Annotated in this window: 99 protein-coding genes, 1 tRNA gene and 1 pseudogene (1 of these 101 only partly in view); 34 read left to right on the top strand and 67 right to left on the bottom strand. The window is 41.5% G+C overall.

What is annotated here, in order from left to right:
- Positions 1–300: 300 nt before the first annotated feature.
- Positions 301–371, bottom strand: a tRNA-Cys gene (locus tag AC3IRX_RS05920).
- A gap of 111 nt (positions 372–482) precedes the next feature.
- Here AC3IRX_RS05920 and ribB point away from each other — a divergent pair.
- Positions 483–1,604, top strand: coding sequence for a 3,4-dihydroxy-2-butanone-4-phosphate synthase (gene ribB, locus AC3IRX_RS05915; RefSeq protein ID WP_489208908.1), 1,122 nt, complete (start codon positions 483–485; stop codon positions 1,602–1,604).
- A gap of 20 nt (positions 1,605–1,624) precedes the next feature.
- Here ribB and fmt read toward each other — a convergent pair whose 3' ends face one another.
- The 4 genes from fmt to folK form a co-directional block, all read right to left on the bottom strand.
- Positions 1,625–2,572, bottom strand: a complete 948-nt coding sequence (fmt, locus tag AC3IRX_RS05910) for a methionyl-tRNA formyltransferase (RefSeq protein WP_489208906.1) — start codon at positions 2,570–2,572, stop codon at positions 1,625–1,627.
- Positions 2,573–2,611: 39 nt separating this feature from the next.
- Positions 2,612–4,510 (bottom strand): RecQ family ATP-dependent DNA helicase, encoded by a 1,899-nt coding sequence (locus tag AC3IRX_RS05905; protein ID WP_489208904.1) that lies wholly within the window; start codon positions 4,508–4,510, stop codon positions 2,612–2,614.
- 79 nt (positions 4,511–4,589) lie between these two features.
- Positions 4,590–6,005, bottom strand: coding sequence for an OmpA family protein (locus AC3IRX_RS05900; protein ID WP_489208902.1), 1,416 nt, complete (start codon positions 6,003–6,005; stop codon positions 4,590–4,592).
- A gap of 250 nt (positions 6,006–6,255) precedes the next feature.
- Positions 6,256–6,681, bottom strand: a complete 426-nt coding sequence (gene folK / locus AC3IRX_RS05895; RefSeq protein WP_489208901.1) for a 2-amino-4-hydroxy-6-hydroxymethyldihydropteridine diphosphokinase — start codon at positions 6,679–6,681, stop codon at positions 6,256–6,258.
- 29 nt (positions 6,682–6,710) lie between these two features.
- On the opposite strand from folK, the gene sppA reads away from it, so the two are divergent.
- Entirely contained in the window at positions 6,711–8,471 is a 1,761-nt protein-coding gene (gene sppA, locus AC3IRX_RS05890) for a signal peptide peptidase SppA (protein ID WP_489208900.1), read from the top strand.
- Between the two features lie 66 nt (positions 8,472–8,537).
- Here the strand turns inward: sppA and AC3IRX_RS05885 are convergent, their stop codons facing one another.
- The 8 genes from AC3IRX_RS05885 to AC3IRX_RS05850 all read right to left on the bottom strand — a co-directional run bounded on the left by AC3IRX_RS05885 (position 8,538) and on the right by AC3IRX_RS05850 (position 14,931).
- Positions 8,538–8,789 carry a GlsB/YeaQ/YmgE family stress response membrane protein gene (locus tag AC3IRX_RS05885; RefSeq protein ID WP_459083311.1) on the bottom strand — a complete coding sequence of 84 codons (252 nt, stop codon included), beginning with the start codon at positions 8,787–8,789 and terminating at the stop codon, positions 8,538–8,540.
- 132 nt (positions 8,790–8,921) lie between these two features.
- Positions 8,922–9,875 (bottom strand): signal recognition particle-docking protein FtsY, encoded by a 954-nt coding sequence (ftsY, locus tag AC3IRX_RS05880; RefSeq protein WP_489208899.1) that lies wholly within the window; start codon positions 9,873–9,875, stop codon positions 8,922–8,924.
- Between the two features lie 116 nt (positions 9,876–9,991).
- A complete protein-coding gene (locus AC3IRX_RS05875; RefSeq protein ID WP_459083313.1) occupies positions 9,992–10,144 on the bottom strand; it encodes a DUF4295 domain-containing protein in 153 nt (50 codons plus the stop codon).
- A gap of 22 nt (positions 10,145–10,166) precedes the next feature.
- Positions 10,167–10,349 carry a 50S ribosomal protein L33 gene (gene rpmG / locus AC3IRX_RS05870; RefSeq protein ID WP_194739210.1) on the bottom strand — a complete coding sequence of 61 codons (183 nt, stop codon included), beginning with the start codon at positions 10,347–10,349 and terminating at the stop codon, positions 10,167–10,169.
- Between the two features lie 5 nt (positions 10,350–10,354).
- Entirely contained in the window at positions 10,355–10,594 is a 240-nt protein-coding gene (gene rpmB / locus AC3IRX_RS05865) for a 50S ribosomal protein L28 (RefSeq protein ID WP_459083314.1), read from the bottom strand.
- Between the two features lie 274 nt (positions 10,595–10,868).
- Positions 10,869–12,500: an apolipoprotein N-acyltransferase gene (gene lnt / locus AC3IRX_RS05860; protein WP_489208896.1), complete on the bottom strand. Its 1,632-nt coding sequence runs from the start codon at positions 12,498–12,500 to the stop codon at positions 10,869–10,871.
- 93 nt (positions 12,501–12,593) lie between these two features.
- A complete protein-coding gene (gene murB / locus AC3IRX_RS05855) occupies positions 12,594–13,637 on the bottom strand; it encodes a UDP-N-acetylmuramate dehydrogenase (protein WP_489208894.1) in 1,044 nt (347 codons plus the stop codon).
- An 88-nt stretch (positions 13,638–13,725) separates the two neighbouring features.
- Positions 13,726–14,931, bottom strand: a complete 1,206-nt coding sequence (locus tag AC3IRX_RS05850; RefSeq protein ID WP_489208893.1) for a pyridoxal phosphate-dependent aminotransferase — start codon at positions 14,929–14,931, stop codon at positions 13,726–13,728.
- Between the two features lie 143 nt (positions 14,932–15,074).
- Between AC3IRX_RS05850 and AC3IRX_RS05845 the strand changes: the two genes are divergently transcribed.
- Positions 15,075–15,533: a DUF1801 domain-containing protein gene (locus AC3IRX_RS05845; RefSeq protein ID WP_489208892.1), complete on the top strand. Its 459-nt coding sequence runs from the start codon at positions 15,075–15,077 to the stop codon at positions 15,531–15,533.
- Positions 15,534–15,666: 133 nt separating this feature from the next.
- On the opposite strand, the gene murA is transcribed toward AC3IRX_RS05845, so the two are convergent.
- From murA to AC3IRX_RS05825, 4 genes are read right to left on the bottom strand one after another with little or no spacing between them, the layout of a single operon-like run.
- Positions 15,667–16,977 carry a UDP-N-acetylglucosamine 1-carboxyvinyltransferase gene (gene murA / locus AC3IRX_RS05840; RefSeq protein ID WP_489208890.1) on the bottom strand — a complete coding sequence of 437 codons (1,311 nt, stop codon included), beginning with the start codon at positions 16,975–16,977 and terminating at the stop codon, positions 15,667–15,669.
- On the bottom strand, positions 16,977–17,618 hold the full coding sequence (locus AC3IRX_RS05835; protein ID WP_489208888.1) for a DUF4290 domain-containing protein: 642 nt from the start codon (positions 17,616–17,618) through the stop codon (positions 16,977–16,979). Before AC3IRX_RS05835 ends, murA begins: the two co-directional genes overlap by 1 nt.
- A 35-nt stretch (positions 17,619–17,653) precedes the next feature.
- Positions 17,654–18,067: a thiol-disulfide oxidoreductase DCC family protein gene (locus AC3IRX_RS05830; RefSeq protein ID WP_489208886.1), complete on the bottom strand. Its 414-nt coding sequence runs from the start codon at positions 18,065–18,067 to the stop codon at positions 17,654–17,656.
- Positions 18,068–18,538, bottom strand: coding sequence for a heme-binding domain-containing protein (locus AC3IRX_RS05825; protein WP_489208884.1), 471 nt, complete (start codon positions 18,536–18,538; stop codon positions 18,068–18,070). It abuts the gene before it with no gap.
- Between the two features lie 158 nt (positions 18,539–18,696).
- On the opposite strand from AC3IRX_RS05825, the gene der reads away from it, so the two are divergent.
- Together der and upp are read left to right on the top strand one after the other, a co-directional pair.
- Complete coding sequence (gene der, locus AC3IRX_RS05820) at positions 18,697–20,007, top strand: ribosome biogenesis GTPase Der (protein WP_489208882.1); 1,311 nt, start codon at positions 18,697–18,699, stop codon at positions 20,005–20,007.
- Between the two features lie 87 nt (positions 20,008–20,094).
- Complete coding sequence (gene upp / locus AC3IRX_RS05815) at positions 20,095–20,745, top strand: uracil phosphoribosyltransferase (RefSeq protein WP_489208880.1); 651 nt, start codon at positions 20,095–20,097, stop codon at positions 20,743–20,745.
- Positions 20,746–20,845: 100 nt separating this feature from the next.
- On the opposite strand, the gene AC3IRX_RS05810 is transcribed toward upp, so the two are convergent.
- Complete coding sequence (locus tag AC3IRX_RS05810) at positions 20,846–23,203, bottom strand: alpha/beta hydrolase family protein (RefSeq protein ID WP_489208878.1); 2,358 nt, start codon at positions 23,201–23,203, stop codon at positions 20,846–20,848.
- Positions 23,204–23,439: 236 nt separating this feature from the next.
- Between AC3IRX_RS05810 and AC3IRX_RS05805 the strand changes: the two genes are divergently transcribed.
- The 6 genes from AC3IRX_RS05805 (at position 23,440) to AC3IRX_RS05780 (ending at position 30,730) form a co-directional block, all read left to right on the top strand.
- Positions 23,440–23,886 carry a 6-pyruvoyl trahydropterin synthase family protein gene (locus tag AC3IRX_RS05805; protein ID WP_489208876.1) on the top strand — a complete coding sequence of 149 codons (447 nt, stop codon included), beginning with the start codon at positions 23,440–23,442 and terminating at the stop codon, positions 23,884–23,886.
- A gap of 22 nt (positions 23,887–23,908) precedes the next feature.
- Positions 23,909–24,676, top strand: a complete 768-nt coding sequence (locus AC3IRX_RS05800) for a UDP-2,3-diacylglucosamine diphosphatase (protein WP_489208874.1) — start codon at positions 23,909–23,911, stop codon at positions 24,674–24,676.
- Complete coding sequence (locus tag AC3IRX_RS05795; RefSeq protein WP_489208872.1) at positions 24,677–25,651, top strand: LuxE/PaaK family acyltransferase; 975 nt, start codon at positions 24,677–24,679, stop codon at positions 25,649–25,651.
- Between the two features lie 69 nt (positions 25,652–25,720).
- Positions 25,721–26,449, top strand: a complete 729-nt coding sequence (locus AC3IRX_RS05790) for a DUF4230 domain-containing protein (protein WP_489208871.1) — start codon at positions 25,721–25,723, stop codon at positions 26,447–26,449.
- A gap of 127 nt (positions 26,450–26,576) precedes the next feature.
- On the top strand, positions 26,577–28,508 hold the full coding sequence (locus AC3IRX_RS05785) for an ABC-F family ATP-binding cassette domain-containing protein (protein WP_489208869.1): 1,932 nt from the start codon (positions 26,577–26,579) through the stop codon (positions 28,506–28,508).
- Positions 28,509–28,582: 74 nt separating this feature from the next.
- Complete coding sequence (locus AC3IRX_RS05780) at positions 28,583–30,730, top strand: S9 family peptidase (RefSeq protein ID WP_489208867.1); 2,148 nt, start codon at positions 28,583–28,585, stop codon at positions 30,728–30,730.
- 58 nt (positions 30,731–30,788) lie between these two features.
- Here AC3IRX_RS05780 and AC3IRX_RS05775 read toward each other — a convergent pair whose 3' ends face one another.
- Both AC3IRX_RS05775 and AC3IRX_RS05770 read right to left on the bottom strand, forming a co-directional pair.
- A complete protein-coding gene (locus AC3IRX_RS05775; protein ID WP_489208865.1) occupies positions 30,789–31,241 on the bottom strand; it encodes a DUF4442 domain-containing protein in 453 nt (150 codons plus the stop codon).
- A 145-nt stretch (positions 31,242–31,386) separates the two neighbouring features.
- Positions 31,387–33,537, bottom strand: coding sequence for a M3 family metallopeptidase (locus AC3IRX_RS05770; protein WP_489208863.1), 2,151 nt, complete (start codon positions 33,535–33,537; stop codon positions 31,387–31,389).
- A gap of 71 nt (positions 33,538–33,608) precedes the next feature.
- Here AC3IRX_RS05770 and AC3IRX_RS05765 point away from each other — a divergent pair, with 71 nt between their 5' ends.
- On the top strand, positions 33,609–34,412 hold the full coding sequence (locus AC3IRX_RS05765) for a head GIN domain-containing protein (RefSeq protein WP_489208861.1): 804 nt from the start codon (positions 33,609–33,611) through the stop codon (positions 34,410–34,412).
- On the opposite strand, the gene AC3IRX_RS05760 is transcribed toward AC3IRX_RS05765, so the two are convergent.
- The 5 genes from AC3IRX_RS05760 to AC3IRX_RS05740 all read right to left on the bottom strand — a co-directional run bounded on the left by AC3IRX_RS05760 (position 34,409) and on the right by AC3IRX_RS05740 (position 38,750).
- Complete coding sequence (locus AC3IRX_RS05760; RefSeq protein ID WP_489208859.1) at positions 34,409–36,277, bottom strand: monovalent cation:proton antiporter-2 (CPA2) family protein; 1,869 nt, start codon at positions 36,275–36,277, stop codon at positions 34,409–34,411. The genes AC3IRX_RS05765 and AC3IRX_RS05760 overlap by 4 nt on opposite strands.
- Positions 36,277–36,798, bottom strand: coding sequence for an NAD(P)H-dependent oxidoreductase (locus AC3IRX_RS05755; protein ID WP_489208857.1), 522 nt, complete (start codon positions 36,796–36,798; stop codon positions 36,277–36,279). Before AC3IRX_RS05755 ends, AC3IRX_RS05760 begins: the two co-directional genes overlap by 1 nt.
- A 112-nt stretch (positions 36,799–36,910) precedes the next feature.
- Positions 36,911–37,723 carry a TPM domain-containing protein gene (locus AC3IRX_RS05750; RefSeq protein WP_489208855.1) on the bottom strand — a complete coding sequence of 271 codons (813 nt, stop codon included), beginning with the start codon at positions 37,721–37,723 and terminating at the stop codon, positions 36,911–36,913.
- Complete coding sequence (locus AC3IRX_RS05745) at positions 37,704–38,135, bottom strand: TPM domain-containing protein (RefSeq protein ID WP_489208853.1); 432 nt, start codon at positions 38,133–38,135, stop codon at positions 37,704–37,706. The genes AC3IRX_RS05750 and AC3IRX_RS05745 overlap by 20 nt, the downstream gene beginning before the upstream one ends.
- A gap of 6 nt (positions 38,136–38,141) precedes the next feature.
- A complete protein-coding gene (locus AC3IRX_RS05740) occupies positions 38,142–38,750 on the bottom strand; it encodes a LemA family protein (RefSeq protein ID WP_489208851.1) in 609 nt (202 codons plus the stop codon).
- Between the two features lie 74 nt (positions 38,751–38,824).
- Here AC3IRX_RS05740 and AC3IRX_RS05735 point away from each other — a divergent pair, with 74 nt between their 5' ends.
- Positions 38,825–39,334 carry a dihydrofolate reductase gene (locus AC3IRX_RS05735; RefSeq protein ID WP_489208849.1) on the top strand — a complete coding sequence of 170 codons (510 nt, stop codon included), beginning with the start codon at positions 38,825–38,827 and terminating at the stop codon, positions 39,332–39,334.
- Positions 39,335–39,447: 113 nt separating this feature from the next.
- The gene (locus AC3IRX_RS05730) at positions 39,448–40,017 is read left to right on the top strand and encodes a DUF2892 domain-containing protein (protein WP_489208848.1); all 570 of its coding nucleotides are present in this window, start codon (positions 39,448–39,450) and stop codon (positions 40,015–40,017) included.
- A gap of 76 nt (positions 40,018–40,093) precedes the next feature.
- On the opposite strand, the gene AC3IRX_RS05725 is transcribed toward AC3IRX_RS05730, so the two are convergent.
- Genes AC3IRX_RS05725 through AC3IRX_RS05715 form a run of 3 tightly spaced genes read right to left on the bottom strand, consistent with a single transcriptional unit; the run spans position 40,094 to position 42,207 of the window.
- Positions 40,094–40,726 carry a trimeric intracellular cation channel family protein gene (locus tag AC3IRX_RS05725; RefSeq protein WP_489211475.1) on the bottom strand — a complete coding sequence of 211 codons (633 nt, stop codon included), beginning with the start codon at positions 40,724–40,726 and terminating at the stop codon, positions 40,094–40,096.
- A 21-nt stretch (positions 40,727–40,747) separates the two neighbouring features.
- Positions 40,748–41,209 carry a pantetheine-phosphate adenylyltransferase gene (gene coaD / locus AC3IRX_RS05720; RefSeq protein ID WP_459083342.1) on the bottom strand — a complete coding sequence of 154 codons (462 nt, stop codon included), beginning with the start codon at positions 41,207–41,209 and terminating at the stop codon, positions 40,748–40,750.
- 8 nt (positions 41,210–41,217) lie between these two features.
- Entirely contained in the window at positions 41,218–42,207 is a 990-nt protein-coding gene (locus tag AC3IRX_RS05715; protein ID WP_489208846.1) for a D-alanine--D-alanine ligase, read from the bottom strand.
- A gap of 156 nt (positions 42,208–42,363) precedes the next feature.
- On the opposite strand from AC3IRX_RS05715, the gene AC3IRX_RS05710 reads away from it, so the two are divergent.
- The 4 genes from AC3IRX_RS05710 to murI all read left to right on the top strand — a co-directional run bounded on the left by AC3IRX_RS05710 (position 42,364) and on the right by murI (position 46,578).
- Positions 42,364–43,392: a PASTA domain-containing protein gene (locus tag AC3IRX_RS05710; RefSeq protein ID WP_489208844.1), complete on the top strand. Its 1,029-nt coding sequence runs from the start codon at positions 42,364–42,366 to the stop codon at positions 43,390–43,392.
- Positions 43,393–43,461: 69 nt separating this feature from the next.
- Positions 43,462–44,544 carry an RluA family pseudouridine synthase gene (locus tag AC3IRX_RS05705; protein WP_489208842.1) on the top strand — a complete coding sequence of 361 codons (1,083 nt, stop codon included), beginning with the start codon at positions 43,462–43,464 and terminating at the stop codon, positions 44,542–44,544.
- Between the two features lie 9 nt (positions 44,545–44,553).
- Positions 44,554–45,678, top strand: a complete 1,125-nt coding sequence (hemW, locus tag AC3IRX_RS05700; protein ID WP_489208840.1) for a radical SAM family heme chaperone HemW — start codon at positions 44,554–44,556, stop codon at positions 45,676–45,678.
- 111 nt (positions 45,679–45,789) lie between these two features.
- On the top strand, positions 45,790–46,578 hold the full coding sequence (gene murI, locus AC3IRX_RS05695) for a glutamate racemase (protein ID WP_489211474.1): 789 nt from the start codon (positions 45,790–45,792) through the stop codon (positions 46,576–46,578).
- Here the strand turns inward: murI and AC3IRX_RS05690 are convergent.
- The 4 genes from AC3IRX_RS05690 to AC3IRX_RS05675 form a co-directional block, all read right to left on the bottom strand.
- Positions 46,565–47,167 (bottom strand): RsmD family RNA methyltransferase, encoded by a 603-nt coding sequence (locus tag AC3IRX_RS05690; protein WP_489208838.1) that lies wholly within the window; start codon positions 47,165–47,167, stop codon positions 46,565–46,567. The genes murI and AC3IRX_RS05690 overlap by 14 nt on opposite strands.
- A gap of 17 nt (positions 47,168–47,184) precedes the next feature.
- Positions 47,185–47,898, bottom strand: coding sequence for a DUF3822 family protein (locus AC3IRX_RS05685; protein ID WP_489208836.1), 714 nt, complete (start codon positions 47,896–47,898; stop codon positions 47,185–47,187).
- 77 nt (positions 47,899–47,975) lie between these two features.
- On the bottom strand, positions 47,976–48,470 hold the full coding sequence (locus tag AC3IRX_RS05680; protein ID WP_489208835.1) for a Smr/MutS family protein: 495 nt from the start codon (positions 48,468–48,470) through the stop codon (positions 47,976–47,978).
- The gene (locus tag AC3IRX_RS05675) at positions 48,460–48,975 is read right to left on the bottom strand and encodes a metallophosphoesterase family protein (RefSeq protein WP_489208833.1); all 516 of its coding nucleotides are present in this window, start codon (positions 48,973–48,975) and stop codon (positions 48,460–48,462) included. Before AC3IRX_RS05675 ends, AC3IRX_RS05680 begins: the two co-directional genes overlap by 11 nt.
- Before the next feature lie 32 nt (positions 48,976–49,007).
- On the opposite strand from AC3IRX_RS05675, the gene truA reads away from it, so the two are divergent.
- Both truA and AC3IRX_RS05665 read left to right on the top strand, forming a co-directional pair.
- Positions 49,008–49,778, top strand: coding sequence for a tRNA pseudouridine(38-40) synthase TruA (gene truA / locus AC3IRX_RS05670; RefSeq protein ID WP_489208832.1), 771 nt, complete (start codon positions 49,008–49,010; stop codon positions 49,776–49,778).
- Positions 49,779–49,856: 78 nt separating this feature from the next.
- Entirely contained in the window at positions 49,857–51,620 is a 1,764-nt protein-coding gene (locus AC3IRX_RS05665; RefSeq protein WP_489208830.1) for an ABC transporter ATP-binding protein, read from the top strand.
- Between the two features lie 337 nt (positions 51,621–51,957).
- Here AC3IRX_RS05665 and groL read toward each other — a convergent pair whose 3' ends face one another.
- The 4 genes from groL to AC3IRX_RS05645 all read right to left on the bottom strand — a co-directional run bounded on the left by groL (position 51,958) and on the right by AC3IRX_RS05645 (position 57,268).
- Positions 51,958–53,583 (bottom strand): chaperonin GroEL, encoded by a 1,626-nt coding sequence (groL, locus tag AC3IRX_RS05660; protein ID WP_489208828.1) that lies wholly within the window; start codon positions 53,581–53,583, stop codon positions 51,958–51,960.
- A gap of 67 nt (positions 53,584–53,650) precedes the next feature.
- Positions 53,651–53,932 carry a co-chaperone GroES gene (locus AC3IRX_RS05655; protein WP_459083354.1) on the bottom strand — a complete coding sequence of 94 codons (282 nt, stop codon included), beginning with the start codon at positions 53,930–53,932 and terminating at the stop codon, positions 53,651–53,653.
- A gap of 210 nt (positions 53,933–54,142) precedes the next feature.
- Positions 54,143–56,515 (bottom strand): M1 family metallopeptidase, encoded by a 2,373-nt coding sequence (locus AC3IRX_RS05650; RefSeq protein ID WP_489208826.1) that lies wholly within the window; start codon positions 56,513–56,515, stop codon positions 54,143–54,145.
- Between the two features lie 177 nt (positions 56,516–56,692).
- Positions 56,693–57,268, bottom strand: a complete 576-nt coding sequence (locus tag AC3IRX_RS05645) for a HupE/UreJ family protein (protein ID WP_489208825.1) — start codon at positions 57,266–57,268, stop codon at positions 56,693–56,695.
- A gap of 146 nt (positions 57,269–57,414) precedes the next feature.
- Here AC3IRX_RS05645 and AC3IRX_RS05640 point away from each other — a divergent pair, with 146 nt between their 5' ends.
- Positions 57,415–58,605: an MFS transporter gene (locus AC3IRX_RS05640; RefSeq protein WP_489208823.1), complete on the top strand. Its 1,191-nt coding sequence runs from the start codon at positions 57,415–57,417 to the stop codon at positions 58,603–58,605.
- Between the two features lie 32 nt (positions 58,606–58,637).
- Positions 58,638–59,183, top strand: a complete 546-nt coding sequence (locus tag AC3IRX_RS05635) for a DUF6702 family protein (RefSeq protein ID WP_489208822.1) — start codon at positions 58,638–58,640, stop codon at positions 59,181–59,183.
- Here the strand turns inward: AC3IRX_RS05635 and AC3IRX_RS05630 are convergent.
- Together AC3IRX_RS05630 and radA are read right to left on the bottom strand one after the other, a co-directional pair.
- Positions 59,180–59,764, bottom strand: a complete 585-nt coding sequence (locus AC3IRX_RS05630) for an acyl carrier protein phosphodiesterase (RefSeq protein ID WP_489208820.1) — start codon at positions 59,762–59,764, stop codon at positions 59,180–59,182. The genes AC3IRX_RS05635 and AC3IRX_RS05630 overlap by 4 nt on opposite strands.
- Before the next feature lie 9 nt (positions 59,765–59,773).
- On the bottom strand, positions 59,774–61,120 hold the full coding sequence (gene radA, locus AC3IRX_RS05625) for a DNA repair protein RadA (RefSeq protein ID WP_489208819.1): 1,347 nt from the start codon (positions 61,118–61,120) through the stop codon (positions 59,774–59,776).
- Positions 61,121–61,431: 311 nt separating this feature from the next.
- Here radA and pyrG point away from each other — a divergent pair, with 311 nt between their 5' ends.
- Together pyrG and yidC are read left to right on the top strand one after the other, a co-directional pair.
- On the top strand, positions 61,432–63,042 hold the full coding sequence (gene pyrG / locus AC3IRX_RS05620; RefSeq protein ID WP_489208817.1) for a CTP synthase: 1,611 nt from the start codon (positions 61,432–61,434) through the stop codon (positions 63,040–63,042).
- Positions 63,043–63,238: 196 nt separating this feature from the next.
- Complete coding sequence (gene yidC / locus AC3IRX_RS05615; RefSeq protein WP_489208815.1) at positions 63,239–65,062, top strand: membrane protein insertase YidC; 1,824 nt, start codon at positions 63,239–63,241, stop codon at positions 65,060–65,062.
- A 59-nt stretch (positions 65,063–65,121) separates the two neighbouring features.
- On the opposite strand, the gene rnhB is transcribed toward yidC, so the two are convergent.
- Positions 65,122–65,706: a ribonuclease HII gene (gene rnhB, locus AC3IRX_RS05610; RefSeq protein WP_489211473.1), complete on the bottom strand. Its 585-nt coding sequence runs from the start codon at positions 65,704–65,706 to the stop codon at positions 65,122–65,124.
- Positions 65,707–65,840: 134 nt separating this feature from the next.
- Here rnhB and AC3IRX_RS05605 point away from each other — a divergent pair, with 134 nt between their 5' ends.
- From AC3IRX_RS05605 to AC3IRX_RS05585, 5 genes are all read left to right on the top strand, one after another.
- On the top strand, positions 65,841–68,762 hold the full coding sequence (locus AC3IRX_RS05605) for a SusC/RagA family TonB-linked outer membrane protein (protein WP_489208813.1): 2,922 nt from the start codon (positions 65,841–65,843) through the stop codon (positions 68,760–68,762).
- A 7-nt stretch (positions 68,763–68,769) separates the two neighbouring features.
- Positions 68,770–70,398: a SusD/RagB family nutrient-binding outer membrane lipoprotein gene (locus AC3IRX_RS05600; RefSeq protein WP_489208811.1), complete on the top strand. Its 1,629-nt coding sequence runs from the start codon at positions 68,770–68,772 to the stop codon at positions 70,396–70,398.
- A 530-nt stretch (positions 70,399–70,928) separates the two neighbouring features.
- Complete coding sequence (locus AC3IRX_RS05595) at positions 70,929–71,465, top strand: hypothetical protein (protein ID WP_489208809.1); 537 nt, start codon at positions 70,929–70,931, stop codon at positions 71,463–71,465.
- Positions 71,466–71,616: 151 nt separating this feature from the next.
- On the top strand, positions 71,617–73,380 hold the full coding sequence (gene argS, locus AC3IRX_RS05590; protein WP_489208807.1) for an arginine--tRNA ligase: 1,764 nt from the start codon (positions 71,617–71,619) through the stop codon (positions 73,378–73,380).
- A gap of 247 nt (positions 73,381–73,627) precedes the next feature.
- A complete protein-coding gene (locus AC3IRX_RS05585) occupies positions 73,628–74,830 on the top strand; it encodes an IS256 family transposase (protein ID WP_489208805.1) in 1,203 nt (400 codons plus the stop codon).
- Positions 74,831–74,940: 110 nt separating this feature from the next.
- On the opposite strand, the gene AC3IRX_RS05580 is transcribed toward AC3IRX_RS05585, so the two are convergent.
- From AC3IRX_RS05580 to AC3IRX_RS05555, 6 genes are all read right to left on the bottom strand, one after another.
- Entirely contained in the window at positions 74,941–75,429 is a 489-nt protein-coding gene (locus AC3IRX_RS05580; protein WP_489208803.1) for a DUF4920 domain-containing protein, read from the bottom strand.
- 37 nt (positions 75,430–75,466) lie between these two features.
- Entirely contained in the window at positions 75,467–76,603 is a 1,137-nt protein-coding gene (locus AC3IRX_RS05575; RefSeq protein ID WP_489208801.1) for a cytochrome-c peroxidase, read from the bottom strand.
- Positions 76,604–76,607: 4 nt separating this feature from the next.
- Positions 76,608–78,152 carry a DUF6850 family outer membrane beta-barrel protein gene (locus tag AC3IRX_RS05570; protein WP_489208800.1) on the bottom strand — a complete coding sequence of 515 codons (1,545 nt, stop codon included), beginning with the start codon at positions 78,150–78,152 and terminating at the stop codon, positions 76,608–76,610.
- A 1-nt stretch (position 78,153) separates the two neighbouring features.
- Entirely contained in the window at positions 78,154–79,506 is a 1,353-nt protein-coding gene (locus AC3IRX_RS05565; RefSeq protein ID WP_489208798.1) for a DUF4876 domain-containing protein, read from the bottom strand.
- Between the two features lie 18 nt (positions 79,507–79,524).
- Positions 79,525–82,263, bottom strand: coding sequence for a TonB-dependent receptor plug domain-containing protein (locus AC3IRX_RS05560; protein WP_489208796.1), 2,739 nt, complete (start codon positions 82,261–82,263; stop codon positions 79,525–79,527).
- A gap of 202 nt (positions 82,264–82,465) precedes the next feature.
- Positions 82,466–83,440 carry an SDR family NAD(P)-dependent oxidoreductase gene (locus tag AC3IRX_RS05555; RefSeq protein WP_489208793.1) on the bottom strand — a complete coding sequence of 325 codons (975 nt, stop codon included), beginning with the start codon at positions 83,438–83,440 and terminating at the stop codon, positions 82,466–82,468.
- Between the two features lie 167 nt (positions 83,441–83,607).
- Between AC3IRX_RS05555 and AC3IRX_RS05550 the strand changes: the two genes are divergently transcribed.
- From AC3IRX_RS05550 to AC3IRX_RS05530, 5 genes are all read left to right on the top strand, one after another.
- Entirely contained in the window at positions 83,608–84,834 is a 1,227-nt protein-coding gene (locus AC3IRX_RS05550; RefSeq protein ID WP_489208791.1) for an NAD(P)/FAD-dependent oxidoreductase, read from the top strand.
- A gap of 17 nt (positions 84,835–84,851) precedes the next feature.
- The gene (locus AC3IRX_RS05545; protein WP_489208790.1) at positions 84,852–85,844 is read left to right on the top strand and encodes a catalase family protein; all 993 of its coding nucleotides are present in this window, start codon (positions 84,852–84,854) and stop codon (positions 85,842–85,844) included.
- Positions 85,837–86,106 carry a SemiSWEET transporter gene (locus AC3IRX_RS05540; protein ID WP_459083381.1) on the top strand — a complete coding sequence of 90 codons (270 nt, stop codon included), beginning with the start codon at positions 85,837–85,839 and terminating at the stop codon, positions 86,104–86,106. The genes AC3IRX_RS05545 and AC3IRX_RS05540 overlap by 8 nt, the downstream gene beginning before the upstream one ends.
- 94 nt (positions 86,107–86,200) lie before the next feature.
- Positions 86,201–86,440 (top strand): hypothetical protein, encoded by a 240-nt coding sequence (locus AC3IRX_RS05535; RefSeq protein WP_489208787.1) that lies wholly within the window; start codon positions 86,201–86,203, stop codon positions 86,438–86,440.
- A gap of 131 nt (positions 86,441–86,571) precedes the next feature.
- Positions 86,572–86,985 (top strand): hypothetical protein, encoded by a 414-nt coding sequence (locus AC3IRX_RS05530; RefSeq protein ID WP_489208786.1) that lies wholly within the window; start codon positions 86,572–86,574, stop codon positions 86,983–86,985.
- 903 nt (positions 86,986–87,888) lie between these two features.
- Here the strand turns inward: AC3IRX_RS05530 and AC3IRX_RS05525 are convergent.
- The 22 genes and pseudogenes from AC3IRX_RS05525 to AC3IRX_RS05420 all read right to left on the bottom strand — a co-directional run.
- The gene (locus tag AC3IRX_RS05525) at positions 87,889–89,847 is read right to left on the bottom strand and encodes a heavy metal translocating P-type ATPase (RefSeq protein ID WP_489208784.1); all 1,959 of its coding nucleotides are present in this window, start codon (positions 89,845–89,847) and stop codon (positions 87,889–87,891) included.
- A 142-nt stretch (positions 89,848–89,989) separates the two neighbouring features.
- A complete protein-coding gene (locus AC3IRX_RS05520; protein ID WP_076387896.1) occupies positions 89,990–90,712 on the bottom strand; it encodes a ZIP family metal transporter in 723 nt (240 codons plus the stop codon).
- Positions 90,713–90,799: 87 nt separating this feature from the next.
- Entirely contained in the window at positions 90,800–91,996 is a 1,197-nt protein-coding gene (locus tag AC3IRX_RS05515; RefSeq protein WP_305519735.1) for an efflux RND transporter periplasmic adaptor subunit, read from the bottom strand.
- Positions 91,997–92,019: 23 nt separating this feature from the next.
- Complete coding sequence (locus tag AC3IRX_RS05510; RefSeq protein ID WP_076387900.1) at positions 92,020–96,417, bottom strand: CusA/CzcA family heavy metal efflux RND transporter; 4,398 nt, start codon at positions 96,415–96,417, stop codon at positions 92,020–92,022.
- Between the two features lie 89 nt (positions 96,418–96,506).
- Complete coding sequence (locus AC3IRX_RS05505; protein ID WP_489211459.1) at positions 96,507–96,827, bottom strand: DUF6660 family protein; 321 nt, start codon at positions 96,825–96,827, stop codon at positions 96,507–96,509.
- Between the two features lie 200 nt (positions 96,828–97,027).
- Positions 97,028–99,775 carry a multicopper oxidase domain-containing protein gene (locus AC3IRX_RS05500; protein ID WP_489211458.1) on the bottom strand — a complete coding sequence of 916 codons (2,748 nt, stop codon included), beginning with the start codon at positions 99,773–99,775 and terminating at the stop codon, positions 97,028–97,030.
- 7 nt (positions 99,776–99,782) lie between these two features.
- The gene (locus AC3IRX_RS05495) at positions 99,783–101,909 is read right to left on the bottom strand and encodes a heavy metal translocating P-type ATPase (RefSeq protein ID WP_489211457.1); all 2,127 of its coding nucleotides are present in this window, start codon (positions 101,907–101,909) and stop codon (positions 99,783–99,785) included.
- Positions 101,910–101,946: 37 nt separating this feature from the next.
- Positions 101,947–102,492, bottom strand: a complete 546-nt coding sequence (locus AC3IRX_RS05490; protein ID WP_489211456.1) for a DUF305 domain-containing protein — start codon at positions 102,490–102,492, stop codon at positions 101,947–101,949.
- Positions 102,493–102,565: 73 nt separating this feature from the next.
- Entirely contained in the window at positions 102,566–103,126 is a 561-nt protein-coding gene (locus AC3IRX_RS05485; RefSeq protein WP_034871875.1) for an AAA family ATPase, read from the bottom strand.
- Between the two features lie 9 nt (positions 103,127–103,135).
- The gene (locus tag AC3IRX_RS05480; RefSeq protein WP_489211455.1) at positions 103,136–104,509 is read right to left on the bottom strand and encodes an MBL fold metallo-hydrolase RNA specificity domain-containing protein; all 1,374 of its coding nucleotides are present in this window, start codon (positions 104,507–104,509) and stop codon (positions 103,136–103,138) included.
- 13 nt (positions 104,510–104,522) lie between these two features.
- Positions 104,523–105,365, bottom strand: a complete 843-nt coding sequence (locus AC3IRX_RS05475; protein ID WP_489211454.1) for an ATP cone domain-containing protein — start codon at positions 105,363–105,365, stop codon at positions 104,523–104,525.
- Between the two features lie 26 nt (positions 105,366–105,391).
- Complete coding sequence (locus AC3IRX_RS05470) at positions 105,392–106,453, bottom strand: class I fructose-bisphosphate aldolase (protein ID WP_489211453.1); 1,062 nt, start codon at positions 106,451–106,453, stop codon at positions 105,392–105,394.
- 151 nt (positions 106,454–106,604) lie between these two features.
- The gene (locus tag AC3IRX_RS05465; protein WP_489211452.1) at positions 106,605–107,636 is read right to left on the bottom strand and encodes a type II glyceraldehyde-3-phosphate dehydrogenase; all 1,032 of its coding nucleotides are present in this window, start codon (positions 107,634–107,636) and stop codon (positions 106,605–106,607) included.
- 67 nt (positions 107,637–107,703) lie between these two features.
- Positions 107,704–107,853, bottom strand: a pseudogene (locus tag AC3IRX_RS05460) (hypothetical protein); the annotation flags it as partial.
- A gap of 47 nt (positions 107,854–107,900) precedes the next feature.
- Positions 107,901–108,242, bottom strand: a complete 342-nt coding sequence (locus AC3IRX_RS05455; protein WP_489211472.1) for a four-helix bundle copper-binding protein — start codon at positions 108,240–108,242, stop codon at positions 107,901–107,903.
- Between the two features lie 230 nt (positions 108,243–108,472).
- Positions 108,473–108,724, bottom strand: coding sequence for a heavy-metal-associated domain-containing protein (locus AC3IRX_RS05450; protein ID WP_059344219.1), 252 nt, complete (start codon positions 108,722–108,724; stop codon positions 108,473–108,475).
- A 333-nt stretch (positions 108,725–109,057) separates the two neighbouring features.
- Positions 109,058–109,627, bottom strand: a complete 570-nt coding sequence (locus tag AC3IRX_RS05445; RefSeq protein ID WP_489211451.1) for a helix-turn-helix domain-containing protein — start codon at positions 109,625–109,627, stop codon at positions 109,058–109,060.
- A gap of 118 nt (positions 109,628–109,745) precedes the next feature.
- Positions 109,746–110,207: a heme-binding domain-containing protein gene (locus AC3IRX_RS05440; protein WP_489211450.1), complete on the bottom strand. Its 462-nt coding sequence runs from the start codon at positions 110,205–110,207 to the stop codon at positions 109,746–109,748.
- Between the two features lies 1 nt (position 110,208).
- Positions 110,209–111,414, bottom strand: a complete 1,206-nt coding sequence (locus AC3IRX_RS05435) for an efflux RND transporter periplasmic adaptor subunit (protein WP_489211448.1) — start codon at positions 111,412–111,414, stop codon at positions 110,209–110,211.
- An 11-nt stretch (positions 111,415–111,425) separates the two neighbouring features.
- Positions 111,426–112,676 (bottom strand): heavy metal-binding domain-containing protein, encoded by a 1,251-nt coding sequence (locus AC3IRX_RS05430; protein WP_489211447.1) that lies wholly within the window; start codon positions 112,674–112,676, stop codon positions 111,426–111,428.
- Positions 112,673–113,920 carry a TolC family protein gene (locus tag AC3IRX_RS05425; RefSeq protein ID WP_489211446.1) on the bottom strand — a complete coding sequence of 416 codons (1,248 nt, stop codon included), beginning with the start codon at positions 113,918–113,920 and terminating at the stop codon, positions 112,673–112,675. Before AC3IRX_RS05425 ends, AC3IRX_RS05430 begins: the two co-directional genes overlap by 4 nt.
- A gap of 17 nt (positions 113,921–113,937) precedes the next feature.
- A protein-coding gene (locus AC3IRX_RS05420) for an efflux RND transporter permease subunit (protein WP_489211445.1) crosses the window boundary here: on the bottom strand, positions 113,938–115,343 show its 3' portion. 553 nt of this gene lie beyond the right edge of the window; 1,406 of the gene's 1,959 nt are visible here — the last part of the coding sequence; its start codon lies off the right edge, out of view; the stop codon is at positions 113,938–113,940.

Genomic DNA, 115,343 nt, shown 5'->3' with positions numbered 1-115,343 from the left:
ACAAGTAAGACGCCAAACCTATGTTAAGGAAATGTTAAAATTCCTAAATTAAGTTTGAGAATTGCTGTCTTAAGGACCCTTATAGAGGTAATATTGAGTGATTTGTGAGCTATAAATCGAGTTTTGAAATTCTTTTTAATTGCTTCATTCCAATCCTTTAAAAGGGCTAAAAGTGGACTGCGTAGTAGTTTTGATTTTATTTGCACAATGCGAACCGCCTCCTTTTTAGGCTTTCAGGTAACCGTTGAAACAAACAAAAAACCCTATGTCGCTTGGATTCAGCTTCATAGGGTTTTGTTGAGGTACCTAGCGGATTCGAACCGCTGTAGATGGTGTTGCAGACCACTGCCTAGCCACTCGGCCAAAGTACCCTTTATTGGAATGCAAAAATAGGCAAATTTTTATTAATCCATAATATCCGCTGTAAATTTTTTTTCAACCCTTATTGCTTCGTATATTTGTAGTCTATTTTATACCACAAAATGTCAGATATTCAACTTAATACCATTCCCGATGCAATCGAGGATTTACGTCAAGGGAAAATCATCATTGTAGTTGATGATGAAAACCGCGAAAATGAAGGCGATTTTCTTTCCGCAGCCGAACTTACCACGCCCGAAATGATCAATTTTATGACTCTTTACGGTCGCGGACTAATTTGTACGCCCCTTCCGGAGAAGCGTTGTGACGAGCTGGGACTCGATATCATGGTAACTCGTAGTAGCGATCCAAAGGAAACCGCATTTACCGTTTCCGTGGATTTGTTAGGAGAGGGGGTGTCTACAGGTATTTCTGCAAGCGACCGTTCAAAAACCATCTTAGCCCTTATGGATTCAAAGACAAAACCTGCGGATTTCATGAGACCTGGGCATATCTTTCCGCTTCGCGCTAAGAAAGGAGGCGTTTTAAAACGTGCAGGGCATACAGAAGCTGCGATCGATTTAACTCGATTAGCAGGTCTGAAAGAAGGAGGTGTGATTTGCGAGATTATGAACGAAGACGGATCCATGTCTAGACTTCCTCAGCTCGTCGCACTTGCTAAGAAACACGATCTTAAAATCGTCTCCATTGAAGATCTAATTCATTATTTGCTTCAAAAGGGAGATTTAATAGAAAGACTAGAAGAAAGAGAAGTCACGACGCATTACGGCGATTTTCATTTCTATGCTTTCCGTGAAACCAGTACAGATCAAATTCATTTTGCTTTGACCAAAGGAAGTTGGAAAGCAGACGAACCGGTACTCGTACGTGTACAAGCCTCAAATTCTTATTTCGATGTATTAAGTAGATTAATCACTGGAGAAAAGCCTTTGCTTGAGAAAGTGACGAGCATGATTAATGAGGAAGGAAAAGGAGCGCTTATATTTATTAACAACGTTTCCAACAACGAAAATACGATGCGCAAGCTTCAGCAATTTTTAAATTACCAAGAAGGCTCTGCTGCGCGTCCTACGCTTGCATCTAATTTCCGAGACTACGGAATTGGAACTCAAATCCTGAAGAATTTGGGAATAAGTAAGTTTCGGGTGATCACGCAGAATCCGGATCTAAAACCGATCGTGGGAGGATACGACGTAGAAGTTAGCGAGCTCGTTGAACTTTAAAATAAAAAGGGCCTGAGAAATCAGGCCCTTTTTATTTCGGATAAGGATTTGAAACCATTCAATAGGTCCTTAATATCCATTCTTTTTTTGCCTTCAAGCTGAACGCTGGTGGGGAAGTAGATTCCGTCTTTTGTATAAATTCGGAGTTCATTTTTATCGACAGAAAGGGTTCCTGCTTCTTTCCCTGTTTCAAGGATTTCAAAGCGTCCTTCATAAATTTTAAGATTCTTTTGCTCTCCTCCAATTTCAAGAGTAGTAAAGGCGGAGGGGTAAGGAGAGAGACCTCGAATGAAATTATACAGGGTTTCACTGTCTTTTTGCCAATCAATTTTGGTGTCTTGCTTAAAGATTTTGAATGCGTTTTTAGGTTCATTTGTTTGAACTTGAACCTTAGGTTCTAATTCATTTGCTGCCAAACCGTCAAGGGTTTTTAAAACCAAATCTGCTCCAAGAAGCATTAGTTTGTCGTGCAGCGTACCGGCCGAGTCCGTGGGCTCGATCGCTATTTCTTCTTGCATAAGGACTGCTCCTTCGTCTATTTTTTCGTTTATAAAAAAAGTGGTGACACCTGTTTTTTTCTCTCCACCCATAATTGCATAGTTGATTGGTGCTGCTCCTCGATAGTCTGGGAGTAGGGATGCATGGAGGTTAAATGTGCCCAAGGGTGGCATTTCAAAAAGGATTTTCGGCATCATGCGGAAGGCTACAACCACGAAAAGGTCCGCCTTAAGCGCCTCAATTGAAGAAAGAAAATCCGGATCCTTCAGTTTTTCCGGTTGGAACAAAACAAGTTCATTTTCACGCGCATAGGTTTTTACAGCCGATTCTGATACTTTCTGCCCCCTTCCAGAAGCTTTATCTGTGGTCGTAACGACTCCGACGACTTCGTGCGAGGATTCATGTATGGCCTGTAAAATTGTTTTTGCAAACTCTGGGGTGCCGAAAAAGACGACTTTAAGTGGTTTCATAATGCAAAGATATTGCTTGTTTTAAAGCTGTGCAAAGCTTTACGCTTTCGTATAGGTTCGAAAATCTTTCATCTTCACTTGCTCCTTGTCTAGTAGAAGAATTAATGTTTCGAGAATGTCATTTTTTGGGTAGAGACTTAAATGCACGGAGAGCTGTTCCAAGGTCTTGGGTCCTTTTTCCAGAGCAAAGAGAAGTTCACTCTCTAGGGCACTTCCAAAATTTGCCTCTTGGTTCTTTTTGCAGACATAGCAGCGCTGGCAAGGCTCATTTGAAGATTCCCCAAAGTAACGAAGGATGAGAACCATTTTGCAGGTTTTCTCCTCTTTTACAAAGTACTTCATTTCTTCCCATTTTTGAACTTTGTTTTTCTGTATCTGTGCAAACAAAGGGTAGTAGCCAAAGGAGAGAGCTCTGGAATCGCGCGGTTTTAAGAATTTCACACTAGAAAGTGAGCCGTCCATATATAGAGCATAGTCTGTTTTGTTCAAAGTGGCAAAAGTCTGTTTTAAATTCTCAAGCGATACGCCTAGCTTTGAAGCCAGGCCAATATCCGAAAAATGGACCCTTTGTTTGGAGAGACCGGGAAGCTGACGGTATAGATTTTCCAGAACCGAGGCCTCCGAAGCAGGGAGTTGATCAATTTCGTCTGGAGATAGAAAGAGCTCTAAAGTGGAGGGGCTTTTGTAGTCGTTGTGGTAAATCAATTCCTGGTGATGAAGAAATTGAATGATGTTGCGCACCTTTGCTCCAGAGCAGCGAGTAAGCCGCTTTATCTTTTCAATGTCTAATACGAAAGATTTTTCCGGAAGTTCTCCCTCCGCGACTTGGTAAATCGAGTACAGGATGCTTAGAATTTTTTCGTATTGTTCTTTGGTCGGCATTTGATTCTTTAGAATTCGGTCAAATTCCGCGATTTCTTCCTCGGACCATAGCAGAAGAGCAAGGCTTGAATGAGCATCTCGTCCGGCGCGTCCAATTTCTTGGTAGTAATTCTCGAGCGAGCTTGAAATTGTAAAGTGCACGACGAATCGAACGTTGGTTTTGTCGATACCCATTCCAAAAGCATTTGTAGAAATAAGCACTTGGTTCGAGCTTTGGAGCCACTGGGTTTGACGGCTTATTTTTTCTTTACCGGAGAGTCCAGCATGGTAATATTGAACTCGATCGTGCCCACGTGAGCGAAGGAATTGACTTAGGTTTTCTGCTTCTTTTCTAGTTCTTACGTACACGAGGCCCGACTCTTTATGGTTTCGTAAGAGCTCGGCCACCCTTTCGTACTTATGGCTTTCTTTCTCCATTGCAATTTGGAGGTTGTCTCGCTTAAAGCTTTTTTGGAAAAGTTGAACCGGAGTAAGGGCTAGTTTGGTCTTAATTTCGGCCAGTACTTGAGGCGTTGCGGTGGCCGTCAGAGCAAGGCAAGGAACCTGAAGAAATTCTTCTCGAAATTGTTTGATGTGCTGATAGCTCGGTCGAAAGTCTTGGCCCCACTCGGAGATACAATGGGCTTCGTCAACGGCCAAAAACGAAACTTCAATTTCCTCCATATGGCGAAGGAATACCGAGTTCTTGAGTCGCTCGGGAGAGACAAACAGAAGTTTCGTGACGCCCTCTTTGCATCGAGAGAGAATGAGTTCCATTTCTAAATCCTCAAGTTCGAACGAAAGGTATTCAGCTTCAATGCCTAGGGCTTTTAGTTGAATGACCTGGTCTCGCATGAGGGCAAGTAGCGGAGAGATGATAAGGCAGGTGCCCTCTAAGAATAGAGCTGGAAGCTGATAACAGAGTGATTTTCCTGCTCCTGTGGGGAGTAGCGCTAGGGTGTCTTTTCCCGAGACTATGGAATCAATGATTTCTTCTTGTTGATCTCGGAATTCACTGTACCCCCAAAACATTTTCAAGTACTCATACTTCAGCTGTTGGTAGCGAGCGTCGTTCATGGTGTAAAAATACTTAAATTAAACAAAAAAAACCACGCAAAGTTGCGTGGTTTTCACTGTTTTTGGGTTTAGTGCCCTATTAGTTAGCCTCGAAGTATACTCTTCTGTTTGCTCTGTTTTTCCATTCAGGGCATTTTGTAGAAGGATTACATTCTGGGTATTTAAGGTCTTTTTCACCTCTACCGATTGCGTTAAGTCTAGTGCTTTCTACTCCGCTTTCGATTAGATAGTTTTTCACGCTACCTGCTCTTCTTTCAGAAAGTTTTTGGTTGTAAGCATCAGATCCTGCAGTATCCGTTCCCCCTACAACATTATAATTGCCAGTAGAAGAATTGATGTAGTTTGCAGCAGAGTTAAGGATTGGACGATTTGATGGAAGTACTTGAGAAGAATCGAAATCAAACTCGATACCTTCTAAAGCTCTTGTGTCATCGCTTACAATCCCTTGTCCTGTTGGACAACCGTTGTTTTCAATCGGTCCTGGAACCGTCACACATTTGTCATATAGGTCAATTACTCCGTCTAAATCTGTGTCTAATGCAACACCGGCTCCGTCAACTCTTGCACCTGCTGGTGTGTCAAGTTCTCTATCCCAGTCGTCACATACACCGTCATTATCCGCATCTCCTTTTTTACAAACTTCTACGTCTTGGTTTTTGTTTTCAAGTACGTCAACTTTGTAATAAAGTTCTTGAAGTGGGTCATGCCACATTAGGTGAGATTGGTGTTGACCTAGTTTTAAGGAAAGACCTAAAGTCGCATTCCAGAAACTAGCACCTGATCCTGATGCAGAAGCTGCACCGTCAAATAGATCGTCTCCAGTGATCACGTACATTGCTCTACCTTCAAGGTCGATTCTACGGTTCACTTTGTATTTCAAACCTGCACCTGCTTGTCCAAATGGAGAACCAAGTTTAAAAGGTTTTACTTCTGCTACTAAACTTTGTCCGCTTGCATTTTCTTGGTAAGCTCTATAAGCTAAAGTACCAATACCTGCGTACCCGTGAAGAGCCCAACGCATTGGCGATTGGTTGTCTACACGTCTAAGTAAGTTAGAGAAGTTAATGTCTCCTAAGATGGAGATTGCATCGTACTGAGTTCTCCCTGCAACTTGGTTACCGGTTGCGTTGTCAGATTTGGTGTTGAAATCACCTTGTCTTGTTTCTCCTCTGTCGTATTGTAATTTCAATCCGAAAGCATGAGAAATCGCTTTATCCACACTTAGGTAAGCGGAATAACCGAATACATTCTTACCGTTTCCGTCTTCTTTCAAAGAGATTAGGTTGGCAGAGTGTTGCAAAAGTGGAACCCCTGCACCAGCAGAAATGCTCCAATCATTGAATCTCTTTGATTCTTGTGTAAAAGGGCTCACGTTTGCAGAACCAGAAGTGTACGTGTTTGGATACACTTCGCTTGCTACTACAACTGAATCCTGCGCGTAAGAGGCTACTGGAATTGCCAGTGCTAGCGCCAAACTTGCTAAATTTAGTTTCATAAAATATATTTTTAGTTAATAAATGATTCTTTTTTATTTTGCATCCCTTGGGATGCCTTTTTCTTGCGGCCTAAGTAGGAGAAATCTCCATGTGAGTTAATTGGGGCCTCTTTTACCCTATTTAACAAGAAACATGCCATAAATGGGATTGGTTCTTATATAATAGTTTACAATATTCACATTTTTTAACACACATCTACATGCTTCCGCCTCATTCGCTTGCGTTTCCTCTATTTCTAGTGGGCCAAACTTACGCCATAGCCTTTAGTTCTTCAAGGAGTTGCATTGAAAATTCACGCTCTTTTAAGTGACGCAAATGGGGAAGTTCTAACGTAGAACTTTTAAACTCTAGGTTGTCATAGGAAACGATGTCTAAATCAATCAAACGATCCGTTACCTTTCCAGACGCTTTCGAGTCTAGGGGTCTACCCATTTCACTCTCAATTTTCTTCAACGTTTTCAAAAGTGAAACGGGAGAAAGTGAGGTTTGAATTTCCAGCGCAAAATTAAGAAATTTATAGGGACTCACAAACTCTACAGGGCTTGTTTCTATGATTTTTGTTTCCTTAATGATAGTCACTGCATAGTTCTCTAGGCACAGTTTTGCCTCTTCAAGATTCTTTTCTCGGTTATTTAAATTGGAACCAAGTAACAAAATGGCGGTATGTAGCGACATATAGAGTCATATTTATTGCAGATAAAGTTATGAAAAGTTTTTTTAAAAATGTACTGGCCAATATTGTAGCCATTTTTATAGTAGGAGCCATGCTATTTTGCTTCTTCCTAGTCATGATGATTGTAGGAAGTCTTTCGGGTGGAGACAAGGTGAAGATCCAAGACGATTCGATCCTTACTCTAAATGAGAAGATGCAGATTATTGACAGCCCAGCGGAAGATCAACCTTCTTTGTTCTTTTCCACAACCCCACAGCCTTCAAAGGTGTTATTAAAGGATGTTCTACTCGCCATTAAAAATGCGAAAACAGACGATAAAATCAAAGGGATTAGCATTGAGACGGATTATATTATCGCAGGTCTTACTCAATTAGACGACATTCGAGCCGCTTTGGAAGATTTTAAATCCAGTGGTAAATTCGTGTATGCGTACGGGAATGGCGTTACTCAAAGTGGATATTACCTAGGTTCGGTGGCTTCCTCCTATTACCTCAATCCGATGGGAATGATTGATTTGAAAGGAATGTCTTCGGAAGTCGTATACATGAAAGGATTCATTGAGAAGTATGGAATTGGAATGGATGTTATCCGACATGGGAAATTCAAGGCGGCAGTAGAACCTTTTTTACGCGAATCGATTTCAGAGGAAAACAAAGAGCAGCTTTCAGTCTTGCTAGGGGATCTTTGGGGAGATAGCGCACAGAAGATCGCAAACTCAAGATCTATGTCTGCCGACGAATTTAAACTAGTGACCGACAGTTTGTATGGAATGATTCCAGAAAATGCACTCAAATACAAATTAGTAGATAAGTTAATTCAAAAGAGTCAGTATGAGAATCTCATCCGGACTAAAATTGCAGCTAAGAAAGACTCGAAATTAAATCGTGTGTCCTTTGCAAAATACATTGAATCCAGTAAAGATTCTAAGAAGACCGCAGGGGATAAGATTGCAGTTCTTTACGCTAGCGGTGCCATTTACAATGGAAAGGGTCATGACGGGATCTATTCTGAAAATTACATTGAGTACATTCAGAAGCTTACAGAGGATGACAAGGTAAAAGCAGTCGTACTTAGAATCAACTCTCCGGGAGGGAGCGCGAATGCTTCCGAAGAAATACTCTACGAATTGCAGCAATTGAAAGCCAAAAAACCACTTGTGGTTTCCTTTGGAGATCATGCCGCATCCGGAGGTTATTATATAGCTATGGCAGGAGATAAGATTTACTCAGAGCCTAATACGTTAACCGGTTCCATCGGAGTATTTGGTATGATTCCGAATTATAAGCAGCTTGCAAACCGCAACGGCATTCGTTCGGACGTAGTTCAAACAAACGAGAACACAGTTTATCATTCCTGGCTTCAAGGGTTAACGCCTGCAGGGGAAATAATGTTTACGAATAGTGTGGAGCACACCTACAAGAAATTTGTGCATTGGGTGACCACGAACCGTAAGCAAACGTTTGAGCAGATAGATGCCATTGGGGGAGGTCGTATCTGGTCTGGAAAACGTGCAAAAGAATTAGGCCTCGTAGATGAGTTGGGTTCTTTGGAGCAGGCGATTGCAGAAGCGGCAAAACGTGCAAAAATGACCGATTACGCCTTAGAATCTTTCCCTAAAAAAGTGTCTCTATACGAGCAGTTGATGAAGGATTTAAACTCCGATCAATTGTACAACAAAGTGCTTAAGAGTAAATTAGGAGAAGATAAATTCAAGCTTTTTGAAATGATCAGCGCTCCAGAATCGAAACCACAAATCATGATGGAATCTTTTTACAGAGTGAAAATAGATTAAGCCTCTAAACCCCATAAAAAAAGCAGCCGTTCTAGGAACGGCTGCTTTTTTTCTTTTACTTTGGTTCTATCTTTTTGTGGCCATGCCATAAATCCATAAAACGATCAAGGCTCCAACGACAGCGAGTGCCATGCTTCCAAAAGAGAAGCTGTTCACATCACCAAGTCCGACTAGACTTCCGACGAATCCACCCACGAATGCGCCTACGATTCCTAAGATGATGGTCATTAACCACCCCATGTTTTGGTTTCCTGGCATAATTAATTTTGCAAGTGCGCCTGCAATAAGGCCAAAAATGATCCAAGTTAAGATACCCATAGTTTAAATTTTTTAATTGTTAGTATTTGAAATGATTTGGTTTGCTTAAGGCTAAAATTACACCAAAAAACAATACACTGTATCAAATATTGAAAAATTATAACAATTTCGGTAAATTATTAAAAATCGGGTTTATCGTCTTGTGAAAAATGATTCTACGAATTCTTCGCCGTTGAAGAGTTGCAAGTCTTGCATTTTCTCTCCTACACCAATGTATTTGACGGGGATTTGAAAATGGTCTGAGATTCCGATGACAACACCCCCTTTTGCGGTGCCGTCCAGTTTGGTTACGGCCAAAGAATTGACTTCTGTGGCAGCAATAAATTGTTTGGCCTGTTCAAATGCGTTTTGGCCAGTCGATCCATCGAGTACGAGCATGATTTCATGTGGAGCGTCCGGAATCACTTTTTGCATGACTCGTTTGATTTTAGTAAGCTCATTCATTAAGTTTACTTTGTTGTGTAGTCGTCCTGCTGTATCGATAAGGACGATGTCTGCTCCTTGCGCTACTGCGCTTTGTACCGTATCAAATGCTACAGAGGCAGGGTCGGAACCCATTCCTTGTTTTACAATAGGAACGCCTACACGCTCACTCCAGATGACAAGTTGATCCACAGCGGCAGCTCGGAAGGTGTCTGCAGCGCCTAGGATTACATTTTTGCCCTGGCTTTTGAATTGGTGAGCGAGTTTTCCAATCGTTGTGGTTTTTCCCACGCCATTCACACCCACCACCATGATGACATGGGGTTTTTTGGTTTGCTCCTTTTCATTAAGTTCTAGAGATGGGTTTTCGAGTAGGAGTCCTTTGATTTCTTCCTTTAGTATTTTGTCAAGTTCTTCTGTGCCTACGTATTTGTCTCGACTTACTCGCTCTTCAATACGCTCGATAATTTTAATGGTGGTACTCGCTCCCACATCGGATGCGATTAAGATTTCTTCCAATTCATCGAGAACCTCGTCGTCCACTTTGCTTTTTCCGACAACGGCTTTTGAGATTTTATCGAAAAATCCAGTGGATGATTTTTCTAGTCCCTTGTCAAGGGTCTGTTTTTCTTCTTGATTAAATATTTTTTTAAACCAGCTCATGCAATAGGGGTTAACCGGGGTTTGTTTTTATAGGGCGCTTATGTTGCTGTACAAAGATAAAACAAAAAAACCACCCAAAATTGGGTAGTTTTGATATTGTCTTAAGTGTGGGAGTCTTATTTCTTAAGAAACGCGTCTACTTCGTCCGCACTCATCACTCTTTCTTCGAAAACGTAAGCTCCAGATTTTGGAGACTTTACCATTTTCACCACTTTAGTTAGTTTTTTAGAGGTCCCGTCTTTTAGGGTTGCTACTACTTTTTTTGCCATTGTAAATATTCTTTAAAAATGGTTACTTAATCTCTTTGTGAACTGTGTACTTCTTAAGAACGGGGTTGAATTTTTTCAGCTCCAGTCTTTCTGTCGTGTTCTTTTTATTTTTGGTTGTGATGTATCTGCTCATCCCAGCCATGCCAGTTTCTTTGTGCTCAGTGCACTCAAGAATTACTTGAACTCTGTTACCTTTTTTTGCCATTGCTGTTATTTTTTAATAAGTCCGTTTCTTTTTCCAATTTCAACTGCCTCTTCAATTCCGATTTTGTTGATAATTCTAAGTCCGTGTGCAGAAACTTTTAACGTGATGTTCTCGTTGGTTTCTGGAAGATGGAATTTCTTCTCCAATAAATTGATTTCAAAACGTCTTTTCGTTTTGTTATGGGCGTGGGAAACGTTGTTACCAACCATTGCACGCTTTCCTGTTATTTGGCAAATTCTTGACATATCTCGATGTTCTTTTTACGACTTTATTATTTGAGTGTGCAAAATTAGGATTAATTTCCGGTACCTCCAAATGTTTTTGAAATTTATTTTCAAATAGTTGCGCTTGAACGCAAGGGGGAATTCCTCTTGAATTGGCGTTAGGATAGGAAGCTTCACTCGTAAGGCTGCAAAGATACTCTTTTTTGCGCATACGTCGCTTTTAGATTCCTAATTTCTTGGGAATCGCGAAGTGCTGCTAGGTCGAAAACGATGTGAAATGTCGTATTCTGCTGCTTTAGGCTTTTTTTCGGTTTTGAAACTTTTTGATCAGTGTGTAAAAAATTAAAAAACCTAAGGTAAAGATTGAAATTCGAGTTAATAGGTCTCCGCTTTGCGTATAGAAGGTTTGGTTTTCGTACAGCTTCACCTTCGCATAGAGCGCAGTTTGGTCTCCATAAAAGGTATCGTTTACAATTTCCCCTCTTGCATCGATATGGGCAGAGATTCCACTGTTTGCTGAGCGAGCAATTTCACGCCTGTTCTCAATGGCTCGTAAGCGGGCATAGGAGAGTAGTTGCTTGTGTCCGTTAGAGACGCCCCACCAACTGTCGTTGGTCATGATGGCTAAAAAGTTGGCTCCGTTCTTAACATACTCTGTGGTAAACTCTCCGTATATGCTTTCGTAGCAAATAACAGGAGCTAGTTTTCCTGCGTTGTAAGGGTTTGTAAAGACAGCCCTCTTATCGTCTTTCCCGAGAGAAGCCACGGCTCCGCCAAAATTGAGCATCGCATCTCCTAATAGGGGCTTTAAAAGGTTCATATAAGGGAAGATCTCGACGCCGGGTACTAATTTACCTTTGTGGTAAGTTTGTATTTCACTTTTAGGATCTAGTTGAACGGCCGTATTGTAACTTTCTACAAAAAGACCCCCTGAAGTTTGGTAGGCGTTTTTGGGTGCCGTTTCGAGCGGAGAGAAAAAACGGTGCGAAGAGATTCCTGCCGCAAACACGGCGCTTGGTTTAGTGCTTAAAAATTCTTTAACCTGTCCTAGGACGAGGCTATGGTCGAATCCTGTTTCCGAAATGGAGCCGCTTCCAGGAAGTGAAGTTTCTGGAGCGATGTAATAGTCAATTTTTCCAGTAGAATGGCTCTGTGCTATTTGCAAAAGCTCCGAAACGATTGTAAGGGAATCTTTGCTGTATTTCTCAGTATAGGGGTTTAAATCGGGCTGCAAAAGTAAAACGCTTACTTCCCCTGTGGGCTTCTGCTCAAAAGAGTTGTACTTAATGAGAGAGATTGCCATGGGCAAAAGGATTCCTGCTAAGAGAATTGAAGAATTGATTAGCAATGCCTTTTGTTTTCTTGCCGCCTGCCATACTCTTAAGGTGTAGAACCCAAAGACGTTGATAAGTAGAATCCAGAAACTACCGCCGGTGGCCCCTAGAGTATCGTACCACTGAATTAGTTTGGGATACTCTGAAAATGCATTCCCAAGGTTTAGCCAAGGCCAAGTGAATTCCCAATCGAGATGCAGCTTCTCAAAGCCCATCCAAATGGCAACAAAGAAAACAAGTCCCCAATAGGTGCCTTGAATTCTCTTATAATGATGATATAGAATGAATACGCAGGAGTAGAGTAGGGAATTGGCAAGCACCGGAATGACCACCGCCAAAAGGGAATGAGTTCCGTCTGGGTTTAAAGAGCCATAGAGCCAACCCGTGGTGACGATGTTCCATAGAAGGAAGGTGAGATACGAAAAGCCAAATATAGACCAGGCCTTGTTTTTTATTTTTGAAAACTTGCTTAAGTCGTGCTCCATCACAAGTAAGGGGATGAGCGCGAAAAAAAGGAAGAAAGGAATGCCGTATGTAGGCCATGAAAGCGCAAGAAGTACGGCGCTGAGAAGGCTGAGAAACAGGTATTTCATATAAACAATTGCTTCTAGCAAAAATAGGGTTTTAATTCAGATTCTCTCCCCTAGGTTTGCATTAATTCTGTAAATCCGATAAATGTCAGGATCCTAAAGAATATTTACTTCTCTCTCTAAGGTGATTCCAAAGGTTTCAAAAACACTTTGTATAATTTTTTCAGAAAAGTCGAATACTTCCTTTCCTGTGGCCTCTCCCGTTTTGTTCACAAGGACAAGCGCTTGGTGCTCGTGGGTCGCTACATTTCCAATTTGCCTTCCTTTCCAACCGCACTGCTCAATTAAATAGCCCGCAGGGACTTTTTGTCCATGGGGAGCGGCGTAATGAGGCACATTGGGAAATTTCGCTTCCAACGTTTGGAAAAAAGAATCAGAAACAATTGGGTTTTTGAAAAAACTGCCCGCATTTCCTAAGACTTTGGGATCAGGAAGCTTGCTTTGGCGAATGGAGATCACCGCATTAGAAATCTCTTGAATGCTCGGGTTTTGAATTCCTTTGGACTCAAGTTCAGTGCGGATGGCACCGTAGTTTGTTTTTTTAAGATGAAAAGGGTCTCTAGTAAGCTCGAACTCCACTTCGGTAATTACGTATTTTCCTTTTCCTTCCTTTTTGAAAAAAGAATCACGGTACCCAAACTGCGCCTGCTCTAAAGAAAATTCTTCCAGCTCTAAAGTCTGCAAATTAAGAGCCTTACAGCTTTTAAAGACATCCTTGATTTCGACTCCGTACGCTCCTATATTCTGTATAGGGGAGGTGCCTACGTTTCCAGGAATAAGAGATAAATTTTCAAGACCGCCGAGGTTTAATTCCTCCAAGGTATAAAGCACGAACTGATGCCAGTTTTCTCCAGCCATGGCTGAAATTAAAGCTGTTTCTTGCCCAATAGGCTCCCATTTAATTCCTTTTAAATTGAGTTTGATGACCAGCCCGTTGTAATCCTGTGTAAAAAGCAGATTGCTACCTTGTCCTAGAAAAAGAGGAGGTTTTAAACTAGGCTCTTTCTTAAGTAGTTCGCTGTAGTTTATAAGTGTTTCTTTGAGCTCGTCCAAAGTGGAAACGGCGGCAAAGTAGCGCGCCTTTGCCTCCACGCCAAATGTGGTATACTCTTTTAGAGAATAGGATTCGTTCAAAGTCATATTAATTCGTTTTTACACTAAAAAATGGGGGAGGACAAAAAAGGGAAACCGTAAGTCCTGGAAAGGGCTTACGGCTATCCTTGGGTTTTTAAATGCCTTTGGTTTCTCGGTAGGCCGCGATCGCTTTTTCAAGTAGCTCCACGCTTCTTCTTAAATCTTCCTCGTTTAGTACATAGGCAATACGAACTTGTTTTTTTCCAAGTTCTGGATCGCTGTAGAATCCTCCTGCAGGAGCCACCATGACGGTTTGCTTTTCGTCTTGGAAATGTTCTAGCATCCATTGAGCGAACACTTCTGTATCGTCAACGGGTAGTTCCGCGACACAATAGAATGCGCCTTTCGGTTTTGGACAAATAACTCCCGGAATCGTATTTAGAAGTTCTACAAGTAAGTTTCTTCTTTTGGTGTATTCTGCACGAACACTTAAAATGTACTCCTGATCGTTTTTATGAGCTGCTGCTGCCGCGATTTGTCCTAAGAGAACAGGGCTTAATCGAGCTTGAGCAAAGAGCATGGCCGCATTATGGATAAGTGTAGATCTCGTAATCATACAACCAATACGAGCGCCGCACATGGAGTAGCGTTTCGATTCGGAGTCAATTACAATGGCGTGATCTTTCAGCTCTGGAAACTCTAAAATAGAGACTGCTTTTTCTCCATCGTACACATATTCTCTGTAAACCTCATCAGAAATAATAACGATATCATGTTTTAATGCAATTTCAGCAAGCTTTTGAAGCTCTTCTCTTGTGTAAAGATAGCCGGTCGGGTTTCCTGGATTGCAAAGGATGATGGCTTTGGTTTTCGAAGTAATCTTTTTTTCAAAATCTTCCATCGGTGGAAGGGAAAACCCGGATTCAATGCTTGATGGAATGGCCACAACTTTTACATTGAAAGTAGAGGTGAATCCATTGTAATTTGCATAGTACGGTTCAGGAATAATCACTTCGTCTTCATCATCACAAAGTGTAGAGATCGCGAAGTTGAGGGCTTCTGAGCCTCCGTTGGTCACAATGAAATTGTTTGTGGTAAGGTCAGTGAATCCTAAAGAATGGTAATAGTCTCTTAACGCTTCACGGTATTCGATATTGCCTTCAGAAAGTGCATATTCGTAAATCTTAAGATCATTCTGTTTCACTGCATCAAGTGCGGTTTGCGGGGTTGGGATGTCCGGCTGCCCGATGTTTAGATGGAATACTTTGATTCCTTTGGCTTTGGCCTGTGTGGCAAATGGGACTAGTTTTCTAACCGGGGATGCCGGCATTAATTGAGCTCTTTTAGAGATGGTAGGCATATCGAATATCTTTTACGCAAAATTACTGAAAATACTTCAATTTTCTAGGGATTCCAATTTTGAATTCTATAGCATAGTTCTATCACTTTATTTTGCTAATTTTGAATGAGCACCAAAGTGCATTAAAACCAAAACGAACTAAGATGAAGTTTAAATCCCAAGACATTCAGACCTATTACGAGGCACTACCCCAAGATAGAAAGGAGCCTTTTGAGAAACTGTTTCGAGTTTTCGAAACCAATTTACCCTCAGGCTTTGAGTCTCGTTTATCTTATGGCTTCCCTACCTTTAGTGTTCCTCTCAGTATGTACGGGGCAGGGTATCACTGCAAAAAGGATGAGCCACTTCCTTTCCTTTCCATTGGTTCGCAAAAGAATTTCATGGCGGTTTATCATATGGGTCTTTATGCAAGCCCAGAATTGTTAGCATGGTTTACAACGGAGTATCCCAAACATGGCAAGTACAAATTGGACATGGGAAAATCTTGTATTCGCTTTAAGAAAATGGATGCAATTCCTTACGAGCTCCTGGGAGAATTGGCAGAAAAGATGAGCGCACAGCAATGGATTGAGCTTTATGAAAAAAGCTTCCAAAAAGAATAAAGTAAATTATTCGGGGCTCTAAACCCTTTAGTAAGTACCTTAAAAAAACTCTCTCGATGTCACTACCTTAAAAGTATTAAACTTTTGAGAGGCAATGCATCGAGAGAGTTCTATTTTTTAAAAGGTATCTTTTTTAAGAGGTACGGACAATGTCTGCTCCTATAGCTTTTAATCGTCCGTCTATGTTTTCATACCCACGGTCGATTTGCTCGATGTTGTGGATCGTCGATTTTCCTTCGGCACTTAAAGCTGCGATTAAAAGCGCATTTCCTGCTCTAATGTCTGGGGATATAAGCGTGGTGCCTCTTAAGGGCGCTTCCTGATTTAACCCTACCACTGTGGCGCGGTGTGGATCACAAAGAATTATTTGTGCTCCCATGTCAATTAGTTTGTCCACGAAGAATAGTCTGGATTCAAACATTTTCTGATGCACCAGTACCGTTCCTTTTGCCTGAGTTGCGACCACTAAAATAATGGAAAGCAAATCGGGTGTAAAGCCTGGCCATGGGGAATCCGAGATTGTTAAAATCGATCCGTCAATAAATTTTGAAATTTTATAGTGTTCTTGAGCGGGAACGAGAATGTCTTCCCCACTACGCTCTAGTTGAATTCCAAGTTTTCTAAAGGTAGAAGGAATAAGCCCTAGCTCTGGCCACTGTACATTTTTAATGGTGATTTCTGATTTTGTCATGGCGGCAAGACCAATCCATGAACCAATCTCTACCATGTCTGGAAGCATGGTGTGTTCGGTTCCGTGTAAGGTTTTAACGCCTTCAATCGTGAGAAGATTGGAGCCAATTCCAGAGATTTTTGCTCCCATGCGGTTCAGCATTTTGCAAAGCTGTTGCAAGTAAGGTTCGCATGCTGCATTGTAAATACGAGTCGTTCCTGTGGCCAGTACAGCCGCAAGTATAATGTTAGCCGTTCCAGTTACCGAAGCTTCTTCTAAAAGCATATAGGTTCCTTTTAGTTCCTTTGCAGATAGACTATAGAATCCTTCCGTTTCATCGTAATGGAATTTAGCTCCGAGCTCTACAAGTCCTTGAAAATGCGTGTCAAGTCGACGGCGTCCAATCTTGTCCCCTCCAGGAGTGGGCATGTAGGCCTCACCAAAACGAGCCAGCATTGGGCCCAGGAGCATAATAGAGCCTCTTAACTTTGCGCTGTCCTTTTTGAACTCTTCCGATTTGATATAATCAAAATTGATTTCATCCGCCTTAAAGGAATAGTCTCCATGTCCGTTTTTTGTAATTTTCACCCCAAAATCGCCAAGGATTTCAATAAGACGGTTCACATCGTGAATGTCTGGGATGTTTTTCACACGAATTTCGCTGTCGCTTAAAAGAACAGCGCATAATATTTGAAGCGCCTCGTTTTTGGCACCTTGTGGAATGATTTCACCGGAGAGTCTTTTTCCTCCTCTTATTTCAAACGTCCCGCTCATTATTTTCTTCGGTTTTTATTCTGTTGGTATTTTTGACGGTTTTTGTTGTCGCTAGGGCCTGAGTGCTTTTGGTTTTTGCTCCGAGCATTCGAATAATAAATTTTGCTTTTTTCTAGCGAATCGATACTGGTTAAATCCAGTCGGTCCTCAGAGAGTTCTTTTAAATGCCTAAAGATAACATCGTCCGTCACGTGCTCTTTGTTATAGATGTTATAGGACTTTTTCATGTTGTTGGCAATGACTTCGATTAGCGCTTCTTTTTCATCTCCTTCCTCCTGCTCAATTGCGAGTTCAATGAGTTGAAGAATACTCTTTCCATAGAATTTGAATTCCCCTTGTAATACAGGGTAATCTAATTTCTTAGGCTCCGTTTTTCTCTGGTCTTTGGTGGGTATAGGGTAGGGAGAGTCTACATCCAAGTCAAAATCTGCTAGGATGAATAAATGGTCCCAAAGTTTATGTCTATAGTTTTCTTCGTCTCGTAAAGTCGGATTTCTTTGACCCATGAAGTCCACGATGGCGTGGCTCATTTCATTTCGCTCTTCCTTCGTAGGTAGCTCTTTGCATTGTTCGACCAATTGTTGAATGAGTCGTCCGTACTCAGGCATATTAAGCTGGGTTCTATCGGTATTGTATTCCATGGGTGCAAATATAAGGATTGAAGACGTAAAAAATCTTAGTCAATGAATTTCTTTCGCTGCGCCTCGGTGGGCACCGCGCAGTAGGAGCTCGCAAGGTTTTTGCGGTTTTTGGCCACCTTATCGTAAAATTTATCGGTTAGGAATCGAGGTAGGAAATTGATTCTGGCCAGTAGTCCATACGTCCCGCCTAAAACCTTTGCGATTTCGATGGCTGCGCTTGATTTCGTATGGTAGTATAAGCCCGGTTTCCACAAATAGATTGTATTCATTTCGCCTGCTTCCAATCCTCGTTCTTTTAAAAAGGACTTCGAAAATTCACTCTGCAGCGCAGAAAATCGAAATAGGTCCTTTGAATCTCGTTTTAAGATCCACTGAATCCAGAAATTGCAGAAGCCGCAATCCCCGTCGTAAAGTACGTAGTACTTAGAGGAGTCTACTTTAGGTTCCAATTATTGGGGTTGAAGGTTGAATTTTATTCTTGTTTCGAGTTCTACTTTCTTGAAGTAGTCCACGACCATTTTCATGTCTTCCGGAGAAAACTTAGCCTCTGGGTGTCCAAGTAGGTAAGATTCCATAGGCATGTTGCCATTTTGAATTTCTTCCGCTGATTCCTCAAGCTTGTGAGCTTGGCGTTTAGGTTCGTAGGTGGCAAATGTGGAGAAATTCAGTTTTGTTCTCGCATCTTCAATATGTTTTTTCAATAGCCAAGCGGTAGGTTGGACATTGGAATACCATGGGTAGCGAGACTCATTGCTGTGGCAATCGTAGCAAGAATTGCGTATTTTTTGAGCGATCGGTTCTGGAGTTTGCTTTGAAATTAGGAAATCCATTCCTTTTGTAACCGGTGGATTGGTCTTGTCAATTGGGAAGAATTGAATGATCACAAAGGCAACAAGTAAGACAATGAGAAGTTTTTTCATAGCAAGCTTTGGTTTTGAGATGTGAAATTACTACTTTTTTTAAGAACTGTAAGAATGGAATTGCATATCTTTGCAAAAATTTTTGGGCTCAGAAAGACTGGGTAACCCATTAATAATCATCATCCTTGAGAGATCTCGGATTATTAAACAAAATTTTGATGAGCAATATTGTCGCTATCGTAGGACGTCCTAACGTCGGAAAATCAACCCTATTTAACCGTTTGCTTGAACGTAGAGAGGCTATTGTCGACTCCGTATCCGGTGTGACCAGAGACCGCCACTACGGGAAGTCCGATTGGAACGGTGTTGAATTCACTGTGATTGACACGGGAGGATACGAAGTAAATTCTGAGGATGTTTTCCAAGGGGAAATCACCAAACAAGTAGAACTAGCCATCGACGAGGCTACCTCCATTCTATTTATGCTTAGCGTAGAGGATGGACTTACAGATACAGACCAAGAGATTTTTGAAATGCTACGCCGCTCTAAAAAGAAGGTGTATTATGTCATAAACAAAGTGGACTCTGCTACAGAGGAAATCGACGCAACCGAATTTTATTCCTTAGGAATAGAAAAATACTACACAATGTCTTCTGCCACAGGATCAGGGTCTGGGGAACTTTTAGACGACGTCGTAAGAGATTTTCCTACAGTGGATTATAAAGACCCATTCGAAGGGCTGCCTAAGATTACCATTGCAGGAAGACCTAACGTGGGAAAATCCACAATGACCAATGCCCTTCTCGACAACGAACGGAATATTGTAACCGATATTGCAGGAACCACTCGGGATAGCATTGAAACCCTCTACAATAAATTTGGACATGAGTTCGTGCTAGTGGATACGGCAGGAATGCGAAGAAAAGCGAAAGTAAGCGAAGATTTGGAATTCTATTCCGTGATGCGTTCGGTTCGTGCTATTGAAAATTCGGATGTGGTAATCATCATGGTGGACGCGACGCAAGGTTGGGAAAGCCAAGACATGAATATTTTTGGGATTGCCCAAAAGAACCGGAAAGGAATTGTGATTTTAGTGAATAAATGGGATTTGATCGAAGACAAGCAGACCAATACCATGCGTGATTTTGAACAAAAAATCAAAGACAAAATTGGTCAGTTCACGGACATACCTGTACTGTTTGTTTCGGCTTTGACGAAACAAAGGATTTTAAAAGCGGTGGAAGTTGCCATGGAGGTTTTTGAGAGCCGTAAGAAAAAAATCAAAACTTCGAAATTAAACGAAGTAATGCTTCCTATCTTTGAAAATTATCCACCCCCTGCTTTAAAAGGGAAATACATCAAAATAAAATACTGTGTGCAGTTAGGAACTCCTTCGCCTCAGTTTGTATTCTTCTGTAATCTACCCCAGTATGTAAAAGAACCTTATAAGCGTTTTACAGAGAATCAACTTCGTAAACATTTCGGATTTACCGGAGTCCCAATCGAAGTGTATTTCAGACAGAAATAAGAAAAATAAGAATTTGCCTTTTGAGTTTTTACTCAAAAGGTTTTTTAATACCTTTATCGCAACGATATTTTAAACTCTAATTTGACTATGGTAACGCTGCTTTCTGCTCAAAACTCCCTTGTGAGTTCCTGGATGAATGAATTAAGAAATGTGGAGGTTCAATCGGACCGCTTACGATTTCGACGCAATATGGAACGTATCGGAGAGATCGCGGCCTATGAATTAAGTAAGGAACTAGAATTTAAAACAAGTGATATCACCACGCCACTAGACGTAGTCTCTGTGAATGAGCTTTCGGTTCAGCCTGTGATCACTACCATCCTTCGAGCAGGAGTCCCCTTATTTCAAGGGCTGCTCAACTATTTTGACAAAGCGGATTGTGGTTTTGTAGCGGCCTACCGCAAACACGAAGAGAATGACTACTTTTCCATCAAACAGGATTATTTAACTTGTCCTAGTATACAAGGACGACCCCTTATTGTAGCCGATCCGATGCTAGCCACAGGAGCCAGTTTAATTGAAGCGTTAAAGGACTTACTGACCAATGGAACCCCTTCTAGTATTCATATTGTGGCTGCCATTGCAAGCAGACAAGGGATTGCTACCCTAAAGGAGGCCTATCCTGAAGCAAGAATATGGGTGGGAGCCACCGATGAGAACCTAACGTCCAAAGGGTATATTACCCCAGGGCTTGGAGATGCAGGAGACCTTTCTTACGGGGAAAAACTACAACGCTAATTCGATTTTAAAACAGGAAGAGTATTCTCGTACGAATACACTAATACAAAATGCCTATCTCAGTTTTCAGATAGGCATTTTGTATTTTTGAAATGACAATTTATTTTTCTAGTAAGTATGTATTGAAATGCTCTAAGATTCGGCGATACTCGTCCGTCCAAGAGGAAGTCTCTCGAAAACCATGAGCCTCCACAGGATAAGAAGCAAGATTCCAATTTGTTTTTCCAAGTTCAATAAAACGTTGTTGCAGCCTAACAATGTCTTTGTATTCCACATTGTTATCCACAACGCCATGAAGCATTAATAGGTGATCCTGTAAGTTGTCCGCATAATAGATTGGCGAGGATTTTTTGTAGGCCTCAGGATCGGTCTCAGGAAAATTTAAAATATTGCCCGTATACCCATGGTTGTAATGGGCCCAATCGGTCACAGAGCGAAGAGCAGCGCCCGCTTTAAATTCACCGGGCTCTGTAAGGAGTGCCATAAGAGTAATGAAGCCTCCATAGCTACCTCCGTAGATTCCTACTTTGCTCGGCTCGATTCCATACTTTTCCACAAGAAGCTTTTTCGCATCTAAATGATCGGAAAGATCTTTGCCTCCCATAAAGCGGTAAATACCGGTTCTTACGTCTCTTCCGTATCCATCGCTTGCCCGGTAATCAATATCGAGAACGGTGTATCCTAAATCGGTCAATAGGTTATGAAACATGTATTCTCGGAAGTAAGAACTCCACCAATTGTGAGCATTTTGCAAATAGCCCGCGCCGTGAACAAAAATTACGGCCGCAGAGTTTTTTACTTCTGCTTTTGGCTTGTAGATTCTTGCGTAAATTTCTTGACCGTCCTGAGCATTGAAAGATAGAACTTCCGGCTGTTTCCAGGAGTAGCTATTAAATTCCTTTGTGGTAGAATGGGTAATGGGTTGGAGCTTCGGGTTAGACGTATTGTCCGCCACAAAAAGTTCCCAAGGTTTGTTTTTGTACGAATAGCGAACGGCTACTTTTTTCTCATCTGGAGAAAGCACGACCTCGTGAGCGCCGTCTTGGGTAAGAAGTGGGATCAGCTTTCCACCGCTAGAGCTTAGTTTGTAAAATTCTCGGTTCCCAGGATGCGTGGTATTGGTTGAAAGGTAAAAGGTTTTTTTGTCTTTTGAGAGCTGGGCCTCTCGCACTTCCCAGTTTCCGCTGGTAAGGGTTTTTCTTTCTTTCGATTTAAGGTTGAAAGTGTAAAGATGCGAATATCCCGTTTTTTCAGATTGGTAGTAGAGTGTGGATTGGTCCGCTAAGAACCCAATATTTCCCGTACCGAAAGAATAAGAAGGAATGCCCGGTCCGCCTATCCAAGCCTCGTCATGTTGATGGTCAATTTCTTCAAAACTTCCATCCTTTAGATTTAAAGAAACGAGCCATCGATCTTTATTGTCTTGGGATCGAATGTCCACGACCGCGTAGTTTCCATCGTCACTATACAGGGTCCGTCCAAAGGACAATTCTCTTGGTTCTTTTTTGCTTTTGTTCTCTGCGTTTTTGGAAATAGACGTTTCTCGAAGGTACTCGGGCTCTAAGGAAAGACCGGTTAAGGTTTTAAATTCAGCAAAGTAAGCGCTGTCTTTTTCGAGGCTGTAAATTCCAAGTCTTGAAGGGAAGAGGTTCTTTTGGGACACTTTCTGCTTGGTCGCTTGAGACTTGTTGTATCCATCCTCTGTGATGAAAACGTTCATCACCTCGTTCTGATTTTTAGCGCGCGTACCTTCCACAAACGTGACATAGTTCTCGTTTGGATTCACGGAGAGATTAAAGAAATCTTTTCCTGTACCGAAAGATTTCGGTAAGGTTTTTTTAAGGAGCTTGCTTCGCTGTTCTCTCCACTTTTTTCTCTCGTCTTGGTCTTGAATGTATTCAAAGAGTTCTTTTTGTTGAGAGGCTAAGAAACTGTCCTTTGCTTTTGGTTTTTCTTCGGTTTTGGTTTTCGAAAAATTCGTGATCTGAACGACGCTTCCTTCGCTAGAACTCAGTTTGAAACTATTTCCATTTTGCTCAAAGAAAAGAACGCCTGGTGTTTTGCCCAGTTGTAAATTAGAAAGGGGACCTGCGTTTTGAAAAAGTCTTTTTTTCTTTTTGCTTTGCGAGTCATAAGACCAAAGGGCGCCTCCTGACAAATAATAATAGGTCTGAAAATCCTTCGTTTGAAATCGACTGCTATAAAACTGCTCCTGCTCAAGGCTTGCGGGAAGGGGCTCTTTCATTCCTTTTTTCCAGTAATGCATGGTTTTCCCGAGCTCATTATTTGGGTTCCAGTCAAAATATAGAGTTTCATTATCGAAGCCCCAAACTGGGTTTTCAGGGGAATAGCCTACGAACTCTTCACCTTTCATGATTTCGGCTAGATTTAGAGGTGAGGATTGAGCAGTCGCAAGGAGGGCAAAAAGAAATGCCGAGAGCATCAGGAGTTTTTTCATAGTTACTTTTTTTCAGGAGACTTCAAATATAATTATTTTTAATACAAAATGAGTAGTGATAAGGGGGCTAGCAGGAAATTAGTGCGCAAAGGGTGGGCGAGTTTCAAAGCGCAAGATTTTTGATTTGCAAATGAGCATCGTTTGTTAATTTCATCCGCGTCCTTATTCCTTTGGCTCCCGAGGGAGCAGGGGGACAAGGCATGAGAGTTCTCGTTTTAAAGTTTTATCTTTGCCCTATGATACGCATCACCAAACAGTTCAGTTTTGAAACCGCCCACGTCCTATACAATTACGATGGGAAATGCAAAAACATGCATGGGCATTCTTATAAGTTGTTTGTTACCGTGAAGGGGGAGCCCCTTCAGGATTTAAGCCATGCTAAAAATGGAATGGTAGTTGATTTTGGTGACATTAAGGCCATTGTCAAAAGGCAAATTATTGAACCTTGGGATCACGGAGTCTTGGTGAATGCACTTTCTCCGCACAAACAATTGGGGGAGGATTTGCAGGCGCAAGGACATAAAGTGATTTTTTGCCCTTACCAACCGACCTGCGAGAACATGCTCTATGAAATTGCAAAAAAAATAAGCGCAGAGCTTCCTAAGGGGGTAGAACTTGCGTATTTGAAACTCCACGAAACAGAGAATTCTTACGGTGAGTGGTTTCTTGAAGAGAACCGCTAATCTTACCTATTGTGAAAGCACCATGACAGAAATTGAACTTTTACCCGGTAAAAAAGTCTATTTTGCTTCGGACCAGCATTTTGGAGCGCCTAGCTTCAAAGAAAGCAAGGTTCGAGAACAGAAATTCATTCGTTGGTTGGATGAAATCTCTTTAGACGCGCAGGTTCTTTTTTTAATGGGAGACCTGTTTGATTTTTGGCACGAGTGGAAGCACGTTGTGCCTAAAGGCTTTGTTCGCGTTTTAGGGAAGCTAGCGGATTTGCACGATCAAGGAATTGAAATTCATTTTTTTATTGGCAACCATGATTTGTGGATGAAAGATTACTTTGAAACCGAAATTGGGGCCAAGGTTTATTTTGAGAAGCAGATTTTTAAAATAGGAGAGAAGACCTTTCTTCTCGCTCATGGAGATGGATTAGGACCTGGTGACAAAGGGTATAAGCGAATGAAAAAGCTTTTCACCAATCCCCTTGCACAGTGGGCCTTCAAATGGATTCATCCTGACTTAGCCATGCGCATCGCGCTCTACCTTTCACAGAAAAACAAAATGATCTCCGGAGAAGAAGACAAAGCTTTTTTAGGAGAGGACAAAGAGTTTCTAATCCTTTATTCCAAGGAGAAATTAAAGTCCGAGCATTATGATTATTTTGTCTACGGACATAGGCATTTGCCTATGGTTTTAGACCTAGACAAGAGCGGCTCACTTTATATTAATTTGGGAGATTGGATTTCGTATTTTACTTATGGAGAATTTCAAACAGAATTTGAATTGAAAACGTTTGAAGGGTAGATGGATTCAATCTTTGACATAAAATCAGATGAGGATTTCCTTACGGCGGCACTCGAAACATTTCAGTATCAGTATAAGAACGTGGAGGTTTATCAGCGGTTTGTTGATTTTCTAAACGTTCGAGTATCGGAGGTGCAGAAATTGGATCAGATTCCATTTTTGCCCATCGAGATGTTTAAGAACCATAAAATTCTCGATAAAAATTTCGGGAGCGAACTTTATTTTCAAAGTTCAGGAACCACGCAAATGGTTCGCTCTAGTCATTATATTGCAAAAAGCGCGCTTTACGATAAAAGTCTCTTTAAGGCCTTTGAACTCTTTATAGGAGCCCAGGAAAATTTTATCATTTTGGGTCTTTTGCCGTCCTATCTTGAAAAGTCAAATTCTTCTCTCATCTATATGGTCGATGCGCTGATGAAGCGTTCCAATAGACCCGAAAATGATTATTTCCTTTACAACCACGAGGCTCTACTTGCACTTCTTCAAAAAACACAGAATGAAAAAGTGGTTCTTTTTGGAGTTTCTTTCGCGCTGCTTGATTTTTTGGAATCTGAGCCGAGCGTGAAGGAACTAGATCTCAAAAATCTAATTGTGATTGAAACCGGAGGGATGAAAGGCCGCAAGGTGGAAATCACCAAAGACGAGCTGCTTTTGCAACTGAAAAATGGGTTTGGAATTCAATCGATCTACTCGGAGTATTCCATGTGTGAACTTTTATCGCAGGCCTACTCTTTAGGGGAAAACCGCTACCAGTGTCCCCCTTGGATGAAGGTTCTAGTTCGAAGTTTGGACGATCCCATGTCGTATTTGCCGGAAAATAGAAACGGTGCGCTCAATATTATTGATTTGGCCAACCGGCATTCCTGCTCCTTTATCTCGACTCAGGATTTAGGAAAACAAAGGGGCCACTTTTTTGAAGTCTTAGGTCGTATTGACCATTCAGATATTCGAGGGTGCAGTCTACTGGTTTCCTAATCATGTAATTTGCATGAAATTTGTAGCTTTTAACTAAGGGTTTGCGCCTTTAAATAAATTATAGGATTTATGATACCAAAAAAATACAAACTGCTACTGCTTTCTCTGGGAGTGCTAGGCGCTTTTTTACTAGGCTATATCTTGTATCAATTATCCACGCAAAGTGCGGCGCAGGGAGGAGTGATGGTTTTAGTGATGCTCGTGCTAGGTCTTCTCTTGGGTGGACTCGTGACGTTTTTGACCGTGGGGAAATTAAAATCCTCTCCTCCTGTGGTAAAGGAAAGTTCGCATACGGTCGCGCAAAGTTTAAAAAAGGTCTTCAAAGTGGTTTCCGCGGAAGGGCATTTTAGTGAGATTTACAATTACGAGGAAACCAAAAAGCTTTTCAATTTCATTCCTACGAAGAAAAGAGCTCTGGTCATCGTGGAGGCAAAAGTCCTTGTAGGGTACGATTTTGAGAAATTAAAATGGGAATTAGACTCGGAAACCCGGACGGTGAAACTAATCGATTTTCCAGAGCCCGAGATTCTTTCCACAGAGACAGAATACAAATATTACAATATTGAGGAGCAACTGTTCAATCTCTTTAGCCGAGAAGATCTTTCCAACATTCAAAAGAATAGCAAGGCTCAAGTGATTGAAGCGGCAAAGGCTTCCCATTTGCCCGAGGCAGCCAAAGAACAGATGCAGATGCTCCTTACGGAGCTTTTAAATTCCAAGAATTTCAGATTAGAAAATTCGAGCCTTATTACGCAAAAAGGATCGGGTCTTAGTTTGCCTAACGCAGCACAAAACTAGACATTCAAAAGCAAAAAAAAACAATTTTTTTGTTGCCCGAAAAGGGGTTTTTTAGACTCAAATTAAGAGTTCAAATTCCTCATACAATTTTCGTACTTTTGCACCCGTAAACTTTTTACTTACTACTATGCTTTCAGTTCAGGGCCTTGGCCTTCATCATTCGGGAAATTATCTCTTCCGTGACGTTAACTTTACCATCAAGCGCGACGATAAGGTCGGTCTTGTAGGGAAGAACGGAGCGGGAAAATCGACGCTTCTAAAAATCTTATCTTCTGAGATCCAATTTTACGAAGGCGTTGTGGTACCTGAAGGGTCCATCACTATTGGATTTCTAAAGCAGGATTTGGAGTTTGTGAAAGGCCGCACGGTTTGGGAGGAAACTCTTCAAGCCTTCGAGCAGATAAACCTTTGGAAAGAAGAACTTGAGGAGGTGAATCATCAAATGACGGTTAGAACGGATTACGAAAGTGACGCCTACACGGATTTGATTACTCGTATGACGGAGCTTAACGACCTTTTGCACCATCACGATGCGTACAATCTGGAGGGCGACATGGAAAAAGTACTTCTTGGACTAGGATTCAAGGCGGATGATTTTTCACGAATTACGGACACTTTTTCCGGAGGGTGGCGTATGAGAATTGAACTGGCTAAGCTTCTACTTCAAAATAACGATTTACTTCTACTGGATGAGCCGACGAACCACTTGGATATGGAAAGTATCATTTGGCTTGAGAACTTCCTAAAGGATTATAATGGGGCGATTGTTTTGGTGAGTCACGACAAACAGTTTATGACTTCCGTTTGCAACCGTACTTTTGATGTGAACAACCGTAAAGTAGACGATTACAAAGCCAATTATTCCAAGTATTTAGAGCTAAGAAAAGAAAGACGCGAAAAACTGCAACAGGCGAAGAAGAATCAAGATACGGAGATCAAGCAGATGGAAGACAATATCAACCGATTCCGTGCTTCTGCGACAAAGGCTTCTTTTGCGCAGTCCCTTATTAAGAAATTAGACAAAATCGAACGAATTGAAATCGACAACGAGGACATTTCTAAATTTAACATTCGATTTGTTCAGAGTGTAGTTCCAGGGAAAGTTATTTTTGAGGCGGAAAACCTTGGAAAAGCCTATGACGGAAAACCCGTTTTTGATGGAGTGGATTTCTTTATAGAACGAGGAGATCGCATTGCCCTGCTTGGACAAAACGGACAAGGAAAATCCACCCTTGCAAAAATTCTAACCGGAGATATAAAAGATTATTCAGGCGATTGGACTTTGGGGCACAACGTCAATATTGGGTATTTTGCTCAGAACCAGGAAGAGGTTCTTACGCCGGGGAAAACCGTGCTTCAAGAAGCGGAAGATGCCGCCACTGAGGAAACTCGTCCTCGAGTAAGAGACCTACTGGGAAGCTTCCTTTTTTCAGGGGAAGATGTGAATAAGAAAACCCAGGTGCTGTCCGGAGGGGAAAGAAATAGACTCGCACTGTGTAAACTTCTACTACGTCCGTTCAATACCCTAATCATGGACGAACCGACCAACCACCTTGATATTCAGTCGAAAGAGATCATCAAGTTAGCCTTGAATAAATTTGAGGGAACCCTGATTGTAATTTCTCACGACCGTGAATTCTTACAAGGACTCGCTGATAAAATCTTTGAATTCCGTGACGGCCATATGAAGGAGTTCTTAGGAAACGTAGATGAATATTTAGAATTCCGTCAAAAAGAAAGTATTCGTGAAATCTCAATGGAAAAGGCAAAGCTCAGTCAAAAGCAAGAGAGCAAAGTAGAGGGGAAAGCCGCTCCTGCTCCAGAGAAACCGAAAGAAGAACCGAGAGGTTTTGTGACCAAAGAGCAAAAGCAGTTGGAAGGCAAACTCAAAAAAGCAGAACAGGCTATTAGTGAACTGGAAGCTGCCATTGCCAAGAAAGAGTCGGAATTTGCAAGCCATAATCCTTCGGAGTCGGATCTTGAATCTTACGAAAAGCTTAAACTTGACCTTGAGACGCAAATGGCACTTTGGGAAGAGCTTGCTTTAGAAATGGACTAAGACCAAGGATTAAGCCCCTTTTTGCGGTATAGGTTTTATTTTTTCAGTACATTTGATCGATTTAATTTGTACGCATGAAACTATCAAAACTCTCACTCTTTTTCGTCTTTTCAGCCACTCTTCTAACGGCTCAAAAGCAAAAATACACCATGGAAGAGGCCGTAAGTGGTCTACGCAGTAATTTAGCGGTGGAGAACATCTCCCAGTTTTCTTTTTCTTCGGATTCGAAAAGCTATTTAAGTGCTGTAAAAAGCGGCTATATGATTACTGATTTCGGGACTTTAAAATCCGATACTCTAATTTCACTTTCAAGAGTGAATCAAAACCTTCAAGGAAAAGACCGGTTAGATCGATTGCCTCCTTTGAGTTTTCTTTCGAGTACGAGCGCCTATTACAAAGACGCGGGTCAATATTCCCTTTTAACCAAAACTTCCAAAGGTTGGACAAGAAGCACCTATTTCAAGGTGCCTGAAAAGGCGGAAAACATTACGGTTCTAGAAGGTAAAAACGCAGCTGTTTATACAGTGGATCAAAATCTATATTATGTAAAAGGACAAGAGGTTAGGGCTATTTCTCAGAGCACAGATCCTAATGTCGTTTACGGGCAAGCTGTTCACCGAAATGAGTTTGGTATTGACAGAGGGATTTTTGTTTCCCCAGATCAGCAGAAAATTGCCTTTTACCGAATGGACCAAACGATGGTCGCCGATTATCCCATTGTAGATTGGTCAGGAAGTCCTGCCAAGAATGAAAATATGAAGTACCCGATGGCGGGTCAAAAATCACACGAAGTCACACTGGGGATTTACGATATTAATACTTCTAAAATCACCTATTTGAACATTCCAGGAGACAAGGAACAGTATCTTACGGCCGTGACTTGGAGTCCGGATTCCAAAAGCATTTTCGTGGGCGTTTTAAATCGAGACCAGAATCATTTAAAAATGAATCAGTATAGTTTGGCTGGTGCTTTTGTAAAGGAAGTGTTTGAGGAAAAAAGTGCGCAGTATGTAGAGCCCCAGCATCCACTTGCCTTTTTTCCAGGTTCCAATACCGATTTCATATGGCAAAGCGAACGAAGTGGCTACAATCACATGTATCATTACAATGTGGACAAAGGTTTAGTAAGAGCTTTAACTCAGGGCGATTTTATCATCACGGAACTCCTTGGGTTCAATGAAAAGAAAAAGGAGATTTATTATAGTTCAACGGAAAAATCACCACTCGAAAGACAGTTGTATCGCCTAAACTATAAGACAAATAAAGTGGAGCAGCTTACTCGTCAGCCTGGAATGCACAGTGGAAAGTTAAGTGTAGACGGCGCGCTTTTATACGATTCTTATTCTAACAGTGAGACCCCTCGCGTCGTATCCGTACTTCGCACAGCGGATCTGAAAACAAATGTTTTAGTAAAGAGTAAAGATCCCCTTCAGAACTATGAAAGACCAGAAATCCGAAACATCACCCTAAATGCAGAGGACGGAACCCCATTGTACGGGAAGTTAATTCTTCCTACCCAATTTGATCCGTCTAAAAAGTATCCTGTGATTGTGTACCTATACAATGGACCCCATTTGCAATTGGTGACTAATAGTTTCCCTGCAAGTGGCAATTTATGGTATGAATACATGGCTCAAAATGGCTACATCGTCTTTACCATGGACGGGCGAGGTTCAAGCAACCGAGGCGCAAAATTTGAAAGAGCTGTCTTCCGCAACTTAGGGGAAGTAGAAATGAAAGACCAACTGAAAGGCGTTGAGTTTTTGAAAACCATTCCGCAGGTCGATCAAGAGAGAATGGGAGTGCACGGATGGAGCTTTGGAGGGTTCATGACGACGAACCTAATGCTTAGCTATCCGGATGTATTTAAAGTGGGAGTTGCAGGGGGACCAGTGATCGATTGGAACTGGTACGAGATCATGTACACCGAACGATACATGGACTCTCCAAGTCAAAATCCACAAGGGTACAAAAATGCGAACCTGACAAGCAAAGTACAGAACCTCAAAGGAGACCTTCTTATGATCCATGGAGCGCAGGACGATGTGGTGCTTTGGCAGCACTCAATTAAGTTCCTTAAAGCCGCAGTGGACAAGGGAATTCAACTGGATTACTTTGTGTATCCAGGGCATAAACACAATGTGCTCGGAAAAGACCGTGTTCATTTGATGCAGAAAGTAACGGATTACTTTGATCTCCATTTAAAAGGAGCAAAAAAATAGAAATAGAAAGGGCGGTTCTCAAAAAGAATCGCCCTTTTTTTTGGCCTTAGGTCAAGGGCTAGTTTTTGACTTTAAAACTCCAAAGGAATTCGAACTGAGAAACGGTCTCTCCCTTTTCATTGATACCTTTTGAACGGAGCCAAAGGGTTTGTCCCTCACCAGACTCAATGGCAAGTTGAATGGTGTTTTCAATTTCTTCACCTTGTTCGCAAGTGAAATATATTCTTCCTACGGCTTTTTTCGTGAATTCCGCTTTGTTTTGCACCACCAGCATCGAGAGTTTTTGGTTCGTCTTTCTGATTTTGTCGGCGCAAAGAATCCCGGTAGAAAACTCGGCTGCCATTCCCTGTACGGCCCAGAACATAGAGCGAAAAGGGTTTTGGTTTAACAGTCCTAGCTTTACGCTCGATAGGCACGATCGAGAGTCTAAGGACTTAATTCGGACTCCTGCTAAAAAAGAAATCGGAATGGTTTTTAATAGGTAAAGATTGTAGAGCGTAGTGGATTTCATGGGTTAAAAATACGCAAAAGCCTTTGGGAATAGAAATTAACTTCTATTGCATGAATAAGGTTTTGCTTTTTCAAAAAAGAAAGCGGTTGTAAAACTTTCTGTTTACAACCGCTACTTTTATAATTCTCTATCGTTCGCTTCGAACTTATTTGATGAATCCTTTGCTTTTTAATAGGGGAGTAAGATCAGGATCTTTCCCTGTAAATTCTTTAAAGGCCGTGTTTAGATCGGTCGAATTCCCAACCGAGAGAATGTACTTTCTAAAGCGTTCCCCGTTTTCACGAGTTATTCCTCCATGGGTGCTAATATAGTCCCAAGCCGAAGCATTTAGCATATCCGCCCACATATAAGCGTAATATCCTGCAGAGTAACCGCCCCCGAAAATATGGGAGAAGTACGGAGAATGGTATCTTGGAGGAACTTCACTTAAATTGAACCCAAATTTAGCGAGGGTTTCTTTTTCGAATTCAAGGGTAGGTTTAAATTCATTTTCATTTTTCACAGAGTGCCAACCCATATCAATACTTGCGGCAGAAACTAGCTCTGTAGTAGAGTATCCTTGGTTGAAGCTACTCGCCTTTTTTATTTTGTCCACAAGGGCTTGAGGCATTGGTTTTTTCGTTTCATAATGAAGTGCGTAGTTTTTTAATACGGCCGGTTCTAATGCAAAGAATTCGTTGATTTGCGAAGGGAACTCAACAAAATCTCTAGGGGTGGCTGTACCCGAAAGAGAAACGTATTGTTGGTTGGCGAAAAGACCGTGAAGTGTATGTCCAAATTCATGGAACATGGTGGTCACATCGTCATAAGAAATTAAAGAAGGTTTTCCTTCAGCCGGTTTCTGGTAATTGAATACATTGACAATGACTGGTTTTTGCCCTAGTAGGTGGGATTGATCCACGAAGTTGCTCATCCAAGCACCCCCTCCTTTGTTGCTACGTGTATAGAAATCCAAATAGTAAATGGCCATCGAGGTTCCGTCTTGGTCAAAGACTTCGTATACAACTACGTCGGGATGGTAAACGGGAAGATCGGTGCGCTTTTTAAAGGTAATTCCGTAGAACTGCTCTGCTGCATAGAACACTCCTTTCTCTAGGACCGTTTGCACTTCAAAATACGGTTTGATTTCGTTTTCATCAAGATCGTATTTTGCTTTTCTGACTTGTTCTGCATAGTAATTCCAATCCCAAGGTTCGAGTTTGAATCCTCCGTTTTGCTTATCAATAAGGGATTGTATTTCATCTCTCTCACGTTTTGCCGTGGCAACCGCAGGCGTTGCAAGCTGAGCAAGTAAATTAATCGCTTTGTCGGGAGAACCTGCCATTTGGTCCTGTAGTTTCCACTCAGCAAAAGAACTTTTGCCCATTAGTTTTGCTTTCTTGAAGCGCAGAAGCGCTTCTTTTTCTAAGACCGAGCGGGTGTCTGCGTTATCGTTTTTCTCTGCACGGTACCAAGAGGCTTTGAAAAGTTTTTCTCTTGTGGCTCTTACCTTTAGATTTTGCAGGATGGGTTGTTGTGTTGTGTTTTGAAGGGCAAGAAGGTAGCCGGAAGCGTGACCTGCTGCTTTCGCATCACTAGCAGCCGCAGCCACTTGGTCTGGGGATAGACCGTCAAGTTCTTTTACGTCAGTTAGGTAAAGTCCTCCCTGTTTTCTTGCTTCTAGGAGTTTGTTTGAATATTGAGTGGAAAGCGTTGCAAGCTCTGCATTGACCGCCTTAAGTTCTTTTTTGTTTTCAGGAGATAGATCCGCTCCTGCAATTTGAAAGTTCTGTTTGTAATACTCTAGTAAACGCTGGCTTTCTTTGTCGAGACCTTGACTGCTTACTTTTTTAAGCCTTTGCCATATTTTGTCATTCAAATAGAGCAAGTCGGAATGACCTGCAAGAATAGGAGCATACTCCTCTTCTAGCTTTTGGATGGTTGGGTTGGTATTGGAACTACTCAGGTTGTAGAAAACTGTAAGCGCTCTTTTTAAGACCTCACCACTGTTTTCAATCGCAAGCACAGTATTCTCAAAGGTGGGAGCCTCTGGATTGTTTGCGATGGCCTCGTATTCCGCCTTTTGAATTTTAAGTCCATAATCGAATGCAGGTTTGTAGTGCTCGTCCCTTATTTTATCAAATTGGGGAGCTTGGTATTGCAAGGTGCTTTTGTTTAAAAAAGGATTGCTCTGCATGCTGGGATCTTGCGCATTTGTAGAAGATTCTGCGCTGGAAGTAGATTGTTTCATTGTGCTACAAGCCGTGGCCGAAAGAGCCAGCGACGAAATTAAAACTAATGAAGTAATGTTTTTCATTGGTAAGGTGTTATAATAATAAGAGATAAAGATACAAAATCTTAAATTTGAATACCCTTAAAATTAATAGTATGAAAAAAATTCTAATCGTTTGCCTGTTTTCTCAAGCTTTGTTTGCTTGTAATTCTTCAGATCCTCAGGGAGTTATTTCAAATTGGGTCACCCAAGATCAAGTGTCGGCTACAGGGCCCACGAGTGAAAAATCGTTTAAGGTTTCCTTTGAATCCGTTCGCGTTTCTACATCCATTGATGCGGAAATCATTAAATCAAATCGCCAAGAAGTGGTTATTTCTGCGCCGGAATCCATTTTAGACAAAGTTTTGGTGGATTCAAACGGAGGTCATCTTCATATAACCTTTAAACCTGGAACCTCAATTCGAGGCGCGCACAAAGTGAAAGCAAAAATTTACACAAATAAACTCTCAGGGGTCACTGCGGATTCGTCTGCAGACATTGTGATTCAAAGTAAATTCACTCAAGAAAGAATGAATTTGAAAGCTTCAAGCAGTGGAAGTATTGTAGGAGATGTGGAAGCAAATGACCTTTTTTTAGATGTTTCTAGCAGTGGAGACTATTCTGGAAAAATATGGGCCCTTAACTTAACCGCAGACGCTTCTTCTTCGGGAGATCTCAAGCTAAGCGGAAAAGCAAGGAATGCAGAGTTGAAAGCAAGTTCTTCTGGCGACATTAAAGCCGAGTCCCTTGTCGTAGAAGATGCGATGATTAAAGCCAGCAGCAGTGGCGATGTAAAGGTATCGGTTTCTCAAAGAGCCAATGCAAGTGCAAGTAGCAGCGGGGATGTGACCATTTTGAAAAGAGGGAATGTAATCTTAACAAGGCATGCAAGTTCCGGAGGATCTGTTCGTATGGATTAAGGAAGATTTTCGTTTTCCGAATCGTCGTAATCGTTCCAATCGTGCGCGTCAAAATTGAGGTTGTCTAAGGAGAGAAGCGCTTCTTCCCTTTGGATGGATTCCCGTGTGGAAAAGCTAAGACCTTCCCCTTCTTCGTAATCTTTTGCAATTTTTCGAACGGAAAGTTTATCGATGTTCATAAATCGTTTACCGAGTCGACGGGCTGCGTATTTGCGCATGCCCGTTTCGCTTAGTACATCCACCGCCATATCCACTGCGGTTCCTAAGGTTTCGCGGTAAATCTGATCAATTCCATGGTTGAGGTAATAATACGCGTCCATTCTATTTTTAGCACGGACAAAAATTTTCACTTTGGGATAGTGCTCCCGAACCGTTTCCGCAATGAATTTATTGGATTCTGGATCGTCCAGAGAAAGCACTAAGATTTCAGCCTCTTCGATTCCTGCCGCTCTTAAGATCGGAATTCGTGTAGCGTCCCCATAGAAAACTTTGAAACCAAAACTTCGAAGCACTTTGATTCGTTCTGGATCGTAATCCAAAACCGTTGCAGAAATTTTGCTTGCTCTTAGGAGTCGACCTACTGTGCTTCCAAAATGTCCGAACCCTACAATAATTATTTTTTTATCCTGTATTTTGGTGTCCAGAATGTTAAAGGGCTTTTCATCCGAGTCTCCAGGTGTGAACTTGGGAGCTAGCTTTTTCTCATAAAAGATGAGCAGTAGAGGGGTAATGGTCATCGTAATGGCGGTAACCGCCATCATTTGAGAATTAAGGGTGGAAGAAATAAGATATAAGTTTTGAGAATAATTCAGAAGCACGAAGGCAAATTCACCTACTTGAGACAGAGCAAAGGCGTAAAAAAAGTTTTGTTTGCTCTCAATTTTAAAGAACTTACCGATCGCGTAAAGCACGAATAGTTTGATCGCAAGAACCACGACCACCGTTGAGAAGATAAAGAGAGGATCTCTTGCAATGGTTGCAAAATTGATCATCGCTCCTACGCTCACAAAAAAAACGGCTAACAAAAGACCTTTAAAGGGATTGATTTGGGCTTCGAGTTCGTGTCGGAATTCGCTGTTAGCAAGCATCACCCCAGCAAGAAAGGCCCCCAGTGCAGGCGAGAGTCCTACTGCCACCATGAGTTCAGATACCCCAATTACTAAAAACAAAGACGAAGCCGTCAAAAGTTCGCTCATTCCCGCTTTTGACACATACCTTAGGAAAGGGACAAAAACGTATTTACCTAAAAGGACAAGAAGTACCACTCCTAAGATAACGGTGGCTCCTTGCATCCATTCGGGAAGGTTTTGAATTAAAATTTGAACTTCGTTTTCTTCCTTAATTTCAAATTTTGCGATCAAAGGTAGTATGGCAAGAATCGGAATCACGGCGATGTCTTGAAACAGGAGCGTAGCAAAAGAGGCTTCCCCCACAGTGGTCTTAATTAGGTTTTTCTCCTGCAGTAATTGGAGTACAATTGCAGTGGAGGAAAGGGCGAAACACATCGCTACGGCAATGGCCTGATTCACCCGCCAACCAGCCAAAATAAAAGCTAGGAACAAAAGTCCAATGGTGAGGGTAACTTGTGAGAGCCCAAGTCCCACGATGCGTTTACGCATCGACCAGAATTTTCTAGGTTCTAATTCAAGTCCGACTATGAAAAGAAGCATCACGACACCAAACTCTGTGGCATGCATGATGCCATCCGTTTGTTTTCCGGTTAACTGCAAGACAAAAGGACCAATAATGACTCCGCCAAGGATATAACCAATAACGGAACTCAGTCCAAGTTTTCGTACGAGCGGCACCATAATGATGGCAGCTCCTAAGAAAATCAGTAGGTTCATTGCAAAGTTGGTTTCCATTAACTTGTAAGGAGTTTGATGAAGTTTTGTTTGTGCTGAATGATTTCTTTTTTGGTTAAGTTTTCGGCTTCGTAAACAATGAAGGTGGGTTTTAGATCCGCTTCAAAGGCTCTTAATGTGACAATAAGCCCACTAATTAAATGATCCACTGTATAGCCGTGTTTACCAGAAGGTCCAAAGGATTTTTCTTTGCTCCTTGTCGTGGTTAAAATAAAGACTTCCTTATTTTCAAAGGGATTGTCTATTTCGGGATCAATCCACGTTGGGTCTAATACCTCGTCTAGCCAAAGCCTTAAAAGAGGAGGTGCCCCGAACCAAATAATCGGAAAGTGGAAAATAAACCGCTCATACTTGGCCAAACGTTTTCTTTCTTTAAACGCAGGAATGTGAAAATCCGAATACAGTTCGTAGAGGTCTAGAAAATCGTAATGCTGATGTCTTTCGTAAAAATTAATTAGAACCCGATTGGAATAGGAATATTCCAAAAAAGGATGCGCAAAGATAACCAGTGTGTTTTTCACAAAAAAAGATTGAAGCTCGAATTTAGTGAAAAAAAGATTCTTAAATGTAGGTTTTCTAGGAAAATTCTTAAGTAACTATAGTTATTTTGATAGAAAGAAGATTTGCTTCTCCTTACCAACCGCCTGAGGCGCCTCCTCCTCCAAAACTTCCTCCGCCACCAAAGCCGCCGAATCCTCCGCCTCCTCCGAAGCTTCCCCCACCGAATCCTCCACCTCCAATGGGAGGGAAAGGAAAGAATCCTCCGGGATAGGATCTTCTACCTCGTTTGCTTAAGATTACGTCTCGGTCTTCGTCCCGATAGCCTCCGCCTCCGCCACCTCCGCTTTTGGAGATAAGGATTAGGAAAAACAGAACAATAATTAGGATAAAAATGACACGACCTGTACTAGGAAGTCCGTCGCTGGAACGGTCTTTTACAATGGGTTTGTACTGGCCTTGGACCGCTTCCATTAAGGCGGTCGTGCCTCGGTCGAGTCCCGTATAGTAATCCCCTTGTTTGAAACTTGGGGTGATGAGATAGTCAATGATTTGCCCTGCAACAGCCGCCGTGAGATATTTTTCAACCGAGCGACCTTGTTGAATCGCAAGGGTGCGATCCTCCACAGCCACAAGAAGAACAATTCCGTTGTCTACTTCTTTTTTACCAATCTTCCAAGTTTCTCCAAACTGCCAGGCTACGAAATTGACATCTTCGCCTTTCGTGGAAGGGATTATGATGAGTTCAATCTCTGTGGAAGTAGAGTCTTCAAATTTGATGAGTTTCTCGTTTAATTGATCCTGCTGCTGCTTTGAAAGAATCCCCACCTCGTCATAAACAGGGTAAAGCACTTTCGGCTTTTCGGGCACGGTGTATTGAGCCCATAACAAAGCGCTAAAAGCAAAGGAAAATAGAATCGTAAAAAAGTTACGAGAATGTAATCTCATTGGATAATTCGTTTGGATTTCCCCCCTGAATTGGGAAATAATTTTTTAGTTCTTGACCTGTTTTTAAGATGGCCTCTTTTAGAGCCTCATAAAAACGGCCCTGGGCAAATTCTGCCGTTATGTTGTCATGGAGATTGTCCCAGAATTGTTGTCTTACCTTTTCATGAATTCCTTCATCCCCAATAATGGTTAGATACTTCTGTTCAAAATTGACATGAAATAGCACGCCGTTACGCTCCTTAGTATTTTGCATTCCCAGTTTAGTGAAGGCAGCAAAAGCCACGGCGGCATTGTCCTCGGGGGTTGTCGCGTCAATATGGACTCGTATCTCACCACTGGTGTGGTTTTCAGCCTCACAAATGGCCTCCACGAGGGAGGACATTTGCGATTCTGAAAGAAAGGACTTATTCATTGTTTTTTAGTTAGAAAAGACTTCAGGCGCTACTTCCGCTCCAGCAGCCGATTTGAAATAAGGTTTTTCACCTTTGTTAAATAAGCCGGCCAGAACGTTGTTCGGGAAGGTTTTCACTAAATTGTTATATTCTTCCACTGCACCGTTGTACGTGACGGTTTCCGCTCGAATTGAGTTTTCAATGGCGGTATACTCTCGTTGGAAGTTTAGGTACTGCTGGTCCGCTTTTAAATTAGGGTACTGCTCCACGACTGCCATTAATCGACTAAGCGCTCCGGAAAGTTCGCCTTGAGCAGCTTGGAATTTGGCCATGTCCGCCTCCGTCATATTGGTAGGGTCAATGGTTACAGAGGTTGCTTTGGAACGAGCTTCTACCACACCTGTAAGGGTTTCCTGTTCAAATTGTGCGTAAGACTTTACGGTCCTTTCCAAGTTTGGAATTAAATTCGCACGTTTTTGGTACACGGTTTCCACGTTTGACCAACGAGCATTTACTTTTTGTTCTCCTTGAACAAAACTGTTGTAGGCATTTTTCCCCCAAAAGAATAACACAGCAGCAATAACGACTAGTGCGATTCCAATGGTGCCTGCGCTAAGACAACCCTTATTTCTCATAGTTTAAATATTATATGGTTTAATGCCTCGTAAATATACAAATTATGTGCTATTTTTGTCAAAATTCAAAAAAAATGACGACGCTAATTGTGGCCATGGGGCAGAACCGAGAAATTGGACACGACAATAAGCTCTTGTGGCACTTGCCAAAGGACCTAAAGCACTTTAAGGAACTGACGAGCGATCATCCCATTGTCATGGGACGAAAAACCTTCGAAAGTATTGGGAAACCGCTTCCCAATCGAACCAACATTGTCGTAAGTCGAAAGAAAGATTGGTTTATGGAAGGGGTTCTGATCGTAGGAAGTCTTAAAGAAGCACTAAAGTTTGCCAAGAAGATCAATCCGGATATTTACGTGATCGGAGGAGGAAGTCTTTACGAGCAGACGATTGAAAATGCGGATCGATTGGAAGTGACCCTTGTGAAAACAAGCCTTGAGGCCGATACCTTCTTTCCCAAGATAAACTCGAAACTCTGGATCAAAACAAGTGAGACCTGTGAAGAGGCGGATGAAAAAAATGAGTACGACTTTTGTTTTCAGACGTATGAGCGGAAGGATGCTCAAAAGGAGGCAGAAGCTTAGTATTTAACCAAGTACAAGATTGATAGCTGAATTCGTAGCGTGTAAAGGAATTCCGATTTTAGAACTTCCTTTTTAAAGGCATTTTTTTATCTTTGTACCACATAAAAATAGAAATGAATAAAATTATAAAATTAGTATTTGCTGCCCTTCTGATGGGTCTAGGCGTATACATGATGTTTTTCACTCGGGAAACAGGGTGGGGAATCGTCGTGTTTGTTCTTAGTGCCATTCCAATTGCGTTGTTTTTCAAAAACGAATATATTCTACTTGCTTTCTGGCAGATGCGTAAGCAAAATACGGAGAAAGCAGGGCAGTGGCTTGAGAACATTAAAAATTACAGAACCCAATTGCACAAATCACAGTACGGATACTTCCATTATATGCAAGGTCTAACCCTAGCGCAAGACCAACCTGTGAAAGTGGAACCCTTGATGAGAAAGGCCCTCGAATATGGACTGAACATGAAGCACGATCGTGCTATGGCTAACCTAAACTTAGCTGCAGTGGCGATTTCTAAAGGTCGGAAGCAAGAAGGACAAAGACTTTTAGAGGAAGCTAAAAAATTAGACAGTGCTGGGATGATGACCGATCAAATAAAAATGATGAAAGATCAGTTGAAGATGCCTTCTATGCAAAAGCATATGCACAATCCACACATGAGACAAAGAGGCAAGTTCTCTTAAGAAAAAAGATTAACTCGAATAAAAAGAATTAGCCTGCAAGGATATTGCAGGCTAATTCTTTTCTATTGAGTGAAAATCAATCTTCAAAATTGGTTCTCTGGTCGTAGAATTTGGGCATCTGCCAATGGTATTTAACTGCGAAGGTTCGAATCAGTACAATAAGAAGAATCGTCGTAATTTGAATGATGACATACGCTAGGTTTGTGTACCGAATAAGAGAAAGGAAAATTCCGCCCCCTACAATACAAGCGGTTGCATAAATTTCTTTTCGAAAAATCAGAGGGATTCGGTTTAGGAACGTATCTCTTAAAATTCCACCGAAACAACCTGTGATCGTTCCTAGAGTTAAGCAAATCAAAGGGTGAAGCTCCTGACTTAAGCCTTTTTGGATTCCGATAATGGTGAAAAGCCCAAGACCAAAACTGTCAAAAATGAACAGGGTGACTTTGAAATTTCGTTCAAAGGATTTGACGATAAAGGCTAAAACGGTCCCGATGAAAATCGTGATCGGATAAAGCATATCGCGCATCCAAAAGACAGGAACGTCTAGCAGTAGGTCTCTTACCGTCCCGCCTCCTACTGAAGTAACAAAGGCAATAATAAGGACACCAAAGGGATCAAGGCGTTTCTGCATAGCGGCAAAAGCACCTGACATCGCAAAGGCTAGGGTTCCTACGACCTCGATGAAGAGGTTGAAATTGTGATGGATTTCCAATACAAATGGGTTAAGTTAGACGCGAACCGCGGTGGGTACTAGGAGTTCGTAATCGCCTTTAAAGGTAATGATTTCCCGCACAATACTACTTGAGATAAAGGATTTCCCAGAAGAGGTGAGAAGAAAAATCGTTTCAATTTTATTGTCTTGTGTAAGGGTTCGGTTGGTTTGCGCTATGGCTTTTTCGAATTCGAAGTCGGCAGGATTTCGTAGGCCTCTAAGGATGAAATTTACATTTTTGCTGCGGCAGTAATCGATGGTGAGCCCCTCGAAGTTGTCAACTTCCACATTTGGAAAATCTTTAAAAGTATTGCGAATGAATTCTTTACGCTGTTCCAAAGAAAACATATACTTCTTTTGAGAGTTCTGCCCAATGGCAATAATGATTTTGTCAAAGAGTGGCGCTGCTCGCTCCACAATATCAAAGTGTCCTAAAGTGATCGGGTCAAATGATCCCGGAAATACCGCAATTCTCATAAGCGTTGTTAAAGAGGTTTGTTATAGGCTTTCTCCACTTCATTTCCGCAGAGTTCTTGTATACTAAGACCAAAATGGGTCGCTTGTTGGGGCAAAATGCTCGTGGGAGAGAATCCAGGATTTGTATTCATCTCTAGCATGTAGGGAATCTCCTCTACAATGATAAATTCACTTCTTGAGAATCCACTCATCCCTAAAGAGTCGTACGCACGAATCGCTACTTTCTCCACTTTTTCTTTGATTGAATCCGAGATTCTGGCCGGGGTGATTTCCTGGGAAGCTCCCTGGTATTTTGCAGCGTAATCAAAGAATTCGGTTTCAGGAACGATTTCTGTAATTCCGAGAACCGTGGTTTCTCCTTTGAAATCGACCACACCGACAGAAACTTCCATTCCGTCTAGGAACTCCTCAATCAAAATTTCGTCGTCCTCGGCAAAAGCGATTCGGATCGCTTCTGGGAATTCTTCCAAAGATTTTACTTTGGTAATTCCAAGCGAGGAGCCGCTTTGATTGGGCTTCACAAAAAGGGGAAGTCCAAGATGCTCAATAATCTGCTCCGCCTCAATGGGATCGTTTTTCCGTAAATAGACGCTTTTGGCAGAAGGTACTTGGTATTTTGCTAGAACGGCTAAGGTGTCCTTTTTGTTGAACGTTAAGGCACTCTGGTAAAAGTTGCATCCCGTGTATTTTTGTCCAATGGTATTCCAATAGGCCTGCAGTTCTCCGTTTTCACCCGGTCGACCGTGAATGGTATTAAAACAAACATCGAATTTGAGAACATACCCGCTTTGCATTTCGACGGAAAAGTCGGCTTTGTTAATTGGAACTTTTTGTTCGTTATCGTCCACGAAATACCACTCATCTGCGAGGATGACTACGCGATAAACATTGTAAACTTCCCGATCCAGGGAGTCGTAAATGAGCTGTCCACTCTTAAGCGAAACTTTGTATTCTTCGCTGTATCCGCCCATGACCACGGCAACGTTCTTTTTATTCATATTTACTGCACCTTAAGGGTAAGGCAAATTTAGCAATTTTGTTTAAGCTAACAGATTTTTGAAAAAAAATAATGTTCTCACGCTGCAAGGGCAAGAAAATCCAATCTCGTTTTTAAAATTATTAGTTATATTTGTCTTCTGTAACAAGGATACTGTATGTTTAAATCGCTTTTTCACTGGAAGGTACTAGGGAATATACTTCTCGCAGCCATTGTATTTTTAGGTCTAGTCTGGCTTACCTTTCGTTGGCTTGAAGTCCACACCAATCATGGGGAAGAAATTCCAGTTCCCAATGTGGTCAATCTATCTGTACACAAAGCTATTGAAGTACTAGACGACAATGGACTTCATTACGAAGTGGATAGTTTTAAATACGACCCTAAGTTTAAACCTTTCCAGGTTCTTCAAATCTATCCTACTGCAGGTTCTAGAGTGAAAGGAGGAAGAGCCATTCTTTTAAAAGTGAACCCACGAACCTATGCACCGGTTCAGGTACCGGATATCTTAGACCAATACAAAGGACTTGCCTTTAGGCAGTTGGAATCGATTGGACTGAAGGTAGGCGATACGATTTATGAACCTAATATTCAGCGAGATGCGGTTATTCGTATGCAGAGAGGGGGTACCATCGTGAAGCCCGGAATGAAACTTCCTCGCTTTGCAAGCATTGATTTAGTCATTGGTACGGGACCCAAACGAAATGTAACGGTTCCCAACTTAGTAGGCCTCACAGTTCAAGAAGCAAAAGCGGTCATCTCAAACAATTTATTTGAAATTGGTCTGATTGATTTTGAAGACCAGGACCGGGATCAATCCGATATTGTTTACTACCAAGACCCAGAAGGCGGAGCCATTCGGGACCAAGGAATGCAAATTGACCTTTGGGCTAGCAAAAAGATTCCCGCCCAAATGATGGGGAAAATCCAGCAGCTCAATTCTATTTATCGGACTCAGATTGAACGAGCACCTGCGCCAATTGAATGGGAAGATACTTCCGATCCTATAGAGACAGCTCCGAGAAACCCAGTCATCCCAGCGTCACCGCAAACGGATCCCGAACAAAAAGCAAAACCGGTGGAGCCGGCAAAAACTCCGAAAACAACGAATGAAAAATCGAGTACTCCTAAAACGCCAGAATCGAAGGATGAACCTAAGCCTAAGGCTAGGAAAGTAATTGTGGAGTAACTTTTAGTCAATAAAATAATAGAAATACAATAGCTTCAACGACCTGTGTGAAGCTATTTTCAATAACGGATGAGCCAAGATTATAACGAAATAGAAGATCAAGATCCCGAGTTAGACTTTGATGGAAACGAAGATTCTCAGGACGAGGACCAGGAAAGCGGCGCCCTGTATGAGCATTTGCGTCTCAAGGTGGATCCGGGGCAGGTGCCACTTCGTATTGATAAATACTTACTCATATTCCGTCAAAATTCATCAAGAAACAAACTCTCTCAGACCTGTAGAGCTGGCAATGTCGTTGTGAACGGTACGCCTGTCAAACAAAACTATAAGGTGAAACCGGGCGATGAGATTTCCGTTCTCTTAAGTCGTCCTCCTAGAGAAAATGTGATTGTTCCTCAGGATATTCCTTTGAATATTGTGTACGAAGATTCAGAAGTCTTGGTTGTGGACAAACCTCCCGGTATGGTGGTGCACCCTGGCCATGGCAATTGGGACGGAACTCTTGTGAATGCGCTTGCATTTCACTTTGAGAAGAACAAAGAAAAAAGCGATTTAGACCGCGTAGGACTGGTGCATCGAATCGACAAGGATACTTCCGGACTACTCGTGATCGCAAAATCAGAATATGCCTTAAGTTTCTTAGCGAAGCAATTTTTTGAGAGAAAAACAAAACGACTTTACTGGGCTTTTGTTTGGGGAAACCTAGCACAGGACGAGGGTACGATTGAAGGAAATATCGGTCGCCACGAGAAGAATCGCATGCAGATGGCCGTTTTCCCTGACGGCAGCAGTGGAAAACATGCGGTGACCCACTACAAAGTAAAAGAACGATTCCGCCATATGACTTGGGTAGAGTGTCGACTGGAAACGGGACGTACGCATCAGATTAGAGCGCATTTTAAATACCTCGGCCATACGCTTTTCAACGACGAACGGTACGAGGGAAATGTAGCCCTACGAGGCGTCAATTTACCGAAATACAAGCACTTTATTAAGAATGTATTTGAGGTGCTTCCTCGCCAAGCACTGCATGCACATACACTTGGATTTATTCATCCCACCACCAAGGAGCCTATGTTCTTTGAAAGTCCAATGCCTCAGGATATGAAGGAAGCACTAGACAAATGGAGAACGTATTTAGAGCATAATTAAGAAAGGCGCATGATTTACTTCCACATTCCTTTTTGTAAACAAAAATGCAGTTATTGTAATTTTCATTTTTCTACTTCTTTAAATCAGAAAGAGGAGCTCTTACTTGCGCTGCATAAGGAGTTATCTCTTCGGGAAGGAGAACTCGAGAAAAAGCCACTTCGTTCGATCTATTTTGGAGGCGGTACGCCGTCCCTTTTGGAAGTAGATGAACTTTGGGCACTGCTCGAAAAGACGCAGCGTTATTATGATTGGGAAGAGGATATTGAAATTACCTTAGAGGCGAATCCAGATGATTTGTCTGCCGCGAAGCTTCAAGCACTTTCTAAAACACCCATTAATCGGCTTTCCATTGGCACTCAAAGCTTTTTCAAGGACGATTTAATCCTCATGAATCGCGCACATACTGCCTCTGAGGCGCTTGATTCTATTAAGAGAAGTCAGGACTTTGGGTTTGAAAACCTTTCAATTGACCTTATTTACGGAGCTATGACCTCTTCTATGGAGATCTGGCAGGAGAATCTTCAAATTGCGATGTCCCTTGAAATCCCTCATATTTCAGCGTATGCCCTTACGGTAGAGCCTAAGACGACCTTGAGCCATTGGGTGCAAGAAAAGATTGTTCCCCCGCCAAGCCAAGCCCTTCAAAACGATCAGTTTCATTGGATGGCGCAGTATCTTAAAAAGCAGGGATTAAGTCACTATGAAATTTCAAATTTTGCAGTGCCTGGAAAAGAGTCAAGACACAATTCCGCCTATTGGAATTATTCACCTTACCTTGGAATTGGACCCTCAGCACATTCCTACGATGGAAAATCCAAAAGAAGCTGGAGCGTCGCAAACAATACAAAATACATTCAATCCCTTCGCGAGGGAGTGCTTGCTTTAGAAGTTGAGATTCTTGAAGAAAAGGATCGCTATAATGAAATGCTAATGATCGGCCTTCGAACTCGCAAAGGGGTAGACTTAAAAAGACTTCAATCGGAGTTTTCTTCAGAAATCCTTACTCATTTCGGCAATGAACTGACTCCTAAAATGGATAATGGGTATTTAAAAATGGAAGGGAACCGCCTTGTGATTCCTTCCGAACATTGGTTTATGGCAGACGGCATCGCTTCCGATTTATTCAAAGTCTAGCCGCCAAGAATGGACTAGAAATCCGTACGAGAAATAATATTTGTATTTTTGCAACAAATTGGAATCGCTTTGAAAATAAAAAAACCAGATTACTCTTCTCTTCGCGCAGATATGCCTATCGGAATATTTGATTCGGGAGTAGGAGGACTGACCGTCGCAAGAGAAATACGCAAAATCCTTCCCAAGGAAAATTTCATCTATTACGGCGATACAAAGCATTTGCCTTACGGAGATAAATCTCCTGAAGCGATTAGGGGCTATTGCCGCCGAATCACTCAATTCCTCTTGGATCAGGGCTGCAAAGCGATTGTGGTGGCGTGTAATACGGCCACTGCCAATGCACTGAAAGAAATCAAAGAGCTTGTCGATGGAAGAGTCCCTGTGATTGATGTAATTAGTCCCGTGGCAGAAAAAGTAGCTTTTGAAATTCATACCAATGTGGGTGTGATTGCAACCAAAGCGACCGTGAGTTCTGGAATCTATCGAAAAAGCATTCGAAAGCATAACAAGTTTATTCATGTGGATGAACTTCCGACCCCTCTCTTAGTGCCTGCCATTGAGGAAGGCTTTCGGAACCATCCCATTACGAGCGCGATCATCTACAATTATTTAAGTCAAAATAAGCTTAAAAACATTGAAACTTTGATCCTGGGATGTACGCATTACCCTCTTCTAATCGACGAAATTAAGCAGTTTTACGGCAACCGAGTTCGTATTATCGATTCACCAAGCATTGTGGTGGGTCACCTAAAATTCATCCTTGAATCAAGCCATTTGCTCCAGAGTGAAAATCAGAACGTGGAATATCATTTCTACGTCTCAGACGTGACGAAAAACTTTGAAAAGATTTCAAAAAAGATTTTTGGAAACGCGATTCCTTTAGAACTTAGGCCTCTGTAATCGGAGTCTGCTCCGTTTCAACTTCTAGTTCTGCTTCTGGTTTTTGAAGGAAGGAAAACGTGATGTTCCCATACTTTCTACTTTCAAGAATAGAAGGATGCTGAAGCTTTAGTCGTGTGGTGTGTTCCAAGATGAAACTTCCCCCAGGCTTAAGAAAATCCCCATTTAAAACAAGATCGATTAGTTTTTGGTATTGTGCCTCGTCGGTGGATTCAAAGGGCGCATCACAAAAGATCAAATCAAACTGCTTTTTACTACGGTTCTTTTTTAGGTACTCGTAAACGTCTGCACGTTGCACATTAATTTGCAGTGCCAAGTCTAGCTCTGCGGCGGTCGCGTTAATAAAAGCGCAGTGCTTTGGATTGAGTTCCACAGCGGTAATGTCTTTGCAGTCCCGAGAAGCAAATTCTAGGGAAATCGATCCAATCCCTGCGAAGAGGTCTAGGACCGTAAGGAATTCTAAGTCATTACGGTGCTCTAGGATGCTGAACAGGGCCTCCTTTGCGAAATCCGTAGTGGGACGGACCTCAAAATGTTTGGGAGCCGCAATTCGTTTGCCTTTCCAGCGTCCGGAGATAATTCTAAACATCGTCTGTGTACTTGGGGTTAATTTAAAATGAAATTCTTTTTCGGCAGATTGTCGAAGGGAATTTTTAAATGGGTTGCAAATTTATTGAGTTCCGAGATAAAGGTTTCGTTTTGAGAAGTTTCTCCGTAAATATGAAATCTAGTTTCTCTAAGAGAGAAATCAATTTTGCTTAAGGTGAAAAGTATAAAATAGAGGAAGTCAACCTCGGATTGCAAATCTAAATGGTTGTAGAGCACTACTTTTTTGTTCGCAAATGCGAAAAATTCACATTGGTTCTGATACAAATTTATGTGAACCTCTCTTGGTTTTTTAACCGTGATCTGGTTTAAAAACTTTTCTCCAGAGAAATTGAATTTTGCATTCTGATGGCTCTGTTTTAAAACCTGGTAAAGATCCCTTGGGAAGGTGTAATAGAACTGAACTGCATGTTTTTTATTCACAGCAAGCATCAGTTCTTCTTTGTCTTTTTCTAGAGATGCATTCAGGGAAAGCAGATCCAGGCCTATTTCGTGCTGAGAAAAGCCCTCGGGCATCAGGGTGAAATGATTAAAAGCAGAATAAACTTCAATCTTATCGAATGAGCCTTGAAGGAGATTTTCAATGGGTTGTAAAAACGATTGTTCTTTGGATTCCAGATCTAAGAGCAGTTCCTTTTCTTCCAATACGCTTTTCGCATTGGTAATTTGGTAAAGTAAATAGTCTTTGGAGACAAGGATTCGGAGCTGTTTCATCGTTATTTAGGCGCAAATTTAGAGAATTTAATTGGGATTTGAAAAAGGAGGGAGCGTTTGTGAGGCGTAGAGCTGCTTTACTTCCAGTACACTAGAATGCTTGCAGATTGCTGGGCCAAGATCTGAGTGTGATGGAATTCAAGATCCATCGCATTTTCTAGGTAGTCCACGACTAGCTTTTGAAGGACTCCATCGCCTAACCCGTGGATGATTTCTAATTTCTTTAGCCGGTGCGTTCGGCAGAATTCAATGGTTTCGATAAGTTTTTCTTTTTGAAGAAAGAGTCTCTCAAAACTCTCATAGGCAAGAGGATTTGAGACCAATTTATCAAAATGAAGATCGAGAACAAGATGGGTGGTTCGGTGCTTCTTTGAGGTCGTTTTTAAAGGTTCCTTTTTTGGGTTTACTTCCATATTTTCATAAAGCGAAGTGTCCATCGGAACCAGTTCCGATTTGTGGTGCTTATGGGTGAACCCATGAGAATCTTTAAAGACGACCCATTCTCCGTGAACCGAAGTGACGGTTCCATGGAGATCTTGGTCTATGAGCGATACAGCGTCGTTAATCTTCATTGCTTTGTTCCGTTTTGTTTCCCAGTTCAATTACAACTAGATTCTGGATTTCTCCTTTTTCTATTTCAAAACTAAGCAGGGTTCGTTTTTGATGCCAACCTTGGCATCCACAGGCGCCAGGATTCAAATGCAAGAGTCCTAAGTTTTTATCGTGCATCACTTTTAGAATATGAGAATGTCCTGAAATGAAGAGTTTAGGTTTTAGCTGCTTTAGACTTTCTCTGGCAGAAGGGGAGTACTTTCCTGGATAGCCTCCAATGTGAATCATGAAGACCTCGAGACCTTCACAAGTAAAAGAAAGAGACTCAGGGCAGCGGCTCCGAAGGGAGGCCCCGTCTATATTCCCATAGACTGCGCGAAGAGTCCCTTTGGACTCTAGAGCCTCAAAGACCTCAAGATTTCCGAAATCTCCGGCGTGCCAAATTTCATCCGCCTTCGCGGCGTAATGCAAAATGCGCTCGTCCATATAAGAATGCGTGTCAGAAAGTAAGAGTATCTTCTTCAAATGTTTTATTTTTGCATTGCAAACATACGAAATTGAGATATTTTATTGAGTTTTCCTACTTTGGAAAAAATTATTTTGGCTACCAAATTCAGCCCCGAGAAATCTCGGTGCAAGAAGTTCTAGAAACTTCTCTCTCAACCCTTTTGCGTGAGAAGATCTCCATTACGGGGGCGGGTCGAACGGACACCGGAGTGCATGCCAAGAAAATGTTTGCTCACTTGGATTTTGAGGGAGTGCTCCCTAGCGACCTAGTAAGGCGCTTAAATCGGTTTTTGCCTCGTGACATTCAAGTGGAAAAACTGTTTGAAGTTCAGCCCTCAGCGCATGCTCGGTTTGACGCAACCTATCGGACCTATGAGTACCATGTATCTCTAGTCAAGGATCCTTTTTCAATCGATACTGCCTACTCGTTTTATACGCGAGCGCTTGATCTTGAGAAGATGAATCAGGCCGCTGAAATTATTTGTCAGTACAAAGAATTTGAAAGTTTTGCAAAAGTAGGTGGAGATAACAAAACATTTGTTTGTCAAGTCTATAAAGCAAAATGGAAAAAAATTGAAAACCGTCTTGTTTTCACCATATCGGCCAATCGATTTTTACGCAATATGGTTCGAGCGATTGTGGGAACTTTATTGGAGGTAGGAGTAGGAAAGATTAGGCCTGAGGAGGTAAGAGAAATTATTGCAAGTAAAAATCGAAATCGAGCGGGAACCTCTGCGCCTGCGCACGGTCTTTATCTTCTCGACGTAGGGTACGAGTGGGAAACGATCTTAAAGAAGGACTCGAATTTTAAAACCCTTTGATAGAGAGGCCGTGCTATCTACGAAACATTCCGTAAATTTGCATCAGAAAATTTAACCATACTAAATTTTTATACCCCTATGAATAAACCCTCGACCGGATCGATCATTAAACGCCTATTTCTAATAGGTATGAAATTCCGCTCGTGGTTTATCTTCGCCTTGGTCGTATCCATTTTGCTGTCGGTAACTTCCACATTCCGACCTTATTTAACGATGCAAATCGTCGACAATGACATTATCAAGTTAGGCGATAAGGGCCTAATGATGAAGCATATTTATTGGTTAGTGGGCCTTGTCATTTTAGAGACCTTTCTTAATTTTTTCCTCGTTTATTTTTCCAACTTCATTTCTCAGAATGTCATTCGGGATATCCGAGAAACTCTATACAAGAAACTGCTCTATTTCAAAACCTCGTTTTTTGACAAAACGCCTATCGGTCAGTTGGTGACGCGAGCGGTGGGAGATGTGGAAACCATTGCCACGGTGTACACCGATGGATTTTTGATGGTGTTCGGGGATATCCTAAGAATCGTCTTCGTGTTAATCATGATGTTCAACACAAACGAGCATTTGAGTTATATTTCCATTGCGATCTTACCTCTGATGGTGGTGATTACAAGGTTCTTTCAAAAGAGGCTTAAAAAAGCTTTTGGAGACGAAAGAACTTGGACTGCAAACCAAAACTCGTTCGTACAAGAAAGACTTGCAGGGATGCAACTCATTCAAGTTTTCAACCGACAAGGGCAGGAATATTCGAAGTTTGTTTCCATTAACGAGACTCTAAAGAGTGCGCTTCTTCGGACCGTCTTTATCTTTTCGCTCTTTTTCCCAGTAGTAGAATTAATTTCTTCGTTATTTATAGGCTTTGTTCTTTTTTATGGAGGGTATATTACCATTACAGCAGGGGTGGTTATTGCCTTCATTCAATACATCTCGATGCTTATTCGACCGCTTCGACAAATCGCAGACCGCTTTAACAATATTCAGCGAGGCATTGTGGGAGCCGAGCGTGTATTGGGACTGATGGATCAAGATTTATCCATGTCCAATACAGGCACCGTGAAGAAAGATCATTTCGAAGGCCGGATTGAATTTAAGGATGTGCATTTTTCGTATGACGAAAAACAAGAAGTTCTTAAGGGGATAAGTTTCCAGGTGAATCCAGGAGAAAGTGTAGCCATTGTAGGCGCTACAGGAGCCGGTAAATCCACGATTATTAGCCTCCTCACTCGTCTTTATGACCGCAATTCTGGTGAAATTTTAATTGACGGCGTGCCGCTTGAAAACTACGAGCTTTACAATTTAAGAGCCCATGTGGGAGTGGTATTGCAGGACGTATTCTTATTCCATGACAGCATCTATGAGAATTTAGCCTTTGGTGACCCTGAGGTTACGCCTGAAAAAGTGAAAAAAGCGGCCAAAGAAATTGAGGTCGATCAGTTTATTTCCCAGCTTCCAGGAGGATATGAGTATGTCGTTAGCGAGAGAGGAAGCTCTATTTCTCTAGGGCAAAGACAGCTTTTGTCCTTCCTTCGGGCTTATCTATCCGATCCTAAAATCTTAATTCTCGACGAGGCAACCTCTTCCATTGATCCCCAAAGCGAAAAACTCATCCAACGCGCAACAGAGAAGATTACTCAAAATCGCACCTCGATTATTATTGCGCACAGACTCTCTACTATTCAAAAAGCTGACAAAATTTTGGTGATGGACTCAGGTCTGATTGTAGAGCAAGGGACTCATGAGGAGCTTCTAAAAGTAGGTGGGTTTTATTCGAACTTGTACAAAGGTCAGCTTCAAAAACCGTCTGTGGAAGTCGAGAATACGTCCGAAGAAATCTAGGTTTTTACCGTTTGTTTTCCAAATAGAGAATCGTATCATGATATGGGGTAGAGGCCCTCTGCCTTGGAATGCCAAATGTCTTTAAGGAGCCATGGTTTTATTTCGCTCGACTCTTTTTTGGGGCACCGCCCCATAGAATTTTATGCGAACGGATTGAGCTCGAATTTCTGTGAGGTTTTCAAATAGAAGAGATGTGACTCTTGAGTATACCCACCCATCTATACGAGTCTCTGGGTTCCCTTTTTGGATCACTCGGTATCTAAATAAAAAAAGCAGCGAGCTCTTTTAAAAGAACTCGCTGCCTATAGGATTCGAAAAACGAATACCTGGACTATTATTACATCATCCCTGGCATTCCTCCGCCCATTGGCATTTGAGGTTCGTCTTTCTTAACTTCTGTAATTACACATTCTGTTGTAAGGAGCATTCCAGAAACAGAAGCTGCATTTTCAAGTGCAACACGTACTACTTTCGTTGGGTCAATAATACCGGCTTCAAACATGTTTACGTACTCATCGTTTTTCGCGTTGAATCCGAAGTCTCCTGTTCCTTCCGATACTTTCGCAACGATTACAGAACCTTCTCCACCCGCGTTTGCAACAATCTGTCTTAAAGGCTCTTCAATGGCTCTTTTTACAATTTTGATTCCTGTAAGTTGATCTGCATTTTCAGCAGTTAAATTGCTAAGTGCTTCAATGCTTCTTACGAGTGCAACTCCACCTCCAGGTACGATTCCTTCTTCTACGGCAGCTCTTGTTGCGTGAAGAGCATCGTCTACACGGTCTTTCTTTTCTTTCATTTCCACTTCAGAAGCAGCTCCTACGTATAGTACAGCTACCCCACCTGCTAATTTAGCAAGACGTTCTTGAAGTTTTTCTCTATCGTAATCTGAAGTTGTGTTTTCCATTTGGGCTTTGATTTGACCCACACGCCCTTTGATTTGCGCTTGGTCACCTCCTCCGTTTACAATGATAGTGTTGTCCTTGTCAATCGAAACTTTCTCAGCGGTTCCTAGCATCTCAAGAGTTGCGTTCTCCATTGTGAACCCTCTTTCTTCTGAGATTACTTGTCCTCCTGTTAAAATCGCGATGTCTTCAAGCATTGCTTTTCTACGGTCTCCAAATCCTGGAGCTTTTACCGCTGCAATTTTTAGAGATCCTCTTAGTTTGTTTACAACCAAAGTAGCAAGTGCTTCTCCTTCTACTTCTTCAGAAATAATTAGAAGGGATTTTCCGGCTTGTGCTACAGGTTCAAGTACGGGAAGAAGTTCTTTCATGGAAGAAATTTTCTTCTCAACAAGTAAAATGTATGGGTTTTCAAGTTCCGTTACCATTTTCTCTGAATTGGTCACGAAATAAGGAGATTGGAATCCTCTGTCGAATTGCATTCCTTCAACTACGTCTACAGTCGTATCCGTTCCTTTTGCTTCTTCTACTGTGATTACTCCTTCTTTACCAACTTTACCAAATGCTTCTGCGATAAGTGCACCAATGGTGTCGTCGTTGTTTGCAGAAATAGAAGCAACTTGCTTGATTTTTTCTGCGGCTTCTCCTACTTCTTGAGATTGGGATTTAAGGTTTTCTACGACGCTAGCAACGGCTTTGTCGATTCCTCTTTTTAGGTCCATTGGATTGGCTCCAGCCGCTACGTTTTTAAGTCCTTCGCGAACGATCGCTTGAGCAAGTACAGTCGCAGTCGTGGTTCCGTCTCCGGCAATATCATTGGTTTTAGAAGCCACTTCTTTTACCATCTGTGCTCCTAAGTTTTCAACTTTGTCTTCTAGTTCAATTTCTTTTGCAACAGAAACTCCGTCTTTGGTTACGTGGGGTGCTCCGAATGCTTTCTCGATTACTACATTTCTTCCCTTAGGTCCTAGAGTTACTTTCACAGCGTTTGCCAAGGCATCTACACCTCTTTTTAACGCGTCTCTCGATTCAATGTCGAATTTTATTTCTTTTGCCATTTTAATTTAATTTTTTAGATAAGTCGGTATGTATGACTTTATTTAAAGTTTGTTAGTAGGGATTTAATTACGATCCTAAAATTCCAAGTAGATCGGATTCTCTTACGATAAGGAAATCTTTTCCTTCCAATTTAAGTTCAGAACCAGAATACTTTCCGTAAAGTACTTTGTCTCCTACTTTTACAGTAGTAGGTTCGTCTTTCTTTCCAGGGCCCACTGCCACTACAGTTCCTTCTTGTGGTTTTTCTTGTGCCGTGTCTGGAATGATAATTCCGGAAGCCGTTTTGGTTTCTGCCGCGGTAGGTTCAACGAGAACGCGGTCTGCAAGCGGTTTGAAATTTACTGACATAATTGTATATTTTAATTAGTTGTTGTTATTTTCCCTTCAATTCCCCAAAACTTTGCCAATGTCTTTCTGGGAGGAAAAAAAATCTTTTGGGGGATAAATTGGCAGACTCTTGGACAAGAGGTGTAAATATGGCAGGTTTTTCCATGGCTTTTTGCCCATTAAAAAAACCACCTGCGATAGGCAAGTGGTTTTTAGGAGTTTTGAATGAGTCTATTTCTTAGCGGCCTGCATCGGATTTATTCTTCCACTGGAAGCGCCGCGAGCGGACTGTCCTTGTTTGCGTTTGAAGACGTCAAACGAAGTAGCGGGTTCTTTGCTTGTACTAGCACTCCAGAAATTGTTCTTTTCGTCAATGTCAGAGGTTTCTTTCATTGGGTCGACTTGAATGGATTTTAGTTTTTTATCAAACACATAGGAAAGCTTCACGTTTTTCTCATTGTGTCTCCAGATTTGAGCCGGGCGCTTGTCCTCAAGTTTCGTTCCATCTTCAAAAGTGAATTCGAGTAGAATCGGCATCACAAGACCTCCTTTGTTGGAGAATTCTAGCTGATAGGCCGTTAAATTTTTGAGGTTTGCTTTTTCGCTAGCTGGAACTTTTTCTTGGTAGTCAAAGGTCATGGAGTGACTTGTAGTGGTGTCCACTTTCTCTAGTCCGCGGTTGTAACGATAGTAAAAGTCTTGCAGCTCCTTGTCCTTTTCCGTGTAAAATACAATAGAAGGATCTGCCTGATTTCGTTTTTTAGATAAATCCACGAAGTCGTTTTCAAGCGGTTTGTCGACTGTGTAGTTTCTTGTCATGGGTTTTGGAGAATACTCTAAGTTCGGAGTCGCCACAGAAACTTTATCGAGAGAGATGTCCACAGGGTCGGTTCCATAGAACCAGCCTCTCCAGAACCAGTCTAAATCCTCTCCACTCGCATCTTCCATTGATCTAAAGAAATCCGCAGGTTCAGGATGGCGGAAGGCCCAACGTTTTGAATAGGTTTTGAAGGCTTGGTCAAAAAGTTCACGTCCCATAATGGTTTCTCTTAAGATGTTGAGTCCCGTTGCCGGTTTCGCGTAGGCATTAGGTCCAAAATGCGTGATGTTTTCTGAGTTGGTCATAATAGGTTCCAACTGATCTTTTGGTAATTTCATGTAGTCCACAATGGTGTGGGCAGGACCTCTTCTTGATGGGAATTTTGGATCCCAACGTTCCTCCGTTAAATATTCCACAAAGGTATTAAGTCCCTCGTCCATCCAAGTCCACTGTCTTTCGTCAGAATTGATAATCATGGGGAAGAAGTTGTGACCTACCTCGTGAATGATAACGCCAATCATTCCGTTTTTGGTTCCTTCGGAGTAGGTTCCGTCTTTCTCCGTACGTCCATAGTTGAAACAAATCATTGGGTATTCCATCCCGTTCGAAGCTTCAATGGACTGAGCGACAGGGTAAGGATACGGAATCGTATATTCAGAATAGGTCTTAATCGTATGCGCTACCGCTTTGGTGGAGAATTTTCTATAGAGTCCGTAGGCTTCTTTTGGATAGAGACTCATGGCCATCACGTCGTTTCCATTTTCAGGAATTTTCACGTGCATCGCATCCCAAATGAATTTTCGAGAGCTGGTCCATGCGAAATCACGAACGTCTTTCGCTTCGAAGATCCAAGTTTTTCTCTTTTTGCTTTTCTCTTTTTCTGCTTTCTTAGCCTCGGCCAGAGTTACAATTTCAATCGGCTCATTTGAGGTTGTGCTTTTTTGATAGCGGTTATACTGGTCTGCGGTAAGAACTTCTTTATAATTTTTTGCCTCTCCCGTGGCGGCCACGATGTGGTCTGCCGGCACGTTCATCGTCACTTTGTAGTTCCCAAAGACAAGTGCAAATTCTCCACGTCCTGTAAACTGGTGGTTTTGCCATCCCTGAAAATCAGAGTAAACACACATTCTTGGGAACCATTGAGTAATGGTGTATAAGTCGTTTCCATCTTCTGGGAAATATTCATAACCACCTCTTCCTCCTGTGGATAGACGGTCTGAGATGTTGTAATTCCAATCGATGTGAAAGGTCAGTTTGTCGCCAGGTTTCAAGGGAGAAGGAAGATCGATTCGCATCATGGTTTTATTCACTGTATACGAAAGAGCTTTCCCATTTGCATCAACTACTTTCTCAAGGTTAACCCCAAGACCGTTGTTCTTTTTAGGAAGTTCACTAGGCCCCAAATCGTCTGAAGAGACTTGTTTAGGAAGGGACGATGAGAAATCATACCCTGCATTGTTCACAGAGGAATGCTCATTCTCATCCAGTTGAAGCCAAAGATAATCTAGGGCATCCGGTGAGTTGTTATAATAGGTTACTTTTTCGGATCCCTTTAGGTTTCTTTTTTCTTCGTCTAAATAGGCGGTAATGTCGTAATCCGCTCGGTTCTGCCAATACTGAGTTCCCGGAGCTCCTGCTGCGTTGCGGTAAACATTGGGTGTAGGCAGAATTGTGCCTAGCTGTTCAAACTTGTTGCCGTGCGTGGCCTCTGGATTGTTCTGGTGATTTTGCGCTTTGGAAAACCCGAAGCTTAGGAGCAGGATTAAGAGTAGTTTTAGTTTCATAATGAATGGTGCGAGGGGGATTGAGATGGGTTTCGCGTATCAAAACTACTTATTATTTGCCAAAAAACGAAAAAAACGCAGTGTTTTTTCAAAAATAATTTTTGAAATTCTACTGAGTAATAATGGCTCATCGGCTTCTATCAGCTAGTCGGTTGGTGTTTTAGGCTTCTAATTGAATTATGGAATTCGCTCTAAGGTCATTTGCATCGCCAGAAAAAAGACTCCGGAAGAAATAAATAGTGCCCAGTCTCGTTTGGGAATCTTCACAAGTTGAACCATTATAAAACTAACGAGCAAAAAGACGACGACAAGAAGGATCTGGCCAAGTTCCAGTCCAATGTTAAAACCTAGAAGAGGGAGAAACAAAGACTGCTCCTGAGCTAGGGTCATACGGATCGTATTGGCAAATCCCATTCCGTGAATGAGTCCAAAGAAAAGTGCGAGGTAATAATTAAGGCGCATTAAGGTTTTGGCCTTATTGCGTAAAATAAGGTTATCAAGCGCTGTTAATACAATGGTAAGTGGAATTAAGAACTCCACCCAATTTCCAGGAACTCGAAGGATATCCATTGCACTTAAGGCGAGGGTTAGGGAATGCCCGATGGTAAAAGCAGTCACAAGAATCAAAATTTTCTTGAAATCTTGAATCGAATAGGCCATAATTAGGACCAAAACGAAAAGTTGATGGTCTAAGGCGTCCAGGGAAATAATATGTTCCCATCCGAGTTTTAAATACAAAGTAAAGTCCTCCACAGTATTGTTTTTTGGTAATTTAAAGTGCAACGAATCGCAAAAGTATGAAAAAATGACCTATGAAATCAATAGAAAAAGACTCTAGGAAATTTTGAGATCGAAGGGATTTAATGTGGTACTTTTGCCAGTTGCAAAAAATAGACCGTATGAAGGATGATCAAATGAATAAAGAAAGTTTAGTGCAAGGGCCCAATTGGAGCGCTGTTTGGTCTGTCGCCCTTTGTGTGGCCGGTCTCATTATTGCGGAGTTTTTACCCGCGAGTCTTTTAACTCCGATGGCCTCTGAGCTGATGGTAAGCGAAGGTACTGTAGGGATGGCAATCTCTGTGACGGCTGCCGTGGCTATGATTTCTAGTTTGTTTATTGGAGTGAGCACAGCGAAATTAGATCGTCGTTGGGTTTTGATGGGATTTAGCCTTCTGCTTATTTTTTCGAATTTGATTGTTGGCTTTGCACCTAATTTTGGCATCCTTATTATAGGCCGTATCCTTCTAGGAATTGGAATTGGAGGTTGTTGGAGTATGATGGCGGCGACGGCGATGCGCCTTGTTCCCAAGGAGCATGTACCCAAAGCTCTATCGATTATCTTTAGTTCGGTCTCTGTGGCCACGGTACTTGCCGCTCCACTTGGTAGTTTTCTAGGCATGCACATTGGATGGAGAAACGTATTCTTGCTTGCTTCTCTTGTAGGCGTGATTTCGTTTGTATGGCAATTCTCTTCCCTGCCCATGATGCCTTCCCAAGGAGCTGTAAAGCTTCGCGAAGTATTTAGAATTTTTAAGCGCAATGAGATAAGACAAGGAATGCTTTCTACATTCTTTATATTTATGAGCTATGCAATTTTCTTTTCCTATTTAAGACCTTTCCTTGAAAATGTAACGAATGTGAAGGATGCCAACTTGACTTGGGTACTGCTTAGTTTTGGAGTGGCCAACTTTTTAGGAGCAAGTCTTTCTCGCTATGCTCTGGAATGGGATCTACATAAAACATTACAGTTGGCTGCACTTTTCATGGGAATTTGCGTCGTAGGTTTAATGTATTGGGGAGATCTACTTCCTCCCACGGTGGTTTTAGTCTCTTTTTGGGGTATGTTTTTCGGAATTGTGCAAGTGGGATGGACCCATTGGCTCACCCGAACCATTCCTGAACAGGCTGAGAGTGCGGGAGGACTTCAAACAGGACTTATCCAACTTGCCATTACTCTTGGCGCTTTAGGTGGGGGACTAGTGATTGACGCATTAGGAGCAAGAAGCGTCTTTTTGCTTAGTACAGTCTGCGCGGGGATTGCAGTCGTGATTGGAGTGTATGCATTTCGCAATCATTTGAAATTTAAATAATTTGTTTTCATAGAAATTCCTAATTTCGTAGGATGAAATTTTCGATTCAAAGTTCTTGGTACTATCCATTCTTACTACTTTTGTTTTTCACTTCGTTTGCGAAAGGAGGCTCTAATCCCATTGCGAAAACGGACCTTGTGCATCCCTACCATGTAGGCAGCGTGGAATTTAACTACTCCTCTAAGTCGGAGACTTTTCAAATTACAGGTAGATTCTTTTTAGATGATTTAGAAAATGCGCTGCGAAAAAAGACGGGAAAGATTCTTTATTTTCAAAACGAGTCGATGAAACAGCCTTTGAACGAGGCTCTACGAGACTACCTTTTAGAAGTTCTACGCCTACGAGTTGAGGGGGATTTCTTATCCATTGGCTATTTAGGATTTGAAGAAGACAGCGAGTCTGTCGTGGTTTATTTAGAGTCTTCGAAAGTGAAAACTCCGAAGAAAGTAGAGGTAGCTGTGAGTGCTCTTTACAATCTTTTTGATGATCAAATCAATATTATTCACCTTACTGTTGAGGGAAAAAGACAAAGTCACAGGCTCAATTATCCTGATCGCTATTTGTTCAAAGAATTCTAGATCTGCCTTGCATTAAACTCTTCACAGTACGCTTTTAACTGAGGAAAAAACTCATCGTATAGTTCCTTTATTCGGTCTTGGTTGTTTACTAAGACTTCGTATACATCGGTGGAGTCCGCTAGGAACTCAGCGCGTCTTACCACATGGTGTAGAGCTCTTTTCATCCCCTCTAAGGACTGGTATTGCATAAGCCAATTGTCGCGAATCATACTAGGCAGCGCGGATTTTAAACGAGGCGGAAGCCACTCTTCATACTGAGTGAGGCTTTGGTAGGCCCACTTACAATGAATCTGCCACTGAGGGGTTGAGAGAAGCCTCTTATCATTAAGAATGAAATAATCCAGAACGATGTCAGCAAATACGCCCGCATAATGACCAGTCGAGGGTCGAAATAGCGCTTTAATTTCTTTAAACTTTGGATGGCTATCGGTAAAGAGATCGATCGCATGATGAAGTTCGATTCCTTTTTGAATTTCCCTCGGGTACTCTAGCCGATCTTTCCGCTTTGAAAAGTCCACAAGTAAGTTTCCCACCAATTGCTCAGGAGAATAGGAAAGATAACTGTGGGCTAGATAGTTCAATAGTGTAAGTTAGAATAGAAGTTCGTGTAATTGATCGAGTTTGCTTATTTCCACAATCTGGATCCCGTATTTTTTCTTTGGAATCTTATTTAATTTAGATACCACAATGGTTTCATACCCTAGTTTTTCTGCCTCTGAGATGCGCTGTTCAATTTGCCTTACAGGGCGTACTTCACCGCTAAGTCCAATTTCTCCCGCAAAACAATATTTCTCCGAAATTGGAATGTCTTCATTAGAAGATAGAATACTTGCCACTACGGCTAAATCTAAGGCAGGGTCGTCCGTTTTAATTCCTCCGGTCAAATTTAAAAAGACATCTTTTGCTCCCAATTGAAAGCCCGCCCTCTTTTCAAGCACAGCAAGCAGCATGTTAAGTCGTTTGCTGTCAAAGCCCGTGGTGCTTCTTTGCGGAGTTCCGTAGACCGCAGAAGAAACAAGCGCCTGAATTTCAAGGAGCATGGGACGGTTCCCTTCGAGGGTCACTGCTACCGAATTCCCTGAAAGAGGTTCAAGTTTTTTCGTGATTAAAACCTCGGAAGGATTCTTCACTTCTTTTAGGCCTTGAGAGACCATTTCATAAATGCCGATTTCCGCCGTGGAACCGAAACGGTTTTTACTAGCACGAAGCAGTCTAAAGAGATGGTTTCGGTCTCCATCAAAGTTTAGTACCACGTCGACCATGTGCTCTAGAACTTTAGGACCTGCAATTTGCCCATCTTTTGTAATGTGACCTACAATAATAATAGGAGTGGAGGTGCTTTTCGCGAATTTAATTAGCTCGTTCGAACAGTCCCGGATTTGAGAAACCGTCCCAGGAGAACTTTCTAAGTTTTGAGAATGCAGGGTTTGAATCGAATCGATGATGAGGAGATCGGGCTGTAGTTTTTTTGCCTCGTGAATGATTTTCTCCACGGAGACTTCCGTGAATAAATAGCAGTGCGGATTCTGGAGCTCAGTGAGTCGATCCGCACGCATCTTGATTTGCGAGGTGCTTTCTTCTCCCGAAACGTAAAGAATCTTCTTTTTCATCTTAAGAGCTAACTGCAAGAGCAAAGTTGATTTTCCGATTCCAGGTTCTCCACCAATTAGAATGACAGAGCCTAAAACAATGCCTCCACCCAGAACCCGGTTCAGTTCCTCGGAATTGCTTTTAATCCTAGGCTCTTCCGTAGTTTCCACTTCCACAATATTGATAATGTGGTTTTTTAATTTTTCTGCGCTCTGTTTACTAGAGGATTTCTCTACGATTTCTTCCGCGAGCGTATTCCAGGATCCACACGTTTTGCACTGACCGTGCCACTGAGAATACTGAGTGCCGCAATTTTGACAGAAATACACCGATTTTAGTTTGGCCACTGCTTCTTACTTTTAAATTCAAATGGCAATTTACACTTTTTAGCGGCTTATATCGAAAAAAAAGGGTAGTAAAAGTGGCCGAGTAACAAGAAAAAAGAGAGGCTTTTTTAAGCTAAAGCGTGGGGCTTCTAAATCTCAGTTTTAAAAGAGCTAAAATCTTTTTAGTGAACTTGAGTAAACTAGCTAATCGCCTAGGGTATAGTGCTTTTTGGGCTCCATGATTAGGTAAGTTCACTGCATAAAGAAAGAATAAAAAGAAATCAAATTGCGCTGCATTGTTTTTTCCTTTAACTTTGCACAAACCTAAATCAATGAGTAAAAGACCGACAAAATATATTTTTGTTACCGGAGGTGTGACATCTTCGTTAGGAAAAGGAATCATCTCAGCCTCTCTAGGGCTCCTTTTGAAAGAGCGAGGATTTAATGTCACTATTCAAAAGCTCGATCCGTATATCAATATCGACCCGGGCACTTTAAACCCTTACGAACACGGAGAATGCTACGTGACGCAGGATGGAGCAGAAACCGATTTGGATTTAGGCCATTACGAAAGATTTTTAGATTCAAATACTTCTCAAAACAACAACGTAACGACGGGACGAATTTACCAGACCGTTATTGAAAAGGAGAGAAGAGGGGATTTCCTTGGGAAGACCGTGCAGGTCATTCCTCATATTACAAACGAAATTAAGCGTCGTATTAAAATTCTTTCCAAGCAGAATTACGACATTATCATTACAGAGATTGGTGGAACGGTTGGAGACATTGAATCTCTACCTTACATTGAGTCCGTACGACAACTGCGTTGGGAATTAGGTGAACAAAACTCTATGGTGATTCATTTAACCCTGGTCCCTTATTTAGCGGCAAGTGGAGAATTGAAAACAAAGCCTTCTCAGCATTCTGTACGCCAACTAATGGAATACGGGATTCAAGCCGATATCTTGGTTTGCCGTACTGAACATAGCATTACAAAAGAAATTCGGGCAAAACTAGCTCAGTTCTGTAATGTGGACATTGCAAGTGTGATCGAGTCGAAGGATATGGAAACCATTTATGAAGTTCCCTTAAATTTGCAGAAGCAAAACTTCGACGAGGTAGTACTAAATGCCTTAAATTTAAAATCAGACAAAAAAGCAGAACTTAAGGATTGGAAGCAGTTCTTAAAGCGCTATAAAAATCCAAAAAGAAAAGTAGAGATTGCTCTTGTGGGCAAATATGTCTCTCTACAAGATTCTTATAAGTCCATTGTGGAATCTTTTATCCATGCGGGCGCAGAATTAGAAACTGAAGTCAAAATTCGCTGGGTATATAGTGGAGATATTACGCAGGAAACCGTGGCTCAGACTTTTGAAGGAATTGACGGGATCTTAATTGCACCAGGATTTGGAGATCGAGGTATTGAAGGAAAAGTGGTAGCGGCACAGTACGCAAGAGAGGCCAAAATTCCTACCCTTGGAATTTGCCTAGGGATGCAAATTATGACCATTGAATTCGCCAGAACTGTGTTGGGCCTTGAAAAAGCCAATTCGGTTGAATTTGATTCCTCAACCCTAGATCCAGTGATTTCCTTAATGGAAGACCAGAAGAATGTGGTGGAGAAAGGTGGAACCATGAGACTGGGAGCTTGGAAATGCAGCTTGAAAACAGGCTCGAAACTCCACGAAATCTACGGAGCTAAAAACATTTCAGAGCGTCATAGACACAGGTATGAATTTAATTCTGAGTATACGAAGGAATTTGAATCCAAAGGACTCGTTCCTACAGGATTTAATCCTGAAACACAACTTGTGGAAACTTTGGAATTAAAAGACCATCCATTTTATGTAGGGGTGCAGTACCATCCAGAGTATAAAAGTACGGTGGAATCGCCGCATCCGCTCTTTGTAGCCTTTGTGAAAGCGAGTCAAACAAAAAAATAAAGCCCTAAGCGCAGCCTAAAAAAGGCTGCGTTTTTTGCGAGAAAACTTGGCGTTTTTTACTTCGCCTGATTTTCGCCTAAACTAAAAGGAGGCTTTCAAAAAAAAACAGTAATTTTGTGACCTTGAAATTTCCACTAGGCTAAAGAATAGTTTTGGAGGAAGTTAAATTAGATACAGACCAAATACGATATAAGGAATGCGACAAAATAACGGATTAGACAAGAATCAGTTAATTAGTTTTATGCTCTTCTCAGCACTTATGCTAGGGGCGATGTTCTATTTTCAGAACAAACAAAACAAAGAAGCCGAAGTGAAAACCCAAGAAGCGGCTGCAGTCGCCCAGCAGGTCGAGGCAGTAAAGCCAGCTGAAGCTGCGATTTTGGCCCCTACAGATAGTACGCAGGCTTCTGTTCAGTCCATCCCTTTGGAGTCTGATGAGCTACGACTTGAATTTTCTACTTTAGGGGGAGGAGTTTCCAAAGTAGAGCTTAAAAATTACAAAGCGTACGATTCCAAAACAGACAAAGCAGATTTGCCCCTGGTCATTGTCGAAAAGAACAGTGCTTCTTACGGATTTGAATTTAAGGACAAAACGGGGAAAACCATCAACACAAAGGATTTACTCTTTTCTCCTAGTCAGAATGGTAATCAACTGACCCTTACGGCGCAAAGTGCAGGAGCCAATATTTCATTTGTTTACACATTAAATCCAAATTATACGCTTGATTTCAAGGTGAGAACAAAAGGTCTTTCCCAAATCTCAAACGATTCCAAAGCTGCCTTTAAATGGGACTACAATGTAATCAATGTGGAGAAAGGACGTAGCCAAGAACAAACGCATTCCGAATTTTCTTACGCATTTAATAATTATAAATCCTACGATTACGATGGGAGAACAGGCTTAGACGAAAAAGGAGAAACCCTAAACTGGATTGGAGTGAAGCAGCAGTTTTTCGCCTCTATTATTGAGTCTTCGAATGGATTTAATGGATCTGTTGGAAATCAGGATATGATTGAAGAAGGACCCTATTTAAAGAAATTAAACTTTTCAGGGGATGTTCAAATGACGGCAGGAGAGTTAAACCAAGATTTCAATTGGTATTTCCTTCCCCTAGACTTGCCCCTTTTGAAATCATACGATAAGAATTTTGATGAAATCCTTCCTTTGGGATGGTCTTTCATTGGAACGATTAACCGTTGGTTTTTCATGCCTTTGTATAACTTCATTTCGTCCTTCGGAATTGCCGCAGGTTGGGTCATTTTCCTAATGACCATTATTGTGAAATTAATCCTCTCTCCCGTGATGTTCAAGCAGCATAAGCTTAGTGCGATGATGCGAGTCATTCGTCCAGAAATCGACGAGGTAAATAAACAATACAAAGATGCTGATGCGATGAAGCGTCAGCAGGCCACGATGGCAGTCTATCGAAAGGCCGGGGTGAATCAAATGGCCGGTTGTTTACCCGCGCTACTTCAGGTGCCTATTTTCTATGCACTCTTTCGATTCTTCCCTAACTTTATTGACTTGAGAGGAGAAAGCTTCTGGTTTGCAAAAGACCTAACCGCATACGACGATTTGATTCAACTTCCGTTTGCACTTCCTATCCTTGGAGACCATTTAAGCGTATTTGCGATTGCATGTACGGCTGTGATTTTAGTGTACACGATGCTTACCGCTGGGAACATGCAGCAGCCTACTGCGCCAGGAATGCCTAATATGAAGGTCTTAATGTATATCTTCCCTATCACCTTCTTGTTCTTCTTAAACACGATGGCTTCAGGACTTTCATGGTATTATTTTGTTTCCAATGCGATTAACATTGTCATTATCCTTGTGATCAAATATTGGATCTTGGATGAGAAAAAAATCCATGCACAGATTCAGGCGAACAAAGCCCAACCTAAGAAAGAAGGGAAGTTCCAAAAGCGTATGCGAGAAATGATGGAGCAGGCTCAAGAGCAGCAAAAAACCCAACAAAATCAAAGAAAACCTAGCTCGAATCGTTCGAATAAGAAGTAAGGTTTAGCCCAATAAAAATGAAAACAGGAAGCTTTTGCTTCCTGTTTTCGTTTTTTATATTAGTCGTATTTGAGTCGAAAACTTTGTCGATGATAGGGAGTGGGTCCAAATCGATTGAGGGCTTCGCGATGTACTTTGGTTGCGTATCCCATGTTTTTATCCCACCCGTACTGTGGAAACTCGGAATGAAGTTTACCCATGAGTTCATCTCGATAGGTTTTTGCTAATATAGAGGCGCAAGCCACTGAGAGAACTTTAGCGTCCCCTTTGACCACGCAGGTGTGAGGTATCGATCCGTAGGTATGAAATCGATTTCCATCTACAACAATATGCTCCGGTCTTACTTTTAAGTCATCTATCGCGAAATGCATCGCCTTAATACTTGCATTTAAGATGTTATGCTCATCGATCACGGCCGGTGGTAACTCCGCAATTGCATAGTCCCATGCATGCTGTTTAATATACAGAGCCATCTGCTGACGGGACTTTGCGGATAGTTTTTTTGAGTCGTTTATTAATTCATGAAAAAAATCGTCTTTTAATATGACGGCTGCGGCGACTACCGGTCCCGACAAACAGCCGCGACCTACTTCGTCGCAACCGGCTTCTATCAGGCTATTTGTCAATTTTTTTATTAACATAATTTGTATTCGTTTTAATGCATTTAAAGCGAAAATCTTTTCCCAAATATAAAAATTTATTAAGAATTTATTAACTAAACGTTTGGTCAATTTAACAAAGTTTTGCACATTTGTCTATTGAAAAAATTTAATTTGATATGAAGAAACTTACAACAAGCGTTCTAGCCGTTGTGTTGACTTCGTCGTTTGCTATTGTGAATGCACAGGTTGATACCACTAGAACCACAGATATCGAGGGCGTTGTCGTGACGGCACTCGGTATTAAAAGGGAGAAAAAGTCCATCGGTTATGCAGCCCAGGAAATTTCTGGGGAAAACATTTCTGACGCTGGACAAAATAATGCCCTAAGTGCATTATCTGGTAACGTAGCTGGGGTTCAAGTAACCGCATCTTCTGCCATGGGAGGGTCCACAAGGATTACCATGAGAGGTGTGAGTTCCCTAACGGGTGAGAACAGACCTCTAATTATCGTAGACGGTGTTCCATTAGATAACACCAACATAAACGATACGAATACCCAAAGAGGAGCTGGGGGTAGAGACTACGGAGATCCTGCTTTTGACATTAACCCGGATGACATTGAAACCGTAACGGTACTTAAAGGTGGTCCAGCGGCTGCACTTTACGGATCGAGAGCAAGCAACGGGGTGATTATTTACACAACGAAAACTGCGAAGAAAGGACGTACAAGTGTTGAATTAACCACGGGTGTTTCCTTTGAAAGCATTTACATTTATCCAGAGTTACAGAGAAATTACGGAGGTGGTTTATCTGATACATTCGAAACGATTACTGTTGGAGGTAAAACTTACAACATCGCGGATTATGGAATGGATGAAAGCTGGGGTCCGAAATACGATCCAAATTTGATGTACCTTCCTTGGTATGCATACGATCCTGAGTTTGCGTCAGACTACATGAAAGAGGTGCCATGGGTAGCCCCAAAGAATGATATTGACACTTTCTTCAAAACAGGTATTACTCTTACAAACAGTGTAGCTGTTTCAAAATCGTTTGACAATTCAAACATTAGACTTTCCTACACCAACACAGATATCTCTGGTATCCTTCCAAATTCTACTCTAACGAAAAATAACTTCTCTATTAGTGCCAATTCTCAGTTAAATGATAAGGTAAAAGTAGAGTCTGTGTTAAACTTTGTTCAGACTCATGGTTTCAACAGACCGGAGCAAGGATATGGGGACAACTCTGTAGCTCAGAAATTCTTCCAGTGGGGTCAAAGACAACTTGATTTCGGAAAATTAAGAGATTACAAATTAGCGAACGGTAACCAAAGATCTTGGAACAGAACAGCATGGAATGATGGGACGCCAGCGTACTCTGACAATGCTTACTGGACAGTTTACGAAAACACTTCAAATGACAAAAGAAATCGTTTCTTCGGGAATGTAGGTTTAACTTACAACTTGAGAGACAATTTATACATTGTAGGAAAAGTATATGCAGATATCTACTCACAGAATAACGATAGTAGAGTAGCTGTAGGATCACAATCGACTTCAGATTATTCTATTTTCAATAGAGATCACTCTGAGTTTAACTACGAAGCTAGATTACACTGGAATCCGAGAATTTCTGATGATATTACCTTGAACGCATTTGCAGGGGTGAATCGTCGTGAATCAAAATACACGGATTTATCTGGAACTACAGTTGGGGGATTAATTATTCCTAACTACTATAACTTGTCGAACTCAGTAGAAACTCCACAAGCGGATAACTACGAGTTCCATAAGAGAGTAAATAGTGTATTTGGTTCTGCCTCTTTCGGCTTTAGAGATACATTCTTCCTTGAAGCCACTGCAAGAAACGACTGGTTCTCTACAGTTTCTCAGGATCAATTCTATCCTTCTGTAACAGGTAGTTTGGTGTTCTCTAACTTCATTAACGCACCATGGTTATCTTTTGGTAAATTAAGAGCAGGTTGGGCGAATGTTGCGAGTGATACAAACCCGTACCAATTGGCAAACTACGTGAACCAAAGTTCAAACTTTAACGGAGATCCACGTTACTCACTTGGTACTCGTTTCAACGATCCATTACTTAAGCCAGAACTTAAGGATACTAAGGAAATCGGTTTAGAAATGAACTTCCTTAGAAATCGTTTAGGATTTGACGTAACCTATTACCATGTAGACATTACTGACGGTATCCTTCCATTAGCAGTAGATCCATCCACTGGATTCGCTTCAATGATGATTAATGCAGGTCAGATGACAAACAAAGGGATTGAAGCAATGGCTTGGGTAACCCCAGTGAAAACTTCAGATTTCCAATGGGATATGAACTGGAACTTCGCGAAGAACGAAAACATGGTTGTGAAATTACATGAAGATGCAAAAACACTTCAGTTAACCAATGCACCGTTTAGAGCAAGACTTCTTGCTGTGGAAGGTCAGCCATACGGTCAGATCTACGGTACTGATTTCACTTACCATGAAAACGGACAGAAGATTGTTGCTAACAATGGAAACGGTTATGTTCCTTCTGCGATTACAAACTTAGGTTCGACACTTGCAGATTACAACATGGGTCTTAGAAATACACTTAAATACAAAAACGTAAGACTTTCTTTCCTATTTGATATGCAAAAAGGAGGTAAGTACTTCTCTACTTCACATATGTGGGGAATGTATTCAGGAATGCTTGAAGAGTCTGCACTTGGTGGAAATAGAGAGGCCGGAGTCGTATTGGATGGGGTTCATGCAGATGGAACTCAAAATACAACCAATATTGCTGCAGAAACCTGGGGTGGTATGTACTACAGTACAGTGGATGCACTTAACGTATTTGACGCGAGTTATATTAAGTTAAGAGACATTACTTTATCTTATGACTTGCCAAAATCAATTCTTGGTTCTGCGGTAGAAGGAATTAGAATTTCTGCTTTCGGTAGAAACCTTCTAGCATGGGATTTGGCATGGAAAGGTATGGATCCTGAAAATACTGCTTATGGTTCAGGTAACATCCAAGGTCTTGAAGGAGGGTCTTTACCATCTACAAGACAATACGGGGTAAACGTAAACATTAAATTTTAATTAAAAGATGAAAAATAGTATATTAAACTTATCGAAAACCATCCTTGCGACGGCGCTCATCGGAGTAGTCTCTATCGGATGTACTCAAGATTTCGATGAAATCAACGATAACCCGAACTTAACTCAAAGTCCGTTAAGTTATGGTGTATTTAACGCGGCCAATAAGATGGTCACGGATGCAACTAGAAACTCATTTGAGTCTGGTCGTGTGACCCTACCATGGGTTCAATATTCTGCTCAAACGAATTATACGGAGGAAGACCGTTACCAATATCGTCTTACAAGTGGAGATGCACTTTGGAGAAACTTGTATACTGCTGCTGCAAACTACAAGAAAGTTATTGATCAAAATACAGATCCTGTGACTGCAGGTCCAACAAGTGCTTACGGTCCAAATGCAAACCAGATTGCGGCTTCAAGAATCATGCTTTCGTATGTGTTCCTTCAGTTAGCAGATACATTTGGAGATATTCCTTACTATTCTTATGGTTCGGACGATCCAGATTTCCAAGCGCTAGCTGTAGAGGAAACTCTTAAGCCTGTGTTTGCTTCACAAGCAAAAGTGTATGCTGACATTTTAAAAGAACTTAAAGAAGCCTCTGAAATGGCGGTTCCTGGTAAAGTATTTACAGGAGGAGATGTTCTTTTTGGAGATGCAGCTAAAATGAAAAAGTTTGCTAACTCGCTAAGATTAAGAGTGGGTATGAGAGTGAAAGGTGTAGTGCCTGGAGCGGAAGCGCATATGGCCGAAGCTGTTGCAGCTGGGGTTATGACTTCAAATGCCGACAACGTAGGAGTAACGTATGAGAATTCACTTGTGAATCCTTCCCCTATGTATAGTGATTTTATGACAAGATCTGACTTCTCAGTTTCGAGAACGATGATCGATGTTCTTAAAGGAAACACTGGAAATTACGGATTTGACCCAAGATTGTTCTCTTATGCAGCTCCAATGGGATCTCTTAAGACTCCATTGTTGAATGGTGGTGCTTACATGGAACCAGATCCAACAGATGAGCAAGGAATTAGACAAATCCCTATCGATGCGTCAGACAAAACAAGATATATTGGACAACCTTACGGTTTGCCACAATCTCTTTCTTCGTCTCAAGCAAATACAGCTAGTTTCTTCTCAAATAAGATTTATAAGAAAGACTATACTGAGATCCTAATGGAGTACTCTGAAGTAGAATTCTTACTTTCTGAATTAAATGGATTTAGCCAAGCAAACTATGTGAAAGGTGTAACCGCCTCTATGGAGAAGTGGGAAGTGCCAGCAGCTGATATTGCAACATTTGTTGCAGGTTTGCCAGCAGCTTCAAAAGAAACCGTACTTACTCAAAAATGGGTAGCGTTATTTATGCAACCGTATGAAGCTTGGGCTGAATATAGAAGAACTGGATATCCAAATACCAGTATTCTACTTCTTCCAGGGGAAACGGCGCCTCTTAACGTGCCAAAAGATGGTGCAACAACTTATACATTCACTTCGCTTATCGATGGGTTGACAGATCTACCTGCTAGATTGTATTATCCTACTGTAATCCAGACCTTGAACGTAGATAACTACAAAGCTGCATCTACAGCAATTGGAGGTGATAAAATGGATACTAAATTAATTTGGGACAAAAACTAAATTATATTTTATAAAGATTGGGGATCTAACTCTTCAACTCTTGATTTAAAAGACAGTGTAGATTTTATCTACACTGTTTTTTTTATGCTTTTTCTAAGCGAGACGAGTCGCTTGTTTACTTAACTACTTGAGAGCTATTGTAACATGAAGTTGAGTGTTTTCCATCCGAAGTGAAGATTGTCTCACGTTAATTTACATTTTGGAGACAAGCGATGATATGGTTTATTCAAAATATAGCTGGTTTTTCATGTTTTTTGCAATGCAATTGAGGGTGAGATTGGCTTTTTTCAAATGAATTTTTCGTTTCATTTAAGAAGGCGAAATATGATAAATATTTTTTTGTGAAGTCGCTTTGGAAGGGCGCTGACAAAGATTTATATGAACGCGATTCATATTATGGTTAATGTACCTTCTTCTGTCTTGTTTCCGACGTAGCATCCTTTGCTCAAAATTGGGCTTCAGGTGGAGACTCCTTTGAAAGCGATAGACTTCGCTCCGTCCTTTCTAAAAAATCTGTCCAGTACAATGAAGTGGAAGGGTCGGTCTATTTGAATGATAAATTCATAGAGGCGCAAATTAAAGGCGTGGAAGGGCAGTGGCCTGTACGTTACGATGCATACAAAGACGAGATCGAAGTAAGCAAAGATGGGGAAGTATTTGTTCTCAAAAAAGAACCAGAATTTGAGGAGATCAATTGGATAGGAAAGGGAGATAAGGCCCGTTTGGTGACCTATGAGGATGGAAATAAGAAGGTGTTAGGGTATTTGTTCTTAGTGGAGCAGACGCCAACTTACACTTTGTATAGAAAAGACAAAGTCAATTTCAAAGAAGCCAAACAAGCGAGCACTCCCCTTGAAATTCAATTGCCAAGCCGTTTTGTACCTAGTTCTACGACGTATTACATCCAAAGTGGAGATACGTTCTATGAAATTGCGAAGAAAGGCAAAGGGCTAGAGAGTCTTTTCCCAGAAGGGAAAAAGGGACTTTCTAGTTGCGTAAAAGAGTCGAAGCTAAAAGAAAGCGAACTCTTAAGTGTGAAGGCCTTTTTGAAATGCCTTCCCAATTAAAAACCGAACCATGTCACAGGATATTCCTGCTTCATAACTTGTAATTTTTTCAATCAAGTTAGAGAGGCTAATATGAATTAGCCGAAATCGACTCATAAACCATGAGTCGATTTTTTATTTTGCAGTATATTTGCATAACAAACCCTTAGAAATGACAATTAAAGCCACACTACAGAAAAAACTCTCTGAGTTAATTCAGAATTTATATCAAATAAATGACATCACACTTGAAGTCCAAGACAACAAAACGGATTTTGAGGGAGATTTCACAGTGGTGATATTTCCTCTTGTAAAACTACTGAAAAAGAGTCCTGATTTAATTGGTTTGGAATTGGGAGGAGCCCTTACCGGCAACACAGATTTTGTTCACGACTTTAATGTGGTGAAAGGGTTTTTGAATTTGAAGTTGAAAAATGAGTTCTTTCTGAAAGAGCTTTTAGCCACCCAAAGTGGACTCGGGCAAATTGAGCAGAAAGAGAAAACTGTGATGGTGGAGTATTCCTCTCCCAACACAAACAAACCTCTGCATTTAGGACACATCCGAAACAACCTTTTAGGGTTTTCGGTGGCGGCTATTTTGAAAGAAGCGGGATATAATGTGGTCAAAACTCAAATTATAAATGATCGGGGAATCCATATTTGTAAGTCGATGCTTGCATGGCAGGAATCTGGACTAAACGAAACCCCTGAGTCCACTGGACTTAAGGGAGACAAATTGGTGGGAAACTACTATGTTGCTTTTGATAAGAAGTATAAGCAGGAAATAAAGGAATTAATGGAGTCCGGACTCTCGGAAGCCGAGGCGAAAAAAGAAGCTCCTTCTATTAAGAAGGCGCAGCGCATGCTGCTTGACTGGGAGAAAGGAAGTCCGGAGGTTCGTGATTTATGGAATACCATGAATTCATGGGTTTACAAGGGCTTTGGAGAAACCTATAAGAACCTTGGAGTTGATTTTGATCAGGTCCAATATGAAAGTAATACGTATCTATTAGGAAAGGATATCATTCAAAAAGGACTCAATGAGGGTGTCTTTACGCGTCGTGAGGACGGATCCATTTGGGTGGATCTTTCTTCTGAGGGATTAGATGAAAAACTCCTTCTTCGCTCGGACGGAACCGCCGTGTACATGACTCAGGATTTAGGAACCGCCGTACAGCGTTTTAAAGACAATCCTATTCATAAATTAATTTATACTGTTGGGAATGAACAGGACTATCACTTTCAAGTTCTTTTCAAAATATTAGGAAAATTAGGCTATTCTTGGGCCGATCAACTCTATCACCTTTCCTATGGGATGGTGGAACTTCCCGAAGGGAAAATGAAATCAAGAGAAGGTACGGTTGTAGATGCGGACGATTTAATGGAGGAGATGTACCTTACAGCCAAAGAGAAAGCTCAAGAATTAGGAAAGCTTGAATCTCTAAATGAAGAACAGAAGGAGGCCTCCTACAAGGCTGTGGGCCTAGGAGCCTTAAAATACTTCATGTTGAAAGTGGATCCTAAAAAGAAGATGCTTTTTAATCCAAAAGAAAGTATTGATTTTAACGGAAACACAGGTCCTTTTATTCAGTACACCTATGCCCGAATTCAGTCCTTACTTAGTAAGGCAGAGTTCGAGGAATCGGCAGAGATCTCTTTCTCTGGAGAACTAAATGAGTATGAGAAAGAACTGATTCAAGTACTTTCCAATTATAAAGAGGTGGTAGGGAAAGCAGCGGATGCTCTTTCACCAGCCCATGTCGCTAATTATGTGTACGAGCTCGTAAAATCGTACAACGCATTCTACCAAAATACTCCAATCTTAAATGGGGAGGAGGAGCAAAAGAACTTACGCTTAACTCTTTCTTTTGTAACCGGAAAGGTTATTCAGCGAGCCTTAGGGCTTCTGGGGATTTCCACAGTACAAAGAATGTAAAAGACAGCCTATCACAAGTGCATTCTTGGAATACCTAGTTTTAGAAGGTAGAAACTGTATTACAACTATTATAAGACCATTCTTTTGAGTGGTCTTTTGTTATTTTTCAAAGTATGAGGCAAATGAAAAAGAGGTAGTGTTTCACTAACTGTGTAAGTTGAAAAGTTATTCTGAAAAATTTTGAGTCCTTAAAAACTCAAAACTTTTTCGGAAATAACTTTTTACTATTTTTAAACTTTATACAGTTATGATTGACAAAGAAGAATTATTAAACAACAAGGATTTTTACAAATCCTTCAAGAACAGCGAAGATCTTACCTCGTTCTTCAAAACAATGCACAAACGAGCCGTAGAACATATGCTCGAAGCAGAACTAGATGACCATCTAGATACTAATAAACATCAGAAAACGAAAGACGGCAACTATCGCAATGGTCATCAGAGTAAGAAGATAAAAACCTCTTTTGGCGAAGATGAAATTAAAGTTCCGCGTGATCGACAAAGTACTTTTGAGCCGATGATAGTTCCCAAAAGGCACAATATTATTGATGGTTTAGAAAATATTATAATATCATTTTACGCCAAAGGAATGAGTGTGAGTGATATTGAAGAACAAATCAAGGACATGTATGATTTTGATGTCTCAACCTCAACAATCTCCAGGATCACCAATGCTGTTTCCAGTGAAATTGTCGCTTGGCAAAATCGACCTTTAGAGGATTTATACCTTATTGTTTGGATGGATGGAATCGTTTTTAAAGTTCGTGAGAACTCTAAAGTCATCAATAAAACCATCTATCTTGCTGTGGGTCTGCGACGTGACGGAAAGAAAGAAGTTCTAGGAATGTGGCTAGGGAAGAGTGAAAGCTCCAGTTTTTGGATGAGCGTGTTAACCGATATGAAAGCACGTGGCGTGGAAGACATACTTATCACTGCAACGGATAACCTTAATGGATTCACCCAGACTATTCGCAGTGTGTTCCCCCAATCGCAAACTCAAATTTGCGTAGTTCATCAAATTAGAAATGCTTGCAAATATGTGGTTTGGAAGGACAGGAAAGCCTTTACTTCCGATATGAAACATATCTACAACGCACCCACAAAACAAGCCGCAGAAGCCGCTTTAAATGATTTTGCAGAAAAATGGGAATCTAAATATTCCTATGCAATTAAGTCCTGGAGAGATAATTGGGATGAATTAACCGTGTTTTTTGAATTCCCTGTTGAAATCCGAAAAATCATTTACACCACAAATTTAATCGAAAATCTCAATGGAAAAATAAGAAAATACACCAAAAATAAAATGTCCTTTCCTACGGATGATGCAGTTTTAAAGTCAGTTTTCCTCGCCTTAAGAGAAGCAACAAAAAAATGGACAATGCCTATTAGAGATTGGGGTATCGTACTCAATCAATTTATGCTTATATTTGAAGATAGGCTTAAATTATAAATCTCAAGCCAATACTTTTCAACTTACACACTTTTTGGGATAGTGTCGAAAAAGAGCTGATTTCTTTTTTAAAAAACAGCTCTTATAAATTGACTAGAGAAAGGTGTCGTTTAGTTTACAACCTTGATGCCTGAAGCAAGCACGCGAATCTCTGTTTGTGGTTTCGTGATTTTCGCAATCTCTGCAGCAGATTTTCCTGCATCCTGAGCGTAGTGCTTAAGTTCTTTAACAGAAGTCACCATCTTTTCCGCATCGGCATCTAAGAGAATGGTTTTTCCCATAATGTCTTGAGGAAGGAAAAATGCGTAGTCTTTCATTTTTACAAAGACGCGTGTGTCCATGTCATTAACAAGGGTTAACCAGCATCCTTTCTTTTCACAGACTCCACTTACTTCCGCTCGGATCACAAGGTTTTCTAATTTGTCTTTGCTTGACATCTCGCGAACAAGTTTGTCTGCACTGTATACATCGAAGGTTTGGGCTTCGGTAACGCCAGAACCGTATTCTTGACCTTTGGTTGCAGGGGCAATACCCGCTACTTGAGCACTTAGAGTAATAGAGGCTAAGAACAGGCCGGTAAGAAGGATTAATTTTTTCATAACTTTATTTGTTGATTATTTATTGTGACTAATTATATTATTTTGGAAGCTCAGGAGCTCTCATTTTGTAGCGTAAACTGTGCAGCGACTTAAGGAAGTTCTCAAGATCCACAAGTTCACTTTCTGAAAGATTAAGCGTGGTTAGCATACCGGATTTTTTCGGTGAGATTCCCCGCCCGCTTTCTTTCCATTTCTCATTGGGCATTCCTGCGTTGTACATATTTAATACGCCACGAATATCGGGAAATAATCCGTTATGCATGTAAGGGGCCGTGTGAGAGATTTCTCGAAGAGACGCAGTTTTGAATTTCCCCACATCTTCCTTGTTTTTGCTGATTTCGTAGCGTCCTAGATCTTCGTACTCGCGATCAAAATAGGTAAGTCCTACATTGTGGAACCTTTGGTCTGAAAAGTACGAAGTATTGTGGCAGTTAATGCAGTTGGCTTTGGTTCTAAAGAGATGAAGTCCTCGAACTTCGGAATCACTAAGGGCGTCTTTTTTTCCTTTTACAAATTGATCGAAACGAGTGGCTGGACTTAAAAGAGTCCTCTCAAAGGTTGCAATGGCTTTGTCTATTTTGTCTTGTGTGATTTTCCCTTCGCCAAAAGCCTCTTCGAAAAGCGGTCTGTACGCTTTTATTTTGGCTATTCGTTTTACGGCAAGTTTGGAATGAATATTCATTTCCACCGGATTTTCAATTGGGAATTTCACTTGGTCTTCTAAATCCTTTGCTCTCCCATCCCAGAATAAGGAAGTGGCGTACGCAATGTTTACAAGCGTAGGAGTGTTTCGTATGCCTAGTTGGCGATCGTGGCCATACGCGACTCTTCTTGCGTCCGCCCACATCAGTTCCGGATCGTGGCAACTGGCACACGAAATTTGGCCGGACTCAGAAAGTCTAGGGTCAAAGAAAAGCGTTTTTCCAAGTTCTTCTTTCTCTTTGCTGTAGGGATTGTCTTTCGGGAATTTGGGTTTAGGAAGGGGGCCAATGTCCCTAAAACCCTCGCGCGCCTCCTCAAACAAATGGGGTTCTGGCCAAGTAGAGGGATCTCCACTGGAATAAAGAGCTCTTAAATCGATTCCTCTATCCACGCTTCGTAGTCCATTTTCCATGGGAGGGGAAAAGGAATAGAGAAGGGCGAAAATCGCAAGGAAAGGAAGTAGTATTTTCATGTTGTTAATAATAGATCACAAGGCCGAACTGCGCAGTGCTTTGAGGCCGGGTAAATAAAGTATTTAGCTCTACAGAGTTCTCATTTTTAAATAGACCTTCAAAATTAGCAAAAATCTTGTAATGAGAGGATTTCTTAAGTTTTCCTAAGAAGGAGATTTCTAAAAAAGCACCTGTTTTGTTTAATCCATCATAAAGGGAATCAGGCTTAATGACATGGTCATAGAATAAAGTACTCGAGGAGGTAGCCGTATAAAGAAGTGTGTTGTCGAGCGATAGGTACTGCTTTACGCCTAGCTCTAAACTAAGTGTGGATTTCTCATTTTGATAGAGCTCTTTTAGGCCACTTAGCGAAAGGGTCCAACTGTCCGATCTTTTGTCCGTCGTACCCAAAAGATCTTGGGCACGGAAGAAATGGAAATCATTTTTGAATCGAAATCCATACTGAAGTCCCTTTTTATTCTGCGCTGTGCTTTGAACATAGAGATAGAATTTATCCGAGGTCATTCGGTAGTTTTGTCCCCCTTCGACTTTGTTATAGTTGTCTCCGGTTTTAGAAAGCGCACCAAACTGCGCAAGAATGTTTTGTTTTTTCCAGTGCGTGAGATAGGATCCTGTGAACTTATGAGTCCTCGTGCGGTATTTCATTTGCAAAAGTTCAGGATCTAAATACACTTGACTGTTTGCATCCTTTCCGTAAATCTTTTCTAAATCGTACTGATAATTGTAATTCAAATTCAGTTGGCTCTCATCTCTAGAAAATTGATACCCCGCCCCAAAATTAGAATGATCGGTTTGGTAAAGAAAATCAGAATAAGAAGAGAAATTAATTAATCTCCCATACCCATTAGAAAAGCGAACATAGGTGTCAGGATAAGCAGGTGCATTAATGTATTCGTTTACCGCCATGACCTCATTGTTTTCCGTGGTTCTGCCTAGGCCCGCATGAAGGGTCACTAAGTGCGCATTGAATTGATACCCCGCATGTAGAGTAGCCCCGTAGTCGGCTGAAAGAACGGCCGGTCTAGGATCGGACTTGCGATACGAACTTTGAGCAGTGTAAAAGGCATCGGCTCCAAATCTGAGGTTTTGAACTTTAAAACTTGCCCCTCCAGAAAGGTCGTAATTCTGCGTCTCCCAATCTGAGACCTTAGGAACGAATAAATAATTTGCATTTAAAACAAGGTCCTTGTCTGTGCGTCGAGAACTTAGGTTGTACCCCATGTTTTTCTCTTGCAGATGTTCATATTGGAATTTCGCAAAGAGTCTTAGATTTTCATTTGCATTGTAAATCCCCTTGGCATTAAAACCATATTTGGTTGTTTTTTCAGGCGTTTGCACTCTTTTTAATCCGGCATCCATTACACTATGTGAAATTGTGGTCTCCGTATAGTTGGATAGCTTTAAGTTCGCGCCTTGCAAAGGATTCTGCTCGAGTACTTGAGAATAATTTTCGTGCAGGGGACTTTGGGGTATGAGTAGAGTGTCCTTCACCTGCGCAAGAGCGTAGGCGGAAGAGAAAGTGAATAAACAAAGGAAAAATGGCTTCATCTTAATTTGCAAATCCTTTCGGGTTTGCTTTTTCTAGTTTAACGAAATCGTTTGCACTGTTGTTTGTGTCTTCAAGGACTTTTCTACCATTGTCTAAAACAGTTTTTACTTTTCGAATTACACTTTGGGAATTGTATGCGGCATCCGTATGGGTGAATCCGGCATCGATGGAAGCGCTAAGCATTTTAGGGCGCTGCGAATTGGGATTGTAATGCTGAAGTTCTACCCCGTCAATGATATCGCTGTTAGGGATTTGTTTATAATAATTTGAGTTGGCGGTCACACTACTTACACTCGGATCGGTGTACGCTGAATACGTGGAGAATTCCGTGCTTCGGAAAAGGACAAAGCTATCTCGGCCTAAACTGTCCATTAAGAGATCCTTGTTGTTGCTATAGTATCCAGGAATTCCCCAATATGCAATGTTTATGTCCGCGACTGAAGGGTTTTGGATGTCGGAGCGGAAAACCGTTTCCCCAATGCTTGTTCTAAAATCGCCAAGATATACTTCGAACTCGGAAGTACTTAAATCGATCGTTAAGTCTGGATTTCTGACTTCCATAGGATCTCCTTGATTATCAACTAAGGGCGCCTTATGGTTAATCCCAGTCGCGGCAATCACAAAGCTTGCTCCGGGCTCAATGGGATACGAAATTCCGGTACCGGGAACCTGTAGTACGTAATCTGCATAGACATAATCCGTGTTCGCTTTGCTTCCAAGACTCATTTGAAGCGATTTTGACCAGTCAAATTGTCCGTTAGGAAGAGTGTAAGACGAAGGGGTCTGATTGGTCTTGCCGTAAAGCTGACCTATATAAAGTCCATCAGCATAAATGACTTCGTTCGAGTTGTTATAGATTTCAATAAATTGATCGCGGAACATCGCCCCTTGGGTGGTGTGCGAGCCTGCATAGTAAATTTGCTTAATCACAAGGTTTCCGACGCGGGCCGATTTAAGCTCTAATACAGTTGAGCTCACATTGGTGTTCACAGTTACATTTTCCTGCGCTGCGTTGAAATGGACCTGCTCCTCTTGAGGTTCATACCCAAATAAAGTGGCGAACTCCGCAGAAGTTAGGGTTTGGGAAGCCACTACGCTATAGGTTCCCGGCAAGATTTGCGTGAAGCTAGCCTCCCCATTCTCACTGCTGGTTTGCGTGTATACGTCTCCTGTGCCTGTGTTGGTTAAAACCACCGTGCTTCCTTTAGAAGCAATACTGTTAAGGGAACTATCGTAATGCGTGCTTACTTTGAAATCTACAGGTTTAAGTTCGCTGCCGCCCCCTCCAAAATCATCGTCTCTGCAGGAGAGCACTAAAAAGAAAGCTAAAAAAAGGGTGATAATTGATTTCATGGAATAGGGGATTAAGGATTAAAATTCATATTCTATTTTCGCTCCGAAACTTAAATCTAGAAGGCCCGTTTTGAGTCTACGAACCCATTGTCCGCTTTCATATACGAGAGCCGTTTGTTTTAAATCCAGAAAATTATTGCCGTAAAAAGAGAGTCGAAAGCCATTTGCAAATTCTTTCGTAATCTTTAGATTAAGATTATGGTAGACTTTATCGAGTTTGTTTTCTACTTCGTTTTGATTCCCGGATTTTATATGTGCAAATTGAGTGGGGTCTTCAATTTGCTCCGGAGTTAGGAGTACTTTTACCAAGTTTCGATCCAGGTAAGCGTAGGGTTTGTTTGGGTTTACAAAAGAGTTTCCATCCACAAGATAATGCTGACTCCTTAACGTGAAAATAAGCCCTGCTTTTGGAATCCTATAATTTAAGGCCCCTCCAAGTAGAACTTGATCGTGCGTTGTTTCATAGGCTTTGTAAAGTCCATACACTTCGTTTGCAAGCGGAAGAGTGGTTTCGTAAAAGGAATCCGTGTGCGAGTTGCTTTTGGTCACGGTGTAGGAAGCTTGAATGTCTAAGCTTAGATGGTTGAAAAACAATCGGTTTAAAGAAGAAAGGAGTTCCAGACCTTTGTCGGTGGACTCTAGATTGTTAGAGGCTTTGTTTTGCAGATAATAGTAATCGCTGTAGCCTACAACCGAGTAAGTGGGCTCTTGCGTGCCTTGGTATTGAAATTCAATTTCCGCTAAATCTCTTTTGGTTGCGTAGCGCTCCGAGGTAAACCCATCTTTAAGTTGGTTGTAGAACGCAGTGATTGCAAGGTTCCCAAAGGGGAACTTATAGTCGGCTCCAATTTCACTACGGATCCCACGTGAGGGTTTTAAATTTTTGTTGTCCGCCTGGTCAATATAAGTTTGAACCACACTTACGTTGTAATAGCCGGGCAGTCTCACATCGCCAAGCACGACGTCAAAGACTCTAGGCCCTGTGTAGATCATATTAAGCGAAGGAGATTTGGAAGAAATCCCGAAGGCGCCCCTAAGTTTAAAGTTGTTGTAAATCACATACGTATTGATACGAGGTGCAAGTAAGAAATTTTCATTTTGGTAATCGGCTCTTAGTCCGACCGATAAGTTGAAAAGAACGGAGTCGAATTTGCGGTAGATATTGTCTTCTACGTAGAGTCCCACTTGGGATTCTGCTTTTACGTTGTCTCCAAAATTATAGGGTCTAAAAGCAATTCCACCGCCTCCCGCTCCGTTTGCAAATTGATTCTGCATGGTTTCTGGAGAGCCCAGTCGTCCCTGACCTTTGTTGTCGCTCAAGGAAAAGTCAATCCCAAGTGACGTATTATGATTCCATTTGCCGGTCTGGAATTTCTTTCCAAGATCCAGTGCACTGTATAAGTGAATAGGCTTTCCTTCCACTTCTTTCGTTTGTCGATAGCTCACAGGGGTGTAGTACCCTTGATAGACCCCTTCTTTTGTTGAGGTTCCCACGACTTCTCCTCCAATGTTGACGAGTTGAGAATCGTGTGAGAACTGATACCCACTGGAGTAACTTGCTCTAAAATTTAAATTGTCAAAAAAGGAGTTTTCAAAGCGCCATTTGAGCGTGTTGGATAGGCGAAGATCCCGTTTCTTATTCGATGTTATTTTCATCGAAGTATCCTCCTGTTCAAAGTTTGCATCGTCAAGGTTGCTAGAATACGAAACTGAAAAGGTATTTAAAAGTCGGCGGTTTGGGCTGTTCCACGACCAGATGGCATTGGTGGTAAGTCTTTGGTAAACATTAAACTTGGTTCTGGGATTGGTGTTCGAATCCAAGTAGTTTACATTTACGTTCAAAAATCCAGCTTTTTCACTCAGCTTAAACCCTTTGCTAAGATTGTATTCCTGCGTTCCATCTCGAAATGCGCCATAGGCACGAAGCGGTGTTTCTCCTTTCTTTTGAGTGATGGCAATCACCCCGGAGGTAAGATCTCCATAGCGAGCCGAAGCGACTCCTTGGATCACTTCAATTTTTTCAATATTGTCCGTGGAGATTTCTCTAAGATCGACTCCGTAGTTTGCATTGGAAAAATAACCATTGTTTCCTCCTGCGACTCCAAAACCAATAGAGTTTGGTGAGAAGAGACTAGAGTATGTCGAGTTATAGGTTTGCATATTCTCATTGTTCGAGAGGGGAATCCCATCGATCACCACAGAGGTTCCAAACGATTTGTTTCCAAAGCCTTCGTTGCTGACCGTGGTAGGGGTTACGGTTCGAAAGGCTATGGGTTTAAACTCGTTCAGATTTAAGTTCATGAGTTTTTGACCGGGAAGCTGTTCGAGAACTTCGTTTACAGAAAAGGCTTGTATGTTTTTTAGAGCTTCTTCCCGAATCTCAATTTCAGAGTATTGTTTTTTCTTTTGTGAAATGGTCACCTCTGCAATTCGAGTGGAGAGACGATCCATTTCAATTGCGACCTTTGTCGTGGGAATTTGTGAATACGTCTTTTGAATGGAAATGAGATTGCTTCGATTAAAGACAAGCGTTTCGCCAGGTTGGTACTTGATACGAAACAGTCCATGGCGATCGGTGAGGGTCCAAGTCTGCGTGTTTTCAATTTGAATTCGAACGTTGGTAAGGGGAACTCGGTTTTCCTTATCCAAAACGACGCCTTCTAGTAATTGCGCAAAGCCAAGGCTTGGAATCAAAACAAAAAGTAAGGGTACCCATTTGAAAAGAGAAGAACGAAAAAGGGGAACTTTTGACTGCATAGATTGGTAGATCGTGCTGCAAAAGTATTAATTATTTTTAATAAGTCTAAATAAATACTACCTAATTTTGTTTATGAAAAAGAGGAAGTGAGCGAAAACAAGGGTCTCCCAGGAGCAGCAACTATGAAATAGCTGCTTTAATGTCCTATTTGATCCTTTACTGCTTTTGATTGACCTTATCAGAAATTTTAAGAGTTCTGAATTATTTTCCTCTCGAAAATGCAAATACGGCATAAGCTAGCGAAAGCAAGCCTCCGGCTAGAAGAATTTTTTTGGTTTTTTTAGATGGGGGAGGTAGCATCGTTTCCCCGTAAATTCTATGGGGAGCACGGGAAGGAACAAAAAGATTCCCATTGGTTTGGGCGCCGTCTTTGTCCATTAGTTTTCTAAGAACCCACGAGCCGGATTTCATCATGGTTTTTGGAAACAGGCTGTAGGCGGATTGTAAAAATAAAGAGGACCAATCGGTTGTTGCCGCTCTTTTTGGATACTTCGCGAGCGTAACCATTTGGTTGGCGAGCACTCTAGGGTCAAAAGAGAAGGGTGGTACTTTCATATCAAACCCTGAATACTTTGCACTGTGCATATTTCCTGTGGAGCGCTGCATCCCTGGGTAAAGTGATACCAAGTGAATGTTGGGATAATCGGATACTTCTGATTCGAGCGCCTCCATCATACCTCTGAGTCCAAATTTGGATGCACTGTAGGCGGTCGCGTAGGGAATAGGCATGTGACCAGAAACCGAGATGTTGGTTATCAGTACACCCTCGTTTTGAGCTTTAAAGATTGGAAGTAGAGCTTTGGCGCTATGGAGCGCAGACAAGAGGTTTGTTTTAATAATTTGATCCAATGCCTCTGACGGCATGTCTTCCAAATGGCCCGTGGCCATCACGCCCGCATTGTTGATCCAAATGTCAATTCGGGCATTAAATTGAAGCGCTTTTTGAATTAAGTTCTCTATCTGATCCCTTTGTGTTAGATCGGTGGGAACGCTTAACGCGCTCGCCCCCAAATCTCGCATGAGTTGCAGGGTTTCGTTTAGGGCGCTTTCTCCTCTAGCCGCAAGAACAATTCGAGCGCCTTGGAGTGCAAAAGCTTCTGCGGCAGCTCTCCCAATTCCGCTGGAAGCGCCTGTAATCACGACTGTTTTTCCTTTCAATGAATCGAATGCTTGCATGGGTTTATTGCTTTAGAGTTCACGTAGTAAGAATGACAAAATCATTCCACTACTTGTACTTTGAAAGAAAAATTCCGGTCATGTAAAACATTAAGCAAATTGTGTAAGTTCTTACACCGGGGAATAAATACCTTCGATAGTTGAATTATTTACGTAAGTGTAACTCTATGGATCTCAAATCAAATGAACCTTTTTGGCTAGTAAAAAATGGACTGGTTTCTTCTTATCCTTCTCTTAAAAAATCGATTGCTTGCGATGTACTCATCGTAGGTGGAGGCATTACGGGAAGTTTACTTTCTCATCAAATGATAAAAGACGGCTATTCCACTGTTCTTATTGATAAGCGTGAAGTCGTGCATGGCAGTTCTTCTGCTACCACCTCTCTTCTACAGTACGAGATCGATGTCCCTCTGTGCGAACTCATTGAAAAAATTGGAAAAAAGGGAGCTGAAGCTAGTTACAAGGCCTGCGCGCAAGCGATTGATACACTAGAGGAAGTTACCAAGGAGATTAATTCCAAAGCTGGGTTTACAAAGAAAAACTCGCTTTATTATGCCGCGCTTAAAAAGCAAGAGGTCGGACTTAAGAGAGAATTTGAGTCCCGGAAAGAAGCAGGGTTCAATGTAAGATGGCTAGAAAAAGAAGAGATTCAAAAACGATATGGCTTTGAAAAAGCTTACGGCGGAATTCTTAGCTCCCAAGGGGCTAGCGTGGATGCCTATCGGCTTGCCCATGAGCTTCTAAGGTACAATTCTTCAAGAGGGTTAAAGGTCTTTGACCGGACCGAACTGAAAGAGGTTAAAGATTGTAAAAACCATGTGATTGCCAAATGTGGAGACGGAATTGAAATTAACGCAAACCGTATCTTATACTGCACAGGCTATGAAACACAGAGCTTTATAGAAGAAAAATTTGTGGACCTAAAGAGTACTTATGCGATGGTATCGGAAGTGAATGTACAACCTATAAAACCTTTAAGCACTACCTTATTTTGGAACACTGCAGATCCCTATTTGTATTTTCGAACTACGGATGACGGAAGGCTCCTCGTAGGGGGAGCAGACGAAGAGTTCCAAGACGCAATGAAGAGAGATGCCCAACTCAATTCGAAGGAAATGGCCTTAAAACGTGAATTCCAAAAACTATGGCCCACGTATGAGTTTTACACTGATTTTGTGTGGGCGGGTACTTTTGGAGAAACGAAAGACGGCCTACCGTACATTGGAACCCATCCTAGGTTTCCACATTCTTATTTTGTTCTCGGTTTCGGAGGAAACGGAATCACGTTCTCTGTCATAGGAATGGAAATGGCTTCGCTTTTCTTGAAGAAAAGAACACATCCGCTTACCCCGTATTTCAAGTTTGGTCGCGATGCCACCGAGCAAGAACGTTAACGATAAACCTAGGCCCTATGAAAGAAAAACTTCCTTACTCTCAGACCTACAGTCAGTTATCCGCTGTAGAAATTTCCCTTTTGCAACAGGCTTTAAAGGCCGTGAAAAATTTTGTTCGCCATTCGAAAGTTGAAAACCCGAAGGGCTACGCCACTCGGGGTGCCCATGCCACCACCTACAGTTTTTTAGAAGGAACGTTCCTCCCTAATGAGGCGGGGAATGAGCTCTTTAATCTTGAGTCTTACCACGCCCTTGTGCGCCTCTCGCATCCGCACTTGAAAATAGTGAGTCCGCGTCGGGGTCTTCCGCTCTTTGGAGTGTCGCTTCGTCTGTCGGATCACAGCCGAAGCGTACTAAATCTTCCGCTGGTGAATTTTCCGTTATTTCCCATGGTCAGCGTGAAAAGCTTTTTAAATCTCTTTATTCTTATAAATACCTTTTTTACTGGGGGGCTTTTTTCTAAAGTCAAGAGCAGTTTACCTATTTTGGGCGCTTTGCCCCATGTTCTTAAGAGCAGTCTGAACGTTTCGTTTATGGAGCAAGTGCTTAAACTGTATCGAACCAAAGAGCGCTTTAGTTTGGACTTTGAATACCATTCGGTCGGAGCCTACCGCTTTGGGGACGCGATGGTCAAGTATAAGCTACAGCCTAAGGGCGAAAAAGGCAAGTCTTTAGAGCGCGTAGACCAGTCTGTGGAAGCTTATATGGCTAATGGCCAGGGCTACAAGGCAGAACTACTAGTTCAATTTGCTTTCGATACGCAAAGCCAGCCCGTAAATTTTCTAAACCGCATGTGGAAAAATTCCCCATGGGTCTGTATTGGCGAACTAGCATGCTCCGGGGTGTTGAATTCCGGGGGTCCGGATTTGGAAAACCTCTCGTTTAATCCCTTTGAAAGCCACGAAGTCCTTAGGCCCGTAGGAAAAATACAGGCGCTACGAGAGGCGAGCTACGAGGTCTCGCACGCCGAGCGCGAAGCGTTAAATCAAAAACCGATATCCCATGGATGAAACACTTATCGGTACCGTGGCCGGTGTTTTGACCTCGGTGGCCATGCTGCCTCAACTCATTAAAGTGCTTAAAGAGAAGAATGCGCAAGATCTTTCCTTATTAACCCTTGGGGTCTTAATTACGGGGCTCTCACTCTGGGTCTGGTACGGGATATTAAAACAGGAATGGCCCATCATTCTTTCCAATGGATTCGCCGTTCTGGTGAATCTGACCCTACTGGTAAGCGCCTTTGTGTTTAAAAAGAAGCAGGGTGATATTTAAGTTGGGATTGTCTTTTTTTCTTCGCGGATTTGCCCTGGTCTCACCGGCGGAGTTTGGACTATAGACCTTTGGCACGAGGCGGTTTTTGAATTAAATGGGCGCCTTTAAACCTTCTCAGCGCCGTGTTCATGGAGCTGACTTTTTAAAAGACCTCGTCCATAAAGTGGAAATCTACCTAGACAGTACACTTTGCAAGAACTTGAATGAAGAGTCCTTTATCCGAGAGGGCCGCACCGCTGCATTCAAGCTTCCGATTTTCCATTTAGAAATGAAGATTTATAAAGGGGCGGGTCATGTTCGAAGCATCGTCCTGGATGAAATCCAATGGCACTAGAACGAAATTCTGTTCCAGTTCAAAACAAGCTGAAACACGATTTATTATTGAAATTATTTATTATCTTTAATGCCCTGTTGCTCAACGGCCCCGATGGGGTGCTAAGAGGATTAAACCAGGTTTTTACTCTCATGAAGAAAATAAGTTTTCAAAAGCTAGACTCAAAAACGAATCTATTATTCCTTGTGTTTTTAGGAATTTGCGTGCTCGTGGATGCTTTTTCGGTATTGCATAAACTGGATATTGGAAACGTACTGTTTCGAAAATTGTTTCCCATATTTACTTATCTCTCAATCCTGCTTTATTTGCTGAGAGTCTATTTTTTCAAAAATGTATTTCAATGGAATTCGAGCGGATTTGCGGCGAAAATCAACAGTCCTTCAGGGTTAAAAAAGAAATTCGCTCAAATCAAGTCAATTGATTACGGTCCGAGTGCCGTTGTTATTACCGATACGAATGGCAAAGTCGATACCCTCAATTTAGAAAACATTCATCCTGTTAGTAAATCAAAACTTACTGAGGTTTTAAAGTCGCACGTCAACTAAAGAGATGCTTTGCGGCATTGTGAGTTTTGTATGAGGTTTTGCGAAGCAAACGAAAATCTATGCCTAAAAATCAAAATCCGCAGATTTTGTTTTTGATCCGTAATTTGACACTAAACGTGAAACGAAATAAATCATCTGAAACACCTACTAATGAAAAAACCACCTCTAACGCTTAGTTTGAGATGGTTTTTTGTTTCAGAAAGTAACTCCTTTGCAGACCCACAGGGAGTATTATTCAAACCAATAAAGCAATATAAGTCATCATTTTGCTGACAGTAAGTAAGTTACAGAATTTCATAAAACCATAAGGCATCGTATAAACCATTAAACAATCACTAATTTAGTCCCTGATTTTAGAAGTGGGGACTAAACAGACTCAGATCCAAACCAGCACAACATTAATTACTGACGCCTGGCAACAGCCTGCGGAATTTCCTCTATAAATGTCATTTGGGGTGATATATAAAAACTTGATGCTAATCTTTTAGCAACGTGACAATGCGAAATAAATCTAAATTCACAAGTTTGAATTTGGGTAATTTTAGTATAAAAACGACCTCTTTGTAATGGTGTCTCATGCAGACCATGGAAGAAAATCTGGTAAGCAATCGTCATGGTGGTATGTCCGTCGGCACATAGGAATATTGCTGTGGGCTGTGGCGAAAGTGAATAATGCTGCTATATCATTCCGCGGAGAAAAAGTATTTTATCGAATAATTTACGTGATCAATGATTAGATTTCTGTACCATTTTTTCTGCGTCCAGTGAATGGGTACCGAGAATAGTTGCTCTTAAATTGGAAGGAACCTTTTTGATTATATGCCGCTGGCGTGAGGGGGACGATACGCAACCCTTTAATTTTTAACCCGGGAACAAAAAAAAACGGACCGAAGCCCGCTTTATTTAGAATTTCATTTTCTGGATCCTCACTGCATTTAATATGGCAAGAAGGGCTACGCCAACATCTGCAAAGACTGCTTCCCACATTGTTGCTAAACCACCAGCACCTAAAACGAGAACGATGGCTTTTACTCCAAAGGCCAAAGCAATATTCTGCCACACAATCTTTTTAGTCTGCTTACCGATATTAATGGCCATCGGGATTTTTGATGGTTTGTCGTCCTGAATAACGACGTCTGCCGTTTCAATGGTTGCGTCGCTACCTAGACCGCCCATCGCTATTCCCACATCGCTTAATGCCACTACGGGTGCATCATTAACCCCGTCTCCGACAAAGGCCACGGTTTCGTTGCGCGATTTTATTTCTTTGACTTTATTCACTTTATCCTCCGGCAACAAGTCGCCAAAGGCATTTTGAATACCCAGTTTTTCGGCGACCGCTTTCACCACGGTTGATTTATCGCCGCTCAACATGGTCACTTTTACTCCTAAACTCTTCAGTTTCTTTACTGTTTCCGCTGCATCTTCCTTGATGCTGTCGGCAATGGTAATGTATCCTGCAAATTTTCCTTCATATGCAATGGCAATCAAGGTTTCTACTATATCATCAGGGTTAATATCGTACTGGATACCGAATTTATCCATGAGTTTGAAGTTCCCCACGAGTAACTGTTTTCCCTGATAATCCCCTTTCAAACCATGCCCGGCAATCTCTTCGATGTTGTTGATTACAACATTGTGATCAGGCTCTCCGAGGTGTTCATGAATGGCCGTCGCGACGGGATGAGTGGATGAATTTTCAATAACATTTACCATCCTAAGAATTAAATCTTTGTCGAGTTCGGGCTGCATGTTAACTGACTGTACTTTGAAGACCCCTTCCGTCATGGTTCCCGTTTTGTCCATCACCACATTTTTTATGGTAGAAATAACATCTAAAAAGTTACTTCCTTTAAACAAGATTCCGTTTTTACTTGCCGCACCAATTCCACCAAAATAACCTAATGGAATACTAATTACCAAAGCACACGGACAACTGATTACCAAGAAAACAAGTGCTCTATACAACCACTTACTGAAGGTGTAATCCTGTACGAAAAAGAATGGAATAATTGTAATGAGAATTGCCAATAATACAACGATGGGCGTGTAGATTTTTGCAAATTTTCTAATAAATAATTCTGTGGGTGCTTTTTGTGAAGTTGCATTTTGCACCAATTCTAATATTTTGGAAAGTTTACTATCCTTGTATGCGGTAGTTACTTTCACCTGAACCACGGTGTTCAGATTGATCATTCCTGCTAAAACTATTTCGCCTTTTTCTTTAGAATCTGGTTTGCTTTCTCCTGTGAGTGCCGCTGTATTAAAAGACCCTTTTTCAGATAATAACTCGCCGTCTAAACCCAACTTTTCGCCAGATTTTAGTTGGATTATGTCGCCAATCTCTACAGATTCCGCTTTTACAGTTGTTGATTGATTATCTTTAACAACGGTAACTTCATCTGGTCTTTGGTCTAATAGTGTTTTTATATTAGTTTTTGCTCTCTGTACTGCAAGTGTTTGAAAAACTTCACCCACAGCATAGAAAAGCATCACTGCTACACCTTCAGGAAATTCTCCAATGGCGAACGCACCAATCGTAGCGATACTCATCAAAAAAAATTCTGAAAAGAAATCACTTTTTCTTATACTATCAAACGCATCTCTTAAAACTGGTAATCCCACGGGAATATACGCTGCAACATACCAGGCAATCCTTACCCATCCATTAAACCAATTTTGGGTAATCCAATTATCTAAAGCAATAGCAATTATTAATAATGTGAATGATATAATGGCGGGCAAAAACATTTGTAACGTTGTTTTGTCCGTATTATCGTGATTATGTCCAGCATCGTGGGAATGCTCTCCGGCATGTTTTTCCGTTCCAATATCCCTTAAGTTTAATTTCTTTTTTGCCATTTTTTATATTTTAATTTTTGAATATATCGTTTGTATCTTATTATAATAATTTATCAAGTTTAATTTTTGAACCTAAAAATTTTAAATTAAAATTCATTTTTTGAACTTTACGATTATGCTTATTTTTTTAATCTTAATTAATTTAAACTACCATTCCTACCAGTAGAAATATTAAAAATCCTACAAAAAACATACTCGTCTGCAAAAGTGTTTCTTTTTCTTCGTGCGCTTCTTTCAATAATTCTTCAGTTACCAAAAATAATAAAGCAGCGAGACCGAAAGACAGCACCAATTCCAGCCATTCCTGTGATAATCCTGCTAATAATGTAATTCCTAAAACGGCTCCGACAAAGAAGCAGGCACCCAAAACTAATAAAATAGTCAGGCTTTTTTGTTTTGAAAAATTTAAATCCATACAAGCCAAAACTACTGCTAATCCCAGAGAAAAAATTTCGAGAGCCAAAGCGATGGAAAGCAGAATTCCTTCGGTGCTTCCAGCCGCAAAACCAACGCCGAGAAGCACGCCATCTATTAGTAAATCGATGGCCAATGCCACCAGAAGTCCCATCGGCAAAGAATTTTTTACTGCCGATTTTTCAGCGTTTTTTTGAAATTTTTCTGAAAAATATTTTACAGCCAACATCGTCGCGATGCCCAGTCCGAAACCAATTCCCACTTCAATAGGCCTGTGATTTTTAATAATATCCGGCAGAAGTTCCACTGCAACAACTGAAAAAACCACTCCGCCCGCAAAATGCAACACAGAACTCCGAAAACCCGCGTTTGGTTTTTTAAATAATCCGGTAATCCCGCCCAATAAAATGGAAACAACTGGAATTAAGGCGTATAAATAAATTGAAATCATAAAAATATTTTGATGCTAGTTTTGGCAACTTTTTATGGAAACAAATGGTTTGTAAATAGGTTTTAAGGTTTTAAAATTATCCCAAGATTACTCCTCTTCCTCCATATTATTCATTTTAGAAAGCAGGTCATATGCCCCTTTTAAAACTACTTTATCGGATTCATTAAATTTTGCAGGCAAAGTAACCGCAGTAAAACCATTTTCGCTTACACCGGTTTGCACTTCTACCTTCCTAAAGATATATTGTTTTTCTTTTTCCTTCCCATCTTTATCTTTAGTTTTTTCTAAAGTTTTTTCTAAAATAAAAATAAAATTCTTACCTCCGGAACCTACAATTGCCGCATCTGGCAATGCTGGTGTTTCCACAGATCCAAGTTCTATAATCGCATTTACAAACATTCCCGGCAACAGATTTTGAGATACATTCTGAATTCTTGCCAAAACATCTACAGTTCTGTCTCCGTGTATATCTTTCCCTATCAGATAAACTTTAGCAGTTTTTTCCTCGGCGTCACCAGTAGCCTGAAATCGAATAATTTGACCAACTTTTATTTTTGCAACATCTTTTTCAAAAACCTGCACTTTTACCATCATATTACCTGTATTTGCAATATCTGCGACAACCTCATTAGTTCCAACATATTTTCCAATATTGGTATATACTTTTGTTACGTATCCGCTTTGTGGTGCATAAATGTTGGCGCGCGAAGATATGTTACCTCTTGCAACAGAAGCAGGATTGATGTTCGCAACCTGAAGTCTTGCCCGTAATCCGGCAACTCGTGCAGACATACTATTATACTCACTTTGCGCCCGCTGTAAAGATTTTCTGGCTGCAATATTTTCTTTTACCAGTTCTTTTTGGCGTGTAAGATCCTGTCTTAAATAAGACATCTGACTATTGCTTTCCATGTAATCCTGCTGTATCTGTAGAAATTCAGGATTTTCTATCGTTGCCACCACGGTTCCTTTTCCAATATATTTTCCTTCGATTACGTTCATGGATTTTACATGACCTCCAAAAGAAGAGGTGATACTGGTCAGATTTTGCGGTGGAACTTCAATAGCTCCAGAGGCTTTGATATAATTGGAAAGATTAGTATTGGTTATATTTCCCAATTCCATTCCCACACTTTTGTACTGCGCTTCACTAAATTCTACGCTGTTTGCATCGTGCGGAACTTCTACATTTGCCGTGACTGCTGTTTCTTCCTTTTTATCGGAATTACAGGCTGACAACATAAAACTTAAGACGATGATATATAAATATTTTGATTTACTCATGATTTTGGAACTTTAATTATTTATTATAAACCAGAAATTAATTCCAGTTCGATGGCTGTTTGATTATATTGATTTAAACTTTCGATGTATTGTTTTTGGACTTCCACGGCGTTGTTTATGGATTGACTAACCTGGTAATAATCCATTTCTCCAACCTCAAAGGCACGCTGTGATTTTGTAATAAGCAACTTTGCCTGTGGCAATGCTGTTTCCCTATAAAAATTGATCTGGATTTGCAACCGTTTTAGGTCCGAAAGCAGTGTAGAACCCCGTTGAGAAAGACTGAAAGAAAATGCATCTACTTTTGCTTCCTGTATTTGCTGGTTAATTTCTGCGGCTTTGATTTTTGCTTTTTGCGCTTTTGCAAAAATGGGTATGCTAATTCCCAATTCTACACCCTGAAATCTTTTTCCTACTCCGTAAAACTTCGAAACTCCATTTTTCTCGAAATTACCTACCAACGATTGGTTAAAATAACCGACGCTAAAATCGGGAAGTAACCTGCTTTTTTCAACTCTGATTTCTTCTTTAGCGACTTCTATCTGGCTTTTCAAAGCAAGCAAGTCTGGATTATTATTAAAAATTGCGCTCTGTGGTGATACATCTAAAAACTTTTCGATAAGCGTTGTTTCCATAATATCTTCGATGGTTTGATTTCCGGTATACCTTTTCAATTGCTCCAGATGAATTTTTATATATTCTTCCGTCTGCAATTTTTGAGAAATCGCTTCCTGCAATCTGGTATTGGCATTGTATTTTTCTAAAATATTTGTTTCACCAGTCTGAAATCTTATGTCGGCAGCACGAAGTATTTTCTCATAAAGCGCGATTAATTCCTCATTTAATGTTCTTTGTTCTTTTCTGTAGAGTAAACTATAATAAATACTTTTTACCTGATAAGTGATCTGATTTTTATAAATTCCTGCCTGCATTTTGGACGCGTTTATGTTGGCGTCTGCCAGTTCTGTTAATCTTTTCAAATAAACCGGATTCGGAATATTTTGGCTTATGGTAATATTATTATCATAAGCAATAAGACTGTTATATTGACCAAAAGTGAGATTGATATTTGTTTTGCCATAATCTCTCACAGAACCTTTTAATGCAGACTGGTATTCCTCTCCTAATTTTGCAACCCTTGTGTTTGGATTGGATTCCAGGGAAGCAGAAATTGCTGAATTCAAATCTATCGTCCCTAAAGATGAAGATGAATTTGTCGTAATTTGACCTTTAACTCCATTATTAAAACCTGAGAGTAAAAACAAAAGAATAATCGTTGCTGATCCTGCAATTTTTGTATTTTTCAACTTACGTCGGGAAGGTTTTATATTCTCCACATAAGAGTAAAGTACCGGCAAAAGTACAAGTGTAAGAAATGTTGCGGTGAACAAACCACCTATAACAACTGTTGCTAATGGTTTTTGTACTTCTCCTCCTGCTCCGGTTGCCAATGCCATCGGTAAAAATCCTAATGATGCAACGGTAGCAGTCATTAAAACCGGTCTTAATCTTATAGCAGTACCTGCGAGAATTCTTTGCTTAATATCTTTCATTCCTTGTTTTTTAAGTTGATTAAACTCTGTTATTAATACGATTCCATTTAAAACAGCCACACCAAACAAAGCAATAAAGCCTACACCAGCGGAAATACTAAAAGGTAAACCTCTTAACCAAAGTGCAAATATGCCACCTATGGCAGACATCGGGATTGCTGTGAAAATTAGCAGTGAATATTTTAAGGAGCCAAACGCAAAATATAGCAGCAAAAGAATTAATCCCAATGCAATCGGCACGGCTATAGACAGTCTTTTGTTGGCTTCTTCCAAATTTTTAAACTGTCCACCATACGTTATAAAATAGCCAGTCGGCATTTTTACTTTTTCGTCAATTTTTGCCTGAACGTCTTTTACTACAGAGGCAATATCTCTACCGCGAACATTAAAGCCAACGATAATTCTTCTTTTGGCATCTTCACGCTGTATTTGGTTAGGTGCCAACTGGTAACTTACATCTGCAACCTGCTCCAACGGAACCTGGTTTCCATTACTTGCAGTAACAAAGAGTCTCTTCACATCCTCTATGCTTTGGCGTTCGCCTTGTTCTAACCGAACGACCAAATCAAAACGTTTTTCTCCTTCGAATACCGTTCCGGCTACACCTCCAGCAAATGCGGTATTTATCGCATTATTTATTTCTTCAACATTTAACCCATATCGGGCTATATTATCCCGATTCAATTTGATGGAAATTTGCGGTAAACCACTTACTTGTTCTACATACAGATCTTCCGCACCATCAACTGAGGGAATTAACGCCCCTATTTTTTTTGCTAAATCTGAAAGCGTTTCTAAATCGTCGCCAAAAATTTTGATACCCACATCCTGTCTCACTCCTGAAATTAATTCATTGGTACGCAGTTGGATTGGTTGCGAAAAACCGAAAGTAACACCCGGAACCTGCTCTAAAGTTTTCTGCATTTTCTCCGTCAATTCCTCTCGGGTATCTGCACTTGTCCAGTCTTTTTTAGGTTTTAATAAAATGGTAATATCCGCAGCCTCAATGGGCATTGGGTCCGTAGGTATTTCTGATGCACCGATTTTACCAATCACCTCTTTTACTTCGGGATACGTCTTCATTAATAGGCTGGATGCCTGCTCTATTTTATCTATAGTCTGGTCCAACGAACTTCCTACTAATAATCTTGTTTCTACTGCGAAATCTCCTTCCTCCAGCGTTGGTAGAAACTCACCACCAAGAGAATTGAAAATAACTGCTGACAATCCGAGAAGCGTAATTGCAACAATCAAAACAGTTTTTTTAAATCGCAGTGCACCATTAATCAACGGATCATAAATACGCTGAAATTTTTCCATCATTTTATCAGAAAAGTTCTTTTTATGGGTAATATTTTTACTCAATAGAAGTGAACTGATCATCGGCACATAAGTAAGCGAAAGAATTAATGCCCCAAATATTGCAAAGGAAACCGTTTGTGCCATCGGGCGAAACATTTTACCTTCAATTCCTACCAAAGCCAATATTGGTAAATAGACAATTAAAATAATTAGTTGCCCAAACGCAGCGGAGTTCATCATTTTTTTTGCAGAACCGGAAACCTGAATATCCATTTCTGCCTGCGAAATTTTTCCTGTTTTCAACTTCCTCATGTGGTGCATGGTTGCTTCCACGATAATTACAGCACCATCCACAATAAGTCCAAAATCGATCGCCCCAAGACTCATCAAGTTTCCAGATACGCCAAAAACTTTCATCAATGCTACGGCAAATAGCATTGCTAAAGGTATAACCGAAGCCACAATTAAGCCTGAACGAATATTCCCGAGAAAAAGAACTAAAACCAATATTACAATTAACGCCCCTTCTATTAAGTTTTTTTGCACCGTACTCATGGCTCTGTCTACAAATTCACTTCTGTCCAGAAAGGGTTCTATCTCTACACCGTCAGGTAAAGTTTTCCGTATTTGGTCTATTTTATCCTTTACTCGTCCAACTACTTCAGAAGCATTATTATCTTTTAATAGCATTACAATTCCGCCGACCGCTTCTTTGTCATTTCTGGTAAGTGCACCGTATCGGGTAGCAGTCCCAAACTGAACTTTTGCAACATCTCTGATGGTAATAGGCAGACCACTCTCCGAATTTTTAACTACAATCCTTTCAATATCTCCAAGACTTGTGATCAAGCCCTGGCTTCTGATAAAATAGGCATTGGGTTTTTTATCAATATATGAACCACCGGTATTCTGATTGTTTTTTTCCAGTGCTGTGAAAATATCAGAAATAGATAAATTGTAACTTCTTAGTTGATTAATGTTTAAAGCAATTTCATATTGTTTCAAAAGACCTCCAAAACTATTTACTTCTGCAATTCCCGGCGTACCTAATAATTGTTTTCTAATGATCCAATCCTGAATTGTTCGCAGTTTGACAGCATCGTATTTATCTTCAAAGCCGGGTTTAGCATGCACCGTATATTGGTAAATTTCACCTAAACCAGTAGAAACCGGTGCCATTTCAGGATTACCAAGTCCTGCAGGAATGGAACTTTTTGCTTCAGGAAGCCGTTCAGAGACTTGCTGGCGTGCCCAGTAAATATCTATGTCATCATGAAAAATAATGGTTACAACAGATAAACCAAAGCGGGAAATAGATCGCACTTCCTTAATTTCAGGAATAGTAGACATTGTCTGTTCTATAGGATAAGAAATAAACTGTTCTATTTCCTGTGTTGCCAGTGATGGACTTAATGTTATTACCTGTACCTGATTATTTGTAATATCTGGTACGGCATCTATAGGAAGGGTTCGAAGGGACATGACGCCCCAAATAATGAGCGCAATAGTGAAAATTCCGATCACCAATTTATTATTGATGGAGAATTCAATGATTTTATTTAGCATTGATAAAGAAAATTAGATTAAAGTAAAATTTAGATAATAAAAAGTACGCGTTCGCAGAAAAGCAAAACCGTAAATTTTATTTAATAATACTAACCTAATTGAGGCGGTTGCCAGATATTGACAACATGTAGAATCGCGTAACTGTAATTCTTTTCAGGAAGAGTGTCTTTAATTAAAAGAGCAATCTTCTCAGGGAGTAATTTTTTCAGCAGCATGACAGTCATTGACATTCCACAACAGTTGCAAACGCAGAAAGGCGTACAAAGATCAGCATGCTGATCCTGACCTTGCTCTAAATGAACGTTTTCTGCCAAACAAACTTTTTCGCCTAAACCTTTCGCAGCATCGCTGCATGGTACCATCGTGAGTACCATGAAGAATAAGGAAAGAAAAAAGGAAAAAATTTTCACGGTGCTAATTTAATAAAAATATATTTACTTGAACTTATGTCTTAGCTTATATTACTGCAATGATTCCTCAGGTTGTAGGCTGGTATTGTTTGCCTCATGAGAATCTGTGGTTCCGGCGGTCGTTATACGCTGTAAAAAAGAGTGCAACCGGTCTTTATTTGGCAGCTGCACTCTTTAAAATTGACACACTAAAAACTCCTTTAATAGTTCAGTGTAATCCCTGCACCCCAGCTCATATCGCTGTCGTAGTGGGTTGAGATTCCGATATTTTTTGTGACGATATATTTAAGACCTGCCATATATTCTTTGTCGGTATTGACCATGAATGCCCCGCGCAAACGCGCAGTCAACGGAATGTCTTCACGTTTCAGCTGGAACCTTACAATTCCGTCTGTAAATATTTCTGCCTGCAGGTCCACCAACATCGGGAGTTTATACATGATACCAGCGCTGAAAGTTTTTCTTTCATCTTTAGTAGATGCCTGTCCAAAAAGGTTTTTTTCGATATTATTCCTGTCAATCTTTCTATAATGGTAGTTAAATCCGATAAATGGTTTCAGCCACTGCATACGGTCCACATACCTGCCGAGTTGGGTTTCCACCTCGTAGCCGTGATGGGGATTGTAACCTAAACGCCATTCTGTTCCCAATTCCCAGCGGGCATTTGAAATTCTCGCCATCCCGTCGTTACCATTGGTGGCGAAATCGTTTTCGGCCATAAGGTGCCACATGTTACTTTCGCGCTGGAGCTTTTTGTAAGCTGAAGCTTTATCGGGCAGCAAAGGATTCTGATAATCACCAACAGCAAAAACACGGTTCATCCCCGCCATCATGTGATAGAGGATGTGACAGTGGAAAAACCAGTCCCCATCCGTTTTAGCTTCAAATTCGATGACATTAGTTTCCATCGGCATAATATCCAACACATTTTTGAGGGGTGCCTGAAGGCCATTTTTGTTGAGTACCCGAAAATCAAAACCGTGCAGGTGCATCGGGTGACGCATCATTGAGTTATTGAATAGGGTAATGCGGAGAATTTCGCCTTTTTTTACCAATATTTTGTCAGATTCTGCCAGAACTTTATCGTCCATACTCCACACGTAGCGGTTCATGTTTCCCGTAAGGGTAAACTTCAGATCGCGCACGGGACTGTCTTTCGGAAGCGAAGTGTCATAAGGCGATTTCATCATCCCATAATTCAATGTGGTAATCCCGGAAGCAGGCATCTGGTGTTTTGAGTGATCCATTTCTGCATCACTACTTTCCATCTTATTCATGGTCATTTCTGCATGATTTTCAGCAATAATTTCGGGGTACATCACCTGATTCATATCCATCGTCTGATAACTCATCTTCATGCCCATATCTTTCATGTCACCGTTCATCTTCATCATGTCGTTCATCATCTTCATCCCTTCAAAGTATTTGAGTTTGGGTAATGGATCATGGGATTTCGTAGCTCCTTCTCCAATAAACACTGACGCAGATTTTGTGCGGTCTTCGGGTGTAACAAGGAGTTCGTATGAAGTGTTTTTTTCAGGAATTTCCACTACGATATCCACTGTTTCGGAAACCGCCAGGATCAGGCGATCCACTTCGACCGGTTCAATATCCAATCCATCACTGGCCACTACTTTTATTTTTCCTCCGGCATAATTGAGCCAGAAATAGGAGGAAGCACCGCCGTTGGCGATTTGAAGCCGAACTTTGTCACCGGCTTTGTATCCTGCCAGCTGGCTTTCGGTTTTCCCGTTAACCAGAAATGCGTCATAGTAAACGTCGCTCACATCCATGGCCAGCATGCGCTTCCACTCATTGGTAAGCTTGGTTTTGAAATGTCCCTGTTTTATGGCTTCAGAATAGCTCTGCGTAGCGCCCTTCTTGATTGCGAACCAGTCGTTCGCATTGCGGAGCATCCGCTGAACATTATTGGGGTTCAGGTTTGTCCACTCGCTCAGGATAAGCTGCTCCGTGGGCAAATCATCAATCCCCGGCCGGAAAGTAGGATCTTCGGGACGTTTTTTCAGAATCATCATCCCATACATTCCAATCTGCTCCTGCAGGCCAGTATGTGAGTGATACCAGTGGGTTCCGTTTTGGATGATCGGAAACGAATACGCGTAGGTTGAATGTGGTGGAATGGGTTTCTGGGTAAGCCAGGGAACCCCATCTTCTTTATTTGGAAGATGAAGACCGTGCCAGTGCAGAGAAGTTTCTTCGTCCATTAAATTATGGACAATCACTTCCGCCGTATCGCCCTCATAAAACTCCAGCTTTGGCATCGGAATCTGCCCGTTTACGGCAATGGCGCGTTTCTGTTTGCCCGCGAAATTTACCAGGGTGTCTTTCACATAAAGATGGTAGGTCACTTTGCGTCCGCCTTTTAGGTGCTTTTCAGGCATCGGCATGACCATTTTGTGTTCACTATGCATCTGCATGTTTCCATGTGCAGAATGATCTTCCTTCTTTCCTTTTTGAGGGACCAGATTCATACCGCACTTGGGACACTTTCCGGGTTTGTCCGAAACCACCTCAGGGTGCATCGGACAGGTGTACATCTTTTGCGCTGCTTCATGCGGATGGGGAGCAGTTGTTGAATGTTCCGGCGTTTTGACGCTTGTTGGATCTTTCGGTACTGCTTTAGTCTTTGGCATCACCGGTTTTTTAACTTCCGCTTTTGTCTTTGTTTTTGCAGGGGTCACTTCAGGTTTCTGAATCGTAGTTTTTTTAACTGCGGTGGCCTTTTTAGGAGCGGGCGCGGATTTGGCCGCCGTTTTTTTCTCAGTAACGGTTTTCTTCACCAAGGTCATACCGCAAATGGGGCAGTTACCGGGTGCTGATTTCACGACCTGTGGATGCATCGGGCAGGTGTACACGGTTTTGGTGCTCTGTGAATAACTGTTTATGGACATTGCCATAAATAGGAAGAGCGAAAATATATATTTCATCCTGTGATTATTTAATTTTTAACAAACTTGCATTAAGTGCGACCACGATGGTACTGACACTCATCAGCACTGCGCCCATGGCGGGACTCAGGACAAATGTAGGATACAGAACACCCGCAGCAAGTGGAATAGCCACGATGTTGTAGCCCACTGCCCATACGAGATTCTGGATCATCTTGCTGTAGGTTTTCTTTCCAAAATCTATCATTTTCACCACGTCTCGAGGGTCACTGTTGACCAGAATAATATCTGCGGTTTCGGCAGCAACATCAGTTCCGCTGCCAACTGCAATGCCTACATCTGCTGCTGCCAAAGCCGGTGCATCATTTACGCCGTCACCTGTCATGGCAACGATTTCTCCTTTATCCTGAAATTCTTTTACTTTTTCCTGTTTGTGGTGCGGAAGTACATTTGCCAAATATCCGTCCATTCCTAACTGCTTTGACACCGCCGCCGCTACCTTTTCGTTATCACCTGTAAGCAGGAATGATTTAATGTTCATGCTTCGAAGTTGGTCAATAGCTTCTTTTGCGCCTTCGCGAATGGTATCTGCTAAAGAAACAATACCCACGGGCACGTCATCAATCAAAATAAAGTTCACTGTTTCTGCATCCTGGTTGATTTCTTCCGGAATGGCAGGTACCTGTTTATTGTTTTGAACAAAATAATTAGGACCAGCCGCGACAACCGATTTACCGTTTACGATTCCTGTCACTCCAATTCCCTGCATGTAGCGGAAACTGTCTGACTTCCATAGCTCCAGTTTTTTCTCGGAAAGGGTCTGCATGATTCCTTTTGCAATGTGATGTTCGGAGTTCTGCTGCACTGCTGCTGCATACTGGAGTAAATCGTTTTCCGAATAGTGTTCCGTTAGAGGAATGATTTTCTGCACAGTGTGGGAACCTTTCGTAAGGGTGCCGGTTTTATCGAAAATAATGGTCGATAATTTTCTGGTGGTTTCAAAAGCCGTGCGGTTTCTGATGAGTAAACCATTTGTCGCTGAAAGTGTAGTGGAAATGGCCACCACCAGAGGGATTGCCACTCCTAAAGCATGAGGACAGGCCGTTACCATTACCGTTACCATCCGTTCCAGAGCAAAAGCCAAATCTCCCATGGTGATGTACCAGTAAGCGAAAGTTCCTACTCCCACCACAATTGCTACTATAGTAAGCCATTTGGCTACTTTATCCGCCAGATTCTGAGTGTTCGACTTTGCTGCCTGCGCATCCTGAACCAAATTAATGACCTTATTGAGGTACGAATCCTTTCCAACCCCTGTTGCTTTTATCTTTAAAGCCCCGTCTCCATTGATAGACCCTGCGATAACCTTTCCACCGGACTCTTTTCTTACAGGAACACTTTCTCCGGTCAGCATGCTTTCATTTAAATAGGAACTGCCCTCGACAATCAGACCGTCAGCGGCGACTTTTTCGCCCGGTCTTATGATTACAGTATCTCCGTTTTTCAGCTGTTCCAGTTTTATTTTAACCGGACTTCCGTTCTGCTCGACGGTTACGTCATTTGGTAGTAAGGCAACTAGAGATTGCAACGCTTTTGAAGCAGCCATCTGCGAACGCATCTCGAGCCAGTGCCCCAGAAGCATGATCACAATTAAGGTGGCAAGTTCCCAGAAGAAATCCATGCCCGGCAGCCCGAATACGACTGCAACGGAATAGACATAAGCTACAGTAATTGCCAAAGCAACGAGCGTCATCATTCCAATGGCGCCGGCCTTCACTTCGCCGAAAAATCCTTTGAAGAAAGGCATCCCACCGTAGAAATAAATAATGCTTCCCAAAACCAGAAGTACATATTTATCACCGTTAAAAGCAATTGTGAAACCGAGCCACTGCTGAATCATATGAGAAAGCAGAAGGACCGGAACGGTAAGTGCCAAAGAGATCCAGAATCTTTTTAGAAAATCCGGAGTATGATGACCTGCATGTTTGTCAAATCCCGCCGCTGAACTATCAGATTCTGAGTGATGATCATGATTCTGATGATGATGGCTGTGTTCGTCTTTTTCAGGTCGGGCGGTTCCTCCCAAGGGAATTAAGTTCATTCCGCAAAGTGGACATTTCCCCGGTTCGTCCTTCAATATCTGGGGATGCATGGGACAGGTGTATTTTTTCATAATTCAATTTTTTTGCGTTAAATTCTGCTATTTGAGATTACTTCCGGGTTTGAAGTTCCTTAATTTTCGCCCTCATGACGGCAATTTCTTCCTCCTGTGCTTTGATAATTTCCTCGCCCAACTTTCTCACTTCCGGATCGACCAGATTACTTTCTTCGACCATAAGAATAGCCCCTGCATGGTGTGGAATCATGGACTTTAGAAACTGGACATCTCCCACGGCTGTCTGCTGCCGAATCCCGGACCAAAACAGCACCATCATCAGCACTCCGAGGCCCATAAGGATTTTGTTGAGTTTTTTGTTGGGATACATCTTCCCCATTAACAGCAGTTCGATGATTAACATAGGAGAAGCCATCAGGCCTGCCATGTATAACTGGTTTATGTTTGGAATTACGTTAGCCAGCTTGTCCACCATCGCATACATTAGTATAAACATTGAAATAAAGGAAATCAGAAGCATCCAAAATAACTTTTTGTATGCAGAGGCATGGCTTTTTTGCGCGTGCTGGACAGACTCCTTGCCCGATTCCATTTCATGTTTGGAATGATTGCCTGTTGCTGAATCAGTATCCTTAAGCATGTTGTGATCATGTTCTGAATTTTTCATAATAATAATTTCTTATATGTTAACAATTTGGATGAATATTTTTTGTTCATAAATTATCTAAAATGAATTTCACTCTTTCTTCGGGAGGCAAAACCGGAACAAAAACGATAGTGAAACCGAGATTGGTATAGCTTTCTATTATCAACTGATGAATTAGTTTTTGATCGTCTTCATTTTCGGTTCTCGCATAGTCTTTGGTAAACGGCAATCGGTCTAGAATAAAGATTTTTTTGTAGGAAACCCCGTTGACGGCATTAAGTAACTTTTCATCATAATCCAAGTTTAAAAATTGATAATAAGCCATTGCGTCCGGGATAGCCCTGTCCAAAAAAACCATATCCTCCTTATTGAGCGATCCTTCTTGGGCAATCTGCATATCTAACACGCCCAATTGAAATTTCGTTTTATTGCTTCTGATTTCTTCAACAGAATTTCCTTCATTATGCATGGTATCAATGTAATGCCTGGCGTGCTCAATTGTCGTAAGGTAACCTTGCTTCTGAAGCAAATCAATGGTCGTTGTTTTTCCGGTACTGGGTCCGCCGGTAATCACATACCAGTTGGTCTCATTTGAATGCTTGATTTTACTGTCCGTTATATGATTCATCTCTCCAAATTATAATTCTTCAATATCATAAAGTTGCGGTATTTGCGAATCCCAGCCGTAGGTTTCTTTTATGCCCAGCTGCAGCGCTTCTGCGCCTTCCTTTTCTCCATGTACGATGAAAATTCTTTCAGGAATATTTGTTATTTCATTGATCCAACCAATGAGTTCATTGTGGTCTGCATGTGAAGATAGTCCTTCAATTTCCGCTATTTCCATATTGAAAGGAACCCATTTTCCATACACTTTTAGTTCTTTCTCACCATCCAATAGTTTTCTTCCACGGGTTCCTTCGGCCTGATAGCCGACAAAAAGCAGGGTATTATCAGGGTTTTGTGCCTGGGTTTCAAGATAGTTGAGCATTCTGCCACCGGTGAGCATCCCGCTGCCGGCGATAACAATTTTTGGTTTGTTGTCGGACCGCAACTCCATGGTTTCCTGATAGCTGCTGACCACCGTGAAATGATCGCACATTTCATCACATTCGTCGGTTGTTAACCGGTGCCAATCTCTGGTACGGTAAAACAGATCGAGTATGCTGGCTCCCATCGGACTGTCCATGATTATCGGTACTTTGGGTATTTTATTTTCGTTAAGCAACCTCCATAAAATAAGCATCATCAGTTGAGCACGTTCAACCGAAAAACTGGGAATAAACACGCTGCCTCCACGGTTAATGGTATCGTTGACTAATTTTTCAATCTCCAGAACCGCTTCCACTTCATCCGGATGAAACCTTCCTCCGTAGGTTGACTCTATGAAAAGAACATCCGCCTTTTCGGGTTTCAGGGGTGGATATAGCAGTAGATCATTGGTACGTCCAATATCTCCGGAAAAAACAAAACGTTTGCCATGTACATCCAACTCAATGAAAGCTGCACCCAAAATATGCCCATTGTACTGAAACCGTGCATTGATACCATCAAACAAAGGAATCCACTGTGATGGCGGAACCTCCTTAAAATGGGGCAATGTTTTTTCTACATCCTTCAGGCCGTACAGCGGTTCTGCGGGACTGTGTTTGGAGTAGCCTTCCTTATTGGCTCGCGCTGCTTCCTGTTCCTGTATTTTGGCACTGTCGTTCAGAATGATTGTGGCAATATCCAAAGTTGGATTTGTTCCGTAAACTAATCCACTAAAACCATATTTTACCAATCGGGGAAGGTATCCTGTGTGGTCGAAATGGCCATGAGTCAATAAAACGGCATCAATGGCTGAAACGTCCACAGGCGGATATTCCCAGTTTTTAAGCCGTAATTCCTTTAATCCTTGAAAAACTCCGCAGTCGATTAGGAGTTGATGTGATCCTGTATCGATTAAATATTTGGAACCCGTTACTGTACCCGCAGCGCCCAAAAAATGAATGGTAATTTTTGTATTTTTCATTGGTCAGATTGATTTAGTGTTGAGTGCATAATTCTTTTGCGTCTTCGATAATGTTTTTATGGCGTGGTTTTGCAAGTCCGATTTGGTTTAAGACCCCCGGGTTTTCGTAAATTTCTCTGCAAAGAACTACACCAAGGTCTAACAATTTTGTTTTCTCGTTTTTTGTCAGGGTCGTTAATGCGGTTAATGGGTGCAAACCGGATTTGTCTATTCTCTCTTTTAAACCGTTCCCAAAAGGATAGTCCCAGCTTGCCATTAGTAAACCTGCACATTTCCCATATTGTGTGGCATCAGAAGTGAATCTTGTATTGGTGTACACACCTCCTTTAGATATTTTTCCTTCGTTACTTTTTTGTTTTTTCCACTGTTTTTCTACATCCAGAAATCTGGAATTGACATACAGAGGAATTTTTACATTGCAAAATCTCCCTTGGTCGCTGTGAAATTTACATTCAATAAAACAGTGCAGGTCGTCTTTGTCAGCGATGACATCTATTTCATGCGACACGCAATTTCCCTGAACAATGACCCCAACCTGTGTGGAAAAACCTTCATGAGCCATCAGTTTGCCCACTAATTTTTCAAAGGGAAAACCGGAGGGACCCAATTCAAAGAGTGCGTTTTTGAGTTTGTATTTTGAAGCACTTACGCGGGAATATTTTTTTAACAAATCAAAAGCAATTTTATAGATCTTTGTGGTGGTCATGCCTTCGTAAATCGTGGACTGAACCTCACCAACGATTTGCTGAATGACGTTTTCCCCAGCAGACGCGCGCCTAAGTGAATTAATGAGTTTTTCGACATCAAATGCGACAATATCTCCGGACTTTTTTACGATGCTAATGGGAATCTTCATTTTCTGATAGTTTGTTGAAACTTATTTTAGGCAACTGTTATCTTATTATCGAGATATACACTCTGTACCCTTTGTAGCAAGTTCACACTGTCTTTAAACGTGCGCTGAAATGCCTTCCGACCCATAATCAGTCCAGTGCCGCCCGCTCTTTTGTTGATGACCGCTGTTGTAATGGCCTCAACCAGATCTGACTCACCTTTTGAATCGCCACCGGAGTTAATTAATCCGATTTTGCCCATGTAACAGTTCGCTACCTGCAACCTGCAGAGGTCAATCGGGTGGGGAGTTGTTAATGCCTCATACATCGCGTCATCGTATTTACCGAATTTAATGTTTTTGAATCCAAAATTATTTGTCGGCAATTTTTGTTTAATAATATCAGCTTGAATTGTTACTCCGATATGATTGGCTTGTCCTGTTAAATCCGCAGCGGAGTGATAATCCTGATCTGCTGTTTTAAATGCCTCATTTCGAAGATAGCACCATAATATAGTCGCCATACCGAGCTGATGGGCGTGCTCAAACGCCTCGGCAATTTCTTTGATCTGTCTGTCGCTTTCTTCGGAACCAAAATAGATGGTTGCTCCTATGGCAAGGGCCCCCATATCCCAGGCGTTTTTAACTTTTCCAAATAGCGTTTGGTCATATTTATTTGGAAAGCTCAGTAATTCATTGTGATTAATCTTTACAATGAAAGGGATTCTGTGCGCATATTTTCGGGCATTCAAGGCTAACCCGCCGAAGGTAGAAGCCACACCGTTACAGCCGGCTTCGAGTGCAAGTTTTAAAATGTTTTCAGGGTCGAAATAGTCGGGGTTTTTATAAAATGAGTACACAGCACTATGCTCAATACCCTGGTCAACGGGAAGAATGCTCAGATAACCCGTGCCGCCAAGATTACCCTGACCGTAAAGTTGAGCGAGACTCCGCAGAACCTGCGGGTTTCTGTTGCTATTTCCAAATACCTGGTCAAGACCATCCTTACCGGGGTTTTGTAATTCATCCTTCGTTATTTTTTCACAAACGTGATCCAAATAGAAGGATGCCTTTTTCCCTAATAAGTCTGCAATGTTATCGTTCATTTTCATTTTTTTTAAACTTTAATTTAATCCCTAAATTTCTATATATTTTAGAAATAGGCATTTGCGGAAGTGCGCGTCTTACAAATATTTGCAGGGTTCAAACCATTTTCCTTAACATTCCGCTTTATCAATTTGAGAATTTACTTTTTGCTTACTCCTAATAAAAACTCTGTTTAACTCCAAGGCTTTCGTTGGTCTTAAGTATCGACTTTTCAGCGTCTGGTTCAATTCCGGTTAGGGCACGGATAGCGTCAATGGTTTCGGGGATTACGATAGCCTGATTATCGACTAAGTAAGCATAGAACACTTCATCTCCAACCACTTTCAGCATGTCTTGCCACAAGGCTACTTCATACATATCTCCATAAGGGCGGCCTATTGCAAGCATTAATTCCTTAACTGTATTATTAGCTGCTAACTCATCGCTGTATTCAATCATTGCAATTCTGGTAGATTTATTGAACGCATCCAAAACTTCTTCCTTATCGGTTTTTCTGGTCAACTGTACATTCCAGTAATGTAGATGGCTTAACGTTTCCGGCACTTTAACTGCCGATGTGATAACGTTAAAAGAGGGGTCAACAGATTGCGCATCCGGTCCCTGATGGCTGGGTATATCTTTTTCGGGAACCAGGGTATTCATAATCCCGGTCAAATGGCTTTCCCATGGGTCGGTTGCACGACGAAGTAAAGTGCCTCTTGCTTTTAAGAGCAAGCCTGCATTCTTCAGTGCGGTTAGTGTTCTTACAATGGAAGTAGTGTTACAGGAAACTACTCTTGTAGCATCAAGGTTAATTGCAGTTGCATAATTATTTTCGGCACTAAAGGAATGACCGGTTGCTTCATGCTTTTCACCTCCTTGTAAGATAAACTTTTTACCAAGTTTTTTATAAAGCTCTATATTTTGAGCCGCAATTTTTTTGGGCGTACAATCCACAATAATATCTGAGGATGCAAGCAGATCGTTCAACGTGCCTGATGAATTTATGCCTGCTTCGTTCATCTTTGTTTTAAACATGTCATCGGAAGCAAACACGGGATATTTTTTCAATACTGCCATTTGAATGCGCCAGTCTGTTATTACATCGCATACACCCGACAGTTCCATATCTTCTTGCAAATGCACTGCATCGGCAACCCGTTTGCCAATGACACCATATCCGTTAATGGCAACTCTTATTTTTTCCATAATATATATATTTAGCTTATCGATTAAATTAAAAGGTTTCCGATGTGTCTTTCCTTTAATATTCTGTTTATGGCATTCCACCAGTTTCAAACCAATAGCTTATTCCATTAGGGCCTTTGCCAACCGGGATTGTGTGGATCACTTTTTGACTTGCCACATCAATCACAGAAACGGTATTATCTATAGTATTTGTTACAAAAACTGATTTACCATGGTTGCTTACTACTACACCGTGAGCCTTCTTAAATCACCACCCGTTTTAAATTACGCTGCCATTTTCCGGCATTCTTCGGCGCATTTTCTACAAGCTTCTGCACATTCACGGCAATGATCCATTCCATGTTGTGCATGTTTTTCACATTCTGCAGCACATGCTTCACAGATATCGGCACAAATGCGGCAAATTTCTTTTGCTTTGTCGCTGCCGAGGCTCATTAACTGTGCTGAGGCATAGCAGATCGCTGCGCATTCCATGTCTAACTGAATGCATCTCGCCATCATTTTTACATCTTCTTCCTCAGTGCATGATGAAGCACAGTGATTACATATTGCAGCACATTTTAAACATGCTTCAATACAACTTTGGTACGTGTTATAACCTGTCATAATTGTTGGTTTTGATGTTAATAAATAGGTTGGTTTTTTCAATAAATATGCAGTTCCTGCGCTGATCCTGTCGCAATCATAAGTGCGTTTGATCAGGCAAGCTATTGCTGGCTACTTTGATTTTTTTTAAAAAATTTATTTGCTTCTTTCACTTAGTTTTCAGCGGAGCATTTCTACCGTTATCGTTCACATCGTACTAACATTATACTTGCCCGCGCAGTTCATACTTTTCAACAGCAACAGGAGCCACCAGACTTTTTTAAATTCTCATCTACGGAAGCGCCGGCAATACTATAACCTACTTTCGCCAAGGCTTGCGTTAACTGCGCTGTATTAATCGATTTCTCTGCTTCAATAACTGCGCGTGGTGGATGCAGACTCGCTTTTACATTCTGTACGCCATCAATTTCTTTCAACGCTTTTTCGACATTTTTAACGCAGCCTTCGCAGGACATTCCTGTTATTTCAATTTGTTGTTTCATTTTGTTTGATTTTATTCTTTTATATATTGTTACTTTCCGACTATCCGTTTTAAAATACGTTCTGTGAGCCTTACTTGGCCAAACTCGTGTTGCAATAAAATAGTTTTTTGAAAGCGAGCTGGTTGTAATTACTACTGTAAAAGTACAAGTTTCTTAAACGGATGTTCTGCATAATTTTCGTTAGTTTCTATATAATTTCGCTTTGAAAAAAAGGCCAAGTAACATCAAAACTATACCTGAAGTTTATCGAGAGTTGCGCAAACGTCTCTGTGATTGCCGTTTCTATTTCGCAACTATTTCCTATTTATAATTTCGTACGCCTAAGTTCTAAGGTTAACTAATTTCATCATAGGATCTTCGATTGGCTAGTTCAGCATTTTTATACTCTGTCATGCTCTCTCCGGTAATCTCTTTAAACTGTCTCGACAGATGGTTGACGCTGCTGTAATCCAGGAGATGCCCTATTTCTGAAAAGGTGTACTGCCTGAGTTGAATAAGTTGTTTTACTTTCTCAATTTTTAATTTAATAAAATATTTTTCCAGCGTTGTATTTTCAAAGTGTGAGAACAACTTGCTCAGTGACTTATATTCGTGGTTGAACTCCGTGCTTAAAATTTGAGATAGGTTTACCGTGGAATCGAGAGGGGGCTCTTCTATTTTAGAAAGCAAAAAATGTTTAATTTTTTCGACGAGCACTTCCTCTGGACTATGGATTATTTCAAATTTATTGGTATGGAGAACGCTTTCAATTTTCGCCATGATTTCAGTATGATTACCAGCCATCTCGTCGATTACCAATACCCCGAGTTCAATTGATGAAACATTAATTCCTAGTTGTTCAAGCTCTTGCCTAAGCACTTTGAGACATCGGCTGCAAACCATATTTTTAATATTTAATTTCATCACGTTGTTATTAATTTGTTGATTCTACAACATGGTCTTTTCCGATCCTTTTTTATTCTAAACGGCCATTTCTGATACTCTAAAGACCAAAGTCGAGCGTAATTTCTGATGTTCTGCGTTACTTACTATATTCGTTGTCACGAAAAAAATCTAACAGTTCTTTTTTTTTATCTGCTGATAATCTGGCGTTTCCGTGCATCATGCGGTAAGATTTTAAAGGCATTTCATCTTTTTCAATCTGGCTGATGATGCTTTTTATTTTTCCTTTTTTGCGTCTTTTTGAATAATTATTGAACTCATCAAAATTGAGTTCTTCTTTGCCTTTTTTAATATGCCGGGCCATGAACCACGCGCCCGGCTGTAATTCTGAATACCACGGATATCGGCTGTTGTTGGAATGACAGTCATAGCAGGAAACTTTAAGGATTGCAGCCACGTTGGCGGCCACCTTTTGGGTTCTTTCAAAACTTTGACCTGGCGGAACGGTGGAGACATTACGCTCCACCGGTATGACCTGAATGACTAAAACAATAGCCACCACTAGCACCGCCAGCCAGCCTATCATATTCAATTTTCTCATATTACATTGTGCTCATATCGTGACCTGCCATGGGATCTGCCCCTTTCTTAAATATATATTCGCTGTTCAGAAGGTAGGCCCCGGAGACCACTACTTCGTCTCCCGCCTTAATTCCTGATGTGATTTCTATTCTGTCTTCATATTCGAGACCCGTTTCCACCATTCTGTTGACGAAGGTGTTCTTCGCGGTTTTCACCCACACCGTGGAAGATTTGCCATCCCTGATTACCGCATCCACAGGCATTGAAAGACCATCACGGGATTTATTTTCCACCAGAACATATACTGGCATGCCGGGTTTCAATAGATTGCCCTTGTTTGGCACGGACACGCGTACCAGATTTATTCTGCTTGAAGGGCTGATTTCGGGGTTTGTAAAATCAATCTTCCCATTAATCTTCAAATTATCCAGATCGGGAATATATACGGTGACCTTGCTGTCTTTCTGAAGGAGTGCCCTTTGGGAAGAATACACCTGCGCCTCTGCCCAAAGCGATGAAAGATCTGCCAGATTCACGATGGTGCTACCTTCGGCAAGATAATCGCCTTCGGCAATGCTCAGATCGGTGATGTAACCGGCCGCATTGCTGAACACGGTAGTAGTAGGTGTGGCTTTTCCTGATCTTTCCAGCTGTTTGATCTGGCCTTCGGACATTCCCCATAAATAAAGCTTGTTGCGGGAACTTTGGAGCAACTGATCAAAATCAATGGAAGTATTACCGACGAACAGCTTGCGTCTTTCTAATGCCAGCAAATATTCCTGCTTTGCATTATTGAGTTCTTCACTGTAAATATCGACCAACGGCGCCCCCTTCGGAACAAAATCGCCAATGTTTTTATAATACAACCGTTCAACTCTACCCATTACTCTTGAACTTACTGCCTGCATTTGGTACTGATTAAAATTGAGTGTTCCAGTCAGCGTAAGTTTGTCGGCCATAGACCCATCAGATAGCGCGACTGTTTTGATATTCCCAAGTTTAACCTGCTCGTCATTCAAGATAATTTCATTGGGATCAGCATTCTTTTTCTTCTCCACCGGCACCAAATCCATGTGACAAATGGGGCATTTTCCGGGTTTATCGGAGACTACCTGCGGGTGCATGGAACAGGTGTAGTAGATATCGTGGCCGGCATGCGGATCTTCCTCCTTTTTACAGGAGTAAAGAAAAACCAGCAAGGCCAGCATTAAAATATTGAATTTCATCTTATCAATTTTTATCTGTTAATTTTTATGAAACTTTCGCTGTCCATCAGGTACTGTGCATTTTCGGCAACTCCATCTTCAGGAAGCAAACCACTGACGATCTGAATTTTATCGCCTACCACCGCGCCGGTAACAACCTTGTGGGCAATAAAACCGCCTTCAACTTTTTTGAACGCAATTTTATCAATCCCCAAAGAAACCACCGCTGATTTCGGCAGCCAATCTGCCATTCTGTTGTGGCTCATAATCTCCGCTTTAACCTGACTTCCGACAGGAATTTTTGCGGTGGAATTATCAAAATAGACGCGCGCCGTTACGGTTTTGCTGCCCTGCCTGAAAAAGGGTTCAATAAAACCGATGACTCCTTTGAAGCGATTTTCAGGATTGGCTTCCGGGATGATCATGACTGACTGTCCTTTGCTGACCAGTGCAATGTCTTCAGAGAAAATATTGATCAGGGCCCAGGTTCTGTTGGGATTGTAGACACTGAAAACATTCTGTCCTTTCTGGAGATACATTCCCTCTTTTAGGGGTAGTTCTGCGGTAACTGCCGTATTTGAAGCCATTGCGGGAGAGGGTTGCTGTGCTGAAGCCATGGATCCTGCCGATCCTGCCTGCTGAATGTGTCCGCTGTAATTGCTGAAAACCGGAACTGTGAGATCAGGTTTCCCTCGCTGGATGACTTTCTGTATCTGTGAAGCCGGCATTCCCAAAAGAAGGAGTTTCTGGCGTGAAGCATCGATCATTGTTTTGTTTGAGCGGTCATTTTTAATAACGAAGAGCAGGTTTTGCTGTGCGGTTAAAAGTTCTGGGCTGTATATATCTAAAATACGCTGCCCTTTCGACACTTTCTGGTATTTATACCGCACATAGAGTTTCTCGATACGGCCCGCAACGCGTGAGGAAATACTGCCAATCTGTCGAGTATCGTATTCTACCGTCCCTAAAGCATCAACCGTGGTGGGTATGTTTTCTCTTTTTACTTTTATTACGGGCTGTTCCGACACTACAAATTCATTGGTTGGTTTCAGCAGATCGTCGAGTTTAATCCCCTCTTCCTTTTTTTCAGGGGCATCTTTCAGGACCAAATCCATCCCACATTTGGGACATTTGCCGGGTTTGTCTGAAATCACTTCCGGGTGCATCGGACAGGTATAAGTATGCATTGCAGCTTCTGCCGAGTGCTTATCTTCCCAGAACTTAACTTTGTCACACGCCGTCAAACCAAATAAAAGCATAGTGAATATTATAATTTTTCTCATCTTCTTTCAATTAAGCGGTCAATTTCAGTTTGCGTCTGCAGTGCTTTGGTCAGGATCTCGAAATATTCCAGTTGGGCCATATTCAGCTGTTCCCATGCGTCATATAACATGAAGAGTTCTTCCGTATTCTGCTCGTAGCCCAACTGCATGGATTTGTAGTTGTTTTTTAAGGCCGGAATAATGGTGTCTTCATAGAGTTTCAACTGATTTTTATTCAGGTCCAGTTCATTGCGCATTCCGTAGGCCATTCCACTGTATTCGTTGACCATCATTTCTTTCTGTGCCTGCAAGGCTTCTTCTTTCAGTTTGAGGCTTTCAATATTGGCTTTATTCATGCCTGAAGCCCAGGAAACAAACGGCAGTTTTGCCATCAGCATCAGAGAAAACTGCATGGGCTGGCCGCCAAAACCGAACATGTTTTCGAACTTTACGCCAAATTCCGGCTTTAGATTCTGCTTTTCCAGATCCTGTTTGAGTTTGGCAATATTGATTTCCCGGTCGATGCCGCGGAGATCACTTCTGTTCTGATAAAAGAGATCCTGACCAAAAGTCTCGAGAGAATAGTCATTCAGGTTGTATTCCGGTTCAATCTCCAGTGGCGCGAGCGGGTCTCTTCCCATGAGGGCATTCAACCGGATCCGGTTGACGCGGAGGTCATTCTCGTACATGAGCTGCATGTTTTTGGAGCTTCCGAGGGCGGCTTTGGCTTTGTAATATGCAGATATTTTGGAAAGCCCGTTTTTGTACCGGATCTCGGCGTTTCTGATCATGAAATCCAGCATCTTTTCGTTTTCCTTTACGACCTGCAGCTTTTTATCCAGGACGATTGAACTGTAATACAGTTTTTTCGCATCCTGAAAGTTTTCATTGAGGGCGGCATAGAGTTTTTCCTTTTCTACGGAAGACATCGCCTTCATCAGATTTTCGTTGGCATCAAGTTTCCTTGTGTTGGGAAACATCTGCTCCACAGAAACTGCTACTGAGCCCATACCGAGCATATCGCCGTCGCGTTGCCAGAGGTTTGGATTATAGGGTGTCATAAACAACCCGGCTCCAACGGTTGGGGGCATCCAGCTTCTTGCGCCTTTGGCCGCAGCGTCCATTGACCGGACTTCCGCATTATACATTTTAACCACAGGATGGTTGGCTGCAATACTGTCCATTACTGCCGGCAACGGCATCCGCTGAGCATAACTGGTGGTGCAGAGCAAAGCAAGTACTCCTGTTATTATGAATTTTATCATTTTGTAATAATTAAGGATTAATGGGAAGCGTCGAGGACGTCAATTTTTCCCAGTTTATTCAGTTCCCATTCTTTCTGCATGTAAAAGATAATGGGGGTTACCAACAGGATGTGAATTGCGGAAGTAAAAACGCCACCCACCATCGGTAATACGATTGGTTTCATCATATCACTTCCCACGCCGTGGCTCCAAAGGATTGGTACAAGTCCGAAGAGGGTGACACACACGGTCATAATTTTAGGTCTTAATCTTTTGGCTGCTCCATTAATGACGTACTCCCGAAGTTCTTCATTGGTAATGGTCTCCCGTGAGTTGCCATTTTTGGCAATAAGCTGAATCATGGCATCGTTCAGGTAAATGACCATCACAATTCCGGTTTCTACCGCAAGTCCGAACAGGGCAATAAAGCCGACTGCTACTGCTACAGAGAGATTGACGCCCCAAAGCGAAATCATGAATACGCCGCCGATTAAGGCAAAAGGAATACTGATGAGATTAAAGAAAGCTTCACGGTAGGAATTGAATGCAAAGTACATGGAAAGAAAGATCACGATTAATACGAGGGGCATAATCATTTTTAAAGTCTGCTCTCCGCGAATCAGGTTTTCGTACTGACCGCTCCATTCCACGAAATAACCTTTTGGCATTTTGTTCACCATGTTATTGAGTTTTGCCTGGGCTTCTTCTACGGTACTGCCTAAATCCCGGTCGCGTACGTTGAATAGAACAGTTCCACGCAACATTGCATTTTCAGAATTGATCATTGGTGGTCCTTCTGTAAGACGGATGTCGGCTACTGCACTTAGCGGGATGGAACCAAATTCCATCGTCTGCATGGGCAGTCTTCTCAGAGATTCCAAATTATTTCTGAAATCCTGGCCGTATCTGGCGTTTACCGAAAAGCGCTGTCGGCCTTCCACGGTGGTGGTGAGTTTCATTCCGCCGAGGGCACTTTCCACGACGGCATTTACATCATCCACACTTAGCCCGTATCTTCCTATTTCTTCGCGTTTTACTTCAATATCCACATATTTCCCGCCGGTGATGGGTTCTACGTACATGTCTTTAATTCCTTCAATACCGGTGAGCTCCTTTTTTATTTTTTCGGAAAGGACGGCGATACTGTCCAGGTTCTGTCCGTACACTTTTACGCCCACATCCGTTCTAATCCCTGTTGAAAGCATATTGATCCGGTTGGAAATCGGCATGGTCCAGCCATTTGTTACGCCGGGAATCTGCAGTTTAGCATTCAATTCATTAATAAGATCGTCTTTTGTAAGGCCGTCGCGCCATTCGTCCTGAGGTTTCAACAGAATGATGGTTTCAATCATTGAAATGGGTGAATTATCTGTCGCCGTGTTTGCTCTTCCGGCTTTTCCGAGGACATGATCCACCTCCGGAACTCCTTTAATGATTTTATCCT

It is taken from the genome of Epilithonimonas sp. KH_059 (genome assembly GCF_057838485.1).
The sequence above is the reverse complement of the archived record's forward strand: the minus strand, read 5'-3'. Positions and strand labels throughout refer to the sequence as shown.

Coding starts and splice junctions, on each gene's coding strand:
- ribB (WP_489208908.1), top strand. CDS start 483: ATGTCAGATATTCAACTTAATACCATTCCCGATGCAATCGAGGATTTA.
- fmt (WP_489208906.1), bottom strand. CDS start 2,572: ATGAAACCACTTAAAGTCGTCTTTTTCGGCACCCCAGAGTTTGCAAAA.
- AC3IRX_RS05905 (WP_489208904.1), bottom strand. CDS start 4,510: ATGAACGACGCTCGCTACCAACAGCTGAAGTATGAGTACTTGAAAATG.
- AC3IRX_RS05900 (WP_489208902.1), bottom strand. CDS start 6,005: ATGAAACTAAATTTAGCAAGTTTGGCGCTAGCACTGGCAATTCCAGTA.
- folK (WP_489208901.1), bottom strand. CDS start 6,681: ATGTCGCTACATACCGCCATTTTGTTACTTGGTTCCAATTTAAATAAC.
- sppA (WP_489208900.1), top strand. CDS start 6,711: ATGAAAAGTTTTTTTAAAAATGTACTGGCCAATATTGTAGCCATTTTT.
- AC3IRX_RS05885 (WP_459083311.1), bottom strand. CDS start 8,789: ATGGGTATCTTAACTTGGATCATTTTTGGCCTTATTGCAGGCGCACTT.
- ftsY (WP_489208899.1), bottom strand. CDS start 9,875: ATGAGCTGGTTTAAAAAAATATTTAATCAAGAAGAAAAACAGACCCTT.
- AC3IRX_RS05875 (WP_459083313.1), bottom strand. CDS start 10,144: ATGGCAAAAAAAGTAGTAGCAACCCTAAAAGACGGGACCTCTAAAAAA.
- rpmG (WP_194739210.1), bottom strand. CDS start 10,349: ATGGCAAAAAAAGGTAACAGAGTTCAAGTAATTCTTGAGTGCACTGAG.
- rpmB (WP_459083314.1), bottom strand. CDS start 10,594: ATGTCAAGAATTTGCCAAATAACAGGAAAGCGTGCAATGGTTGGTAAC.
- lnt (WP_489208896.1), bottom strand. CDS start 12,500: ATGAAATACCTGTTTCTCAGCCTTCTCAGCGCCGTACTTCTTGCGCTT.
- murB (WP_489208894.1), bottom strand. CDS start 13,637: ATGACTTTGAACGAATCCTATTCTCTAAAAGAGTATACCACATTTGGC.
- AC3IRX_RS05850 (WP_489208893.1), bottom strand. CDS start 14,931: ATGCCTACCATCTCTAAAAGAGCTCAATTAATGCCGGCATCCCCGGTT.
- AC3IRX_RS05845 (WP_489208892.1), top strand. CDS start 15,075: ATGAAGTTTAAATCCCAAGACATTCAGACCTATTACGAGGCACTACCC.
- murA (WP_489208890.1), bottom strand. CDS start 16,977: ATGAGCGGGACGTTTGAAATAAGAGGAGGAAAAAGACTCTCCGGTGAA.
- AC3IRX_RS05835 (WP_489208888.1), bottom strand. CDS start 17,618: ATGGAATACAATACCGATAGAACCCAGCTTAATATGCCTGAGTACGGA.
- AC3IRX_RS05825 (WP_489208884.1), bottom strand. CDS start 18,538: ATGAAAAAACTTCTCATTGTCTTACTTGTTGCCTTTGTGATCATTCAA.
- der (WP_489208882.1), top strand. CDS start 18,697: ATGAGCAATATTGTCGCTATCGTAGGACGTCCTAACGTCGGAAAATCA.
- upp (WP_489208880.1), top strand. CDS start 20,095: ATGGTAACGCTGCTTTCTGCTCAAAACTCCCTTGTGAGTTCCTGGATG.
- AC3IRX_RS05810 (WP_489208878.1), bottom strand. CDS start 23,203: ATGAAAAAACTCCTGATGCTCTCGGCATTTCTTTTTGCCCTCCTTGCG.
- AC3IRX_RS05805 (WP_489208876.1), top strand. CDS start 23,440: ATGATACGCATCACCAAACAGTTCAGTTTTGAAACCGCCCACGTCCTA.
- AC3IRX_RS05800 (WP_489208874.1), top strand. CDS start 23,909: ATGACAGAAATTGAACTTTTACCCGGTAAAAAAGTCTATTTTGCTTCG.
- AC3IRX_RS05795 (WP_489208872.1), top strand. CDS start 24,677: ATGGATTCAATCTTTGACATAAAATCAGATGAGGATTTCCTTACGGCG.
- AC3IRX_RS05790 (WP_489208871.1), top strand. CDS start 25,721: ATGATACCAAAAAAATACAAACTGCTACTGCTTTCTCTGGGAGTGCTA.
- AC3IRX_RS05785 (WP_489208869.1), top strand. CDS start 26,577: ATGCTTTCAGTTCAGGGCCTTGGCCTTCATCATTCGGGAAATTATCTC.
- AC3IRX_RS05780 (WP_489208867.1), top strand. CDS start 28,583: ATGAAACTATCAAAACTCTCACTCTTTTTCGTCTTTTCAGCCACTCTT.
- AC3IRX_RS05775 (WP_489208865.1), bottom strand. CDS start 31,241: ATGAAATCCACTACGCTCTACAATCTTTACCTATTAAAAACCATTCCG.
- AC3IRX_RS05770 (WP_489208863.1), bottom strand. CDS start 33,537: ATGAAAAACATTACTTCATTAGTTTTAATTTCGTCGCTGGCTCTTTCG.
- AC3IRX_RS05765 (WP_489208861.1), top strand. CDS start 33,609: ATGAAAAAAATTCTAATCGTTTGCCTGTTTTCTCAAGCTTTGTTTGCT.
- AC3IRX_RS05760 (WP_489208859.1), bottom strand. CDS start 36,277: ATGGAAACCAACTTTGCAATGAACCTACTGATTTTCTTAGGAGCTGCC.
- AC3IRX_RS05750 (WP_489208855.1), bottom strand. CDS start 37,723: ATGAGATTACATTCTCGTAACTTTTTTACGATTCTATTTTCCTTTGCT.
- AC3IRX_RS05745 (WP_489208853.1), bottom strand. CDS start 38,135: ATGAATAAGTCCTTTCTTTCAGAATCGCAAATGTCCTCCCTCGTGGAG.
- AC3IRX_RS05740 (WP_489208851.1), bottom strand. CDS start 38,750: ATGAGAAATAAGGGTTGTCTTAGCGCAGGCACCATTGGAATCGCACTA.
- AC3IRX_RS05735 (WP_489208849.1), top strand. CDS start 38,825: ATGACGACGCTAATTGTGGCCATGGGGCAGAACCGAGAAATTGGACAC.
- AC3IRX_RS05730 (WP_489208848.1), top strand. CDS start 39,448: ATGAATAAAATTATAAAATTAGTATTTGCTGCCCTTCTGATGGGTCTA.
- coaD (WP_459083342.1), bottom strand. CDS start 41,209: ATGAGAATTGCGGTATTTCCGGGATCATTTGACCCGATCACTTTAGGA.
- AC3IRX_RS05715 (WP_489208846.1), bottom strand. CDS start 42,207: ATGAATAAAAAGAACGTTGCCGTGGTCATGGGCGGATACAGCGAAGAA.
- AC3IRX_RS05710 (WP_489208844.1), top strand. CDS start 42,364: ATGTTTAAATCGCTTTTTCACTGGAAGGTACTAGGGAATATACTTCTC.
- AC3IRX_RS05705 (WP_489208842.1), top strand. CDS start 43,462: ATGAGCCAAGATTATAACGAAATAGAAGATCAAGATCCCGAGTTAGAC.
- hemW (WP_489208840.1), top strand. CDS start 44,554: ATGATTTACTTCCACATTCCTTTTTGTAAACAAAAATGCAGTTATTGT.
- murI (WP_489211474.1), top strand. CDS start 45,790: ATGCCTATCGGAATATTTGATTCGGGAGTAGGAGGACTGACCGTCGCA.
- AC3IRX_RS05690 (WP_489208838.1), bottom strand. CDS start 47,167: ATGTTTAGAATTATCTCCGGACGCTGGAAAGGCAAACGAATTGCGGCT.
- AC3IRX_RS05685 (WP_489208836.1), bottom strand. CDS start 47,898: ATGAAACAGCTCCGAATCCTTGTCTCCAAAGACTATTTACTTTACCAA.
- AC3IRX_RS05680 (WP_489208835.1), bottom strand. CDS start 48,470: ATGAAGATTAACGACGCTGTATCGCTCATAGACCAAGATCTCCATGGA.
- AC3IRX_RS05665 (WP_489208830.1), top strand. CDS start 49,857: ATGAATAAACCCTCGACCGGATCGATCATTAAACGCCTATTTCTAATA.
- groL (WP_489208828.1), bottom strand. CDS start 53,583: ATGGCAAAAGAAATAAAATTCGACATTGAATCGAGAGACGCGTTAAAA.
- AC3IRX_RS05655 (WP_459083354.1), bottom strand. CDS start 53,932: ATGTCAGTAAATTTCAAACCGCTTGCAGACCGCGTTCTCGTTGAACCT.
- AC3IRX_RS05650 (WP_489208826.1), bottom strand. CDS start 56,515: ATGAAACTAAAACTACTCTTAATCCTGCTCCTAAGCTTCGGGTTTTCC.
- AC3IRX_RS05640 (WP_489208823.1), top strand. CDS start 57,415: ATGAAGGATGATCAAATGAATAAAGAAAGTTTAGTGCAAGGGCCCAAT.
- AC3IRX_RS05635 (WP_489208822.1), top strand. CDS start 58,638: ATGAAATTTTCGATTCAAAGTTCTTGGTACTATCCATTCTTACTACTT.
- pyrG (WP_489208817.1), top strand. CDS start 61,432: ATGAGTAAAAGACCGACAAAATATATTTTTGTTACCGGAGGTGTGACA.
- yidC (WP_489208815.1), top strand. CDS start 63,239: ATGCGACAAAATAACGGATTAGACAAGAATCAGTTAATTAGTTTTATG.
- AC3IRX_RS05605 (WP_489208813.1), top strand. CDS start 65,841: ATGAAGAAACTTACAACAAGCGTTCTAGCCGTTGTGTTGACTTCGTCG.
- AC3IRX_RS05600 (WP_489208811.1), top strand. CDS start 68,770: ATGAAAAATAGTATATTAAACTTATCGAAAACCATCCTTGCGACGGCG.
- argS (WP_489208807.1), top strand. CDS start 71,617: ATGACAATTAAAGCCACACTACAGAAAAAACTCTCTGAGTTAATTCAG.
- AC3IRX_RS05585 (WP_489208805.1), top strand. CDS start 73,628: ATGATTGACAAAGAAGAATTATTAAACAACAAGGATTTTTACAAATCC.
- AC3IRX_RS05580 (WP_489208803.1), bottom strand. CDS start 75,429: ATGAAAAAATTAATCCTTCTTACCGGCCTGTTCTTAGCCTCTATTACT.
- AC3IRX_RS05575 (WP_489208801.1), bottom strand. CDS start 76,603: ATGAAAATACTACTTCCTTTCCTTGCGATTTTCGCCCTTCTCTATTCC.
- AC3IRX_RS05570 (WP_489208800.1), bottom strand. CDS start 78,152: ATGAAGCCATTTTTCCTTTGTTTATTCACTTTCTCTTCCGCCTACGCT.
- AC3IRX_RS05565 (WP_489208798.1), bottom strand. CDS start 79,506: ATGAAATCAATTATCACCCTTTTTTTAGCTTTCTTTTTAGTGCTCTCC.
- AC3IRX_RS05560 (WP_489208796.1), bottom strand. CDS start 82,263: ATGCAGTCAAAAGTTCCCCTTTTTCGTTCTTCTCTTTTCAAATGGGTA.
- AC3IRX_RS05555 (WP_489208793.1), bottom strand. CDS start 83,440: ATGCAAGCATTCGATTCATTGAAAGGAAAAACAGTCGTGATTACAGGC.
- AC3IRX_RS05550 (WP_489208791.1), top strand. CDS start 83,608: ATGGATCTCAAATCAAATGAACCTTTTTGGCTAGTAAAAAATGGACTG.
- AC3IRX_RS05545 (WP_489208790.1), top strand. CDS start 84,852: ATGAAAGAAAAACTTCCTTACTCTCAGACCTACAGTCAGTTATCCGCT.
- AC3IRX_RS05540 (WP_459083381.1), top strand. CDS start 85,837: ATGGATGAAACACTTATCGGTACCGTGGCCGGTGTTTTGACCTCGGTG.
- AC3IRX_RS05535 (WP_489208787.1), top strand. CDS start 86,201: ATGGGCGCCTTTAAACCTTCTCAGCGCCGTGTTCATGGAGCTGACTTT.
- AC3IRX_RS05530 (WP_489208786.1), top strand. CDS start 86,572: ATGAAGAAAATAAGTTTTCAAAAGCTAGACTCAAAAACGAATCTATTA.
- AC3IRX_RS05525 (WP_489208784.1), bottom strand. CDS start 89,847: ATGGCAAAAAAGAAATTAAACTTAAGGGATATTGGAACGGAAAAACAT.
- AC3IRX_RS05520 (WP_076387896.1), bottom strand. CDS start 90,712: ATGATTTCAATTTATTTATACGCCTTAATTCCAGTTGTTTCCATTTTA.
- AC3IRX_RS05515 (WP_305519735.1), bottom strand. CDS start 91,996: ATGAGTAAATCAAAATATTTATATATCATCGTCTTAAGTTTTATGTTG.
- AC3IRX_RS05510 (WP_076387900.1), bottom strand. CDS start 96,417: ATGCTAAATAAAATCATTGAATTCTCCATCAATAATAAATTGGTGATC.
- AC3IRX_RS05500 (WP_489211458.1), bottom strand. CDS start 99,775: ATGAAATATATATTTTCGCTCTTCCTATTTATGGCAATGTCCATAAAC.
- AC3IRX_RS05495 (WP_489211457.1), bottom strand. CDS start 101,909: ATGAAAAAATACACCTGTCCCATGCATCCCCAGATATTGAAGGACGAA.
- AC3IRX_RS05490 (WP_489211456.1), bottom strand. CDS start 102,492: ATGCTTAAGGATACTGATTCAGCAACAGGCAATCATTCCAAACATGAA.
- AC3IRX_RS05485 (WP_034871875.1), bottom strand. CDS start 103,126: ATGAATCATATAACGGACAGTAAAATCAAGCATTCAAATGAGACCAAC.
- AC3IRX_RS05480 (WP_489211455.1), bottom strand. CDS start 104,509: ATGAAAAATACAAAAATTACCATTCATTTTTTGGGCGCTGCGGGTACA.
- AC3IRX_RS05475 (WP_489211454.1), bottom strand. CDS start 105,365: ATGAAGATTCCCATTAGCATCGTAAAAAAGTCCGGAGATATTGTCGCA.
- AC3IRX_RS05470 (WP_489211453.1), bottom strand. CDS start 106,453: ATGAAAATGAACGATAACATTGCAGACTTATTAGGGAAAAAGGCATCC.
- AC3IRX_RS05465 (WP_489211452.1), bottom strand. CDS start 107,636: ATGGAAAAAATAAGAGTTGCCATTAACGGATATGGTGTCATTGGCAAA.
- AC3IRX_RS05455 (WP_489211472.1), bottom strand. CDS start 108,242: ATGACAGGTTATAACACGTACCAAAGTTGTATTGAAGCATGTTTAAAA.
- AC3IRX_RS05450 (WP_059344219.1), bottom strand. CDS start 108,724: ATGAAACAACAAATTGAAATAACAGGAATGTCCTGCGAAGGCTGCGTT.
- AC3IRX_RS05445 (WP_489211451.1), bottom strand. CDS start 109,627: ATGAAATTAAATATTAAAAATATGGTTTGCAGCCGATGTCTCAAAGTG.
- AC3IRX_RS05440 (WP_489211450.1), bottom strand. CDS start 110,207: ATGAGAAAATTGAATATGATAGGCTGGCTGGCGGTGCTAGTGGTGGCT.
- AC3IRX_RS05435 (WP_489211448.1), bottom strand. CDS start 111,414: ATGAAATTCAATATTTTAATGCTGGCCTTGCTGGTTTTTCTTTACTCC.
- AC3IRX_RS05430 (WP_489211447.1), bottom strand. CDS start 112,676: ATGAGAAAAATTATAATATTCACTATGCTTTTATTTGGTTTGACGGCG.
- AC3IRX_RS05425 (WP_489211446.1), bottom strand. CDS start 113,920: ATGATAAAATTCATAATAACAGGAGTACTTGCTTTGCTCTGCACCACC.